This window comes from Dictyobacter halimunensis, assembly GCF_036245075.1.
In genome coordinates, this window is record NZ_BSRI01000002.1 from 865074 (window position 1) to 980416 (window position 115343).

The 115343-nt window shown below is 53.8% G+C and carries 100 protein-coding genes, 2 tRNA genes and 1 pseudogene (2 of these 103 cut by a window edge); 43 read left to right on the forward strand and 60 right to left on the reverse strand.

The window, feature by feature from the left end:
- The 10 genes from fdh to AABA21_RS17660 all read right to left on the reverse strand — a co-directional run.
- On the reverse strand, positions 1-2731 hold the 5' portion of the coding sequence (gene fdh, locus AABA21_RS17615) for a formate dehydrogenase (protein WP_338258453.1). Its footprint begins 461 nt before the window's first position; the window shows 2731 of its 3192 coding nt (coding positions 1-2731); it begins with the start codon at positions 2729-2731; its stop codon lies beyond the left edge, outside the window.
- 462 nt (positions 2732-3193) lie between these two features.
- Complete coding sequence (locus tag AABA21_RS17620) at positions 3194-4543, reverse strand: LLM class flavin-dependent oxidoreductase (RefSeq protein WP_338252417.1); 1350 nt, start codon at positions 4541-4543, stop codon at positions 3194-3196.
- A gap of 51 nt (positions 4544-4594) precedes the next feature.
- A complete protein-coding gene (locus AABA21_RS17625) occupies positions 4595-5590 on the reverse strand; it encodes an ABC transporter substrate-binding protein (protein ID WP_338252419.1) in 996 nt (331 codons plus the stop codon).
- A gap of 51 nt (positions 5591-5641) precedes the next feature.
- A complete protein-coding gene (locus AABA21_RS17630) occupies positions 5642-6478 on the reverse strand; it encodes an ABC transporter permease (RefSeq protein ID WP_338252421.1) in 837 nt (278 codons plus the stop codon).
- A 49-nt stretch (positions 6479-6527) separates the two neighbouring features.
- Positions 6528-7346, reverse strand: coding sequence for an ABC transporter ATP-binding protein (locus AABA21_RS17635; protein ID WP_338252423.1), 819 nt, complete (start codon positions 7344-7346; stop codon positions 6528-6530).
- A 5-nt stretch (positions 7347-7351) separates the two neighbouring features.
- Positions 7352-7882 (reverse strand): flavin reductase family protein, encoded by a 531-nt coding sequence (locus AABA21_RS17640; protein ID WP_338252425.1) that lies wholly within the window; start codon positions 7880-7882, stop codon positions 7352-7354.
- Positions 7883-7911: 29 nt separating this feature from the next.
- A complete protein-coding gene (locus tag AABA21_RS17645; protein ID WP_338252427.1) occupies positions 7912-8517 on the reverse strand; it encodes an NAD(P)H-dependent oxidoreductase in 606 nt (201 codons plus the stop codon).
- 495 nt (positions 8518-9012) lie between these two features.
- Positions 9013-9309 (reverse strand): PRC-barrel domain-containing protein, encoded by a 297-nt coding sequence (locus tag AABA21_RS17650; RefSeq protein WP_338252429.1) that lies wholly within the window; start codon positions 9307-9309, stop codon positions 9013-9015.
- Positions 9306-9677 (reverse strand): hypothetical protein, encoded by a 372-nt coding sequence (locus AABA21_RS17655; RefSeq protein WP_338252430.1) that lies wholly within the window; start codon positions 9675-9677, stop codon positions 9306-9308. Before AABA21_RS17655 ends, AABA21_RS17650 begins: the two co-directional genes overlap by 4 nt.
- Before the next feature lie 4 nt (positions 9678-9681).
- Positions 9682-10905: an NRAMP family divalent metal transporter gene (locus AABA21_RS17660; protein ID WP_338252432.1), complete on the reverse strand. Its 1224-nt coding sequence runs from the start codon at positions 10903-10905 to the stop codon at positions 9682-9684.
- 415 nt (positions 10906-11320) lie between these two features.
- Here AABA21_RS17660 and AABA21_RS17665 point away from each other — a divergent pair, with 415 nt between their 5' ends.
- The 3 genes from AABA21_RS17665 (at position 11321) to AABA21_RS17675 (ending at position 12977) form a co-directional block, all read left to right on the forward strand.
- A complete protein-coding gene (locus AABA21_RS17665) occupies positions 11321-12301 on the forward strand; it encodes a M56 family metallopeptidase (protein ID WP_338252434.1) in 981 nt (326 codons plus the stop codon).
- 90 nt (positions 12302-12391) lie between these two features.
- The gene (locus AABA21_RS17670) at positions 12392-12658 is read left to right on the forward strand and encodes a metal-sensitive transcriptional regulator (protein ID WP_338252436.1); all 267 of its coding nucleotides are present in this window, start codon (positions 12392-12394) and stop codon (positions 12656-12658) included.
- 58 nt (positions 12659-12716) lie between these two features.
- Positions 12717-12977 carry a heavy-metal-associated domain-containing protein gene (locus AABA21_RS17675; RefSeq protein WP_338252438.1) on the forward strand — a complete coding sequence of 87 codons (261 nt, stop codon included), beginning with the start codon at positions 12717-12719 and terminating at the stop codon, positions 12975-12977.
- Between the two features lie 102 nt (positions 12978-13079).
- On the opposite strand, the gene AABA21_RS17680 is transcribed toward AABA21_RS17675, so the two are convergent.
- On the reverse strand, positions 13080-13523 hold the full coding sequence (locus AABA21_RS17680) for a BlaI/MecI/CopY family transcriptional regulator (RefSeq protein ID WP_338252440.1): 444 nt from the start codon (positions 13521-13523) through the stop codon (positions 13080-13082).
- A 428-nt stretch (positions 13524-13951) separates the two neighbouring features.
- Here AABA21_RS17680 and AABA21_RS17685 point away from each other — a divergent pair, with 428 nt between their 5' ends.
- Both AABA21_RS17685 and AABA21_RS17690 read left to right on the forward strand, forming a co-directional pair.
- Positions 13952-14623, forward strand: a complete 672-nt coding sequence (locus AABA21_RS17685; protein ID WP_338252442.1) for a DUF305 domain-containing protein — start codon at positions 13952-13954, stop codon at positions 14621-14623.
- A gap of 342 nt (positions 14624-14965) precedes the next feature.
- A complete protein-coding gene (locus AABA21_RS17690) occupies positions 14966-17089 on the forward strand; it encodes a heavy metal translocating P-type ATPase (protein WP_338252444.1) in 2124 nt (707 codons plus the stop codon).
- A 93-nt stretch (positions 17090-17182) separates the two neighbouring features.
- Here the strand turns inward: AABA21_RS17690 and AABA21_RS17695 are convergent, their stop codons facing one another.
- Complete coding sequence (locus tag AABA21_RS17695; protein WP_338252446.1) at positions 17183-17872, reverse strand: class I SAM-dependent methyltransferase; 690 nt, start codon at positions 17870-17872, stop codon at positions 17183-17185.
- A gap of 232 nt (positions 17873-18104) precedes the next feature.
- On the opposite strand from AABA21_RS17695, the gene AABA21_RS17700 reads away from it, so the two are divergent.
- On the forward strand, positions 18105-18689 hold the full coding sequence (locus AABA21_RS17700) for a TetR/AcrR family transcriptional regulator (RefSeq protein ID WP_338252448.1): 585 nt from the start codon (positions 18105-18107) through the stop codon (positions 18687-18689).
- Between the two features lie 242 nt (positions 18690-18931).
- On the opposite strand, the gene AABA21_RS17705 is transcribed toward AABA21_RS17700, so the two are convergent.
- Positions 18932-19234 (reverse strand): SHOCT domain-containing protein, encoded by a 303-nt coding sequence (locus tag AABA21_RS17705; RefSeq protein WP_338252450.1) that lies wholly within the window; start codon positions 19232-19234, stop codon positions 18932-18934.
- Positions 19235-19867: 633 nt separating this feature from the next.
- Between AABA21_RS17705 and AABA21_RS17710 the strand changes: the two genes are divergently transcribed.
- A complete protein-coding gene (locus AABA21_RS17710; RefSeq protein ID WP_338252452.1) occupies positions 19868-20209 on the forward strand; it encodes a hypothetical protein in 342 nt (113 codons plus the stop codon).
- A 177-nt stretch (positions 20210-20386) separates the two neighbouring features.
- Here AABA21_RS17710 and AABA21_RS17715 read toward each other — a convergent pair whose 3' ends face one another.
- Positions 20387-21079 carry a phosphatase PAP2 family protein gene (locus AABA21_RS17715; protein ID WP_338252454.1) on the reverse strand — a complete coding sequence of 231 codons (693 nt, stop codon included), beginning with the start codon at positions 21077-21079 and terminating at the stop codon, positions 20387-20389.
- A 348-nt stretch (positions 21080-21427) separates the two neighbouring features.
- Here AABA21_RS17715 and AABA21_RS17720 point away from each other — a divergent pair, with 348 nt between their 5' ends.
- Positions 21428-22105, forward strand: a complete 678-nt coding sequence (locus tag AABA21_RS17720) for a response regulator (protein ID WP_338252456.1) — start codon at positions 21428-21430, stop codon at positions 22103-22105.
- Entirely contained in the window at positions 22102-23574 is a 1473-nt protein-coding gene (locus tag AABA21_RS17725) for a sensor histidine kinase (RefSeq protein ID WP_338252458.1), read from the forward strand. The genes AABA21_RS17720 and AABA21_RS17725 overlap by 4 nt, the downstream gene beginning before the upstream one ends.
- 83 nt (positions 23575-23657) lie before the next feature.
- Here AABA21_RS17725 and AABA21_RS17730 read toward each other — a convergent pair whose 3' ends face one another.
- The 3 genes from AABA21_RS17730 to AABA21_RS17740 form a co-directional block, all read right to left on the reverse strand.
- Complete coding sequence (locus AABA21_RS17730) at positions 23658-24758, reverse strand: inorganic phosphate transporter (RefSeq protein ID WP_338252460.1); 1101 nt, start codon at positions 24756-24758, stop codon at positions 23658-23660.
- Positions 24758-25108, reverse strand: coding sequence for a PadR family transcriptional regulator (locus tag AABA21_RS17735; RefSeq protein WP_338252462.1), 351 nt, complete (start codon positions 25106-25108; stop codon positions 24758-24760). Before AABA21_RS17735 ends, AABA21_RS17730 begins: the two co-directional genes overlap by 1 nt.
- Before the next feature lie 115 nt (positions 25109-25223).
- Positions 25224-25706, reverse strand: a complete 483-nt coding sequence (locus AABA21_RS17740; protein ID WP_338252464.1) for a DoxX family protein — start codon at positions 25704-25706, stop codon at positions 25224-25226.
- Positions 25707-26080: 374 nt separating this feature from the next.
- On the opposite strand from AABA21_RS17740, the gene AABA21_RS17745 reads away from it, so the two are divergent.
- The 6 genes from AABA21_RS17745 to AABA21_RS17770 all read left to right on the forward strand — a co-directional run bounded on the left by AABA21_RS17745 (position 26081) and on the right by AABA21_RS17770 (position 32090).
- Positions 26081-26512 (forward strand): arsenate reductase ArsC, encoded by a 432-nt coding sequence (locus AABA21_RS17745; RefSeq protein ID WP_338252466.1) that lies wholly within the window; start codon positions 26081-26083, stop codon positions 26510-26512.
- Complete coding sequence (locus AABA21_RS17750; RefSeq protein WP_338252468.1) at positions 26512-27225, forward strand: MIP family channel protein; 714 nt, start codon at positions 26512-26514, stop codon at positions 27223-27225. Before AABA21_RS17745 ends, AABA21_RS17750 begins: the two co-directional genes overlap by 1 nt.
- Entirely contained in the window at positions 27222-28013 is a 792-nt protein-coding gene (locus AABA21_RS17755; RefSeq protein WP_338252470.1) for an arsenate reductase/protein-tyrosine-phosphatase family protein, read from the forward strand. The genes AABA21_RS17750 and AABA21_RS17755 overlap by 4 nt, the downstream gene beginning before the upstream one ends.
- Before the next feature lie 227 nt (positions 28014-28240).
- On the forward strand, positions 28241-31414 hold the full coding sequence (locus AABA21_RS17760) for a DUF6788 family protein (protein WP_338252472.1): 3174 nt from the start codon (positions 28241-28243) through the stop codon (positions 31412-31414).
- Positions 31415-31605: 191 nt separating this feature from the next.
- On the forward strand, positions 31606-31821 hold the full coding sequence (locus AABA21_RS17765; protein ID WP_338252474.1) for a hypothetical protein: 216 nt from the start codon (positions 31606-31608) through the stop codon (positions 31819-31821).
- Between the two features lie 59 nt (positions 31822-31880).
- The gene (locus AABA21_RS17770; RefSeq protein ID WP_338252476.1) at positions 31881-32090 is read left to right on the forward strand and encodes a hypothetical protein; all 210 of its coding nucleotides are present in this window, start codon (positions 31881-31883) and stop codon (positions 32088-32090) included.
- Positions 32091-32113: 23 nt separating this feature from the next.
- Here the strand turns inward: AABA21_RS17770 and AABA21_RS17775 are convergent, their stop codons facing one another.
- Positions 32114-32950: an IS3 family transposase gene (locus AABA21_RS17775; protein ID WP_338247663.1), complete on the reverse strand. Its 837-nt coding sequence runs from the start codon at positions 32948-32950 to the stop codon at positions 32114-32116.
- A 14-nt stretch (positions 32951-32964) separates the two neighbouring features.
- Positions 32965-33276, reverse strand: a complete 312-nt coding sequence (locus AABA21_RS17780) for a transposase (RefSeq protein ID WP_338247664.1) — start codon at positions 33274-33276, stop codon at positions 32965-32967.
- A gap of 553 nt (positions 33277-33829) precedes the next feature.
- Here AABA21_RS17780 and AABA21_RS17785 point away from each other — a divergent pair.
- Positions 33830-34315: an iron chaperone gene (locus tag AABA21_RS17785; RefSeq protein WP_338252479.1), complete on the forward strand. Its 486-nt coding sequence runs from the start codon at positions 33830-33832 to the stop codon at positions 34313-34315.
- Positions 34316-34630: 315 nt separating this feature from the next.
- Entirely contained in the window at positions 34631-34993 is a 363-nt protein-coding gene (locus AABA21_RS17790; protein ID WP_338252481.1) for a hypothetical protein, read from the forward strand.
- Between the two features lie 170 nt (positions 34994-35163).
- Here AABA21_RS17790 and AABA21_RS17795 read toward each other — a convergent pair whose 3' ends face one another.
- The 8 genes from AABA21_RS17795 to AABA21_RS17830 all read right to left on the reverse strand — a co-directional run bounded on the left by AABA21_RS17795 (position 35164) and on the right by AABA21_RS17830 (position 44008).
- Positions 35164-36513 (reverse strand): MFS transporter, encoded by a 1350-nt coding sequence (locus tag AABA21_RS17795; protein ID WP_338252484.1) that lies wholly within the window; start codon positions 36511-36513, stop codon positions 35164-35166.
- The gene (locus AABA21_RS17800) at positions 36500-37606 is read right to left on the reverse strand and encodes an MBL fold metallo-hydrolase (RefSeq protein ID WP_338252486.1); all 1107 of its coding nucleotides are present in this window, start codon (positions 37604-37606) and stop codon (positions 36500-36502) included. The genes AABA21_RS17795 and AABA21_RS17800 overlap by 14 nt, the downstream gene beginning before the upstream one ends.
- Before the next feature lie 5 nt (positions 37607-37611).
- A complete protein-coding gene (locus AABA21_RS17805) occupies positions 37612-38289 on the reverse strand; it encodes an ArsR/SmtB family transcription factor (RefSeq protein ID WP_338252488.1) in 678 nt (225 codons plus the stop codon).
- 324 nt (positions 38290-38613) lie between these two features.
- Positions 38614-38889, reverse strand: a complete 276-nt coding sequence (locus AABA21_RS17810) for a hypothetical protein (RefSeq protein ID WP_338252490.1) — start codon at positions 38887-38889, stop codon at positions 38614-38616.
- A gap of 267 nt (positions 38890-39156) precedes the next feature.
- Positions 39157-39627, reverse strand: coding sequence for a (2Fe-2S) ferredoxin domain-containing protein (locus AABA21_RS17815; protein ID WP_338252492.1), 471 nt, complete (start codon positions 39625-39627; stop codon positions 39157-39159).
- A 339-nt stretch (positions 39628-39966) separates the two neighbouring features.
- Positions 39967-40704, reverse strand: coding sequence for a ZIP family metal transporter (locus tag AABA21_RS17820; RefSeq protein WP_338252494.1), 738 nt, complete (start codon positions 40702-40704; stop codon positions 39967-39969).
- Positions 40705-40924: 220 nt separating this feature from the next.
- On the reverse strand, positions 40925-41362 hold the full coding sequence (locus tag AABA21_RS17825) for a hypothetical protein (RefSeq protein WP_338252496.1): 438 nt from the start codon (positions 41360-41362) through the stop codon (positions 40925-40927).
- Positions 41363-41392: 30 nt separating this feature from the next.
- On the reverse strand, positions 41393-44008 hold the full coding sequence (locus AABA21_RS17830; protein WP_338252498.1) for a heavy metal translocating P-type ATPase: 2616 nt from the start codon (positions 44006-44008) through the stop codon (positions 41393-41395).
- Positions 44009-44153: 145 nt separating this feature from the next.
- Between AABA21_RS17830 and AABA21_RS17835 the strand changes: the two genes are divergently transcribed.
- Complete coding sequence (locus AABA21_RS17835) at positions 44154-45557, forward strand: MFS transporter (RefSeq protein ID WP_338252501.1); 1404 nt, start codon at positions 44154-44156, stop codon at positions 45555-45557.
- Between the two features lie 513 nt (positions 45558-46070).
- On the opposite strand, the pseudogene AABA21_RS17840 reads toward AABA21_RS17835, so the two are convergent.
- Positions 46071-46343, reverse strand: a pseudogene (locus tag AABA21_RS17840) (DUF1259 domain-containing protein); the annotation flags it as partial.
- 293 nt (positions 46344-46636) lie between these two features.
- Here AABA21_RS17840 and AABA21_RS39440 point away from each other — a divergent pair.
- Positions 46637-46798: a DUF2933 domain-containing protein gene (locus tag AABA21_RS39440; RefSeq protein WP_420917160.1), complete on the forward strand. Its 162-nt coding sequence runs from the start codon at positions 46637-46639 to the stop codon at positions 46796-46798.
- A 316-nt stretch (positions 46799-47114) separates the two neighbouring features.
- A complete protein-coding gene (locus tag AABA21_RS17850) occupies positions 47115-47537 on the forward strand; it encodes a class I SAM-dependent methyltransferase (RefSeq protein ID WP_338252507.1) in 423 nt (140 codons plus the stop codon).
- A 44-nt stretch (positions 47538-47581) separates the two neighbouring features.
- Here AABA21_RS17850 and AABA21_RS17855 read toward each other — a convergent pair.
- The 4 genes from AABA21_RS17855 to AABA21_RS17870 form a co-directional block, all read right to left on the reverse strand.
- A tRNA-Gly gene (locus tag AABA21_RS17855) sits at positions 47582-47654 on the reverse strand.
- A 4-nt stretch (positions 47655-47658) separates the two neighbouring features.
- A tRNA-Pro gene (locus tag AABA21_RS17860) sits at positions 47659-47731 on the reverse strand.
- Between the two features lie 93 nt (positions 47732-47824).
- Positions 47825-48274, reverse strand: a complete 450-nt coding sequence (locus AABA21_RS17865; protein ID WP_338252508.1) for a hypothetical protein — start codon at positions 48272-48274, stop codon at positions 47825-47827.
- Positions 48275-48383: 109 nt separating this feature from the next.
- Positions 48384-48767: a response regulator transcription factor gene (locus AABA21_RS17870; RefSeq protein ID WP_338252510.1), complete on the reverse strand. Its 384-nt coding sequence runs from the start codon at positions 48765-48767 to the stop codon at positions 48384-48386.
- A 222-nt stretch (positions 48768-48989) separates the two neighbouring features.
- On the opposite strand from AABA21_RS17870, the gene AABA21_RS17875 reads away from it, so the two are divergent.
- Positions 48990-49991, forward strand: a complete 1002-nt coding sequence (locus tag AABA21_RS17875; protein ID WP_338252512.1) for a GAF domain-containing protein — start codon at positions 48990-48992, stop codon at positions 49989-49991.
- 5 nt (positions 49992-49996) lie between these two features.
- Here the strand turns inward: AABA21_RS17875 and AABA21_RS17880 are convergent, their stop codons facing one another.
- Both AABA21_RS17880 and AABA21_RS17885 read right to left on the reverse strand, forming a co-directional pair.
- On the reverse strand, positions 49997-51391 hold the full coding sequence (locus AABA21_RS17880) for a sigma-54-dependent transcriptional regulator (protein ID WP_338252515.1): 1395 nt from the start codon (positions 51389-51391) through the stop codon (positions 49997-49999).
- 35 nt (positions 51392-51426) lie between these two features.
- A complete protein-coding gene (locus AABA21_RS17885) occupies positions 51427-53850 on the reverse strand; it encodes an ATP-binding protein (protein WP_338258454.1) in 2424 nt (807 codons plus the stop codon).
- A gap of 269 nt (positions 53851-54119) precedes the next feature.
- On the opposite strand from AABA21_RS17885, the gene AABA21_RS17890 reads away from it, so the two are divergent.
- Positions 54120-54803 (forward strand): hypothetical protein, encoded by a 684-nt coding sequence (locus tag AABA21_RS17890; RefSeq protein ID WP_338252517.1) that lies wholly within the window; start codon positions 54120-54122, stop codon positions 54801-54803.
- Positions 54804-54832: 29 nt separating this feature from the next.
- Here the strand turns inward: AABA21_RS17890 and AABA21_RS17895 are convergent, their stop codons facing one another.
- Both AABA21_RS17895 and AABA21_RS17900 read right to left on the reverse strand, forming a co-directional pair.
- Complete coding sequence (locus tag AABA21_RS17895) at positions 54833-56137, reverse strand: cytosine deaminase (protein WP_338252518.1); 1305 nt, start codon at positions 56135-56137, stop codon at positions 54833-54835.
- A gap of 152 nt (positions 56138-56289) precedes the next feature.
- Positions 56290-57675 carry a cytosine permease gene (locus AABA21_RS17900; RefSeq protein ID WP_338252520.1) on the reverse strand — a complete coding sequence of 462 codons (1386 nt, stop codon included), beginning with the start codon at positions 57673-57675 and terminating at the stop codon, positions 56290-56292.
- 643 nt (positions 57676-58318) lie between these two features.
- Here AABA21_RS17900 and AABA21_RS17905 point away from each other — a divergent pair.
- Positions 58319-60424: a GAF domain-containing protein gene (locus AABA21_RS17905; protein ID WP_338252522.1), complete on the forward strand. Its 2106-nt coding sequence runs from the start codon at positions 58319-58321 to the stop codon at positions 60422-60424.
- Positions 60425-60507: 83 nt separating this feature from the next.
- Here AABA21_RS17905 and AABA21_RS17910 read toward each other — a convergent pair whose 3' ends face one another.
- Genes AABA21_RS17910 through AABA21_RS17920 form a run of 3 tightly spaced genes read right to left on the reverse strand, consistent with a single transcriptional unit; the run spans position 60508 to position 62632 of the window.
- Positions 60508-61137 (reverse strand): TetR/AcrR family transcriptional regulator, encoded by a 630-nt coding sequence (locus AABA21_RS17910; protein WP_338252524.1) that lies wholly within the window; start codon positions 61135-61137, stop codon positions 60508-60510.
- A gap of 38 nt (positions 61138-61175) precedes the next feature.
- The gene (locus tag AABA21_RS17915; protein WP_338252526.1) at positions 61176-62189 is read right to left on the reverse strand and encodes a cation diffusion facilitator family transporter; all 1014 of its coding nucleotides are present in this window, start codon (positions 62187-62189) and stop codon (positions 61176-61178) included.
- Positions 62189-62632: an ArsR/SmtB family transcription factor gene (locus AABA21_RS17920; RefSeq protein ID WP_338252528.1), complete on the reverse strand. Its 444-nt coding sequence runs from the start codon at positions 62630-62632 to the stop codon at positions 62189-62191. Before AABA21_RS17920 ends, AABA21_RS17915 begins: the two co-directional genes overlap by 1 nt.
- A gap of 153 nt (positions 62633-62785) precedes the next feature.
- Here AABA21_RS17920 and AABA21_RS17925 point away from each other — a divergent pair, with 153 nt between their 5' ends.
- Entirely contained in the window at positions 62786-64804 is a 2019-nt protein-coding gene (locus tag AABA21_RS17925) for a sensor histidine kinase (protein ID WP_338252529.1), read from the forward strand.
- Between the two features lie 43 nt (positions 64805-64847).
- Here AABA21_RS17925 and AABA21_RS17930 read toward each other — a convergent pair whose 3' ends face one another.
- Together AABA21_RS17930 and AABA21_RS17935 are read right to left on the reverse strand one after the other, a co-directional pair.
- Positions 64848-65618 carry a transcriptional regulator gene (locus AABA21_RS17930; RefSeq protein WP_338252531.1) on the reverse strand — a complete coding sequence of 257 codons (771 nt, stop codon included), beginning with the start codon at positions 65616-65618 and terminating at the stop codon, positions 64848-64850.
- Positions 65619-65694: 76 nt separating this feature from the next.
- Positions 65695-66660 carry an ROK family protein gene (locus AABA21_RS17935; protein ID WP_338252534.1) on the reverse strand — a complete coding sequence of 322 codons (966 nt, stop codon included), beginning with the start codon at positions 66658-66660 and terminating at the stop codon, positions 65695-65697.
- A 379-nt stretch (positions 66661-67039) separates the two neighbouring features.
- On the opposite strand from AABA21_RS17935, the gene AABA21_RS17940 reads away from it, so the two are divergent.
- Both AABA21_RS17940 and AABA21_RS17945 read left to right on the forward strand, forming a co-directional pair.
- On the forward strand, positions 67040-67561 hold the full coding sequence (locus AABA21_RS17940) for a hypothetical protein (protein ID WP_338252536.1): 522 nt from the start codon (positions 67040-67042) through the stop codon (positions 67559-67561).
- 14 nt (positions 67562-67575) lie between these two features.
- Positions 67576-67986, forward strand: a complete 411-nt coding sequence (locus AABA21_RS17945; protein WP_338252538.1) for a PleD family two-component system response regulator — start codon at positions 67576-67578, stop codon at positions 67984-67986.
- Positions 67987-68244: 258 nt separating this feature from the next.
- Here the strand turns inward: AABA21_RS17945 and erpA are convergent, their stop codons facing one another.
- Both erpA and AABA21_RS17955 read right to left on the reverse strand, forming a co-directional pair.
- A complete protein-coding gene (erpA, locus tag AABA21_RS17950) occupies positions 68245-68646 on the reverse strand; it encodes an iron-sulfur cluster insertion protein ErpA (protein WP_338252540.1) in 402 nt (133 codons plus the stop codon).
- Positions 68647-68971: 325 nt separating this feature from the next.
- The gene (locus AABA21_RS17955; RefSeq protein WP_338252542.1) at positions 68972-70606 is read right to left on the reverse strand and encodes a S8 family serine peptidase; all 1635 of its coding nucleotides are present in this window, start codon (positions 70604-70606) and stop codon (positions 68972-68974) included.
- 342 nt (positions 70607-70948) lie between these two features.
- Between AABA21_RS17955 and AABA21_RS17960 the strand changes: the two genes are divergently transcribed.
- Both AABA21_RS17960 and trxB read left to right on the forward strand, forming a co-directional pair.
- Positions 70949-72061: a M20/M25/M40 family metallo-hydrolase gene (locus AABA21_RS17960; protein ID WP_338252544.1), complete on the forward strand. Its 1113-nt coding sequence runs from the start codon at positions 70949-70951 to the stop codon at positions 72059-72061.
- A 254-nt stretch (positions 72062-72315) separates the two neighbouring features.
- The gene (trxB, locus tag AABA21_RS17965) at positions 72316-73266 is read left to right on the forward strand and encodes a thioredoxin-disulfide reductase (protein ID WP_338252546.1); all 951 of its coding nucleotides are present in this window, start codon (positions 72316-72318) and stop codon (positions 73264-73266) included.
- 39 nt (positions 73267-73305) lie between these two features.
- Here the strand turns inward: trxB and AABA21_RS17970 are convergent, their stop codons facing one another.
- A complete protein-coding gene (locus tag AABA21_RS17970) occupies positions 73306-73830 on the reverse strand; it encodes a hypothetical protein (protein WP_338252548.1) in 525 nt (174 codons plus the stop codon).
- 162 nt (positions 73831-73992) lie between these two features.
- A complete protein-coding gene (locus AABA21_RS17975; protein WP_338252550.1) occupies positions 73993-74916 on the reverse strand; it encodes a class I fructose-bisphosphate aldolase in 924 nt (307 codons plus the stop codon).
- 402 nt (positions 74917-75318) lie between these two features.
- Here AABA21_RS17975 and AABA21_RS17980 point away from each other — a divergent pair, with 402 nt between their 5' ends.
- From AABA21_RS17980 to AABA21_RS17990, 3 genes are all read left to right on the forward strand, one after another.
- Positions 75319-75837: a hypothetical protein gene (locus AABA21_RS17980; RefSeq protein WP_338252551.1), complete on the forward strand. Its 519-nt coding sequence runs from the start codon at positions 75319-75321 to the stop codon at positions 75835-75837.
- Positions 75838-76387: 550 nt separating this feature from the next.
- The gene (locus tag AABA21_RS17985) at positions 76388-77086 is read left to right on the forward strand and encodes an RNA polymerase sigma factor (RefSeq protein ID WP_338252553.1); all 699 of its coding nucleotides are present in this window, start codon (positions 76388-76390) and stop codon (positions 77084-77086) included.
- The gene (locus tag AABA21_RS17990; protein ID WP_338252555.1) at positions 77083-78339 is read left to right on the forward strand and encodes a TolB family protein; all 1257 of its coding nucleotides are present in this window, start codon (positions 77083-77085) and stop codon (positions 78337-78339) included. The genes AABA21_RS17985 and AABA21_RS17990 overlap by 4 nt, the downstream gene beginning before the upstream one ends.
- 63 nt (positions 78340-78402) lie before the next feature.
- Here AABA21_RS17990 and AABA21_RS17995 read toward each other — a convergent pair whose 3' ends face one another.
- Positions 78403-79629: a zinc ribbon domain-containing protein gene (locus tag AABA21_RS17995; RefSeq protein ID WP_338252557.1), complete on the reverse strand. Its 1227-nt coding sequence runs from the start codon at positions 79627-79629 to the stop codon at positions 78403-78405.
- 134 nt (positions 79630-79763) lie between these two features.
- Complete coding sequence (locus tag AABA21_RS18000; RefSeq protein ID WP_338252558.1) at positions 79764-81512, reverse strand: S53 family peptidase; 1749 nt, start codon at positions 81510-81512, stop codon at positions 79764-79766.
- A 243-nt stretch (positions 81513-81755) separates the two neighbouring features.
- On the opposite strand from AABA21_RS18000, the gene uvrB reads away from it, so the two are divergent.
- The 8 genes from uvrB (at position 81756) to AABA21_RS18040 (ending at position 91974) form a co-directional block, all read left to right on the forward strand.
- The gene (uvrB, locus tag AABA21_RS18005; RefSeq protein ID WP_338252560.1) at positions 81756-83747 is read left to right on the forward strand and encodes an excinuclease ABC subunit UvrB; all 1992 of its coding nucleotides are present in this window, start codon (positions 81756-81758) and stop codon (positions 83745-83747) included.
- 447 nt (positions 83748-84194) lie between these two features.
- The gene (locus AABA21_RS18010) at positions 84195-85304 is read left to right on the forward strand and encodes a homospermidine biosynthesis protein (protein WP_338252562.1); all 1110 of its coding nucleotides are present in this window, start codon (positions 84195-84197) and stop codon (positions 85302-85304) included.
- A 286-nt stretch (positions 85305-85590) separates the two neighbouring features.
- Positions 85591-86025 (forward strand): S-adenosylmethionine decarboxylase family protein, encoded by a 435-nt coding sequence (locus tag AABA21_RS18015; RefSeq protein ID WP_126548923.1) that lies wholly within the window; start codon positions 85591-85593, stop codon positions 86023-86025.
- A gap of 227 nt (positions 86026-86252) precedes the next feature.
- The gene (gene speB, locus AABA21_RS18020) at positions 86253-87128 is read left to right on the forward strand and encodes an agmatinase (protein WP_338252566.1); all 876 of its coding nucleotides are present in this window, start codon (positions 86253-86255) and stop codon (positions 87126-87128) included.
- A 570-nt stretch (positions 87129-87698) separates the two neighbouring features.
- Entirely contained in the window at positions 87699-88952 is a 1254-nt protein-coding gene (locus AABA21_RS18025; RefSeq protein WP_338252568.1) for a hypothetical protein, read from the forward strand.
- A 116-nt stretch (positions 88953-89068) separates the two neighbouring features.
- Complete coding sequence (locus AABA21_RS18030; RefSeq protein ID WP_338252569.1) at positions 89069-90013, forward strand: radical SAM protein; 945 nt, start codon at positions 89069-89071, stop codon at positions 90011-90013.
- A gap of 207 nt (positions 90014-90220) precedes the next feature.
- A complete protein-coding gene (locus AABA21_RS18035; protein WP_338252571.1) occupies positions 90221-91210 on the forward strand; it encodes a polyprenyl synthetase family protein in 990 nt (329 codons plus the stop codon).
- Positions 91211-91224: 14 nt separating this feature from the next.
- Positions 91225-91974, forward strand: coding sequence for a ubiquinone/menaquinone biosynthesis methyltransferase (locus AABA21_RS18040; RefSeq protein WP_338252573.1), 750 nt, complete (start codon positions 91225-91227; stop codon positions 91972-91974).
- A gap of 98 nt (positions 91975-92072) precedes the next feature.
- On the opposite strand, the gene AABA21_RS18045 is transcribed toward AABA21_RS18040, so the two are convergent.
- From AABA21_RS18045 to AABA21_RS18060, 4 genes are all read right to left on the reverse strand, one after another.
- On the reverse strand, positions 92073-92468 hold the full coding sequence (locus tag AABA21_RS18045; RefSeq protein WP_338252575.1) for a hypothetical protein: 396 nt from the start codon (positions 92466-92468) through the stop codon (positions 92073-92075).
- A 282-nt stretch (positions 92469-92750) separates the two neighbouring features.
- Positions 92751-93215 (reverse strand): NUDIX domain-containing protein, encoded by a 465-nt coding sequence (locus AABA21_RS18050; protein WP_338252577.1) that lies wholly within the window; start codon positions 93213-93215, stop codon positions 92751-92753.
- Positions 93199-94104, reverse strand: coding sequence for a P-loop NTPase (locus tag AABA21_RS18055; protein WP_338252579.1), 906 nt, complete (start codon positions 94102-94104; stop codon positions 93199-93201). The genes AABA21_RS18050 and AABA21_RS18055 overlap by 17 nt, the downstream gene beginning before the upstream one ends.
- A gap of 370 nt (positions 94105-94474) precedes the next feature.
- Positions 94475-95221 carry a YceI family protein gene (locus tag AABA21_RS18060; RefSeq protein WP_338252582.1) on the reverse strand — a complete coding sequence of 249 codons (747 nt, stop codon included), beginning with the start codon at positions 95219-95221 and terminating at the stop codon, positions 94475-94477.
- A gap of 213 nt (positions 95222-95434) precedes the next feature.
- Between AABA21_RS18060 and AABA21_RS18065 the strand changes: the two genes are divergently transcribed.
- Together AABA21_RS18065 and AABA21_RS18070 are read left to right on the forward strand one after the other, a co-directional pair.
- Positions 95435-95935 (forward strand): redoxin domain-containing protein, encoded by a 501-nt coding sequence (locus AABA21_RS18065; protein ID WP_338252584.1) that lies wholly within the window; start codon positions 95435-95437, stop codon positions 95933-95935.
- A gap of 128 nt (positions 95936-96063) precedes the next feature.
- Entirely contained in the window at positions 96064-97299 is a 1236-nt protein-coding gene (locus AABA21_RS18070) for a trans-sulfuration enzyme family protein (protein WP_338252586.1), read from the forward strand.
- Between the two features lie 180 nt (positions 97300-97479).
- On the opposite strand, the gene AABA21_RS18075 is transcribed toward AABA21_RS18070, so the two are convergent.
- The 7 genes from AABA21_RS18075 to AABA21_RS18105 all read right to left on the reverse strand — a co-directional run bounded on the left by AABA21_RS18075 (position 97480) and on the right by AABA21_RS18105 (position 107940).
- Positions 97480-98478, reverse strand: coding sequence for a BON domain-containing protein (locus AABA21_RS18075; protein ID WP_338252587.1), 999 nt, complete (start codon positions 98476-98478; stop codon positions 97480-97482).
- A 199-nt stretch (positions 98479-98677) separates the two neighbouring features.
- Positions 98678-100060 carry a glycoside hydrolase family 1 protein gene (locus tag AABA21_RS18080; protein WP_338252589.1) on the reverse strand — a complete coding sequence of 461 codons (1383 nt, stop codon included), beginning with the start codon at positions 100058-100060 and terminating at the stop codon, positions 98678-98680.
- Between the two features lie 165 nt (positions 100061-100225).
- Complete coding sequence (locus AABA21_RS18085; RefSeq protein ID WP_338252591.1) at positions 100226-102634, reverse strand: FAD-dependent oxidoreductase; 2409 nt, start codon at positions 102632-102634, stop codon at positions 100226-100228.
- Between the two features lie 264 nt (positions 102635-102898).
- Positions 102899-105307 carry an FAD-dependent oxidoreductase gene (locus tag AABA21_RS18090; RefSeq protein WP_338252593.1) on the reverse strand — a complete coding sequence of 803 codons (2409 nt, stop codon included), beginning with the start codon at positions 105305-105307 and terminating at the stop codon, positions 102899-102901.
- A 34-nt stretch (positions 105308-105341) separates the two neighbouring features.
- On the reverse strand, positions 105342-106670 hold the full coding sequence (locus AABA21_RS18095; protein WP_338252595.1) for a complex I 51 kDa subunit family protein: 1329 nt from the start codon (positions 106668-106670) through the stop codon (positions 105342-105344).
- Positions 106663-107403: a hypothetical protein gene (locus AABA21_RS18100; protein ID WP_338252597.1), complete on the reverse strand. Its 741-nt coding sequence runs from the start codon at positions 107401-107403 to the stop codon at positions 106663-106665. The genes AABA21_RS18095 and AABA21_RS18100 overlap by 8 nt, the downstream gene beginning before the upstream one ends.
- Before the next feature lie 3 nt (positions 107404-107406).
- The gene (locus AABA21_RS18105; protein WP_420917199.1) at positions 107407-107940 is read right to left on the reverse strand and encodes an NADH-quinone oxidoreductase subunit B; all 534 of its coding nucleotides are present in this window, start codon (positions 107938-107940) and stop codon (positions 107407-107409) included.
- A 455-nt stretch (positions 107941-108395) separates the two neighbouring features.
- On the opposite strand from AABA21_RS18105, the gene AABA21_RS18110 reads away from it, so the two are divergent.
- Positions 108396-109469 carry a Gfo/Idh/MocA family protein gene (locus AABA21_RS18110; RefSeq protein ID WP_338252601.1) on the forward strand — a complete coding sequence of 358 codons (1074 nt, stop codon included), beginning with the start codon at positions 108396-108398 and terminating at the stop codon, positions 109467-109469.
- Positions 109470-109573: 104 nt separating this feature from the next.
- Complete coding sequence (leuB, locus tag AABA21_RS18115) at positions 109574-110692, forward strand: 3-isopropylmalate dehydrogenase (protein WP_338252603.1); 1119 nt, start codon at positions 109574-109576, stop codon at positions 110690-110692.
- Positions 110693-110721: 29 nt separating this feature from the next.
- On the opposite strand, the gene AABA21_RS18120 is transcribed toward leuB, so the two are convergent.
- Positions 110722-110964: a hypothetical protein gene (locus AABA21_RS18120; RefSeq protein ID WP_338252605.1), complete on the reverse strand. Its 243-nt coding sequence runs from the start codon at positions 110962-110964 to the stop codon at positions 110722-110724.
- A gap of 21 nt (positions 110965-110985) precedes the next feature.
- Positions 110986-115343, reverse strand: partial view of a response regulator gene (locus AABA21_RS18125; RefSeq protein WP_338252607.1) — the 3' portion only. 229 nt of this gene lie beyond the right edge of the window; the window shows 4358 of its 4587 coding nt (coding positions 230-4587); its start codon lies beyond the right edge, outside the window; its stop codon occupies positions 110986-110988.

Consider the following 115343-nt stretch of genomic DNA (forward strand, 5'->3'; position numbering starts at 1 on the left):
GGCGATACGTCGTAATCGCATACGGATAATCGGGATTGTCATTCCCCGAGATACGATTATCGGGGCGCGGCCACATCTTGACGACAGGATTATGCGAGCGCTTGGGATAGAGCAGATTCGTCACAGGCGAATCGATCGGCTCGTAGTGCGTCGGCAAAGGACCATCGGCGATGCCACGCGCGACATAGAGCCAGCCACAGCCATCCGCCTGCATGGTAAAGGGCTGGGCGCCCGAATGCGCATCCATTCCCATTCCCTTGGGGTCGGCCGGCTTATCAGGAGCCTTGGTTTCAGGGAAATCTGGGATATCATAGCCAACCCAGCGTCCCTTCGAGCCGTTCCCATTGTCGTGCTCGGGGTCCCACCAGAGGTACTTCTTGCGTTCTGACCAGGGCTTGCCATCGGGGTCAGCGGACGCGCGGTTATAGAGGATGTGGCGATTCGCCGGCCAGGTAAAGCCCCAGTTCGGGCTCACATACTCATCCGCCTGCCTGCTCTTGGAGAGATTCTTCCCCTCCTCGGGCATGATGCCGCCCCAGATCCAGCAGCCGCTGGCCGTGCTGCCATCGGCCTTTAATCCGTTAAAGCTGCTCACAACCTTCCCGTCGGCGACCGTGTAGCCATTGATCTCTTTGACAATATCATCAACCACCGGTTCGCGGCTGGGTCCCTCTCGCCGATAGGGCCAGGTAAGATCAAGGATCGCGCGATCCTTTGGCCTGGTGCTATCTTTGTAAAACTCTTTAACGCGCTCATAGAGCTCACTCACGAACCAGTTTTCTGAACGCGCATCATCTGGCGGCTCGACCGCCTTCTCACGATACTGAATCAGCCGCTGTGTATTGGTAAAGCTGCCCTCTTTCTCCACGTGGCCGGCGGCCGGGATGAAGAAGACTTCTGTGGGAATCGTCTCCGGATCCATCCCTTCTTCTTTCCAGAAGGTCGAGCTCTCGATCTCAAACAGATCGCGCACCACCAGCCAATCAAGCTTGGAAAGCGCCTCGCGGTGGAAACGGCTATTGGGGCTGCCGACCGCGGGATTCTCACCCATCAGGAAGAATCCTCGTACCTTACCATCCATCATATTGACGAAGGTTGGAATCTCAGAATGATCGCCGGTAATCTTCGGCAGGTAGTTATAGGCGAAATCGTTCTCTTTGGTGGCCGCATCACCATACCAGGCCTTCATGAAACTGATAAAGTACTCTGGGTAATGATGCCACCAGCCGGTATCCTGGGTGGCATGGTCCAGGTAGGTCTTGAGATCAAGCTCATTGCGGCCCGCGTGAGGCATCACGAGATAGCCGGGGAGAAGGTCATAGAGCGTCGCGATATCAGTCGAACCCTGGATGTTGGCATGTCCACGCAAGGCCAGCACACCACCGCCGGGTCGACCAATGTTGCCCAGCAGCAACTGGAGAATGCTTCCGGCTCGAATCATCTGGACACCAACCGTGTGCTGCGTCCAGCCGACTGCGTAGATCAGCGAGGTCGTACGCTCGCGACCGGAGTTCTGCACCAGCGTATTGGCGATCTCCAGGAACACATCCTGCGGCACGCCGGTAATCTGCTCCACTACCTCTGGCGTATAGCGCGCAAAGTGGCGCTTCAAAACCTGCAGCACACAGCGAGGATGCTGCATCGTCTCATCGCGTTCAACCTGGCTGGGATGCAGATGGGGCAGCATACCTTTGCCCTCCATCCCAGAAGGCATCACCTGCTGTTCGTCATGATGTTCTTCGGAAGCGCGCTTAGCCTCATCGGAATTTCCATCCTGTTTAAACTCATCCTTGAGCTCCATCTGCCAGCTCTCGCTGTTATAGATGTCTCTCTCTGAATGTAAACCGGAGAAAACCCCTTCCAGGTCTTCTGTATCCTGGAAATCTTCTTTGACGATCGATGTGGCATTGGTATATGCCTTGACGTACTCTTTAAAGTAGAGCTCATTTTGCAGCACATAGTTAATGATGCCACCAAGAAAGGCGATATCGCTACCCGTGCGGATTGAAGCGTGAATATCGGCCATCTGCGAAGTACGGGTAAAGCGCGGGTCAACGTGAATAATCTTCGCGCCCCTCTTCTTGGCGGCCATGACAAAACGGAAGCCGACCGGATGACATTCGGCCATATTGCTTCCCTGGATCAGAATACAATCGCTATTTTGAATGTCCTGCTGGAACGTATTGGCGGCACCACGGCCAAAGCTTGCGCCGAGACTCGGCACTGAGGCGCTGTGTCATATACGGGCCTGGTTCTCGATGCTCACCATACCCCAGGAATGGAACAGCTTGGTAATCAGATAGTTCTCTTCGTTATCCAGGGTCGCGCCACCCAACGAGCCTATACCCAGCGTGCGATTGATCGGCCGGTTATCCTCATCAACCTCCTCAAAGGTCGCTTCGCGCGTCTGATACACACGCTCGGCGATGCGCTGCATCGCCCACTCAAGCGGCTTCTCTTCCCAATCCCGGGCATAGGGCGCGCGGTACTTCACCTTCGTCACGCGATTGGGATTATTAACTAACCCGAAACTGGCCGATCCCTTGGGACATAAGGTGCCACCGCTGATCGGGCTATCGGGATCGCCCTCAATATCAATGACCTTGTCGTCCTTGACGTAGACGCGCTGGCCGCAACCAACAGCACAGTACGGGCAGACGCTGCGGAACATCTTCGCGTCCTCAATACGGGGTTTGAGCTCTTTACTATGCTTACTGATCGGATTCGGCACAACCCCGACATGGGACTGCAGTGTATCACTGATCTTGCCCTTCGAAAGGCGTTCAGCGAGCCGACCAAAAGTCGTCGCAAATACAGCCATCTCTATTTCCTTTCTAAAATAGAAAGATTCCTATTCTTAAAACAGTGTTAACTAACGTACAGCCCCAAAGTTATAATTCGGTTAAAGCCCCGTTATATAACACTATCTCCTATATATCACGGCCGTTTGCTTCTAGCGTAGACACGATTGGCCATATCTTCTGCTGAGGTACACCGGAAAATGAGGCAAAAGCAGGAGGGGTTCCCCTGCCTGACGCACGCGGAGTTCAGCACATTATGAGGAGCTGGTGCAATACAGCCGGACGGCTGTATTGCACCAGCTCCTCATAATGGCGGCCAGTCACATATAGGAATGCCAGGGTGGAGTCACAATCAGACCCACGCCAGCGCCCCTGAGTAACGGAAGGAAAACTTACACATAAGAGGGAATAGCATACTGGTTGGCTGGTCGAGCCAGGCGCAGGTTCTCGCGCAAGGTTTGGCCTTCATACTCGGTGCGAAAGCGGCCACGGCGCTGCAGAATAGGAATAACCAGTTCAACAAAGTCATCTAATCCAGCCGGCAGATAGGGGGGCATAATGTTAAAACCATCGGCGGCGTCATTGACAAACCACTCTTCCAATTGATCGGCGATCTGCTCAGGGGTACCCCAGATGGTGCGATGACCGCGCGCCCCAGCAATAGCCTGGTAGAGCTGACGGATCGTCAGATTCTCTCGCCGGGCAAGATCGGTCACCAGCTTTTGACGGCTCTTATTGCCGTTGGTTTCAGGCAAATCCGGCAATGGACCATCAAGCGGATAGGCTGAGAGGTCGAAACCGCCAAGATTACCACTCAACAAGGCCAGGCCAACCTTTGGATGGATTAAATTCTGCAATTGATCATATTTCGCTCTGGCTTCCGTCTCGGTCCGACCGATCACCGGAAACACGCCGGGCATAATTTTAAGTTGATCAGGCGAACGTCCATAGTTCGCCAGTCGGCCCTTGATACCTGCGTAAAAGGCTTGAGCCTCCTGCAATGTCTGTTGAGCGGTGAAGATAACCTCGGCCGTTGACGCCGCGAAATCCTGACCATCCTCAGAAGCACCGGCCTGCACAATCACGGGATATCCCTGTGGTGGACGCGCAACATTGAGCGGCCCACGCACAGAAAAATGCTTGCCCTTATGATTGAGCGCATGCACTTTGTCAGGATCGACATAGATGCCCGACTCTTTATCGCGTAGAAAGGCATCATCGTCCCAACTGTCCCATAGTCCGAGAGTAACCTGTAAGAACTCGCGCGCACGCTCATAACGCAAGGCATGCTCCATATGTTGCTCGCGATTAAAATTCAGCGCCTCGGCCTCCGTGGCGGAGGTAACCACATTCCAGCCAGAACGTCCATGGCTTAAATAGTCCAGTGAAGCAAACTTACGCGCGATATGATACGGCTCATTATAGGTTGTTGATGCGGTTGCCACCAGGCCGATATGGTCTGTCACTGCGGCCAGGGCCGAGAGCAGTGTCAGAGGCTCAAAGTGCACAATCTGGCCCGAACGGCTCAATGATTCAGGATTCTGATCGCGACGCACAGCCACGCCATCCGCCAGAAAGACCATATCGAATTTAGCCCGTTCAGCCGTCTGAGCCAGTTGACGATAATGAGCAAAATCCAGGCCACCATCCGCCCTGGAATCAGGATGCCGCCAGGCGGCAACGTGATGGCCGGTATTCTGTAAGAATGCGCCCAGCTTGAACTGTCCTTGTCTTGTACCCATGGGAATCCTCTCTTTCTCACTGCACAATGAGTAGTTATTAGATGTCTTGCTCTAGCTTCCAGTACCCGCAACCGTAGGCAGTTCCAGGTCATTAACAGAACCGGGGGCCTTCGAGATTAATCCAATAGATTTCATAAAGGTGGCATAGGCAATCAAGCCCGAGGGGGTCGTCTCAAAGGAAAGTGACTTACTATCAAGTAGATCCTTAAACTGCTTGACCGAGCCACTACCTCCACTGCCAGCATCCTGGGCAAGGTACTGCGCCGCCTCCTGATGATGGTTGGTCACATAGGTAGTCGCGCCCAGCAGATCCTTATAGACCGTCTTGCTGAACTCGGGGTACTGATTATAGAAGCTCTGGGGAAGCACGATCAGACCGGTTCCGACCGGGCCAAAGGGCTGGGTGGTGTGCAAAACGATGTGACCACCGGCCGCCACCTCACGCTCCTGAAAAGGTGATCCCGAGAAATTGGCAGCAATCTGACCAGACAACAAAGCCTGCTCACCATCCACCGAGCCAATAGCTACCAGATTCTTATCGAGCGCGTGCGCGTTGCCCAGCTGCTGTTCAGCAGCTTTACGTAGCACAATGGCTTGCTGCGCGTCAGGGGCCACTACACCGATCTTGTCGTTGGGTCCAAAATCTTTCAAGGATTTAATGCGCGGATTCTTTGCCACCAACCAGGTATCGTTCAAACTGGTGGCAAGCAATACCTTCCAATCCATACCATGATCCCAACCCACCAGAAACGGTGAGATACCAAGCGCACCAAGTTGCCCCTGATTGGAGATGATCGCCTCGCGTACCGCCGAGCCGCTATTCACGATCTTCCACTGAAAATCTGTGTGAGGAAATTGCTTGCTCAGTGTCTTTTGCAATTTCAAGGTAATAAAGGTCACCGAACCCAGGCCCGGCTGATAGACGATGGTGAAGGACGAGGGCGCACCCTTGTCACTACCCGCATTAGCTGAATTGCCGCAGGCGCTCAGGAATAAAACTAGCAGAACCAGCACGAAAGCCAGGGGCCGATATCGTTTACTCATCATAGTGTTGTCCTTTTGTGGAAACATAGGTACATAAGCACCGGAGACTGTATACTATTGAGCCTGCTTCATGCCCCATTTCACAATGGTTTGGCGCTCGATCCACTGGAAAAGCGCATCGAGCAGCATACCTAGCAGAGAGATAATCACCAGGCCAGCGAAGATGGCGGGCGGATTGAGGAAGTAGCGTGCATTATTGATGTACCAGCCAAGCCCACCATTGGAGCCAGCCACTCCGAAGACAATCTCCGCCCCTACCACTGTACGCCAGCCGAAGGCCCAGGACAGTCGTAATCCTGACAGGATGTGAGGAAGTGCGCCTGGCAGAAAGACATCGCGCACGATCTGGACGCGGTTGAGGCCCAGGTTCAACGCGACCATGCGCGTCGTGGCTCCAATGGTACGAAAACCAGTTTCTGTATTGGCCGAGATTGGCCAGATCGAGCCATAGACCACGACAAAGACAATGGCTGCTGAGCTCAGACCGAACCAGAGCATTGTCAACGGTAAGATAGCGATACCGGGCAACGCGCTGAAGATAGATGTCAGCAGGGTCAATAGATCTCTCCCCAGTTGAGAAAATGCGGAGAACGAGGCCAGGATCAGTCCCAGAACAATGCCTATCCCCATCCCAATCGCCAGATTTTGCAATGAGATCAACGTAGCGCTGATCAACTGACCGTTACCGATATCAACATACAGGGCATGCAAAGTAGCAAGAGGGGATGCGATCAGTAATGAACTGGCCCCACTAAAGCTGACATAGCATTGCCAGATAACAAGAATGATCAGTCCAAACACTAATTGGCGCAACCACGCTGGCAGCTGGCGTACCTTTCTGGTCACCGCCAGTTCGCGTATTCTGGTGGAAGCAGGTTGTAACAGGCCCACAAAAGATTCCTTTCTTGCTCTAACGCCACATACGAGTAGCGCACCCGATTTATTCCACAGCACTCAGCTGCGCGATCTCTTCAGATCGTGTTTCATGATGGATAAGCTGCGAGCGCAAATGCTTCGAGATATCATCAAACTCCTTGCTGCCAAACTCTTCCGCGTGACTCGTATCGACAATCTCACGGATCATGGCGGGAGAAGAAGACATAACCATGACATGCGTCCCCAAAAAGACGGCCTCTTGAATAGAATGGGTCACCAGCACGATAGTGACGCCCGTGCGCTGCCAGATGTCGTTTAATTCAAGCTGCAGTTGATTACGCGTAATGGCATCCAGGGCCCCAAATGGCTCGTCCATAAGCAGGATAGCAGGCTCCAGAGCCAGGGCACGAGCCAGGGCCGCACGCTGTTTCATGCCGCCGGAGAGCTGATATGGATATTTGTCGGCCGCGTGGGCAACCTGGACCAACTCAAGGTAGGAGCGCGCCTTGCTGATCGCTTCCTGTTTAGGGATGCGCTTCGTCACCTGCAAGGCATACACAATGTTATCCAACACGGTACGCCAGGCAAAAAGCTGCTCAAAATCCTGAAAAACAAAGGCGCGATCGGGACCCGGCTTATGCACAGGTTTACCATCGAGGAGTATGTCACCCTGTAATGGTGTCAGGAAACCACCAATGGCCTTGAGGAGTGTTGTCTTGCCACAACCAGAGGGTCCAATAATTACGAATTTCTCACCACGCTCAATAGCGAAGTTCGCGTCTTTGACCACCGCAACATGATGGCTATCAGTATTGCTTTGTGCGTAATCCAGATAGAGATGACGCGCCTGTACAATGAGGTCAGTAGTATCCTGCTGTCTCAACTTCACTAACTCCTCGCTTCCTGAGTAAACAGACCGGGCACATTGGCCTGGGTAATGATGGCATCCTGCAAGCGACCATACTTACTACGATAGTAGAGTAAAGGCTGATGCTGCGGCTGGATAGCGGTGGAGACAACCTCGCCAACGAAGATCGAGTGGTCCCCTCCGGGATAGCGCGCCACCAGGCGACACTCCAGAGTCGTCAACGCACCATCGAGTAAGGGAACACCAAGCTGACCATAATGGTGGGCAATCGTCGAAAACTTATCGGGAATGCGACGGCCAAAATGCCGCGAGAGATCTTCAGCATGCTCCGCAAGAATATTAACGGCAAAAACTTCGCTGCCAATAATCAAATCATGAATCGCCGCATTCAAATCGATGCCAACAAGGATAAGTGGAGGATTAAGGGACAGCGAACAAAAGGAGCTTACAGTTGTCCCATGGAGTTGCCCTTGATGCTGAGTCGTAATAACAGTCACGCCAGAAGCGAAATGACCCAAAGCAAGACGAAAATCGCTGTGCGCTACACCCATTGTAATGACCTCTTTCTAAGCTTCAATCGTTAACTGAGACGACTGCCAACACGCTCAGGGCGAGAAAGATGAGGATTGTCTCTCAGGAAACGTGATAAAGTAACAATCTCTTGCCCCAACAGCGTCAGTTCCTCCACCAGCTTCCCCTGCACCCGCTTCTGTGTATCAAAGTCTTTAGCGGAAGCGTAGATAGCTCTAGCCGGGGTATATGCCCCAAAGAAACCCAATAACGGACGCAACTGATGCTCTAAAACAAGGTAATGATGATCGCTTCCCCCGGTAGCCAGCAATCCGACCACCTTACCTCGTAAAGGATCATGCCCACGAGAATCATTAGGAATGAGATCAAAAAAATTCTTGAGTGCACCAGTATATGATCCACGGTAAATAGGGGTCGCAACCAGATAGGCATCTGCCTCCTCTACCAGATCAAGCGCTCTCCGCGTATCGCTATTGTAGTCCTCAAGAGCGCGACCATCGCAGAACTCCAATCTAAAATCGCGCAGTTCTAATACCTGCGTTTCAACGTCCGCGTCAAATGCCTTCGCACCCGCCAGTGCGCCATCAAGCACAACACGCGTTCGTGATGGAGGAGGCGTCAGGCTACCGTTGATAGCCAGCAACTTGAAGCTCATAGCATCCCTTCTCTTTGTTGACTTAGTAGATCAATATTATTAATAATAATAGCTGACTCTCCAACATCCTGTCAATGGAAATTCTTCATACATGAAAAATATATATGATATGCATAAATATAAGTTATGCATATGGAAGAAAAGGCCTGTTTTCCCTGTTAAAGGCGGACAGACGAGGAAGCAATTGCTCTATTTAAAGCATCAGGAGCATAGAGGTTGTAAATACATGCCGCCTCTGATGGCGGGAACAACTATAGCAGCATGGACACCTATGTGATAAATAACTATCAAGGCATCAGGGAAGCGCCGAGCAAGTTCAATTGAGGCCGTTATGATACAGGAAGGGCCAGCAAAAGAGCATGCCTCTTTTCTGGTCCTTTTTGCGATACTATTTGAACGCCAACGATCTATGATACGGAGAGAATAGGGACCAATTTTATTCAGGGCAAAGCGGGAGAGAAGCAAGCAGGCCTCAAGGCGCGGGATACAAAAACATCATTGGTCAACGTCAAAGTCAGCTTTGAGCCGAATCAGTGAGCCTTCAAGTGAATCTACAGCGTGCCAGGGAATCGTGTCACATGGCGGATTGACTCCAGCCATCTTACGAAACGGGCTGAGCACACTCAGACGGTGGAATAGACCACTACGACCATACATCAAAGCCCGCACCCGGTACTCTGGTGCCGCGGTCAACATCAGATCAAGTACATGACCAAGCACCTTTCCCTGAGCAGTCACAATCTTACAACCCAGCAGATCGCTGATAAACATCTTTGCAGGGGCCCGCTTCATAGACGTCCACTCCCTGGAATCCAACGTATAATATGTGCCGCGATCCAGTGCTCAGATCGCCCTACATGATAGTCTATCTCGTTGCGGCATAGGCGTAGGGTTGGCCCAAACGCTTCAACCTCTCGCAGAGGGATGCGCCGCTCAAAACGATCATGCAGCAGACGTTGCATGAGCACGCGTAAAGGGGTTGCCACACGACCGGCCAGGGCTTGAGGGCCAATAACCATGTTCGTCAGCACCAGCGTACCATCCTCCCTCCACTCAGCCTCTACATCTGCGACCCGGCCAATGTTCTTCTTATCTTTCGTTACCAGTTGCGAATCCATAATATCCGCACTCGAGAATATATCATCGTTCATCGTAGACATGCTGCTACCCTCCTCCACTCATCAATTCAAGTGGAATCGAAATGGCTGCAACCAGAAAAGCCAGCGATAAAATAGCAATCAGCGCAAAATTCATCCAGCTTGCATTGATCTTATCGCCCAGGTATTGTGGATCGTTCATAAGGACAAGAAACGGCAAGAGAGAGATAGGGAGGAAAAGCGCGATGATAGTTGAGGCAAAAAGAGCCAGTTTGAGTGGATCGGTTCCCCATATACCAATCAAAAAAGCGATCAGCAGGGCGAGAATAAGGACCAGATTAAAGCGAGCCGCCTCGACCGGCTTCTTCCCCTCACCCCACTCCCATCCAAAGCCCTGAGCAACGATATAAGAAAGCGACAGAGCACACTCCATGGCGGCACCTGTACAGGTTACAAACAGAACAGCGGCGAAAAGGAGAGCCCCAATAGAGCCAAAGGGTTTCGCCAGCGCCAGGCCAATCTCACCCAATGAGATCGCCTGCATCTGTAGCGGCTGCAAAACTATGGCGCAGAGCACAATAATAGCAACAGAACCGGCGCTACCGAATCCCATACCCAGCACAGCAGTCACGCGATTGAGGAAAAGAGCATCGCCAGACCAATCTTCCTCACGTACACCGGAGGAATAAAAGTAAAGAAGATAAGGGCTGATCGTTGCGCCAAGAATGGCTGCCATGAGATAGAGGTATGTAGGTAGTTCTCCCGACTTAATGGTAGGTTTCCAGAGCGTCACCAGGGATGCGCGCGAAGGTCCCCCCAACACGATAATAGCCACGATAAATGAGAACATCAATAGTCCAAACAGAGCAGGGCCATTCTCAATCCAATCAAAAGGAGCTCGCCAGACCATGACGAAGATAAACAGGGTAGCTATCGGCAGGAGCACATGCCAGGAGATACCGGTAAAGAGGGAGAGCGCGATGGCCATACCACCCAGTTCTGCGCTCAGCAAGAGGCTCTCGGCCACCACCTCGCAGGATAGGGGCACCAGGAAAAAGGCAAAGCCAAATTCCTCACGAATAGCGGCCGCATAGGGCTTTTTGGAGACCGCGGTAAAACGCCCTACCATCTCAACCAGCAAGATCACGGCCAGCGTTGCCATTACTGTAGGCCAGACCAGACCCAGGCCAAACTTCGCCCCCGCCTCGCCGGACGTAGCAATAGTCCCCGCATCTAAAAAGCCACCGGTCGCGGTCATAATACCAAGGGCGACCGAGAACCACTTCCTCATTGCCTAGTCCCATTTCAATCGTACTTTCTTGAGAACAATCATCGTAGACATCCCATTTCTCTAGAAGTTGCCGCTTCATGGAGATGAAAACCACCAATGTCATGTACATTCATCATCTACACACGTTTCTCAAAAGAAAAAGGCAACATGGGAAAATACCGGATCTATTTCGTACAGAAAACCAAGGTATAAGAGCATCTGTTCCTCAGGGATCTTGATCAAGTTGCTGAACTACCAGGATCATCCTCACGCACTTCTCCTCTCTCGCCCTTCTATGGTAAAATGTGGTTATAACAGATGAGAATAATACATCAGGGCATACGATATCCTTTTTGGTGCTTTGTTTCGTTCACCCATCGCGGTCATCCAGGCCAGTCATCGCCATCATGAGGTAGTAGGAAGAGGGGATAGGGCAGTGCATACACTGATTGGGGGAGTCATTCTTCTTTCGCTCATTCTTGGCAGTGGCGCCACGCTCAAAAATCTGAACAATATCACCCCATGGTCACAGCGGCGCAAGCTCCAGCTCCTCATTCTTGTCCTTCCCTTCTTCCCATTAGGCTTTAGCGTGTTTTGCCTCTACCATTTTGTGGAACATCTCTGCCTGGCTGGGGATCCGTTATGGGATGAATTGCTGGCCAGTATGCTGGCGCTTCTCACCTCGGCACTGCTGCTCGGAGCGATGCTCAAGGCACTGATCCGCATCTTTTTGATGCACCGCTTCGTATCCTCCTATCGTCAACGCGCTACTCAGGACATCCATCAGCGCATTGATCGGCTCGTCCGGGGACGATACCTCACGCCCATCAAGGTGTTTCTGCTTCCTGTTCAGCACCCTATTGCGTTTACCTGTGGCTTCTTTCGACCTATAATCTTTCTTTCACCCTGGATGATCAACCATCTCGATACCCACGAGTTGGATGCCGTGCTGGCACATGAAGTCGAGCATGTCATCCGACGAGATTATGGTGTGCTGTTCCTGGCCGCTTTTTTGCGCGATGCGTTCCTCTACCTTCCAACCAGCCATAAGGGCTACCATCAACTCCAGCAGGAAAAAGAACTGGCCTGTGATGAACAAGCCGTATCCACTACCAGGCGTCCGCTGGCTCTGGCTAGCGCGCTCACCAAAGTATGGCTGCACGGTGTGGACGAAGAGCCCTATCTCTCTGCGGGACTAGGACAGCCGCTGTTACCCCAGCAGACTACCATGAAATATCGTGTCGAACGACTGCTTGAGACACCTCCCTCCTTCCCACCCCGGAGTACAAACAGGTTTCGCTGGAATATTTCTGGCATTGCCCTACTCGTACTGATCCAGATCCTCTTCTTTTTTATCGGAATGAAACTCATCGGCTGTGATCCAACCATGATCATCGTGCATCTGCTCCACCGCTAGCATCGTCGCTTGCAAAATCGAGCTCACTATGCTATACTTTCTTTATACCCATACCGGGTGGGTATGGGTATAAAGAAAGGGGAAAGCACGATGAATGCAGATAAACAGGATATCCTCAAACGACTCAATTATATTGAGGGACATCTGGGTGGCATCCGGAAAATGGTTGAAGAGGATAAGTATTGTGTCGACATCTTGCGGCAAACCTATGCCGTCCGTAAAGCGATCGAGAAACTTGAGGGGATGCTGGTTGATAGCCACCTGCATACATGCGTCCCCGCAGGCATAGCCGAAGGCCGAGGAGACGAGATCATTCAGGAACTCGTCCAACTCTACAATCTCGCCGGCAATCGGTAATAATAGGCAGCGTTCATATACTTTTGCACGCTGCATTCCCACGACAAGGAGAACTTATATGGCACAGGATATCACTCTTTCGGTTCCAGATATCAGTTGTGAACATTGTGTCAGAACCATCAATGGCGCCTTAGGCGCGCTGACCGGAGTTGAGCAGGTTTCAACCGATATTCCCACGAAAAGCGTCCATCTACGCTTTGATCCAGACCAGGTTTCGCTACAACAGATCGAGGCGACCCTGGACGACGCCGGGTACACCATCTCATCAGAACCGGCCCCGGCCCCGCGCAGAACTGGCAAGCCATTGAACTTGCTTTAAGCAGCGCAACACTACGAACTCCACCATCTATACCAGCGACTCTACGGATGCAGCAAAAAGATCAGTGCGGAATTGGTGAGAAAAAGAGACAGAGGTCCGGTGCTACTCTGTCTCTTCCTGACGGCGGCGACGCGCGATCTCCTCATATAATTGGCGCGCCTGTTGCGCTGCCTGGGGATCCTGGATGGTATGAATGCCAGCGAGCATCTCTCCAGAGAAACTAACAAAGAGATCTTCAAGAATCCGCCCTACGAAGTGCGAGATGAATTCCTGCCGGGTATAATTTGGATAATACACATATGCCTGATCCCGCTTTTCCACACGCAGCAGTTTCTTTTTCGCCAGACGCGTCATCGTACTCATGACGGTGGTGTACGCAATGCGCCGTCTCTCATAGAGCGCTTCAAAAATATCCCGCACAATGGTCCCTTCATGAGGGGGCCGGGCCCAGATGAGCTCCATTATCTCCGCTTCCAGATCACCCAATACCTTGCGAATACCGGGGCGATCGGGGCGAAACATACTCAGATCGATCTCCGCGTCCATACCATCTCCTTATCACATTGGCAGAGGTGTCCATGTATAGGCAGAGAAGAGAGCTCACAGTTTATACGATGCAAGGTCGTCGATCATCTCTTCTCATGGATACGTCCCATATCTGTGCGTATTCTACCATAGAGCGCGTAGAGAGCATAGTATAAACATGAAACCAGCAATCCCTTATCCGATTGGGTATACAAGAGAGCAGACCTCCTGTCACAGCGTTCCTCTTTACAACGTTCTGTACATAGAATAGCGTACTCAAAGTAGGCCGTAACATGTACTACACATTTCGTACTATTTACAATAGTAGGTTTCTCTCCTATACTGTGGCACTGGATGAAAGGCCTGCCTGAATAATTTGGGCAATGTAGCATAGTACAAGTCCTTTCTCCCTGCCCGTGTATATGTATCAGAAAGAGAGAGCTATATTCATGAAACGACATACCTGGGGACTACTCATCGGGAGCCTTCTCGTCATTCTTATCCTTGCCTCGTGTGGTGCCAGCAATCCATCAACCAGCCAGACCTCGTCCACTACCAACGGCCAGGGCCATGGGGGAATGGGAATGGCAACATTAAAGGCAACATCCACGATAGGGACAAGCAGTGATCCCATGACGGATAGCCTCAAGGGCCTCTCGGGTAAAGCATTTGAAGTGAAATTTATGCAGGAGATGATTGTCCACCATCAGGCCGCGGTAGATATGGCCAGACTGGTTCCGACCCACACCAGACGCCCTGAACTGAATACGCTCGCCACCAACATTATCACGGCACAAACCAAAGAGATCGGTCAAATGACTACCTGGTTAGGCCGATGGTACAAAGAAAAACCCTTGACAGATACGATGAGCGTACCCGGAATGATGGATATGATGAGCGGCATGGATAAGTTGAAGGCTGCTAAAGGGGCAGATTTCGACAAGCAGTTCAACGCCCTGATGATTCAGCATCATCAGCAGGGTGTCAACATGGCCAATCTCATCCCTTCCAGGACGCAGCGGCCAGAATTAACGCGGCTTGGTCAAGATATCGTCAGAACGCAGAGCGCAGAGATTCAGGAAATGAACAACTGGCAGCAAGCCTGGTTTAAAGTGTATTGAGCATTCCTCGTTCTCACGCAGGCATACGTGCGAAAGACAGTGCACGTATGCCTTTTCTCATGCCTGAACAGTTTCCAACAGCTTTTTCAAGAGGCTCCTTGCAAAGATAGTGATGGCATGGTATACTCTCTCCATACCCCCCCGGTAGGGGTATAAAAAGAGGAAAAGTAACATAGCAAATAAGAGTATCCGTTGGTTCCTGGTATACGCTGAAGAGCAGTTGCATCAGTTCAAGGAGAAAATGGCCTCTTTTTTTGCTCACTTTATACCCATACCCGATGGGTATGGGTATAAAGGTTGACACTGGATGCCGAAAATGGCATGTTGAAACGGAGATACATCATGAATCACATCCATGAGCATGAGACGCATACCTCTCAGCCGGGTAGCAACGAGCATCGACCACATCAGTCGTTGCCTGTTGATACCAATAATCACCATCATACGCCCAACACCCAGGCTAATCATGGATCACAGCACCACCACTCAGGGCACGAAGGGCATGCAGGGCATCATGCGGATATGTTCAAACGCCCGTTCTGGATCTCACTCGTGTTGAGCATTCCTGTGGTTCTGACCGCTCCGATGTTGCACATGGCATTAGGATTACAGATGCCGGCATTTCCGGGTTCAAACTGGATCGCTCCGGTTCTCGGAAGCATTATCTTCTGGTATGGAGGCTGGGTCTTCCTGAGCGGTGCCTTCTCAGAAGTGCGCTCCGGGAAACCCGGGATGATGACGCTGGTCTCGCTGGCCATCTCCACGGCGTACTTCTATAGCGTGGCCGTGACTTTCCATCTTGTCCAGGGCATGGACTTTTACTGGGAGATGGCAACACTGGTCACGATCATGCTGCTGGGACACTGGATGGAGATGCGTGCCATTGGCAGTGCCCAGAGCGCGCTGCGCGAACTGGCCAAACTGCTTCCGGATATGGCCGAGCGCATCACCAATGGAACAATCGAGCAGGTTCCTGTCAGCCAGTTACAGGAGCACGACCTGGTCCTGGTGCGCCCCGGCGGGCAAATCCCGGCGGACGCGCGGATAGTAGAAGGTAAGAGCCAGGTCAACGAAAGCATGATTACCGGTGAGTCCCGCCCGGTCCAGAAACGCACAGGGGACGATGTGATTGCGGGTACCGTCAATGGCAACGGATCGCTCAGACTCCAGATTACACAGACCGGTGATAAAACGATGCTAGCGGGCATTATGCGCCTGGTGGAGGAGGCGCAGCACAGCCGGAGCCAGGCACAAGCGCTGGCAGATCGTGCCGCCTACTGGCTCACCTTCATCGCGGGTGGAACCGCCCTACTGACCTTGATCGCCTGGACACTGGTGCAGGGATTCAATGATGCGACCCTGGAACGTGTGGTCACTACCCTGGTCGTTGCCTGCCCCCATGCCCTTGGGCTCGCCATCCCACTCGTGATCGCCATCTCCACAGCTCTGTCGGCTCGTCATGGCATCCTGGTCCGTGATCGTCTGGCCCTGGAGCAGGCGCGCCTGCTCAATGTGGTTGTGTTCGACAAAACAGGCACACTCACCCAGGGCAAACAAGGACTGGTAGCCATGCAGGCAGCGGAAGACATCAGTGAAGACGAGGCGCTGGCGCTGGTCGCCGCCATTGAAGGAGATAGCGAGCACATCATCGCCCGCGCCCTGGTCGCTGCCGCACACGGGAAACACCTGGCGCTGCCACCGGTGTCCAATTTCCAGGCGCTCTCCGGCAAAGGAGTGCAGGCACAGATCAATGGACGCATCCTCAAAGTGGGCGGCCCGCGCTTGCTTGAACAGGACGGGATTCAGCTCCCTACAACGTTCGCTGAACAGTTCCGAGAGTGGGGGTCGCGCGGTCAAACGGTCGTCTACCTGGTAGAGGAACAGCACCTGCTGGCCGCCTTCTCCCTGGCGGATATTATCCGTGAGGAGAGCCGCGAGGCCATTGCCGCGCTGAAGCAGCAGGGATTACGCGTAGCCATGCTGACCGGGGATTCGCATGAGGTCGCTACCTGGGTTGCCAGGGAGCTGGACATCACAGAAGTGTTTGCACAGGTCCTACCTGAACACAAAATCGAGAAAATCCGCGCACTGCAGCAAGGAGGCACAAAGGTCGCGATGGTTGGGGATGGCATCAATGACGCACCAGCACTCGCGCAGGCGAACGTTGGTATTGCCATTGGGGCGGGCACAGATGTGGCGCGAGCATCCGCCGGCATCGTCCTGGTCAAGAATGATCCACGCGATATTGCGCGCATCATCATGCTGAGCAAGGCCAGCTATCGAAAGATGCTCCAGAATCTCAGCTGGGCGGTCGGGTACAACGCGATTGCCCTGCCCCTGGCGGCCGGCGTGCTCGCACCAATTGGGTTCGTGCTTCCCGCCGCATTTGGCGCGCTGCTCATGTCGCTTTCCACCATCATTGTGGCGCTCAATGCGCAAACCCTGCGCAGACTTCACCTGGCCTGAGAAAGCGAGGAAATAGCATCGCCCCCTCTTTTGGAGCAAAAGAGGGGGCGATGCTATTTCCTCGTCCGCCCTCTTCCCATCGAGATATACAGCTTACCTGATCTTCGCACTCACAATACCTGCTCCTGGGAAAACAGAGAAACCCTCCTGCTGCATCTCCTCGGTTTCCACCACCTCGAAACCAGCGTCTGAGACCAGGGCTACCAGATCTCGGATATTGCTTCCCCCGGCGTGAAAACGTGCTGCCCGACCTTGACGCTCCTGCTTGCGTGTGAAATCAGCAATTACCAGGCGCCCACCTGATTTGAGCACACGAGCAGCTTCCAAGAGCCCCTGACGTTTGAGGCTCTGTGGCAAATGGTGCATCATCAAGGTCGCGAACACCACGTCGAACGCCTGGTCGGGGAAAGGAAGTTGCTCGATTACTCCAACCTGAAACTCGACCGACACGTTGCGTCTGGCTGCCTTCACACGGGCCCAGTCGATCTGTTGGGTTCCTGGATCAACGCCTATCACGCAGCCCTCAGGGCCTACGCTGCGTGCCATTTCCATAGCTAATGTTCCCGTACCGCAGCCTATATCTAACACGTGCTCTCCAGCTTGAAGGTGGGCCAGAGTGATGACGCGCTTCCTCAACTCCCGCACCTTTCCACGGAACGAAAAAGTGTCGTGCAACCATCCCTCCAGGTCGTAGCGCCAGCCACCGTTGAGGATCAACCCTTTTGTCTCTTTAGCCTTCGCCTCACTCTCAGAGTCGTGGCGATGACGTGAAAATGAATGCATAGATTTTACTCCTTCTGAGAGAAATCTTCTCTTCTGCTATGAAAATTCGTTTACCAGTAGGAACAGGTCACGCTAGAGATCAATCTGGTCTGTTACCCAAACGCAATTATCTACACAGTGTAGTGTAACTTTACATCTGTTCCTATTTCGAGTATGCTAGAAACAGCATCACAAATCAAGAAGCAAAAATAGCAACATTGTAGGATAAGAGACACAAGAGAGGAGAGTGTCGATGAAGGCAACTGAGGAACAAGCAGACCTGCGCGTTCGGCGTACCCATAAATTGCTCTGGGAAGCGCTGATGGCGGAACTTTCCGAGCGACCATTCGAGGAGATTACCGTCAAGGATATTTGTGAGCGAGCCATGGTTCATCGCACCACATTTTACAAGCATTACGAGGATAAGTACGCCTTGCTCGAACAAGGCATACGCCAGATGTACGAAACTTTACTTGGAGAGGGGCATGTGCCACCCAGCGCGTTCTCTCCAGATGGTCCACCACCCTATTTTATCCGTCTGTTCGAGCATGTCGCACAACATCAGCAGTTCTACAGACTGATGCTGTGTGGAGAAGGCATCGGCCGATTTCAGAAACTGGTTAAGGAGTATGTCGCAGAAGTGGCATCGGCCAGACTGCATGAATTGGTCCCGGCAGGCCAACGCTTTACCTATCCACCTGCCATGCAAGTGCAATGTTTCGCAGGAGCCGTCCTCAGCCTGCTAGCCTGGTGGCTTGAGAATGACATGCCTCTTACTCCGCATACGATGGCACACTATTTGCTGGCGTTACATGGCGCATGGTCACAACATATGTGACCACGGAGCATGAGATACAGCGTCCCATAATTGATCGTATATACGTGGTGAGCCAGTTCGCCAGCTATCCAACTGCCATAGATCTGCATTCATCCAGAGATGGTGCGCGAGGTAAGATCACATCTGCTTGCCCAGGAGTTCACATGTGCCTGCTCTACCTTGTTTGCGATACTCGGTAATCCAACCCGTCTTCAGATGCTCTCTGCCTTGCTGCATGCGCGCTTATGAAGATCCCTTGCCTATTAAGGCCGACTTTCATGGAGCATGCGCTGAGTATCCACAGTTTGAAGTCGCTCGCGCATCTGTTCAAAGGTCGCGGTATCAATTTCTCCTCGTGCATAGCGCTGGCTCAAAATTTCCAGAGCGGACGGACCACGAACCGGGGTGCCCGATCCACCTGGTCCTGAGGCACTCAATCGTCGCTCGAACCAGCGAATTACCGCCCAGACAAGAAGACCGAGTAGCGCAATCCACAAGATATTACTCACGCCCATCATCAACCACCCGACCCAACCAGGCTCATATCCATACCCCCACATCATCATGGCATCCTCACTTTCATTGGACGCTGGTAGAAAGCATCCTGCTGGCGGAACTATGAATAAATTTATTTATTTCCTGGTTTGAGGATGGCATCCACATCTCACACGCAGTTCTCAGAACTGGCACCGAAAATCACAATCAACGCACAATCTTCACCTGCAACGAAAACACCCGGACACAACAACAAGTATCAAGCTTTATCGCGCGATCAATATATAAGGAAAAACAATAAACCAATAAATAAATATATCTTCATTTTTTGTTAGCAAGTAAAAAAAAGAAACATTTGAAAAAACCTACCGCTGGGGCGAAACGCGTTGATAAAAATGGGACCCATCACTGATGTGCGCTGAATTTTCTGTCACCATTCAATTCGTATACCACACATAATTGAACTGCTTTATGAATTTATTGTTATCCTCGTATACTTTTTCATCGCTCGTTTGTTTCCGCCATTTTTATACTATATTTAGGTATTGGACTTCTTGATACGAGGTAATTCGTACTATTGTAGTACGTACCTGAATTGCACGGCATAGGCTCCGGTTTATCACCGGAATAATGGCCTTTACGATACCTATGAAGTTTAATACGCGTTCATTTGATGATTGTTTGTACAAAGAAAGGATACGTTCATGGAGCTAAATTTTAGAGGCACATGGAAAGATGTCAACTCTCGCGAAAGCCTGACAAGTGATGAACATGCGCTGCATTCCGAGAGCTCTATTGGTACACTTGAGTTAGCTGATGAGGCACTGACCACCATCAACGGCGCGTTTGGTCCCCTGTTCCAGGGCAACCTGTTGGGCATCTATACTGGCTACGGCTGCAATTACGACAATGACTGGGATGGTGATGGTGGGTATGGTGATCGCCGCTTCGATGGCTGGTATGGCAATCGTCGCTCCGATGGCTGGTATGGCAATCGCCGCTTCGGTGGCTGGTATGGTGGTGGATATCCTTCCTGCGGTTTTTAAAACTCAGCATACGCCTCTCTGTTCTAGAAAAAACAGAATGGAAAGGCATCCATCAGCACTGGTGCGCCTTATGATCAGGCTTGCGATATCCTCATGAGTCAAAACCCTTTTCAGATAATAGTAGCGTCAATATTCCGTTGAATATTGACGCTACTATTATCTGAAAGTCCACAACCACTATGCCAGGCGCAGCGCGGACGCGGCACGCAAGAATACTTCGGTCGGGGCACGCAGTGGGCGGCGCAGAGCAGTCATGATGCCTGCTGCCGCCAGGCCAGAGGCAGCACCTCCCAGGATATCCAGTGGGTAGTGGACCCCGACAAACACCCGTGCGATGCCAATACAGCATGCCATCAGGACAGCCACGCCCATCAAGATCAGCGGCAAAAGGAGTGTGCGCCATCCCTGCGCTTCTGTGAGCGTGACGCGCTGTTTCCAGGCATGCATAAGCCACGAGGGCAATGAAAACACGAGCGTGCCAGCCAGCGCGAACGAGACAGCGGTGTGATCGCTGGGAAACGAATCATCGGCGGGATGGGCAATAAGTAGGTGGACCACATGACTCACAAACGGTCGCGGCTCAAAGATCATATGCGAAAGGCCCACATTAAACGCGATAGCCAGGACGACTGCTCCGATGCTCCAGAGAAACGTCGTGCGACAGGCCCGAATGATTTCTTCTTCCCCAGGACGCAAGGCGCGCCTGCGTAGAAAGGCGGGACGCCCCCACAACAGCAGCAGAACCAGCGGACAGAGAAAGATCAGGTCGTTCGCCCCAAAAATCATGAGTTGGTCAAGAAGAGGGATACGACCAGCGTATTGATTTATGTCAATAAATAGACGGTAATTTTCATGTAATATCCAGGACATAACCGGGTTCTCCTTTAAACATACCTTTGCCCCCGCAGCGACTCATCTGCATCTGGCTCATCTGTTACCGGCACTATATCAGGCAAACATGAAGTGAGAATGAAGTGAAAATGAAATGAAGATGAAGTACCTGGTTGTTTGACCGAATAGGGAGGGACGCCTCCGAAGGGAGAGCACCCTTCCGTTGCAGCGCATCGGGTCTATCACAGACCACTATGAAAAGCGGATACCGTCCAGAGGTGGTACCACATGGGGAAGGTTCATCTCCTTTTCATCCGGACGTGGTACAGTACAAAAGAAAAGCTCTATTTATAAAAGCTTCCACGACCAGGAACAAAGGAGGGAGGAGTGCGTTTATTAGTTGTCGAAGACCATCCCGAATTGGGGCCGGACCTGAAAGAGGGCCTGGAAGAGTGTCATTATGCCGTCGATCTGGCCACCAATGGAGAGGATGGGCTGGCAATGGGTAGTCTGGTACCGTATGACCTCATTATTTTAGATATTTTACTCCCGGATCTCGATGGATGGGAGGTCTGCCGACGCCTGCGCGCGCTGCGTAAACGCATGCCGATTCTCTTTCTAACCGCCCTCGGGGAAGTGGACCATCGCGTACAAGGACTCGATTTGGGCGCGGATGATTACCTGGTCAAACCGTTTGCTTTTCGGGAGCTTGAGGCACGCGTGCGCGCGCTGCTGCGCCGCGAGGCATCCGAGCGTTCCCCCATCTTACGGTTTCTCGATCTCGCCCTGGACACCCGTACCCACGAAGGCAAGCGGGGCGAACGGCTTTTTTCCCTTTCCAGCAAGGAATACGCCCTGTTGCATCTGCTGATGAGCCGTCCGCGTGAGATTTTGAGTCGCACCACCATCGCGGAACATATCTGGGACTACGACGCGGACAATCTCTCCAACGTCATCGATGTGTATATTCGCAATTTGCGTAAGGCTCTCTGTGCGGCAGGAGAACCTGACCTGATTCAGACGGTGCGGGGATCGGGCTATCGATTGAAGGAGCCACTGCCATGAAGTCCCTCGGATCACTGCTCACGACTTTGCGCCGATCAGTACCGTTCAGTTTGCGCCTGCAACTGGCCGCATGGTATACCATCGCGTTCGCGGTGCTTCTACTCCTCACCGGGGTGGTGTTTTATCAATACCTCGAACGCTCTCTAGAAGCGAGCGTGGATACCGATCTCGGACTGCGCTCTCAACAGATCGCGAGTTCACTCGTCCTGCACCAGGGAACCATCACGCTCCATGATCCGACCCTCGCGCTGCCCGGTTTGGACCCCGCAGTCCACGGGACAGACACGATCTCTTCGGAGGTCAATCAGGGCACATTGGTACGCCTGCTGGATGCCCACGGCAAGTTGCTGGGTGAAACGCCCGCCTTTCACACCCTGCAAGCGCCAAAGAGTAGCGTCACGCAGCCGTTGCAAGGCACGCCCTGGCAGGGAACGGTGTTGTCCACCAGCGATCAAGAGGTACGCCTTTATAGCCGCACACTCACGAGTGCAGGCAAACCTCTGGCCGTGATCCAGGTTGGTGAGTCGCTTGCCACCCTACATGCGCTGCTACATCAACTGGTGGCAGCGCTGCTGGCGGTAGGTGCACTCGTGTTGGTATCCTGCGCGCTGGGCAGTTATTGGCTGGCAGGCCGATCATTTGCGCCGATGAAACAGCTAGCGGAAACGGCCAGCAAGATCCAGGCCGGTGATCTGCACCAGCGGGTACCTGTCCCCCCGGTACGCGATGAAATGCAGTATCTCGCCCTGACACTCAATAGGATGCTCGATTCGCTTGACGAATCCTTCTCCCGCCAGCGCCGCTTTGTCGCCGATGCATCCCATGAGTTGCGTACTCCCGTCACCGTGATCCGCAATAAGGCGGATGTAGCGCTGAAGAAGTCGCGAACACCGCAGGAATATAGTATTGTGCTCCAGGGCATCTCTGCAGAGACAGAGCGTCTCTCGCAACTTATCAGTGATTTGCTGGCCCTGGCACGTGGGGATGAGGGACAGGCGCAATTTGAACATGAAACGGTCCGCCTTGATACGCTTATAGAATCGGTCGTCGCGAATGCGGAGGAACTGGCGCACAAACGAAACATTCGCCTTTCCATCCAGACACTCCCACCGGTCACGCTCCTTGGGGATGAGGCAAGGCTGATACAAATGATGCTGAATCTACTGGACAACGCGATCCGCTATACCAATCCTGGCGGCTCGGTCCAGGTGGACCTGCTGGTTAATGTGTCCGAAGTACAGTTCATCGTTCAGGACACCGGGATCGGCATCGCACCAGAACATCTCCCGCACATCTTTGAACGCTTCTATCGTGCGGATCCCTCGCGCACGCGGACCAGAAGCAGTGGCACAGGTCTGGGACTTTCCATTGTTGAATGGATTGTCCGCAAACATGAGGGCTCAATAGAAGTAAGCAGCCAGGTGGGTCAAGGTTCCTGCTTCATCGTTCACCTGCCAATCTTCCAGTGACCTATCGCCGGATACCTTGACCAGTCACGACCACGCTCCCTCCCATGCGTGCACCTTCATCACGAGATGTCCTCGTTCTATGATTAGCGCAGGTGCAGCACGAACCGCACCAGCCATTCGAGAAGAACGGCCAGCGTCAGACCGGAGAGCGGACCGATAAGCCAACCGCGCAGAATACCGAGCATCTGCTTGCGCTGAACAGTTTCGCGCCCACGGGCAAACCCTGTACCAGCCATCGCGCCGATGAGGGCCTGATTCATGGAGGTGAACAAACCCAGTGTCACGGCAATCAGCACCACGAGTGCCTGTACGCCCTGGGCAGCGCTGGCCATCGTCAGGTCCATCTTGACGACGTCAAACGCGACCGTATTGAGAATGCGCCGTCCCCATGTCAGCGTCCCAACCGCCATCGCGACGCCACCAATGAAACCTGCCAGCAAAAAGGAGAACAGGTGGGTGAGGATGAAGGCCCCGGTCGCGTTCGAGACATCGTTCGCCCCCAGGACAAACGAGGCCGCCATCCCGACGCAGACCAGCAAGAACGGGAGCCAGCGCAACGCGAAGAGGGTCACCTGGGAGACGGGCGCCTTCTTCAAGGGAAATACCTCTTGCGGGAGCGCGACGCCGGGAAAGGCACGCGCGAACCAGGAGCGATGGTTGAGTGCCTGCGCATCCTCCTGGGCCAGCGCCTGCGTCTGAGCTCTAGCCAGTTCTGTTGGGATGATGAGATCGAGCAGGCGGGTAAAGAGAAAGCCCAGTCCAAAGGCGACTACAGGCGCGCAGACCCAGACGATAGCGAGTTTGCCAATGGTTTGCCAGGCGATCGGAATGTTTCCGGCCAGTCCAACCCCAACGACGCAAAAGACCAGAATCTGAATCGTGGAGGTGGGAATTTTCCAGTAATTATAGAGCAGCGTGAGTGCTCCGGCAGCCAGCACAATCACCAGCGCATCAGGGATCGTTACCAGATGACTGTCGATGATCTGTTGTCCCACCGTCGCTTCCACTCCATGGCTGGCAAAGGTGGCACCAAGGATCGTCAATATCCCAATGAGGATCAGTGCAGGCCACAGGGAGATTGAGCGTGCGGCGTAGGGCATACCCATAACGGCCCCAGTATAATGCACGCCCAGATTCCAGGCAAAGCCAACGACCACAAGAATGAGCAAGATCGTCATGACCATTAGGCGTCTCCATATCGTGGTGAAGGGTGCTCTGATAACGCGCCTGGCTTTTCCAGGACCAGTTCCTGGTAGAGCTCGCGGATGCGGTGGCGTATCTGCTCAAGTTCGCGTACCCCCTGTTCGGTCGCGCGATAGTACTTGCGCATCTGACTGCCCTCGCGTCGTTCTTCACACACCAGAAGCCCTTCCTGCTGCATGCGATGGAGCATGGGATACAGCGTCCCATAACTGATCGTATATCCGTGGTGAGCCAGTTCACCGGCCATCCAACTGCCATAAATCGGCTCGATGGTAGCATGATAGAGAATATGCGCTTGAATCGCGCCCAGCTCTAAATCACGGAGGATCATGATCACACCCTTTCTCAAACAACCATCAAATCGCTATCAGTATACGATAGCGGTTGCCGATAACGCAAGGGCTAATGGTGGCTACCATGACGTTCCTGTGATGCATTCGCTTCTGCTACGGAGATGGTGCTGATCTGAATCGGAGCCGCGTTCGGGAATGGGTTCGGAACCATTGGGCCACGTGCGCATCGAGGGACCAGCTTCCCGATCCAACAATAAACAAGAAGATGGATCCCAGGAACATGGCAAAATCGATTCGTGCTTCGTGAGCCATGTTCCAGAAACCATGCTCAATCAGGAGAGGGAACTTGGTAGTGCTGATGGCAACAAGCATATCAATGATCAAAGGAAGAGCGGCGAGCCTGGTAAACAGACCCAGAAGGATGAGCACGCCACAACTGATCTCGACGATCCCTACGAACGGGGCCATGACATGCGGCCAGGGAATACCGATCTTCTCAAAACGCCCCACCCCAAGCTGCGCCGGGAAAAGGAACTTCTGTAACCCTTCGGAGAGAAAAACACTTCCAACGATCACACGCACCAGAATGGTGGCCGCTGGTGCTGAACTGGCCACGATACGGGCAAGCCATTGCATAGAAATCACCTCACCATTCCACACTTATCCTCTTCAGGCTCCCTTCTAATAGGGCTCGAATAGCTCGATGGGATTGTCCGAGAGATCTTCTTTGATATCATCAGGAAAAACTTCATCAATCAAGACTAAGATACTATATACAATAAAACATACGATACTAATAACTAAAGATAAAAACAGTGAATAGAAATCTCTCTGTAAAAATATGCGCTACCCCTTGTAGAGGATCTTTTTTTCTGCTATCGTAATTACATCAAATTTATTTGTATCAATATTTTTTGTAATGAATCGCGCCGTGGTAGATGCGTACCAGAAGTTCGTGGCTATGCTGCGCATCATGTTCTGACGACCATGCTACCTGAAGGGAACCTATCATGAGACAACGCGTCCTGTTTCTCTGCACTGGCAATTCCGCTCGTTCACAGATGGCTGAAGGCTGGCTCCGCTACCTGGCTGATGAGCAAATAGAGGTGGCCAGCGCGGGTACCGCACCTTCTCAAGTCAATCCGCTGGCTATTCAAGTCATGGCTGAACGCGCTATTGATATCAGTCATCATCGTTCCAAGCATCTCAACGAGTTTCTTCTACAGCCATTCGATTATGTGATCACCGTCTGTGACCAGGCAGCCGAACAGTGCCCTATCTTCCCTGGAAAAGCCATCCGCATTCACTGGAGCTTTCCGGACCCGGCAGCGGTCAAGGGAACACATGAGGAGCGGCTGGCCGCATTTCGCCAGGTACGAGATGCTCTCGAGGGCCAGTTGCGCGCCTGGGTTGAAGCGTTCACCACGTCAGGAGAAGCCTGATGCAAGACACATCATTGTCGCGAAAAACGGTAGCTGAGTTTACTGGCACCTTTGCCCTGGTGACAGCGGGTTGCGGAGCTATCATGGTTGATGCATTGACGCATTCGCTCACACATGTTGGCGTCGCGCTGACCTTCGGTCTGATTATCATGGTCATGATCGCTGCCACGGGGCACCTCTCGGGCGCGCATTTTAATCCGGCAGTCACCATTGCCTTTGCCGTTACACGCCATTTTCCCTGGAGGCAGGTCCCGTTCTATATTCTGGCCCAGATGCTCGGAGCAGTCCTGGGAGCGGCGCTCCTGCGCGGGCTCTTCGGTCCTATCGCCTCGCTCGGAGCCACGATACCGGCAGGGGGAGTCTGGCAATCGTTCGGATTAGAGGTGTTGCTCTCGGCGGTCTTAATGATGGTCATTATCTCGGTTGCCACTGATACCCGGGCGGTTGGGCAACTGGCAGCGCTGGCGATTGGGGCCGCGGTGTCCCTGGATGCCATGTGGGGCGGACCCATCAGTGGCGCCTCGATGAATCCCGCACGCTCACTCGGGCCAGCACTTATAGCGGGGACCTGGCACGATCAATGGGTCTATCTCGTTGCCCCCATCCTTGGGACATGCCTGGGGGCCGCGCTCTATCAATGGCTACGAGCGACTCCCAACCTCAAACCAACCACGTCGGTAAACAGTAGACAGCACAAGGAATCTGCAGAATGATGGACGCACCTCTTTCAACCGCCAGCATGCCCGCATTCCTGAAGTTACTCGCGCATGAGTTACGATGGAACATTGTCACGCTCTTGGCGCAGAGCGACCGCAGCGTGCAGGAAATCATTCATATCTTACATGAGCCTCAAAATGTCGTCTCGTATCACCTGCGTCAACTACGCGAGCACCACCTGATCAAAGAACGACGCAGTTCCGCCGACGAACGGTCGCTGTACTACAGCCTGGACCTGGAAACGCTGCGCGCACTCTACCTGAGTGCTGGTGCTGTTCTGCACCCCGCCATTGGGAGTCTGGAGGTGCCATCTGATCCACAACAGTGGCCCAGGCCGGAACGACCACTGCGTGTGCTATTCCTCTGCACCCACAATAGTGCTCGCTCATTGCTCGCTGAAGCCTTACTGCGTCAGATGAGCAAAGGGCGGGTTGAAGTTGCCAGTGCCGGCACCGAGCCGACCGGCATTCATCCTTCCACGCTTCAGGTGTTAACCTCCCTGAGGATCGATCAGGCACACCTGCGTTCCAAACATCTTGATGAAGTAAAGGATCAGCATTTCGACTATGTAATCACCGTATGCGATCGCGTGCGCGAAGTGTGTCCAGCCTGGCCGGGAACGTCTGAATGCATCCATTGGAGCATTCCTGATCCTGCCCAGGAAGAAGAGAATGGGCAGGCGTTCGCAGATACAGCAGCACAACTGACCACCCGTACTCGCTACTTTTTGACCGTGGTCGAGCGCCAGTACCGACAGCACAGCGCGGACACCACACAGCAGTAGCCAAACCAGGCACATAGCAGCGGATGTGCTGTTTGGCCCGATGACGGCTTTCCCCAATGGCTATCAGGTTATCCAACCGCTTGAATACAAAGGAAAGGAAGTGGGCAGATCGGGTTGTCACGTCGAAGAGCTGCTCCTTGCCGGTGCGTCTCCTCTTTGGTATACTTGCCTTCTGTTGGGAGGAATGGAAGGGCTATTGGGAACAATGCAGACACAAGGAAGGTTCGATGTCCAGAGCACCTCTTCACGCCCTGATCTGGTCCAAAGAGCAGCGCTTCTACGAGTTGTATACTCAGGGCCGGCTTGAGCAACGTTTTCAGCCAGCGGAGGAAGCCACCTGGCTAGCCTGGCTCCAAGGATCGTCCTCCTTTGCCTTCCACGGCGCAAGAGGCTCTCTCAATGTCTATCAGGAGCAGAGGCCACGTGGGGGTGCATATTGGTATGCGTACCAGACTAAAGATGGTCGCACTCGCAAACGCTATCTCGGGCAAACGGAAAACCTCAGTTTCTCGCGATTAGAAGAGACGGCGTGCTCGCTCTTGCACACGCAACCGTCTGCGACCACAACAGAGCAGGGGATGATGCTCTCCAGCCGACTGACTCCGCCGCGACTGCCGAAAGCCATGGTGGAGCGCGAACGCTTGCTGACTGCACTCGATAAGGTGCTTTCGACCCCTATGGCTCTGCTCTCCGCCTCGGCGGGTTGGGGCAAAACCACCTTGCTCTCGGTTTGGGCGCACCGGCAAAAAAAGACGCAGGTGGCCTGGCTCTCACTGGACGAACTGGACAACAGCCCAACGCGCTTCTGGGTCGCGCTGATCGCGGCCCTGCGCCGCTGCCCCAGCCTGACCACAGACTTTGGCGAAAACGTGATGGCACAATTGCAATCGCCCCAGCCACCGCCGCTTCCCTCCTGCCTTTCCGTGCTTCTCCATGAGATAGAAAGCCAGCAGGTGTATCCAGCTTCGATCATCCTCATTGTGGACGATTATCAGGTGATCGAAGATCCGGTCATTCACCAGGGGATGGCCTTCTTCCTGGAGCATCTGCCCGCGCATCTGCATCTGATCCTCTCCAGCCGTGTAGATCCGGCCCTGCCTCTTGCGCGTTTACGAGCCTATGGGCAGTTGACCGAGATTCGTGCGGACGAGTTGCGCTTCCAGGAGGGTGAAGCGAATCAGTTTTTGGATAAGTTGCTCTCCCCGCCGCTCTCGGAAGAAGAGTTGCAGCGGCTGGTGAGTAGAACGGAAGGCTGGATCGCCGGTCTGCATCTCGTCGCGCTCACGATGCAGAAGCGTGAGGATCGCAGCGCATACCTTGAGACATTAACCGGGAGCCAGCGGTATCTGCTCGATTACGTGCAAGAGGACATCCTGGCGCGTCTGTCCCCCGATATGCGCAACTTTTTACTCCACATCGCCATTCTCTCGCGCCTGGACGCTGCCGTGTGCCAGGCCGTCACCGCCGCACCCACGAAGGCGGCCAGCCAGCACATGCTCACTTCGCTTGAGCGTGCAAACCTTTTCCTGGTCCCTCTGGATGAGGAGCGGCGCACGTATCGGCTCCATGATCTCTTTCGTGAAGCCCTGCTCTCAGCGCTCCACACCAGCCAACCAGAGATGGTATCGCTCTTGCATTGCCGGGCCGCTGACTTTTATGAGGCCGAGGGGCAGTGGGCCGAGGCCATTACCCATGCGCTTGCTGGGGCTTCCTTTGCTATGGCCGCGCGGCTGATGGAGCAAACTGTTGAGCAGTTCTGGATGCGCGGGGAGGCGGCGACGATGGCACGCTGGGTCCTGGCGCTACCTGATTCACTGGTGCACAAACACACCAACTTAGCACTCACCACAGCGCTCTACCTGCTCCACCCCATCGCCTATTCGACCCGTGAGCAACGCAAAAGTCGTCACCAGCAGGTAAGACAGCTCATGGCACGGGTCGAAACCGCCTTGCAGCACCAAGCAAATGAGATCCTGGCGACGCGCACAGGTTTGACTTTAGAGGCGAGCAAGGCTCCGGAGGCTCGGCTGCATCGGCGTTTATGCCTGTTACGCGCGGGGATGACCTTGTATGAGGCGATAGAGGCCTCAGATTTTGAGCGCCTGCCTGCCCTCCATCAAGAAATGCAGGAGCTTGACCAGGACGAGGAGATCATCTGGCACATGCTTCCGCTCTTCTGTAACGTGGTCTACTATACGGCCCGGCAAGAGAGAGCCAGGCTTTTGCCGCAACTGCTAGACGCCAGGCAACGAGTACGCCGGTCGGGAAGCCACTTTGCGGCCACCAGAGTCATACAGTGGTTGGCGCTCTCGGCAGAAGAGGCGGGACAGTTGCACCTGGCCTATCAGGAGAGTCTGACCGCCCTCGAACTGATTGATCAGACAGCGAGCTATACCCTGCTTAAAGGATACTTTAAGGATGTCCTGGCGATGGTGTTGTACCAGTGGAATAGGCTGGAAGAGGCGCGTGACTGGCTGAGAACGGTCATTCAGGATGCCGCTACCTGGCAGCAGAGTGATTTACTCTTTTCGGGATACATCCACTTGATACAAGTCGACCTGGCGAGAGGAGACCTCTCTGCTGTCCAACAAACGCTGCAAGAAATTGAGCAGATAGAAGGATATCACCACCGGGACTGGCTGCCCATCACGCGAGCACAGTGGTGGCTAGCCCAGGGACAAAGGATGGAAGCAATCGACTGGGCAATGAGCATTGTCTTTCCGGAAGGGAAATGGGAACGTAGCATATATGATGCGTTCCCAGTCGTGATACGGGTATATTTTGCAGCGCTCCGTTGGACGGAAGCGCTGGAGCTGCTAGAGCGCTTTCGCGAGGATCTGAGTCGTTCAGCCAATAGCAGGATCACCCTCACGTATCTGACCCAATACATGGTGGCGCTACACCACACAGGCCAGAATGAGCAAGCCTACGAGGTTGCGGTGCGCCTGTTTGCCCTGACAGAACCAGAGGGCTACCTGCGCGTGTACCTGGATGAAGGCGAACCAATGCGCCAGGCACTTGAGGCATTCCTTTCCCCACATCCCCATCAGCACGAGCCGGCTGCCTCTACGAGAGCCTACATCTCGCAGTTGCTCACCGCAATTGCCCAGGAGGGGCCAGACACAAACAGATCTCTGCTAGCAACACCCGCGCTTGTGCCTGGCCCCTCCCCAGCCCGGCAGGAGTCCGTCAGTTCATCCACGCCGGGCGTTTCCCTTACGCAGCGTGAGCAGGATGTCTTGCGCCTGTTGGACACAGGAGCCTCGAATCAAGACATTGCCCGGACCCTGGTGATCGAGCTCCCCACCGTCAAAAAGCACGTCAGCAACCTGCTCGGCAAACTAGGAGCCACCAGCCGAACCCAGGCGGTTGCCCTGGCACGGGCTCGCTCCCTGCTCTAACGAGATTCCTCCCAACAGGTGCTCTTTCTCCTCAGCGGCTACTCCCTTTGGTATCCTTTTGGCGACTGTGGAATGGCTGGCGTTCTGCTATTCTTTATGAAGACGAGGGGAGACGATCCTGATGATCGTACCGGTTCGTTTTTCCGAGCACGGCACGAAGACCGTAAAACACGCAGAATGTGGAGGGGCACATGTACTACACAATACGGATCCAGGGACACCTGGACCCGTCCTGGCAAGACCGCTTTGGCGGGCTCTGCATCGAACAGCATGAGACCGGGACAACGCTGCTCTCGGGAACGTTACCAGATCAAGCCGCTCTGCATGGAGTACTCCTACAGATCGTCCGTCTTGGCTTAACGCTGCTTTCACTTGAAACGGTCGAGAGCAAGAACAATGGTATTTGAGCATGTATGCCCAATTCAAATCAGGAAATCACTGTTTTACAACAATTGAAAGATTGGTTATGACAATGGCTGATAAAAAATTTCTGAACGAGACTGGATCAGGCGAGGCAGTGCACCAATTGAGACGAAGTGAAGCAGAAACATCAGGAGAACATATGAGACAATCCTGGCAAGATTTTGCACTCGCTGAACCAGAACTCTCTGCCTTTGGTGAGACCCGATTGAAAAGTGGTCCTGCGTATCTGGCAACCGTTCGTGCTGACGTGTAAAGTACCCAGTAAAAAAGACGTTCTCATAAGGAAATCAAGGGAGCACCATGCAACTGATGATCTTGCGCATAGCGCAGGGGTGAACAATTGCCGACGCCCTCATGGGGACGTAACGTATTGTAAAAATTGATCCATGCCTCTGCCGCCCCGAGAAAGTGGCCCAGGCTGTGATACGAACGGCGGTCAGCTACTGCGAGCTTGAAGGTGCCCACAAAACGCTCGGCATAGCCATTATCCGTGGGCGTGCCGGCACGACTCATCGATTGCAGGAATCCTTTTTGCAACAACAGATCTCGAGTACATTGTGCTCCATATTGTTTGCCTTGATCGCTATGCCAAATGGCGTCAGCCGTAGGAAAGGTCATGGTCTCAATGACGCTGGTCACCAGATCGGCGCGCATATGATAATCAAAAGCTAACCCGAAGATTTGGCGCGTCTGTTTCTCCAGGGCAAAACAGCCTCGTACGCGTGATTGATCCGCGAGATGCACTTCAAAAATGTCGGAAAAAATCACCTGGTGCGTGTCCTCCTCGCTCATGTCTCGGACTAGATTTGGAGCCGTCTGCGTCGCCTTGCCAGGATAGACATACTTCTTCTTTTTGCGTCGAGCGGCGATGCCATATTTGTGCATCACTCGTTTGACGCGATTCTTTCCGGTGTTGATGAGCTTCGCTAGTTTGCGATGCCCCAGTGTGTCATCGAGTTCCTGCCAACCCTCAATTGCGACGACGAGCTGCTTATCCATCTGCGGTCGCTTAAGCTGCAGATACAGACTACTGCGAGCGATACCAAGAGCACGGGCGAGTTGTGTTTTGTTGATCGGACCACCAGAAGCGCAGAGGGTTCGCCCAAGTTCCACTTTCTCATGTGCGCTTAATTGCCCAGTAGCCCGCGGGATTTTTTTAGCAGATCATTTTGCACGGTGAGGTCACCAATGAGCTGCTTCAATTCTTCAGGAGATTCTCCTGGTGCATGGCCCTGTGACTGGTTCCGTGTTTTGGGATCGCGTTGATCGGCAAAAATCTCTGGCCCTTTTTGTTGAAATTCTTGACGCCATCGGCTGATCACCGAGCTGGCCAGGCCAAACTTTCGGCACACTTCTTCCAGGGTGGTCTCGCGCTGAAAGCTTTCCATGACGACTTTAAATTTAAATTCCGGCGTATACGTTTTCCGCTTGCTTGCCATGTTTCCGTACCTCTCTTCTTTCACCGTCTATTGTACCAGGTACGTTACAACGGAATGCCACGCGTTCATCCTGTAACGCCAATTATAGGCGAGGGACACCTTTTCTTGTTTATGGAGCCAACCTCTCCGAAAGGGCATGATCTACAGCGGGGTTCTGGCTATGCGTTGCATTGTGGAGTGAGTGGCAATGATGGTGGCGAAGGAGAGTTTCGGCTGGTAGGGCATGCTCTTCTCACTGATAGTCCAGCCATGCGGGAGATTGCTACTACCTATGGGTATCAGCCACAGGATCATTACATCTTATTCGAGTTAACGGTAGAAAGCGCGTTTTCAACGATATACTCTGATACTGGTGGGCCAATCCGGAAAAGATGGAAGAGCCAGCAGGGCTCTTGAGTAGAAACGGGCCGATGCATCCAGGACACTCAATCTGAGAGAGCATACTTGAAGAATGCCGCCCGTGGCTTCACTGCTACGTGAGGCGATGCATGACGAGAATAGCATAAGTCCGCAGTCGAACTGCGCTGAGGTTTTAACAAAAGAGGAGATTTTTATGAGCCAGGCTGAAAAGAACGTCACACAGGAATCCGCCAGGGGCGCCGAAGCGATCAACAAGCAGTCTAGAGGATTCTCTGACCAGGAACGAGCCGCAATGAAGGAGCGCGCGAAAGAGCGGAAGGCGGAAGAACGCGCTACCAGGGATAGGGAGGCAGGAGAAAACGACGTACTCGCGAAGATTGCTGAGATGTCGGAACCGGATCGCGCGATGGCCACGCGGTTCCATGAGCTCATCAAAGTGAGCGTGCCAGTCCTCGCACCGAAAACCTGGTATGGGATGCCCGCATATGCAAAGGATGGCAAGCTCGTCTGCTTCTTCCAACCCGCGCAAAAGTTTAAAACCAGGTATGCGACGATCGGCTTCAACGATAGCGCGAACCTCGATGAAGGTTCCCTGTGGCCCGTCTACTTCGCGCTGAAGGAAATGAATGCTGAAGTAGAGGCGAAAATCGTTGCGCTTGTAAAGAAAGCGGTGAGCTGATGCAGCTTCATCCACAAATAGAGCACGGAGTTTTCTGCATAAAAACAAAGGAGGGTTCTTTGCATGATTTACACGAGCCACATCCCATCACCTCCGCTTTTTCTGGATATGCTCCTGGCCCCTGGTGGTCTGTACCACCAACCCACGCTATTTCACCATTGCTTCCAACGCATCTGGTGAGCAGAAGGCAGTCTACCTAACAGGCTCGCAGGCTAGCAAAAGACGGCAAGCCGAAGTTTGATCTCTCCCAATTCGACGATGCTTACTTCGCCCGGCTCCGTGAGCGTGTAGTTGCTTCGGGCAAAGAAGGCATCTATGTCGCAGTCATGTTCTTCGATGGCTGGGGGCTTCACCTGGCCCCCACCTGACAACGTCGAGGGCCATCCCTTCCACGCAGCGAATAACATTAACGAGATCGCGATCACCTCTATCGTTGATTACCAGGTGCTTCCACTCGATCCACGTGTCCAGGAGTTGCAGGAGATATACCTGCGTAAGGTCGTCGATACCGTTGCTGATCTGCCCAACGTTCTCTACGAGGTTGCCAATGAATCGTCGGGAGGCGGGTCTGTCGATCAGGGCTTCGTAGACGCACTAGGATTGTCCGGTCCGGTTGACTGGGGCGACTCCACCGCATGGCAGTACTGGGCGATGGATTTCGTCAGGCGCTATGAGTAGCAGAAGGGATATGAGAGGCATCCTATCGGGATGACGATGCAATTTCCTGTCCCGGATCAAGCATCCGTCAATGATGTGTTGTGGAACGGCCCGGCAGACTGGATTTCGCCGGGCTACGATGACGAGATCCCCAACGGTCGATGGGTAAGGAATCCATACGTGTAGCACGCTCAATCGTTTCCCTTTTTACCGGCTCCATCTGGCAAAAGGAGAGGGTTATTCGTTGAAGGGTCGGGCACGCGCCTGATCAGGGTTTCGCGCAGAAAGACGGCTGCCACCAGGCCAGAGAGGCAGGTCAACACTCCTACCACACCAATCGCCCAGGGAATCCCTAACAGGTCCGCCAGCGCACCGGCCAGCAGGCCACCAACCGCGTAGCCGCTATCGCGCCAGAGGCGATACACACCGACAGAGGTGGCGCGATAGCTGGGATGGACCACATCGCTTACCGCCGCCAACAGAGTTGGGTACACAAAAGCGGTCCCAACCCCGAGCAGCACTGCGCCGAAGAACCAGGGCCAGAAGGTGTGGACAAGCATAATCAGCATCAACCCCAGAGCCTGAATCAGCATCCCGGCCACAATCAACCATTTGCGACCCCACGCGTCAGAGAGCGCGCCAGTCGCCAACTGCCCTATACCCCAGACCGCTGGATAGGCTGCGACCAGCAGCCCGATCTGCTCCGTTCCCAGTCCGCGGCTCGCAAAATAGAGGGGAAATAGCCCCCAGGAGAGACCATCATTGAGGTTGTTGACCATCCCGGCCTGGCACACTGCAAACAGCGTCCGGTTTTTCCAGGACGTTTGCGCCACGATCTCACCGAAAGAGGGCAGAGGCGGTGTCGCATCTATCTTCAAGCCATCCTGGGTAGCCGTCTGCATCTGCAGCGCCTCCAGGGCGGCGTAGTCACGCGACTCGCGCACGCCAAACCAGGAAAGCGCCAGTCCAGCCCCAGCGAAAATAATACCCAGGAAAAAGGGCTGCGGGCGGAGCGCATAGGTCGTTGCCAGGTAGCCTGACGCCAATGCTGCCGCCGAGACAGCCAGGTAGCCCGCCGCCTCGTTGAAACCCATTGCCAGACCGCGGCGCGTTGCCCCCACCAGATCAATTTTCATGATGACCGTCGTGGACCAGCACCAGCCCTGATTAATCCCTAAAAGCACGTTCGCGAAGACGATCCATCCCCAGGAAGGTGCAATGATGATCAACAATGGAACAGGCAACCCGATCAACCAGCCCAGCACCAGGACACGTTTACGCCCTATGCGGTCCCCCAGGCGGCCTGCAAAGAGATTGGCGAGGGCTTTGACCAGGCCGAAGCTGACCAGAAAGGAGAGGATCGCCGTCTTGGAGGCCACCCCAAAGTCGTGTTCAGCCAGTAAGGGCAGGATGGTACGCTCCAGGCCCACCATGCTGCCCACAAAGGCGTTAATGAGCACCAGCAGGCTAAATTGCCGCCAGTTTGCGCGCAGACCGAGTTGGAGTGACTGCACGCGCGCGTTCGTGTTAGAAAATGGCACAGCGATTAGCCCCCGCTTCTAGCTCGGTGAGGGCTTGCTCTGGAAGCACGCCCTGTTCATTCAGTTGCACAATCCGAGCGGCGTTGAAAGGAGGCGCCGGAAGCCTGGCGAGCACCGTGTCCACAAAATCAGCGCGTTTGGCGTGCAAGAGGTCGATCCGCTCATCGATCTCGCTCAGCGTTGTCATGAGGGGCACCCCATCGAAGGGGACCGGGGCACTGGTATGACCGGGCAGTACAAGCGTGTCAGCGGGCAACGCCAGGAGTCGGTGCAGACTCTGATACAGCGCATGTGCCCGCAACAGCGCTTCCGTTTTATTCGCTTCCAGGTCGGGACGTCCAATGCTGGCTGGAAAGAGTGTGTCCCCTGTAAACAGGATGTGCCCATCGAGCAGGTAACAGGTGCTTTCCATAGTGTGTCCAGGGGTGTGCAACGCCATGAGACGAAGAGAAGGGATGCCACACATTTCCCCATCATGGATGGCAGTAAAGGGAAAGCTCACCCGCTGTTGCGCTGGCAGCAAGAGCATGGCCCCACTCTGTCTGGCAAGCTCGCGTGAACGGGAGAGATGATCCGCGTGGATATGGGTATCCAGGACACGGGTAATCTGCCAACCATGGCGCGCAGCGCTATCGAGATAGATCTGCGGGTCCAACGAGGCATCAATGACTACAGCCTCCGCTCCCATTCCGATCATATACGAAAGACATCCTTTGCCTGTGCGGCGCATCTGAATCACCTGGGGAGAGTAGTCCGGCAGCGGAATGGTTGCGCTATTCCAGGCCAGACTCCACGCCTGCATCCCCCCTTCCAGCGAAAAGACCTGCGGCAGCCCACGAGCACGCAATTGCTCGGCGGCGATCTGACTGGTTTTCCCCGCGGCGCAGACGGTCACAACTGGCCGAGAACCATCCAGATCAAGGGAGGCCAGTGCTTGCGCGTCGTGAGCATTGAGGGCCTCGTAGGCGTCCAGATGCAGGCTCCCGGGAATAGCCCATTCCTGGCGTTGGGCCAGAGGACGGACATCGACAATTGACACGGGGCGTCCTTCGTCAAGCCAGGTACGCAATTGCTCAACAGAAATGGTGTTCATGTATCTTACCCCTTTCCAGTAGCGACGGGCAACCCTCGCGTGCGCCATTCTAAAACACCCTCTTCCAACCTTCGGGCCTGGTATCCGCGGGCACGCAGAAGGGCCACAGCCTCATCGGCAAACACGCAGTAGGGACCGCGACAGTAGGCCACAATCTCCTGATCGTGAGGCAGTTCAGCCAGCCGCGCTTCCAGTTCAGCAACTGGCAACGAGCGCGCCTGAGGCAGATGCCCTGCCTGATATTCATCTGCCGGACGAACATCGAGTAAGGTGACTCGCTCTTCTCCGAGCGCCTCACGCAGTTCATCAATGGTCATGGGATGCAAAGCGGCTCGGTCCTGCACAAACGTAGTCACCAGATGCTCAATCTCTATAAGCTGGTCTTCCCCACACGCACGTAGCGCCAGCCAGAGTTGACTGACGCTCTCTGATGACAGGCGGTAATAGATAGACACTCCCACACGACGCGCCTCGACCAGACGTGCCGCACGTAAAATCTGGAGGTGTTGTGACACAGTAGCAAGTGGCAGGCCCGTTTCTCTGGCTAAAGCGTCGACGCTGTACTCACCTTGCCCAAGAAGGTCCAGCAATGCGAGGCGATGCGCGTGCGCCAGAGCCTTGCCAACACGAGCAAACTGCTCATAGACAAGATGTTTAAAGACGTGTTTCTGTTCAGTATGCATCAGTCATGCTTCCTTTCATTCTCATATTCAATTATTATATTGAATATGAGAATGATGTCAAGGAGGAACCAGCCTGAATTCGCATCTCGCACAATAGCAAGCGGTGATTTCCCACTGTGCTACCGCCAGGAGGTACCAAAGGAACTACTTCCGCTGTGGTAACAGAGCTAAACGTCTGGGAAGCAGCAAGTTGAACCGAATGGATTGGAGCAGCGCGGTCCGAATGCGGCGATACACGAGAACCTGATCTTCCGTGGATAATTCTTTTCCTGGCACATCTTCAACAGACCATACCTGGCGCCGACCGGCGTTGGGAATGAACGGTCACTGGTCAGCTGCGCCACTACACAGCACAATTCCCTCATCCCAGAAAAGATGGAAAGACGGCTCTGCTATTTGAAGCGATGCAGTGAACGGGACGTCAACCTCTTCTAAAACTCGACGCGCCAGTGCCACATCTGCCTCTACAACGCGAATAGGTGCAATCCAGATATCCCACTCAACGTGAGCCTGCGCTGCAAGCAAACTCGCGGCCATCAACTCACGTACGGAGCGACGGGCGCACAGAAAAAGAAGACGCTTTTGGCTCTTCCTCATCATCTAACTCCCTGTGATAGTTCAAACTCAGGACTTACTTACGCTCTACACGTCAGTACATTCTGATGAAGCAGTCTATCTCGGCTCCTGCCCCATCATATGGTCGTTCGATCTGCTATCTCACCAAAACGAACAGGCAGGCTTACGCTGAAACGCCATCATGATGGTAATATCGTCGTTTCTATAAACCATTATTTCATGCGTATCAGTGGGGATTCAGTCGATGCTTACGAATAACGAGCCTACGAAACATGAAGATGTTTTTATAATTTATTCGCATGCACAAATCTTAGAGCCAGAAGGTTCTTCTAAGGGCGCAACCAGGGATGTCATATCACGCAGTGCTCCCTTTTCAAGCCCCTTTTCAAGCACTGAATCACGCAACGTATCTGGAACAGGCAAACATTGTTTTGCTATGACCATAGCTTCAATATAGTCATAGAGAGCACTGACCTGTTCTACAGTATTAAAAGAGTGAAACCAGAGGGGATGTCCCTGAAAGATCAGCAAAACTGTATTTCCCAATGCGCAGAGCCCAAGGCAACCAGATTGGGTCAAATACACCGTTTTGCCTAGCTTCCGCCGATGCCACTCCATTTGATGAAGCTCACGCAAGTCAGGTCCATAACCACGTTCAGCTTTTCCACAACACAGCCCATGACTACAAACAAACACATTTCCAAGGTGAAGAACCACATCCACTTTTTTGCCATCTAATCGCTGGATCCGTGTTTTCCTCACTGCGCTGCTCCTTCCATCATACGCTCCAACCCATCTTCCCGGGAAAACGTTTCGAAAAAGAAGAGTGCTACCTTGACTCACTCCTTGAGCACAGTACGCTTTACCCATACCCGGTGGGTATGGGTAAAGCGTACCATAAAAGCTGCGCATATTGCAAGTCATGAATAAAGAAAGTTCTGTGTGTAATACATTTCTATGCAGATGAAGAAAGCGCTGATACAAGAGTATGATTGGATGAACAGTTGGAGCTTTATACCCTGACGATCATGAAAGACAGCAAAGCACAAAGCTCTGGCAATCGCTCCGTTTTCTGCCTCAGTTGTCGCGCATCAGTCAGACTTACCCAATAAGAGTGGTGACGACGTACGCAAATGCGGCGCCAAGCACGGTGAGCACCAGCGTGAAGATACTGCTTTTCTCCTGATGGGCTTCTGGAAGGACGTGAGAGGCGCCAATATAGAGCAGGAATCCCGCCAGGAAACCAAGGTATAAGGGCATCTGTCCTTCAGGAATCTTGATCAAAAGCGTTGATGCCGCCCCAAGGATCGGCGCCACCGCAACCAGCAGGAGCAAGCGAAACGCTTGGGGCCTGGTGAGCTTGTTCAGCAAGAGCAGTGTCATCGTATTGAGACCATCGCCAACATCGTGCAGGATCACGGCGAACGCGACCAATAATCCCAGGGTCGGACTCACCTGGAAACCGGCGCCTATTTCGATCCCCTCTAAAAAGCTGTGGCCCGCAAACGCCAGAGCAGAAGCCACGCCGATCACTGGATGATGGTGGGTCATAACGTCTTGCCGACCTTGACGCGCCTGCAACAGAAGAAATAGCTTCTCCAGAATATAAAAGAACAGAAAACCCACAACCAGCATTGCAAAGGCGCTCACCCGCATACCATGGGAGAGCCCTTCCATCGCTTCAAACATGGCAGGCAACAGATCAAAACAGACCACACCGATCAGGACGCCCGCAGTAAATCCCATAATGAGATGCAACTTGCTGCGAAAACGGAGCGCAAACAGGCCCCCAAAACACGTCGAAAAAAAGGTCGCAAATGAAAGAAGGATCGCATTCATGTAGTTCTCCCTTACACCATTTCCCTCTCGCCCTCTCGAGCAAACCTCAACATGAACAAAGCGATGCACTCCCTTGCATGCACAAAAGAGCAAAGATACGCTTCATACGCACTAAAAGTTTTATTCTTGCCTATTATACCATATAGTATCATTGGCGATAGTAAGGCAAGCGCTCCTGATAGCGTCATAGCAGGAAAGTACCAATTCCTTCATCATGCTTCTATGATGTGACAGCGACGCTCTGCTTCATACCAGCTTCGTAGTGACCTGGAAGATAGCAAGCCAGTTCGGGATGCGAACCAGCAGACGAGGATGGAAAAGTATAATCCAGTGTTTTAGTTTCGCCTGGCTTCACATTGCCGAGCGAGGCAAGCGCCATGTGATCCATGTCACCCATCGACATCCCACCCATACTGCCTTGCGATGACGGCATGATCATGAATTCGTGAGCGGTCTTCCCATTATTCGTGACGACAAAGTGATATCGGGTGCCAGGAGAAAAACTGGTCACCGCGGAATCGATATGGAAGTCTGTTTCGTTTACTGGGACACTGATGCCTGACGTCTTCTCTGCCGTGTTTCCTGGTGAGCCTCCACACGCGGCCAGGAAAAGCGTCAGCAGAAGAGCCCCAAGTGTCATCAAGGATCGTTGTTTCATGTCTATTCCTCTCTTTCCCTTTCCAGCCCTCTATACCTCGCGCGAGCGGCCAAAGCGGCGCAAGCGCAGCGAATTGCTGATGACCGTCACCGACGAGAGCGCCATGGCGGCGGCCGCGAAAATCGGCGCCTGCTCTTTCAGGAATGGGATCAACGGGGACAAAATCGCCGTTGGGATCAGAATCACATTGTAGGCAAAGGCCCAGAAGAGATTCTGCTTGATGGTGCGTAGCGTTGCCTGCGAGAGGGCCAGCGCCGTCGCGATACTCTTCAAGTTCCCCTTGACCAGCGTGATATCGGATGCCTCCATCGCCACATCGGTTCCCGTCCCCATCGCGATCCCGGCATCAGCGTGGACGAGGGCCGGGGCATCATTGATGCCATCACCAGCGAACGCGACCAGCATGCCTTGCTCCTGCAGCCGTTTGACCTGGGTGGCTTTATCGCCGGGCAACACTTCCGCCAGCACATGCTCGGCGGGAATGCCAACGTTCTCGGCGATGGCCAGAGCCGTTCGCCGATTGTCCCCGGTAATCATCCAGACCTGTCGTCCCTGCGCATGCAGGCGCGCCACCGCTTCCTGCGACCCCACTTTGATCGTGTCGGCGACTGCGACAATACCAACCAACCGACCGTCGACTGCGATCAGCATGGCCGTTTTCCCCTGAGCCTCCAATTGGGTCAGGTGCTCCTCCGCGCCAGAGGTCTCAATGCCCTGCCCGCCAAGCAGGCTCCGTGTTCCGATCAGGAGCGCACGCCCCTCCACCATGGCTTGCAAGCCTCGCCCAGCCAACGCGGTGATATGCTCAGGATAGTGGCTGAGAGCAAGTCCTCGGTTCCTGGCCCCCTCGACGATAGCTGCGGCAAGCGGATGCTCCGATCCCTGCTCCGCCAGTGCCGCCAGGTGCAGCACCTCTTGCTCAGACAGATCAGAAAGGGGAAGCAGATCCGTCAGTTCGGGTTTCCCTTTGGTGATTGTCCCCGTTTTGTCCAATAGCACAGCTCGCACGGCCTGAATACGCTCCAGGCTTTCGCCGCCTTTAATAAGGATGCCCTGTTCGGCACCCTTGCCTGTCCCCACCATAATGGCTGTCGGCGTCGCCAGGCCAAGCGCACAGGGACAGGCCACCACCAGGACGGCCACTGCCGCCACGATGGCGGTAATCCAGGCGTTGCTACTACTGGTGTCCATCATACTCATGCCCACCATGGGAATGCCGATAGTATGACCAACAATGGCCCAGGCAAGAAAGGTCAGGGCCGCAATGATCAGCACGATGGGAACGAAGATGCTCGAAATGGTATCCGCCAGGCGCTGAATAGGAGCCTTGGAACCTTGCGCCTGTTCCACCATCCGAATGATATGCGCCAGCACAGTATCTGCACCGACTTTGGTCGCCCGCATCTGCAAGAGCCCCTGCTGATTCACCGTCGCACCAACAAGCGCGTCACCTACACCTTTTTCGACCGGGATACTTTCGCCGGTAATCATCGACTCATCAACGGAAGAGCGACCAGAAACCACTTCACCATCCACCGGGATCTTCTCACCAGGACGCACCAGCAGGGTCCAACCCGCCTGGACTTGCTCAATGGGCAGATCGATCTCGTGGCCATCGCGCAAGACGTGGGCGGTACGAGCCTGCAAGCCGATCAGCTTTTTGATGGCATCATTGGTCTGCCCCTTCGCGCGCGCCTCCAGGTATTTTCCCAGGAAGATGAGGGTAATAATCAACGCCGTCGTATCGTAGAAGGTCATGCCTCCTACAAGCTGTGGGAAAAACGTGGCGACCACGCTCAGTAGATACGAGGCAGTCGAGCCCAGCGAGACCAGTGTATCCATATTGGCACTACCGTGGCGCAGCGTCTTGAGTGCCCCACGGTGGAATTCCCATCCCACAAGCGCCCAGACAGGCGTCGTGAGCACCAACAACAACATATTCTCTCCCGCGAAGCGACCCATGAAAAACATGCTCAGGATCACGACCGGCAGAGACAACACGATACCCAGGATGAGCAGGTTCCGCTTACGTCGCAGTTCAGCCTGCTTCTTTTGTGCCCGCTCGTCTTCCTGGCCACTAGGAGGATGTTTTATTTCCTGATGCGCAGGAGAAGAAGTAGGGACCCCTGGTTTATCAGGCGTCCGCTCTAGCGGCTCCGCTTTGTACCCAATGGCCTCCACCTTTTGCACCAGCGCATCCAGATTGGTCTGTGTCGGATCATAGGTCACCACGCCACGCTCGGTGGCAAGATTCACCTGCGCATCCATAACGCCTGAGGCCTTCTTGAGACCCTTTTCAATCCGCATGGCGCAGGAGGCACAGGTCATCCCTTCCAGGGCCAGCGTCGTTTGCATCTTATGCTCGGACGCTGAAGGTGATATGGCAGGAGCAGCCAGGGGAATGGCTTTGTAGCCCACAGCCTCCACCTTCTGTACCATCGGCTCGACGCCAGTTAGCTCAGGATCATACGTCACAGTGGCCTTTTCTGTCGCCAGGTTCACCTGCGCGTCGATCACCCCGGGAATTTTCTTCAGCCCCTTCTCCACACGCATGGAGCAAGAGGCGCAGGTCATGCCTTCAATCGCAAAGGCGGCCTGGCTCATAGTGCGCCCGGCTTCTTTTTCCTGATGCACATCTATCGTCATACTGCATTCTCACATGTTCTCTCGATTAACCCATACCCCCCGCATGGGGGTATGGGAAGAGTATAGCCAACAAAATTCCGACTGTCAATGGTCTGGTGTCACAATAACGAATCCTGCATACCCTCGTCGTTGGGCTGCCCTCTTCTTGCTCTGTGCAGCCCAATTTCTCGTCATTCTTGATACATCCATTATCGGGGTCGCGCTTCCAGCCATCCAACACGCCCTGCACTTCACACAAGAAGATTTGCAATGGGTCTTCAAAGCGTACGTCATCAGTTATGGGGGGCTCTTGCTGCTCGGTGGCCGTCTCTCCGATCTCTTTGGACAACGCCGTCTCTTTATGGGTGGTTTTCTGCTCCTCACTCTTGCTTCATTGCTGGCTGGACTCGCCTGGTCAGAGCCAGTGTTGATTATCGCTCGCGCTCTTCAAGGAGTCGGAGCGGCCCTGAGTTCTCCAGCCGCACTCTCGCTCGTGATGGGGCTATTCACAGATCCTCGTGAGCTCGGCAAGGCCATGGGTCTATGGGGCGCATCAGCAGCCGCAGGCGGTTCGGCCGGCGTTTTCTTTGGCGGGGTTATTACCCAATGGCTCAGCTGGCAGTGGATCTTTCTGATCTATGTCCCCTTCGGCCTCCTGGTGCTCCTCCTCTGTCCAGGCTTGCTCCCGGAGGGCAGTGTACGACGTGGGCGTGTTGAGTACGTGGGCGCGCTCCTGGTCACAGGAGCCCTCGTGCTGGCCGTCTATGCTATCGCGACGGCAGAATATGTCGGTTGGGGCTCGCTACAGACGATTGGCCTGCTGGTGCTCGCCGCTCTGCTCCTGGGAGCGTTTCTGCTCCTTCAACGCGTACAAGCACAACCGCTCATCCCTTTGCGCATCTTTACCGCACCCAACCTTTCGGCCGGAAATGTGATCACCGCGTTGTTGGCAGCCACCTGGATTCCCCTCTGGTACTTTCTCAATCTCTACCTGCAGCAGGTATTAGGGTACTCGGCGCTCACTGGCGGACTGGCGTTGCTTCCCATAACCGTCACCATCATGATCTTAATGGTCACACTCACCGCGCGATTGGTACATCGTTTTGGTTTCAAAACGAACCTGGTGATCGGACTGCTCTGTCTCGCGGCCTCGCTTGGCCTCTTTGCACTTGCTCCGACCCATGGCAATTACCTCCTTCACGTCTTGCCAGCGTCACTCCTCGCAGCGCTTGGTATGGTGCTTGCGTATGTGCCGGCTACTATCGCTGCGATGTCAGGCGCTCAGCCAGAAGACGCCGGTCTCGCTTCGGGCCTCGTCAACAGCAGTTATCAGATTGGTTCTGCGCTCGGCCTGGCTGCAATGGTTGCGCTTTCCACGGCGATCACGGCCAGTTCGTTCCAGGCAGAAACGAACCAGATCATCGCGATCAACGCCGGTTTCCATGCCGCATTTGCCGGTGCGGCAATAATCGGCCTGCTCGGGGCACTTCTGGCTCTGGTCTGGCTTCGTCAGCCGAAAGCCTTCCCAAAAGTTGAGCAGGTAGAAGACATCGCAGAGGTACGTAGATAACAAGGTAATTTTTTTGCTTCCTTTACACCCATACCCAGTGGGTATGGGTATAAAGGCTGAATACTTGACGCCAAAAACGGCATATTGAATCAGAAGTGCGCACCGGAAACCCGGGATGATGATGCTGGTCTCGCTGGCTATCTCCACGGTGTAATTCTATAGCCTGGCCGTGACTTTTCATCTTGTCCAGGGCATGGACTTTTACTGGGAGATGCAACACTGGTCACGATCATGCTGCGGGAACACTGGATGGAGATGCGTGCCATTGGCAGTGCCCAGAGCGCGTTGCGCAAACTGGCTAAACTGCTTCCGGATATGGCTGAGCGCATCGCCAATGGAGTAATATGCCTCAACTCTTTCCTCTCATTTCTATGCTTTATTTAGGGCTCCCGTATCCGAGACATCACGTAAGATACCTCACACATCCACCTCCATGCATTGACCTATCACAGAAAGGCGAAGAAAAAGAGCACACAGAAAGACACGTGGAGAACTTGCTCCACGTGTCAGTTTCTAGCTTGCTTGAGCACTCCTGGTTTGATCGAGAGCAGCCCGTAGCCCCTGCGCGAGCCTGGTCGCCGCATCGTTGGCCCAGAAATGCAGGTAGAACAGGCGTGGGTTTTCGGTGAGCATATGGCTATGGACGGCAGTGACCTCGATGCCATGTTCCCTTAGCGCCTTGATCACCGGGTTGACCTCCTGTGCCAGCAGGACAAAATCACCCGTAATGGCTGCATTTCCCGCTCCGGTCGGCTGGAAGTTGATCGCCGTCGCTGTGCCCATGGAGTTTTTCCCCGAGCAACCCAGCGAGTACGATTTCGCCTGCCAGATGGGCATGCTCCGCGGAAAAGTCATTGTGGAATAAAACGATGCGCCAGGCACATCGGAAGCGCTGTAGTGCGCGCCGCAGGGAGCACACGCCAATCACAACACGATCAATAGAAGAGGAAAAATACGATGAAGCATATGAACAATAGACAGAACGAGCACAATGATGCAAACCCCTGAGAAGGGGTTTCCAATCACGGGTAATCACCTGGGTCCTGCTCGATTTTCTCGCGGTGAGCGCCTTCTTCCTGATGACGGAGCATACCGCGCATCTGCTGGGCATTCTTCCGTTCGTGCTCCTCCTCCTGTGCCCCTTGATGATGCTCTTTATGCATGGGAAACACAGCAGCCAGGGTAGCAACGATCACAAGAGAAGACAGGACGAGCAACCACCAGGGGGAGCGATACAATAAATCCACATGCGACCCCTGCCTATGGGCTCTGGCTCAGGAGGCGCTTGGGCGCGTCCGTGAGCAGATTCACGAAGCACTGGCTCAGGAGGATCATGAACCCGCGATTGCGTTACTCATTCGCACGCTGTTGCGAGCGGCGTATGAGCAACGCAATCTGTTCTTACTCATTTGCGTAGGGGAGAGTCATTTGCTCACCCAGGCCAATACACATCGGGCCCAGCAGGGACTCCCCCTCGCTCTTGAGTAGAGAAAGATAACCCGGCAAAGACGAAATCAATGCAAAAGTATCATCATACCCAAGAAAGGAAATGAGCACATGACACATGAACAGAAGGATGGAACAGGACAAGTGCAGCATTGGCAGTCACCGGAGGTAATCGAGAGTTGGCAGCAGAAAACCCAGCAGCGTCAGTTACTCATAGAAGAGGCCACCCAACACATGCTCGAAGCAGCAGTTCTAAAGCCAGGTGATCGTGCGCTGGATATCGCAGCTGGAACAGGTACCCAGAGCCTCCTCGCTGCCCAAATAGTGGAACCACAGGGAACCGTTCTGGCCACTGACATTTCTGAGGCCATGCTCAAAGTAGCTAAGATGGCCGTGCAACAGGTAGGATTAACCAACATCACGACGCATGTCATGGATGCTGAACACCTCACGCTGCCAAATCAGTCTTTTGCAGATTTTCTCCAAAAACACCATCGTCCCCTTGCTGACCTGATTACCAGACGCTTCTTGTGAAGCGTCCTCTCATCGGCCTGCAAGGGGACGACAGACATGAAAAGAGCGGGAGACGAGACTCGAACTCGCGACAACCTGCTTGGAAGGCAGGGACTCTACCAACTGAGTTACTCCCGCGAAGTCGGGGTGCGCAGACTCGAACTGCGGACCTCCTGGTCCCAAACCAGGCGCGCTACCAACTGCGCCACACCCCGTCAACACTGTGTACTATAACACCCCTCTAGAGCTTTGTCAAGCACTTTTTTTGCGATTCCGAAATAGTAGGAAAATTGTTTTTCCTGTTCTGATTACTGCTCATCCTTACGCCGATAACGCAATTTCAGCAACAAGAGATTTAATTGCGTCTTGATGGTGTACCAGGGCCCCCGTCGCAATGGAGTGATGGTAACGTTGCCGTAACGCATCGATTGGGGACGTCGCCGCGGTTGTATAAAGTTTGAGACCGCCACCAGCACTATGCCGATAAACCCGGCTACGGCTAAAATGAGGGTGATGATGTTTGATCCGGCCACATATGCATATGCTCCAGCAAGCAGTGCACAAATAATCGTTCCTACCAGGAAACGTTCTGTGGACGAAAGATTCCAGGAAATAGACCTTGGCTGCTGTGGCCGCAGGTTCGGACCCGGTCGACGCCGAAACCTTTCTCCAAATTTCTGGTTTTTGCCAGGTTTAGGGTTGGTCTGTTCCAGGTTACGTAGGATTTCTTCGATCTCACGTTCATATCTATTTGGCATAGCCACTCTGCTTCCTTGAACTTGTCAGGACGCTCTTGCTTGTAATGATACCAACTTTTCGGCGTAGAGACAAGTATTTATGCTATCATTTTTGAGTGAGAGGATGAACTTAATGGCTATATGATTTTAGCCCTAGAATACTCTGCACCTTCTCCGCTAACTCAAGTGGATGAAATGGCTTGGTCATGTGTTGGACCGCCCCCAGATCAATGCTGATGCGCTGGTAAATATCTTCATCGTGCGCGGTAATCATCATCACCGGTATATCACGTGTCATGGGTTCAGCCCGTAAACTCTTACAAATGCGATAGCCATCCTCTCCTGGCATCATGACATCTAAAATGATTAAATCAGGTAGCTGAGAGAGCAGCAAGCGCTGCAGTTGCTGCCCGCTGGCCAAAGCCTCTACTTGACATCCATGACGGCCCAGTACAAATGTGATAATCTCCCGGATCTCCCTATCATCGTCTACCACCACTATGCGCTTCGACATATGCTCCACCTGACTCCCTCACCTTTCTACCATCACTCTTATTATTATGATACAGATTTCCCGTGAGAAGTACAACTCGTACGCACAAATACGTTACTGAAGTACATTTTTTTCATGCATGAAAAGATGCAATGTTGACGGACGACACTTCCTCTGTTATCATATGCACCAGTATCAGATATCGATCTATTTAAGTATCAGTAGCAAAAGAGGTGGAAAGACATGGTCACCCCTCCTCCTTCCTGGTCAAGTGTCTTACAGGGGATTATCAAATCCGCTGGCGAACGTCAGCGTTTATCATCTGCGCTGGGTGTGACGAGCATGACATTGTCACGCTGGGCCAGTGGCGAATCCAAACCCCAAAAGCAGCATTTAATCCATTTACTTCAAGTTGTAAATGCGAATCAAAGGCCTGAGCTATTGGAGGCGCTTGAACACCAGTATCCCGACATTCAGTCGTGGTTAACGGAAGATAGCTCTGAACATATTCCCTCAGAATTTTTTGCGCAAGTATTAAATATACGTACTACGACGACGGAAAGTTTGCGCTTCTGGCGTATCAGCGAGCTGATTCTGAAGCAGGCGCTGGCCCAGCTGGACCCCAATAAACTGGGGATGGCCATCAAACTGGTACAGTGTATGCCACCAAGCCCGGGCGATAAGATTCGCAGCCTGCGTGAGCGCGCAGGCAAGGGTACACTACCATGGATGGCCGACCTGGAACATGACGTACTCTTCCTGGGCCTGGAATCGCTTTCAGGCTATGCGGTTGAGGTACGCCATATCGTTAGCGATGATGACTTGCGCCAGAGCAAAACCTTTCCCGCCATCCAGGATTCATTTGAGGTCAGCGCGGCCGCCCACCCTATCCGCTTTGAGGGTCGCATCGCGGGTTGTTTGCTGGCATCCAGTACCCAGCCTGGCTATTTTTCACAGCAGCGCCTCAATCTCCTCTCGACCTTTAGCGATCTCATTTCGCTGGCGTTTGAAAAAGAGGATTTTTATCCTTCACATACGATCGAGCTTCGCGTGATGCCCAAACCAGAAATACAACGACCCATCCTGGCGAATTTCCGGCAGCGCGTCACAAATAAGTTTCAGCAGGCGATGCAGCATCAGCAGCATTTCAGCAATGCTGAAATTGAACTGGAGGCATGGAAAGAACTGGAAGCCGAGCTACTGGCCTACAACACACCACAGTCAGATACGCTCAACCAGCAGTAACCAGCCTATTCGATGTTATGTTTTTTCATCAGGTAGCGCAGTTGATCGACCTTCATGCCAAGCAGTTCGGCGGCCTGCGTACGACTATGCTTTGCCATTTCCAAAGCCCGGCGTATCATGTGCTTTTCCAGGCGGGCAACGATATCCTCTAAGGCGATTGTGCCGACTGGTCGCGCATTCAACCACTGTTCCCAGGGATCATTCATGCTTATGCCGTAGGCATCGACCTGCCCCACGATCTCCTGGGGCAGGTGTACTGGCAATAATTCTTCACTACTACTTAAGATCATCGCCCGTTCGATCACATTTTTTAGTTCTCGAATATTGCCGGGCCAGCGATACGCGAGCAGAAGACGTTGGGCTTCGGGCGAGATGCGATGCACGTTGCGACCCATGGTTTTATTGAAATCAGCGATAAAGCGGGTGGCAAATAATAAGATGTCGCCAGGCCGCTCGCGCAGGGGTGGCAATGTAATAGTTAGAACCGCGAAGCGAAAGTAGAGATCCGCGCGGAACGCGCCATCAGCTTTTGCCTGCTCAAGATCCCGATTGGTGGCCGCCAGCACCCGAACATTCAGGGTCACCTCTTTGTTGCCACCTAGCCGGAAAAAAGAGCGCGTCTCCAACACGCGCAGCAATTTAGCCTGCATATCCAGTGGCATCTCACCCACCTCATCCAGAAACAGGGTCCCCCCTTCGGCTAATTCGAGCAGGCCGCGCTTCTGCTTCTTGGCATCGGTAAAGGCATAAGGCTCATAGCCAAACAGCTCGCTTTCCAGTAAGTGGCTGGCAATGGCGGCGCAGTTGAGGGCGTGAAAGGGACCGGCGCTGCGGGCACTCTGCTCATGGATAGCGTGCGCTACCACTTCCTTGCCGGTGCCGCTCTCGCCCATGATCAGGACCGAGGCGTCGCTGCGAGCGACGCGGGCCACCAGGTCAAAGACTTCTCGCATGCGTTCGCTATGCCCCACCACATAATTGAAATGGTAATTATCGCTGAGCTCTTTGCGCAACTGCCGCAACTCACGCGACATGGCGCTGGTCTCTAATGCTCGCTGTGCCACCAATAATAATTCATCCAGATCAAAACCCTTAAGCAGGTAGTCTGAGGCACCCAGCTTCATGGCCGCCACCGCCGTCTGCACGTCTCCATATGCCGTTAAGATGACTACAGGAATATCGGCATCAAACTTACGAATGCGAGAGAGCACTTCCAGGCCACTCAGCCGGGGCAGGCGCAGGTCTAATAATACCAGATCGATGGTCTGCCGCTGCAAGGCCGTCAGTCCGGCCTCACCATCTGACTCGGTAAAAACTTCGTAACCATGGCGCTTAAAAAAACGGGCAAACTGATGTGGTAGGTAGGGTTCATCATCAATAATGAGAATCGCTAAACTCATAGGTATACCTCGTCGTTTCTGGATATATGAAAGGGTCACATATCATTTTCGCTGGCATCAAAAGGCGAAACGTGAGGATGCTCGGCAATGACGTCGCCTGTGACATAGGGCATGCGCATAGCTATCGTGGCTCCATAACCATACTGACTCTCAATCCGTAAATATCCTCCATGATCCTCAATCAATCTGCGGGTAATCGCCAGACCCAGACCGATACCATGGGCTTTGGTGGTATAGAAGGGCTGGAAGATGTGCTTCAACTGCTCGGTCGCGATCCCAACGCCGGTATCCCTGATCAGGATCTCCAGCCATTGGTCGACGCGAAACTCTTTCTGGCTGACATGCCGATCAATAAGCCAGGCATAAGCATTGCCCGCGATACCTGGACTCCCCGAGGGCCGCTGGGTGGGCGGGCAGTCGGAGCCCGCGGTATCATAAATGGCCCGTTCGGTGGAGATGCAGTGGCAGGCCATCGTCAATACACCACCATCAGGCATGGCCTGAATGGCGTTCAGCGTGAGATTGACAATCGCCTGTTCGATCTGGCCGCTATCAACCCAGATAGGGGGGAGATCATCAAAGATGCGGTGGATCTCAATATTGGCTTCTGTACATTGATTCTGCAGCAGTTCCAGTACCTGCTCACAAAGATCAACAATATCACAGCGGACGCGGTGAAGCTGGCGTGGCTTCGCGAAAAGCAATAGATCACGCACAATACTGTCCAGGCGCTCAACTTCTTTAAGTACCACGCCGGTAGATTCCTGAATCCAGGCCCGCTGCTCACCTGCCGGGGAAGTGCTGGTGACGTCGCTCTCCTCGGCCAGGAAATCATTGTGCAGCATCTGGATCGAGGTTTTAATCGAGGCCAGTGGATTGCGCACCTCATGGGCCACGCTGGCGGCCATCTCCCCCAGCGAGGCCAGGCGATCCAGACGCCGCCGCTCTTCCTCCAGCTTATGCATAGTGGTGACATCGGTAAAGGTGGTCAGCAGCCCCATCTGCGTACCACCATCATCGTACAGAGGCCGCATATCCACTTCTAACACAAGCTCGCGCTCATACCGATCTACAGTGACAATGGTCTCGCTCTGAACCTCGCCAATGTGCATCCCAACCAGAAATGCCTCTTGCTGCCGTTCCGAGAGCACCTGGCTCGTGGTACTCTCCGCGTGGGAGCCATGGTTAGCGCGCAGGTTAAGGATTTTTTGTAGAGGCTGGCCCAGGACCTCATAGGGGTGATAGCCAAGGATAATGGCGGCGGCACGATTGAAGGTGTGGATACAACCGGTCTGATCGGTGGCGATCAGTCCACAGGGCACGCTTTCCAGGATGAGCGCGTGCAGGCGCTGATCTTCCAGCACCTGGCGTAACAGGCGACGCGCCTCGTTGCGCGCTGACACAACCTCATCTACCAGGTATCTGTTCTCCAGCGCCGCGCTGGCCTGACTGGCCACCACCTGCAGCAGAGCAATTTCCGCCTGGCGCATCTTCCAGGGACGATAATAACCGCCAACGATGCACCCAAAGATGGCGGTCGGCTGGACTATCCCACTCCCATGCTCAAGGTGCTCACTGACGGAGCGGTCCAGGGACTGATTGCGCAACAGCGGAATGGCGAAAAAGGTCTTGACGCGCTCAGGCAGCTCTTCGAAATAATCATGGACATAAGCGTGCCTGCCATCACCGGGACGCTCAATCACCAGGGGCGTGAGCGAGCGCTGTTCCCGGAAACGCTGGAAGAGCAGGCTGCGCAGGCGAGGAGTCAGCCAGTTCGTGGCGGCAACATCCGTATCCGGCTCCAGCAGTTCACAGAGCTCTACCCCCGCGATCTCCCGTGTGCGCTGCAGTACCGCGCTACGCAACCGCTCAGCCTCAAACAGCGAACCATTCATCTGGCTGCTGATGCTGTTGAGCAGAGAAAGCTCTTGGATGCGGTCCCGGTCTCGCTCCAGCAGGCGCGCGTTCTCCAGCAAGAGCGCGACGACGCCAGCCACAGCTTCAATAGAATCATCCATGTCGTTGGGCCAGCCGGAAGGGTAATCTGTTTCATCCTCTTCTGGCCCGCGCAGCAATACCATGACACCGATCGCGCGCTGACGATAGAGCAAGGGCACAGCCAGCAACGTAGGAGAGAACGCGGGACGCAGGATGATCCGGCGCTCACGCCAGGCGCAGGCTTCAGGCTCATTGCACTGGACATCAATGGGATTCACATGTGCCACCGCCAGCAGGGCCGCCGACCATCCTGGAATATCATCGAACGAGCCAGAAGCCAGCTGTAATGTCTCACCAACCAGCAGATAGAGGAGCACGCACCGGCAGCGCAGCAGGGCCGATAGACGCCGGGGCAGGCTATCACGCAACGTGCGATAATCAGTAACCGCGCTAAAATTATTCAACAATGTTTTTATAATAGCTGGTATATGCAATTGATCGGAATAGTGCTCCACATCCATCGTCACACCCGCCTCTCTTCCTCATCCATACATTATCACATTCATTCATTATTAGAGGCATACTTAAGTGAGGACCAAGCCCTACTATACCAGAATAGCAGATTTTTTGCATTAATGCATCATTTTTATGAATATATTGTCATATTTAGCGCATCGACCAGCACTTCCCGCCTCTGGTGCAATGCATACGTTGTCAGCGGGCCTGCAATGATTTAGAATAATGTAGATACGTTCCTGATTTTATGGGCAAGGGAGATCAATTAAAACGCATGGCACAGATAAGGAAGCTGCCGCCAGTGGCGCCACGTCTACGGGAAGCACAGCCAGCCGAGGTGGCCCCGCTCTGGGTTTCGACCATCGCCGCGCTGGTCGCGGGTATCCTTTACGCGATTTTGCCCGAACCTCTTACACTGGGTCCGAGCTGGCTGCCACTGGTCCTGGAGTTGGTCATCATCCTGCCTGGAACGACTGCGGCGCTCCTCGGACATCCATTTTCAGCGCGCACGAATCGCATCCTGGCTTTTTGTCTGCTCGGCATCACAACCGCCGCTCTCGTCATCGGTGTCGTCCTGCTGGTTACAACGCTGCCGGCGCGACACGAGGGGAGGGACGCCATCAGCCTGCTGCGTACCGGCGCGTTACTGTGGATTGCCAATGTCCTGGTATTTGGACTCTGGTATTGGGAGATAGATGGCAGTGGACCGCACAAGCGGGCCGCCATCGGACATCAAGCCACCGATTTTTTATTTCCACAGCAGGCTGATGGCAACACGCGGAACTGGACGCCCCACTTCCTCGACTATCTCTTCCTGGGATTCACGGGAGCAACCGCGCTCAGCCCCGCCGACACCTTTCCTTTAAGCCGCCGCGCCAAAGTCTTGATGATGTTCGAAGCCCTGATCGCCATGGTCATTCTGACAATCTTGATCGGGCGTGCCATCAATATTGTCTAGCTTACAACGGCCTTTCGAGAGGGCATAGCTTACTCGGCGGAACGGGGACGAAATGTGATGACCTGCTCATCCTGCTGCGTGTCCCCTCCGCGCTGAAGCAGGCTGCGCGCCGGGGTGGTCGAGGCAACCTGCCTCCCACGTTTGAAGACATACAGGCGCGCGGGGAGCAAGCGCAGGGCCTCAAATGCCGTTGGAGCATCCAGCAGCAGGAAATCTGCTGGCTTGCCTTCCTCAATACCATAGCGATCCTGAAGACGCAGCGCGCGCGCAGCATTGGTCGTAATCAGGTCCAGCACGGCATCAATCTCGTCATAGCCACTCATATGGCAGAGGAAGAGGGCAAGTTGCGCTGCCGCCAGCATGTCGCCGCGGCCCATAGGGAACCAGGGATCCATGATCGAGTCATGGCCCAGCGCCACATTGACTCCGCCCGCCAGCAGTTCCTTCACCCGCGTGATGCCGCGCCTCTTGGGATAGGTATCGAAACGTCCCTGCAGCACTACATTATCAAAAGGATTGGCCACCACATTCACCCGGGCGCGTGCCAATAAACCGATCAGCTTAAACGCGTAGGCGTTATCATAAGAATGCATCGCGGTACAGTGGCTGCTTGTCACCCTTCCCTGCCAGCTGCGCTCGATGGTATCGGCCGCCATCACCTCAGTGAAGCGCGACAGCGGATCATCGGTCTCATCGCAGTGGCAGTCGATATCGCGGTTAAACTCTTTCGCCAGCTCAAAAACGTAGTGCACATCCTCTACACCCATGTCGCGCGTCCATTCGTAGTGCGGAATACCACCGACCACGTCACACCCCAGCTCCATAGCCTGGCGCATCAAAGCGCGTCCATTGGGAAAGGACAGGATGCCATCCTGAGGAAAGGCCACCAGCTGCAGATCACAGATATCACGGACCTCCTCGCGCACCTCCAATAGGGCTCGCAGAGCCGTCAAATTGGGATCACATACATCCACATGGCTACGGATATGCAGCGTCCCCTGCGCCACCTCCCATTGAATTTCTTCCAGTGCTCGCCGCTTCACATCCTCATGCGTCAAAGATGGCTTGCGCTCGCTCCAGATCTGGATACCCTCCAGCAATGTTCCCGAAGCATTGTAGCGCGGCTGGCCCACCGTCAACACAGCATCCAGGTGAACATGGGCATCAATGAAAGGTGGAGACAGCAGACGTCCCTCCGCATCGATCTCCTCTCGTGCCGTAGCGGACGTCAGGTCAGGTGCAATGCGCGCAAACACCCCATCCTGGATCGCGATATCTACCAGTTCGCTGCGCCGCTGCAGACGCGCATGGCGAATCAATACATCATATGGCATAGTTTTTCCTTTCTCGTCTCGCCAGTTGAGACGGCGAGACCAACCATAAAGGGGATCCCTCACTGAAGAAGGATCCCCTTTATGGTATCTGCAAAATGTATGAATAGGCAAATTGCAGGCGGAATAAAACGCTACGACATAGGCAACAAAACTTAGCGAGCGGTCTGTTTCAGCTCGATCGGACGCAGGATCAGGTAGGCGATGGCGGCAAACACTACACCCAGCTCAAAGCCAATGTCCATCCCATTCAAAGCTGTAGCTACCGGTCCGGTAAATAGAGCCTGAGACGCGCCAAGCCAGACGCCGACCAGGCCCAGGAACATAGCGACGATCGCGGCCCAGCCGACTGGCAACCTGCTGCGCGTATTCCAATCGTCGAGATTATATCGTCCTTTGCGGAAAACAAAGTGTTCCAGGATCAGGATAATCGCCCAGGGGCCTAACCAGTAAGCGATCAGCAGCAAGAAATTATTCAAGGTTTCGCTGAAATTACCGACCAGGGGAATGGCAATTAGCACATAGACTACCGCGCCAATCAGGGTCCAAACCGCGCGATTGACACGCTGGAAAGCACGTCCCAACACCTGAATGGTCAGGCCAAGACTGTAGTCATTGGGAATGTTGTTGGCCACGACACTCAATGCCAGTAGGACCAGAATGATGGTTCCCAGCCCACCCAGCGGCTTTAAGACCAGGGCCAGTGTCCCACCGGTACTGGGAGCATTGTAGGCGGCAACTGTGGTTAAACCAAGACCGAGGACTTCCAACAGGATACAGGGAATAGTCACCCCCAGGAAGGTAAGCCAGAACACACGGCTGGCAGGGGTCTCTTCCGGCTGATTCACATTATAATCCGCGGCATACGAGCTCCAACCAGTGGCGAAACCGTAGATGGCACCACCAAACGAGATCAACCCGGCCAGCGTACCCAGACTAAAGGCTGGCGCGGGCACCGCCACAAAATGAGGACCGGCCAGCACCGCCATCAGGATAAAGATGATGGCCATGGGGATCCAGGCGTAGCGCTCGTATCTATGTACATATTTGTATCCATATATACTTACAAATGTGGTCAAAATAGCAATAATCAGGATGCCAACCCATGGTGGAACAGCTCCATTGCTCAGGGCGTTTACTAACTGACCCCCCACAATCACGTTGACCGCGGACCAGCCGATACAGGCCGCGATATTAAAAAACGCCATGATTATGGTTCCCCACCAGCCAAAGGAGAAGCGGGTAATCGTCATCTGGCGCAGGCCCAGTTTAGGCCCCAGGGTAGAAAAAAACGCAACAGGAAGTACACCTAAAATGTTAAATATAACTATGATTGCCACGCTTTGCCAGAAACCAAGCTTGAAAAGAGGGATAGCCAGGGCACCCAGCGCAACGGTTGAGAGCACCAGGTTCGCCGATAACCACATCGTAAAATTATCAAAGATACGTACGTGGGTCCTGGCCCCGGGAGATACACGCTCAATACCGTGCGTTTCAATTCCCTTTTCGTCAATCGGGGTTTCAATCGTATCTGTAGCCAAGGATAAAGACTCCTTATGTAAAAAAAGGACAGAATAAAGCAACGAAACATTAAAAAAAACCATACAGGGGCTGTACGGCGATGTACAAAAATATTCAGGAGCTATGCATTAATTATAACAGCCTCAGCTTATAGGTTGTCAACTAATTGAGCAGATAGGAATTCTCACACTGTAGATAATTGTACATATTGAGGGGGGTCAACAATAGACACATCATACAACTTATACAGCACACACGTGCGCTACCAGAAAAACTCGTTCAAATACACAGGCAGCGACAGAAATATACAGCGAGACAGAAAAACACACATTAATATAGCTACGCTGAAACGTTTTTTTTATGAATTTCTAATGAAAATGTTTAAGACAAGGTTAAACTCTAGACGTAGCGAAAGAAAATGGGTACAATGGCTCATATATAGTTATGGACGGAGTATCCATATGAACCTAATCTATAGAGGGCGATCAATGGTGTAACGCTCCTACATGCACCATCTGGTCGCCCATCAAAACATCAGGATACATACGCGCCATATGTATGAAGGAAGGCAAAGACGCTTACTACAACAACCACGGTTTCAACGATTGCAGCGGTGGTGACAGACGCACACCTGTGCTATCATTTGTCAAATCAGGAGGTTGCATGTCTTTCAAGGCTAGTACAAATCATCAGCTGCCCTCCCCCACCGACTCGGAGCAGACGCTCGAACAGTTACGAAGAGATAATATCGAACTACGCAACGAGATCGAGATGTGGACACAGGAGAACTCTTTACTACATGAGGTCATTTCCACCGTAGGCTCAACGCTGAGGCTTGATGAAGTGTTACGTCACCTTGTGGACACAGTAGTCCGCGCTACGTCCTGCCAGATTGCATTCATCTATCTTTACGACAAAGACAAAGAACGCCTTGTGCTGGCAAGTACAAACGAACAATATCGCCATCTGGTAGGAAAAATCACCATGGGAGTAGGAGAGGGGATCGCCGGTTGGGTCGCCCTGCATCGCAAACCAGTCTTCCTCACTGACGAGGCGCTTGAAGATCCACGCTTTTGTTACTTCCCCGAGCTGGAAGAGGAAAAATTCCAGTCAATCATGACCGTGCCCATCATTACGAAGACCCGACACCTGATCGGTGTCATCACGGTCCAGGCCATCGCACCCCATGACTTTACGGAACAGCATCGTTTATTTATCAGCAATACCGCATCTCTGGTTGCCAGCGCCATCGAAAATGCGCAACTCTACGAAAATACCCAGCGCAAATTGAGCACGCTGACCACGCTATCCGTGCTCAGCCAGACGATCAGCTCCGGACTCTACCTCGATGATATGCTGCGCTCCCTGGCGACGCTAACGGTGCAGTTAATGGAGGTCGACCTCTGCGTGATCATGCTGATGGACCAGGCTCGTGAACGCGATCTGGAAAGCTCGCGCCAGGCCAGGCGACTCACGGTTCGCGCCACGTCGCCCAACCTGAATGATCGCGCCCAGTTCCATACCATCGATATTGATCGCACCACATTGGAGCGGCTACGCGAGATGAACGAGGCCAATGCCACCAGAGATACCGGGCTGGCAGCGACCGAGATAGAACTTGAAAATGAGCACACGCTCGAACGCCTGAATCCACTCAAAGATAACCAGTATCGCACCTTGATCTCCGCGCCGTTAATCTCCGGTACCGAACAGCTCGGCCTGATCAACTGCTATTCAAATAAGACGCGTCGCTACTCCACCGATGACCAGACCCTGCTGACCACGGTTGCCAATCAGGCGGCTATCGCGATTAAAAACAGCTATCTGGTTAATCAGCTGGCACAAAAGAACCTGGTAAAGGGATTCTTTGATGACCTGATGCAGGGGACAAACGATTCTGAAGATTCGCTGCGTCAGCGGGCACATTTCCTGGGTTGCGATCTGACACGGCCACACGCGGCGGTCATGGTAGAGATCACCCACGTGGATGCACGCTGGGATGAGACGACGGCCACGCAGAAACAGGCCCGGCCTGAGCGCACGCGCACGGGTCAACTGCCGGGCAACACGACCGATGCCAGCCCAAGCTATAGCCAGGGGGTATCTCTGCAGGCCGCTTACAAGCGCATGGGAGGCATTGTCAGGCGGCGCATTCAGGATAACTACTCCGGCTCGGTCTTCTACGAACACGAAAATCTGATCACCTGTATCCTGCCCCTGACGAAGGATCCCAGCGGAATGCGCTTGAAGAATTGGCTCAAAGACCTGGCGAACCAGATGCGCAATGAGTACGATGTCTTCCTCTCCATTGGCATTGGCAATACCTGCCAGTATATCAGTGATTACCGGCGTGGCTTTGCCGAAGCCAACGAAGCACTGCAGATGGGACAGAATCTTCAGGAGCCGCGCGTCAATGAGGGGAAACGACCACCGATCGTGACGCATTTCAATGACCTGGGCGTCTATCGCTACCTATACAAAATCGCCCATATGGATGATCTACGCGATGTCTACCAGGATCAGATCGCCCATATCGACAATTATGACCGGCGTAAAAACACCGATCTGCTGGATACCCTGGAGACGTATCTGGAGTGCGCGGGCAACCTCACCAAAACCTCTGAGAAGCTCTTTGTCCATCGCAATACGCTTATACAGCGCCTGGAGCGCCTGCAATCGCTGTGCGACATCGATCTCCAGGAGCGGAGCAACTGGCTCACCTTACAGGTAGCCATCAAAGTGTATAAGCTACGCAGCAGCGGCGAATAGAGATCACACGCAGTTTAAGTATAACGGCAGACAGGGGAGGTGCATCCGCACCTCCCCTGTCTGCCGTTATACTTAAACTGCTGTCAGGGCTTTGTCTGGATACCACGAAAGAAGATTTTGCTGGTATGGGCCACAATATCTTCCGGCACAAATTGTCCCTCTGTCAGCAGGCGTTCATAGCTTTTGGGTGAAATGAGGCTCAGGAAGGTGCTGGTCATGATGCTGGTGGGAATCGTCGTATCAAAATCGCCTCTGGCCTTACCTTCTTCCAGTATCTGCGCGACACGTTGCGCCACCCGCTCCCATAAATCGCGCAGGCAGCCCCCTTTTTCAGCAAAGAGACGCTGCCTATCGGCGCTATGATAGATAGACGAGAGGAGCTGGGTGCGTTTACTGAACAGGCCCGCGTACATAAAGTGGAGGAGCGCTTCGAGCCTGGCTTGAGGAGAAGGCTGACAGTCAAGACAGGCATCCATCTGGCGTAGGATCTCCTGCATATCCCGCTCGAAAATCGCGATCACCAGATCATCTTTCCCAGGAAAATGGAGATAGACAGTCCCTTTGGCAATGCCAACACGACTGGCGATCTCATCCATTGAGGTCTCGTGATAGCCGCGCTCCAGGAAGACGTCCTGCGCAACCTTCAGGATCAGCTCTTCACGCTCCTGACGTTGCTTCTCTTTCAGAGATCGATGTACTTGTGATGATGCCATGGATGTTCCTTCTTCCACCCTTTCTGTTGCCAGCGTTCTCAGTGGAGGCTATTTATAGTTGTAGTACCAAGGGGCTGATGGTCGTGGTCACCGCAGGAAGCGCCCGCGTCGTTTACACGCAGCTGACAATACAGGTTTTCGTTCTCGCAGCAGGCCGAGGCATGATCCTTACATTCACATTGAATGGTGGCATGCGTGATATTATAATCGTGCTGCAGCATGGTCTGAATATCGGTCAGCACACGCGCATTTTCCTCTGGCTGTAGATTGCAGATGGAGACATGGCAGGAGAGAGCAAGCATACCACTGGTAATACACCAGACGTGTAGATCATGGACGTCATTGACGCCCTCTATCTTCTGAATATCGGTCACCAGTTGCTTGACGGGCACATCTTTCGGGGCCGCTTCCAGCAGGATATCCGTGGTCTCACGTACGATACCCCATGCGCCATAAGCGATAAAGAGCGCAATGCCTACGGAAAGCAAGGGATCGACAAAGGTCCAGCCAGTCAGCAAGATAATCAAACCGGCCACAATCACCGCGACAGCGGCGCCAACGTCTCCAAAGACATGCAGGGCGGCGGCGCGCATGTTGAGGTTGTGTCCCTCTCGGCTCAGGCCAAACCCGATATACAGGTTGATCGCGATACCGATGGCCGCGGCACCAAACATGATCAGCGGCTGTACGGGTTCGGGATGCTGAAAGCGTTGGATAGCCTCCCAACCGATGACGATCGCGATCACAATCAGCGAGATAGCATTTAAGAGCGCGACCAGGATGCCGACCCGATGATAGCCGTAGGTCTTGCGTTCATTGGAGGGCCGCTCCGCCTGTCCGGCGGCGAACCAGGCCAGCCCCAGCGCAACGAGGTCGGTCACAGTATGTCCCGCATCCGAAAGCAAGGCCAGCGAATGCGACAAGATACCGCCTATCAGGCCGGCCAGCAGAATAATGATTGTTAAGAAAAAAGCCATGCGCAGGCTTTTGGTTGCCATGCCATGTGTATGATCATGGCTGTGCCCGTGGGCGTGAGTATGTCCTACACTCATTACAATACCTCGCTATCCAATTGACGTTGCGACACGTGTCCTTCCTGGATATGATCCTGGCCCATCAGCAACAACTGACGAATATGCTCATCGATCAGGCGGTAGTAGACAACCCGACCGACTTTGCGCATCGCCACGACTTTCTGCTGGCGCAAAACCCGCAGTTGATGAGAGATAGTGGTATCATCACGCCCCAGGCCAGCAGCCAGGTCGCACACGCATAGTTCACCCGTTGGTGCGCAGAGCAATGCATGCAGTACCTGCAAGCGCGTTGGATCGCTTAACATAGAAAAAAGGGTGGCGATCTGTAGAGCACCCTGCGCGGGCAAAACGTGCTGCCGAACCTCAGCAACGTGTTCCGCATGAATGACACGCTCCTGGCACACCTCATCTTGCACGGTAGCATCGCTGTTGAGGGGAGAAACAACCGATCTCGTGGCCATTGGTGCAATCCTTTCCTCGCATACCTGCACATGTATGCAGCTTTCCATAGAGACAAGTATAGCATAGAACAGAAGAATTCTCAAGGTAGGCAACCTGCTCACCATGTTTATGAAGAGGCGTATTCTGCGTCCCTTGCAACTGATGATTTAGACATGTTACACTTAAGTGTGTCTACTGTATTTTTCGCCGAACAACATATAACGCACGCCTGGTGGCAGCGTATACGCCCCAGACTGACCATACTTTACCTGGCTGTCGCCTTGATCTTATTAGTGATCAGTGGGGCTGGCCATCTGCGTTTGCTCAACGAGGTCGGCAAGGTATTTGGCGGCTTTACCTGGACCATTGATGCCGAGAGTCCTGATAAGCCGATCATCATTATCACGACACCCGAACAACTACCACCCTTCGCCATCCCAAGCGGATCATTGACCAGCAACGTCCATATTTCATCCGTCAACCATATGACTGGGACGAGCGGCATCGAGCGCGCATATCGACAGACCCATCCCCAGGAGACCATTACGTACACGGCGCAAGGAGATCAAACACCCCCGGAGACCATTACACATCCGGCCTATATCTTTACGTGGAGCATGTGGTGGCAGACATTTGGCCTGACGTTGCTGGCGGGATTGAGCTGGCTCATCGTTGGTATAGTGCTGCTGGCCACCGCCTCGGAATGGACGGGGGCGGTCGAGGGTCTTACCTTGCTTCCACCAGCCATACTGCTTCTCCTCTATAGTCACTGGGGCAATATCCAGACCGCTACGCCACCAGATCTTGTAGTGCAAATGATCTGGATCCCGTCTTTCGCCTTGCTGGGTGCGGGCTTTATCCATCTGAGTCTGACCTATCGCCCGATGGCCATGATCAAGGGGCGCAAACCGAGCTGGCTGGTGGATGGATTGCCGTATGCACCATTGGTGCTGTTGATAGCCTACGATTGGGCCTCATTTTTGTCCCGGGGCTACGTACCGATCCGCACCAACATCGAATTAAGCCTGGGATACGCGGTCTTCGGTGGCGTGGTCAGCCTGGGAATCGGGATCACCTCTATTTTTCAGATGGTGGGCATCTGGCCGCGCCACAAAAAAACGGCCGACGGTCCTGGTTCACCGGTCATTCCGGCCCGTATCCGCCATCACCTGGGCGATCTGCTGACGCTATGGATCGGGGGCATCGGCCTGGGTTTCTGCTTCGGCGTGCTGCCGATCCTGCTGACGGGACAGCCACTGTTGCCGCTGGCAATGTTTTATGTCCTGGCCGCTGTCTACCCCTTGATCCTGCTCTATGCGATCCGTTCGCTGCGCCTGATTGCTCGCCTGCACGTCACCCTGGACCAGCGTGAGGAGGCGTTACAGGAACAGCAAAAGACAGCTCAGGAGCTGCGCCAAACAAATGTAGAGCTTGAACAGGCAACCAGGCTCTTGCTGCACGCGGACGCCCATCTGCGCTCCCTGTTATCACAGCGTATCCACGATCAGCCAAAGCAGCAGGCGCTGCGCATTCGCTCTCTCCTGGGCTACTGGCAGCATAAGTTGCGTTTAGAGATGGAGCGTAGCGCTGATGGAAGGATAGCCGCGCCACCGGTGATTGAAGCCCTCAGCAAGGTGCGCAAGATCAGCGAGGAGCTAGAGCGCGATCTGCGTGGACTGCAGTTATTGGTGGAGGATGCCTATCAACGACGTAGCCTGGGTCTCAAGCTCCACCTGGAAAAGTTGATCCGTGAAGATCTGCCCGTACTTCATACAGAATCGCTGCTTGAGATCCGCTATGATCTCTGGGCGCTGGATGCACTCAATCCTGACCTGGAGCAGAGTGAGGAGGGTGAAAAGATCGCCGAGGCGGTCTCTTATACGGTGACGCAGGCACTGCTTAACATTTATAACCATGCGGGGGCCAGCTATGCTACGGTGCGTACAGCTTTTCGGGAGAATGTGCTGTGCGTTGAAATTACCGATGATGGGCATGGCTTCGACGTACAGGCCATTCCACCAGAAAAAACGAGCCTCTTTAAGGCCAATCTCAAAGTACGGGCTGCTCATGGCGTCCTGCATATAGATTCAAAACCACGACCCGATCCTCAACATGGCACCACTGTGCGTCTAGAAATACCCCTGATACCCGAAGCACGCATAGATACGCAGCCACAGGTACAGCCTGCCTGAAGCAGCAGCAAACGAACCATCGGAACAGGTTAAAGGAAGGCGGCTAGCGTAACAACGGATCCTGGCGCAGGCCTGCGTAGGCTTCATAAGCATGCGCCAGCAACACACGGCGTCCTGGATCGCTGGGCGCACCTTCAATGGAAAAGAAATTATACAGCTCGCTCACCAGATTTTCGACCGGGCCAATATTGGGGCCACCCTTCGCATTCAGAAAACCCATGCGCAGGGCGATATCGTCGTTGCTTAACCCTCTGGCGATGAGAGAGGCACACTCCTCCTGCCGTGGAGTCAGGCGTTGTCCACGTAAACGCTTGAGGAGATAGTTTAACACCTCGGGGTCGATATAGGTTTCTTTGCGGAAAACGACCGAACTGGCGATATGTTCCAGATACGCGGGCTCCATGTTGTTGAAAAGCGCGTACCCGTGCAGTCCTGTAAACTTACTGGAGCGGCGCGTGCGCTGTGTGCCACGACGCGTATATTCATGGCGAAACACCTCGGCCGCCAGCGTCCAGCTGGGATCCTGGGTATAGATTACCACGCGCAAGCCAGGCGCGATATCCAGCAGCATACGCCCCAGTTCAACCCCATTACTTGCCCCCAGGCGCAGATCCGACATGACCAGCCAGCCCGTTAAAGTGGAGTTTTGCTTCTGCTCCTGGCAAAGGTTCTCAACCAGCGCGATAGCACCCTGAGCATCGCCTGACTGTCCTGCTAATTCGAGGGAGGTAGTCTCCTCTACAAATTCACATACACCACGACGCTTGACCGGCGTATCATCAATTACAATAACAGGAATCCGTGTGTTATTCATGTCACTAGTATATGCCTCAACCTCGAGTATTGTCCAGCATCTATCCTATACATTTACACGAATGTAAACGGAAAATTTACACGAATGTAAACGGGGCAATCGAACCAATCAATGCCACATCACTTCCCAGGCATGCCGGTACAACTTCAATCATCTGCCATAGGGGAGATTTTGGTCGATCTTGAATCAGGGTGCGGATCTGGGACAGAAGGAGATCACCTCCATACAGCACGCCACCACCTAAAATAAAGAGATTTGGCTCGAACAAGCCGAGATAACGCGTGAGCGCCTCCACGATCCAGCGAGCCAGTTCGCGATACACGCGCTGAGCCAGGCTATCACCGCGCACAGCCTCCTCAGCCAGCAACTGATGACTGAAGGCCTCATGATTTAAAAAGCGCTGTGTCAGTGTTGTCTCTTCGCCTCGTCGCAGCGCCCGCTGGACCATGCGTTTAACCGCCTCAATCGAGATCAATGTATTGATGCAGCCACACTTGCCACAGCTGCAGCGCGGCCCCGTTGAGGCAATGGGCACGTGGCAGACATGCCCGACGTACTGGCGACCAGGGTATTCGAGCTGCCCATCTACCACCAGAGATGCACCGACAACCGCATTAACGGTCAAGAAGAGTAGACGTTGATGGGTCTTTCCTGCGCCAAAACGGTGCTCACCCAGCACAGCTGCGTCTACATCGGTATGCACCTGGATGGGCAAGTGATAGCGACTCTCCAGTAGATCACCAAGGGGAAAATTGTTGAGTGAAGGCAAAACGGGGACTTGCAGTGGCCGGCGCGCCGGTCCGTCCACTGATCCGGGGATACTGACACCGATACCAGCGACCTCTAAATCCTGGTCTCTGGCATGCTGCAGCATGGTATCAATTGCGCGTAAATACGGGTCAAGGGTTGCAACTGCTGGACGACCACGTAATGTCTTTGCCATACACCGCTCGCGCACACCGCCATCGCGATCAATGAGGGCAACCGTCGTCTGTCCACCTCCAATTTCCATCCCAACCGCAACGCCCTTTGCTACGCTCATGGGCACACGTCCTGCATGTCTCTATTCTAGCAATAAGCTAGAACACTTGTTCTTATTGTGCTACGGATCAAGCAATAGAGATGAGAACAATCTACAGTTTATATAACAGAAGTATAATCACCAATAGAACATATGTCAAGTACAGATGTTTTGAATATCTGTACTTGACGTATTGCACCATATATTAAAATCATTCAATATATATCACGCTGATCGTCGTCCGGCGTCCTCTATCGCGCCTTCGACTCCAATAAAAACTTGTCGGGATTGGTCGGAAGTTGTAAGCTATGTGCATGCCACAATGATTAGATTGTCCGATAAGCAGATGAACTGCGTAAGCGGAACATCTGTGAGCTCGTAGAAAACAAGGAGTTGTACCGTGCCTGGTAAAAATACACCCGAACGACCTCCACGAACCGGTAAAGCACCAATCCTGGGGAAGGGCCATGGATTGAGCGACCAGGAAGGAGAAATGATCAAGCAGATGATCCGCGAGGAGCAGCATTCCAGCCGTGAGCTGTTCATTCCACAGGAAGACCTGTCCGATGAGGCCACGACGACGATGACTCCTCCCACGGCAAAGGTCATTGAAAGCAGCCGCATCCGTCCGATTCTGGAGATGTTTAATCGTGACTTTCTCTACGGGCAGGGCCGCTTCGATGAATATAAGGGCGGACTGATCTTTAAGTGGGGGGATGGCTATTCGCGCCGCCACATCTGGGCATCGGTAGAAGATGGCAATCTACTGCTTGAGACCAGCCATGAAAAGAAGTGCGATAAGCCCTACTGCAATGGCACGCACCATGTGCTGACTCCTGAACTCTATAATGATATCAACCTCATCAATCAGGAATTGGGAGATCGCTTCCGCCGACCCGTTTATGAAAGTACCGAAGACTAGGAAGAGATACCGTTGTGAGCATTACGCTGATTGCACTGGAAAAAGATTTGTTTTTCGCGGTCAAAATTCGCGATACGCTGCGCCATCATGATATGCAGACCTCGGTCGTACGCACACTGGCGGCCTTTGAAGAGGGATTGACGGCATCACCCGCTCCAGACGTGGCCGTGGTTGATATCGCCACCCGGGGCGTTGATTGGGAGGAAGCCATTCGCGCGGCACGATCCCAGCAGGTACCGGTGCTGGCCTTTGGCTCACATATGGACCTGGAGGCACGAGCCAAAGCCCTGCAGGCAGGGGCCCTCAAAGTCGTCGCCAACTCGAAATTCGCCAGCGACATGCCGGGTCTGCTCACGCGCCTGCTGAATACCCCCACCGATCAAACATCCGTTGATGTGGAAGCGGATAGTGAGAATGAAGAATAGACCAGAAACCTTTTATGTGCTGGTGCAACAGGGGCGCAAATGCGCCCCTGTTGCACCAGCACATAAAATCTATGCGGCCGCGCAGCGGACGCCCGTGCGGGAGCTATCACATCCCCCACTATGACGAGATTCAGGCACATTCTAAACCAAGCTGAATATAGCGCAGGGGTTGCTTTGCAGTATAGAACGCAAAGCAACCCCTGTTTATCATGAACCCGAGGTACACTGGATACTCCGGGTTCGTTATGCTATGCAAGCTTAGTGGCCGCAACCGCAGCTACGGGCCTCGCCACCACCATCGGCAGTTTTGAAGGAGTGACCACAACCACAGCTGGAAACGGCGTTAGGATTATTCACGGTGAAGCCCGCGCCCATCAGGCTATCAACATAGTCAACTTCACTACCTGTGATATAACCCAGGCTCATGTCGTCAACGAAAACATTGATATCACCCAGAGAGACGACGGTATCGCCTTCCTGCTCTTCATCAAGGGTCATGCCGTACTGGAGACCCGAGCAACCACCACCGGCGACAAAAACGCGGAGACCCAGGGTTGGATCGTTTTCCTGCTTGAGCAGCTCGCGAACTTTATCTGCTGCGGCGGGTGTCATGGTCAGAACGCTTGTCTCGATCGCCGACTGCTGGTTCTGCTCAATCATATAAATTCACCTCTCTGAAAGGGATGCGAGGGCAACCCTTTTACTATTCCAGATAGTAAGATTGATGTGTCGCAATGGCACATCCGTGATTGCGTACGTATCATTCTCCGCCGCAACAGGTGCTGCATGCTAGAGGATAATAAAGCACACATCATATTTCATGTATTATACCACAAACTGCATCCCCCGCTAGCCTCCCGACGCGATCAACCCAGGATGCGCGGGATCAGACAGGTGATACACCTCATAGTATCATCCAAAAACTAGAACCGCTCTGCACGCACTTTTATTCCAATTCGCCACATATTTTTTGGGGTTCGCGTAATTAGAGTCTAAAGCTCTGCTGCGCATATACAATGTTGGCGAGCAAGCTGGAAACATCGGCCGGGGCACCAAAGGCGATCTCGCCCTGCTGTCCCAGCCCCATGGAAAGGCGCGTGATACTGTTCGAGGCGGACCAGCCCTGCGCCAGCAGATGCGCCCCCAGGGCGCTGACGATAGCCGTCGAAAACGAACTGCCACTCCAATCCGCCCAGCCAGTCAGGTTCGATTCGCCCCCGGGAAATGTCGGCGAGATAAATAATCCACGCACCGCGTCCGGCAAACCCTGTTGATCCACAACGCCCGCGCTATCGCCACCAAAGGTGGCAACGCCCCCGCTATCAGCCGGCAAATTGGCGGCATTGGCGAATTGGGATGGGCGAAAATTGCTATTTACCGATGTGACGCTCAAGGTTGATCTGTAACGAGCCGGCGCGCGCGGCGGACGCGGCGGCAGTCCCCCACGAAACGCCTGGTACGAATCGTTGCCTGCGGCGGCCACAATCAGCGCGCCGTGCGCGAAGAGACTCTCGAACAGCAGCCGCAGACCCTCCTCAAGCGATGTCAGCACGCTCTGCGCCCCCAGCAGCTGCGAGGTCGGCCATTGACGATCCTGAAACCATAAATATGGCAGCCGCAAAAAATCTGGCAGCGTAGTCAGGCTCAGGTTAATGACCAGGCGACGAATGGTGCCAGAGATTAATTCATGCTCCAGATCGGTCAGGATGGCAAAAAGATTATAGAGATCGCACCCGCCAAAATCATTGAGCGCGCGCACCAGGCGGATGCGCGCCCGAGGTGCGAGATCACGAATGATGCCAGACACAAAGAGTCCATGATCAGGCATCAAATAGTAGCGGCTCCGCTGCGCCGTATCATGGCCGGTACGCACGTCGTTGGTAACAGGATAGCGATCATACTCCACCATAAACGATCCATCCTCCAGTCGCATATCCTCAACCAGGCGCTGTAACAACCAGTTGCGCCTCAATTCTGGACGCGTCGCGGCGCTACGGATACGATCGGGATGCTGGGCCGTATCCACCACCACCACGGTCACGTCTTCCGCGTCCCGAGCATCCAGCGTCAGCCCCTGGGTCGCGAACTGCAGATGCCAGCCCGGCAATGCCTGGGGAGGCGCATGGATCTCCAGCGCAGGCGCCGGCCGAGGAGGTGCGCCCGGCCCCCCATCGCTATAGAGTAACGGCGCGGCGGTCACCAGCCAGTTCGGCATAGCGGAAACAATATGCAGGCCAAATTGCGCGAAATAGGCGATATGCGCGTGTATATAGGAGAGTGCGGCCGGTAGAGGATCACCCTCACGCGTGTCAAGCGCGCGGGTATGAAAAAACAGCGCCACCAGTGGCTGCTGGCTGTGCAGCCCGAAGACAAAGGCGCGGCGGCGTACCGGCGGCATCGTTGGGACCTCCTCCCAGCGGCCGGCGGCCCCATAGGGATCTAGGGTAAGTTGATAGCGGGCCAGGAACGTGTTTAATTGCGTACGAATCTGCTCAAATGCTATGTTGAGAGCATCATCCAGGGGGACACGTGTCAGGCGAGCGATAACAATCATTTCGCCGGGAATCCAGTGGAACAATCCTGCAGGTGTTCCCATAAATTCTGTTGCACTACGAGACATACAGGGAAGCCCCTTCCACATGATATAAAAAGTAATTGTAAAGTACCGCGCATATGATTGCACAGCGTGCATGCTATAAAAAAAACATGTTATGATTCCTGCAAGTAAAGGGTGGTAGTGCTTGCCTGTGAGAGCGCAGTACAAGCCGAAGAGAAGAATAGTCCCATTATAGCCTAATGAGCGTAGGGAAACAACCAAATAGGCCAGATGTAAGAAAAAGCGAGGATGTGGCGTATCGCGATAAGATGCAGCCCAGACAAACGAATGCCGAGCTCATCCATCTGTCATCAAAAAGATTGGTTATTTCGTTGTAACAGTATGCTTGATATGGAGGAAATTGTTATGATGTTTATATATGCAGACCAGCTCTATCATACGCTGGTCAACCTCGTGCGTATTCCGAGCACTTCAGGCCAGGAGCAATATGTACGGGGCTATCTGGAGCAATACCTGGACTCTCTGGGCTTAAGCACCCAGGTAGATGACCACGGCAACCTGATCGCGACAGTGGAGGGCAAAGGAACGCCAGTTCTGCTCAACGCCCATATGGACCGGGTCGCCCCCGGACTGGGACATACTCCTATTTTGCAGGATGGTGTGCTCTATAGCGATGGCAAAACCAACCTGGGCGCCGACGACGCGGCCGGGATCGTCATCATTCTGGAAGTGGTGCGTCGCGCGCTTGAGCAGCAGTTGCAGCTACCGCCGCTGGTCCTGCTCTTTACGGTCCAGGAGGAATGCGGCCTCTGCGGCGCCCATGGCTTTGATGCCACGCGCTGGCAGGTCGAGGACGGTATCGTATTTGACAACGCCTTTGAAGCCGGCGTGGTCGTGTCAAAAGGCGCAGCCTATGAGACGTTTGATGTTACAATTACCGGTAAGTCTGGACACCCAGGACAGGACCTCACCAGCACGGTAAACGCCATCGATATCTTCCGCCAGGCACAATTTCCACTTGGCTCACTGGCATTAGACCAGACACGCATCAATATCGGCAAGATCAGTGGGGGGCACGCGCGCAATGCGATTCCCGACATGGTCAAAATTGAGGGTGAGATACGTAGCTTTGAGTCTGCCGAGATTCGCCAGCGCTATCGGCTACAGATCCAGGAAGCCTTTGAAGAGGCCGCTCAGCGCCTTGGTGGGCGCGTCGAGATCGATTTTAAGGTGCAGCATGAAGGCTATAGCATCAGCCCGGACGAGCCGCTGTTGACCATGTACCAGATCGCTCTATCGCAACGCGGAGAGACGCTCAGCATGAAGCCCACCTTTATCGGTAGCGACACGGGCAGTTTCCGACCAGCTATCCGGGCCTTCACGGTTTCAACCGGCGTGGTCGGCGAACATACCGTTGAGGAACACGTGGCGCTGGCCCCACTGGAACAGACCGTGGTCGATACCCTGCATGTACTCCACCTGTGGAGCACCCAGACGGCACAAACTACGGCGGAATAACGAGTTGAGGAATGGCAGGCATACAGATATGCCTGCCATTGGCTATTCTCCATCAACCTGGCGCCCTTTATTTGTCAGGTTGGTGAGAACATGTGTCGCAATGGGCACAAGGACGGGAATAGGCCGGTGTTATCATAAGTAGATAGATGCTGAAGAACAGCCGCCTGCACAACACTTCAGAACACAGGCATAAAAAAAGACTTCTATGTGTTATCATCAGTAGAAGTTAAGCACATAAGTAAGGAAATACATCAATGGCGAAAATATATGGCGTTATTATCATTGGCTCGGGACCAGCAGGCTATACCGCTGCTATCTACGCGGCACGCTCCAATCTGTCTGTGCTGATGCTGCAGGGCTATGCAGCTGGTGGCCAGCTGATGCTGACCAGCGAGGTGGAAAATTTTCCTGGCTTTGAAACCGGCATCCTGGGTCCTGAGATGATGGAAAAATTTGAGGCGCAGGCCAGCCGCTTTGGTGCTGAACTGCTGCCCGAAGATGTGACCTCGGTCGACTTTAGCAAGCGCCCATTTACCGTTACCACTGATATGGGCCAGTACCAGGCGCGTTCGATAGTGATCGCCACCGGTGCCAGCGCGAAATGGCTGGGACTGCCGAGTGAGAAGCGCCTGCAGGGACGTGGCGTGACCGCCTGTGCTACCTGTGATGGCTTCTTCTTCAGAAACCGTGATGTCATCGTCATTGGTGGCGGCGATACCGCGATGGAAGAGGCAACCTTCCTGACTCGCTACGCCAGCCATGTCACGATCGTCCATCGTAGAGAGAGCTTCCGGGCCAGTAAGATCATGCAGGATCGAGCCGCCAAAAATCCGAAGATCAGTTTTCTGATGAATAGCGAGGTTACCGAGGTGCTGGGTGAGGATGCGGTCACAGGTGTACGCATTCGCAATACAAAAACTGGTGAAGAGACAACGCTGGAAACGCAGGGGTTCTTCCTGGCCATCGGACACCAACCCAATACTGACCTGTTCAAAGGCATCATCAATCTGGATGAGGCGGGCTATATTGTCCCATCCGAGTTCACGATGACCAATATACCCGGCGTCTTTGCCGCCGGAGACGTGACCGATCATCGCTATCGCCAGGCCATCACCGCGGCCGGTGATGGCTGTCGCGCCGCTATCGACCTGGAACGCTGGCTGGCGGAACAGGGCGAGGATGTCGGTGTCGAAAACTGGGATTAAAAGCCTGTAGCGCATAACATACGAGCGGTTCGGAGTTTCCTATCGGACCGCTCGTATGTTGCTATAGAGATCATTTTCCAGGCCTTGAAAAAAGCATCCGCTGAGCTGCTTCCAGCCAAAGCCAGTCACCTGCTCAAGCAGATTTAATACATTCTGCTCATCATAGCCCCAGGGATGATGCAGAGCCCGCTCTTCAGGCAAAAGCGCGCCTTCTTCTTCTACACAGGTGCCTTCCTGAAACAAGACTTCTCTGACCAGGGAACCATCGACAAAATACCAGAAGCCATAAATGCCAGAGGCGCCTTCGACCACAAAGGCGAAAATACGCCGCCCCCGCGAGAAGGCCGCCAGCATCTGCTCACGCCAGGTAATAATACAGAGAGGATCACACAACACGGTCCAGGCTCCCATCTGCCCGATCGCAAAGGGAACCGGTAGCATAGCCGAAAAAACGTCTTCCGCCGAAAAGCTCTGTCCCGTTGGGGAGAACGAACAAGGAAAGTCCTTAATTAACTCTTGCAGCGTCATATGCTCGACACAAAATGCTGTGATCTGCCATCCCATATTTTTCACCTCTTTTGATGCAATAGTTCTTATCTATACCCCTTCTACTTAAGACGACAAAAAGGTACAAAATAAGACACCTGACGCTCAATTATGGGCGGCATATAAAAATTCCTCCATACATGTTTGTATGGAGGAATTATCAAACACATCTGCTGAGTTTTATTGGACGGACCCTTCGTAAATACCCATGACGTGACCCAGGAATTTGATGGCGTCTTCATGGCTACGCTGGAAGGAGTTGCGGCCAATGATGGAGCCGAAACCACCACCATCGCGAATGGCACGAGCCTCGTTGAAGAACTGATCGTCGGGAGCGGATGCGCCGCCAGAGAAGATGACGATGCGGCGACCATCAAACGAGCTCTGCACCACGTGCTTGACGCGCTCGGCCAGCGTGGAGGTCGGGATCTCGTACTTCTGATATACTTTCTGCGCCTCAGCCAGCTCAACCTTCGCGCTCGGCAGCTTCACTTTGATGATGTCCGCGCCCAGCTGAGCGGCAATCTGCGCGGCATAGGTAACGACGTCAATAGCAGTCTCGCCATCTTTGCTCAGCGAGCTACCGCGAGGATACGACCAGACGACCGTAGCCAGTCCGGCCGACTTGGCCTCCAGCGTCAACTCACGCAACTGCTCGTACATCTGGTTGCGCTCAGAGGATCCTGGATAGATGGTGAAGCCCACGGCCACACAACCCAGGCGCAGCGCATCCTCAACACCCGATGTCACGGCGGAGATGGGGTCCCGCTCGTCATTCAATACATCGTGGTTATTGCATTTTAAAATCAATGGAATGTCACCAGCGAACTCGGCCGCGCCCGCCTCCAGGAAACCCAGTGGAGCAGCATAGGCGTTACAACCGGCCTCAATCGCAAGCTGGAAGTGGTAGCGAGGATCATACCCGGCAGGATTTGGCGCAAAACTGCGCGCGGGACCGTGCTCAAAGCCCTGGTCTACTGGCAGAATCACCATTTTACCGGTGCCACCCAGACGACCATGGTTGAGCATGCGAGCCAGATTGGTACGAACACCAGGATTTTCGCTGCTATACCAGCTTAAAATTTCTCTGATACGGTCTTTCATTTTTCTATTCCTTAATGTATTTTGCTTCGGACCTTACCACACTCTCTATGGTAACATGTATTCCATATTGTATCACGACCAGGGGGAAGCTGTGTGCCGTTCCATGTGCCACAGGTCGTAATATCGATATCGTGACTATGGTTAAGCCCGATCAGGCGCCACTCAGTGTAACATATACAAAAGCCGTCACAAAGATGAGCACTATCCACAATCATGTCTGGAATTACGTTATTTCTGTCATGTTACCTGCCGTATACCTGTCTATATGGATATTTCATCTATATGAAATTTGTTACCTCCTTTCCATTAATACGTTTCTATATCAAGGCATAGAGGATACGAATTCTTCATCGCTCCTCGTCTATATAATTACAGTATGTATCATAAAAAAATGGAGATAGTATGGGCGGCAGTAGCTTTGATCTTATCGCACAAGAACTCTTAAATCAGCGACATATTATGGAGGAACTGGAGGCAGAAAATCGTCAGTTGCGTCAGCAGTTGAATGAGCTACGCGCGGGCAAGGATATTTTTGTTGAAATTAATGGCACACGCATAGCCCTGAATACCTTACAGACTGCGTCATCCACCCCGGCCGTCGATGCTTCGATTGAGACGCCTGAAGATGCGCAATCAGAAAAAGGCACATCAGTCGATGCGAATACCCTCCAATCCGAGCAGCAGGCCGAGGTCGCTCAACCTGTGGCGCAGCAGCCTCAGATAACCACTCCTTTATACGAGGAGAACAAGGAGGCCACGCAGCCGACATTTTTAGAAGAGATCATGCTGGACGAGTTTGCCGCGGCACTCACTTCTCGCCACGCTGCCGTGCAGCAGCCAGAAAAGAAGTCAGAGCAGTCAGAGGAAGAGCAAAGAGCGAATCTGCGCCGCGAGCTCATGGGCAGTTTTCTGCTCGAATAGCGGCACCTTCAGACAGAGATGCTACCGGGGAGAAAGTTCACCGGACGGTTATCTTCCTCCCCATTGATGATAGCGGAATACAATCAGTTATTTAGTGTGTGCCTCCGACCGCCCTGGTGATAAATTGTAGGGCGGGTTGCGCGTAAACACCGAATCTTAACACTGAAGCGTCCTGCGCTACACTTCACAGTCTAATGACACCTTCCATCACTAAAAATATTACCCACTCGTCATTTTTTATTCCACTTCACGGCGCGCCCTCCCATTAGCATCAGCAGATCCAACATTGAGATTTGTCCCCGAAAAACCATCAGGCAGGCACATTGCATCTGTGAGCAATAAAAATGCGTAAATTGTTCAGGTGGATCCTAATTAATACCCTGTTTGAGGATCTATCACGTCGTTGCATTATAGAGAAAAGAAAAGAGACGAGTAACATAAGGCATTAACATATATTGAAGAAAAGCCAGCCTTGATACTATCAGGAGTATAGGAGGCGTGCACGCTGCCCTCAGTCGCTTTGACTGATCTGGCTGGCACGAAAAACATTGTGACACAACACAACTCTAGACCATCCGCGCAGGGAAGCGGCGGAGGACCCGCGCTAGCCGGCGATTATAGCTCCGATGATGGAGCCTGGCAGGCTGAAATGGTGACACAATTTCTCTCGGGCAACGAATATGCATTTACACAGATCGTTGACCGCTATGGCTCTTTACTCTTGCGCACAGCTTATTTATTGGTCCACGATGAAGAAGTCGCCAGGGATATCGTGCAAGATTCATTCATCCTGGCGTGGAAAAACGCTGCTAAATTGCGAGAACGACAGCATTTACGAGCCTGGCTACTCAGGATCGTAGTCAATCAGGCCACCAGCATTAAAAGACAACTGGCCAGGCGGACAGCGCTTTTCAAAGAGCATTTTATACCTTCTACAGTGGAACAATCTGAAGAGGTAGCTGTGATACAGACAACCAGCATTGATGATAGCCTTGATATAGCACAGGCCATCGGTAAGCTTCCCCTCAATCAGCGTAGCGTCCTGATTCTTTTCTATTACCATAAAATGACAATGCCAGAGATTGCCGAAACATTGGGAGTAGCTGAGAACACGTTACGCAAACGCCTGCAGGCCGCTCATGAGAAGCTGCGTCGAATCCTGCAAACAGATGCTGCATATGCTTCAACCAATATATCACCCACAACCTACCTACCAGCACCCATTAGATATAGGGGAGAAAAACGATGAATGAGCATGGCAGGGGCGACAATGAGTCAACCTATCAAGAGCAACCTGGCGATATATCTACCAACGATGCCCTGGAGGAGCGCATCTCACGCTTCTTGCACACGGAAGCAGAAAAAATACATTTTTCACCTGATTTACGTCATCGCATCATACAAAATGCATCATCACAACGCCGCGGGAGTCATCACTATATAACTATCGCTGTACTCGCATCCGCTGCGGCCCTGATCCTGGCGCTCAGCGGCCTGACCTATTTTATGGCCAATCCCACGGCTCCCTCAGGACTTCGCTATACCGTGAACAAAGAGATCACAGTAGCCCCCGAACTGGCAAATGGTGGACAACTGCTTTCACTGGACCCGACCGAGCGGCATATCATCTATCAACCCGCAGGTCAGAACGGTGTGCTCTACACAGCCGATCTGACCGATCCAGTTCAGAGCAGCACGCTGGCCATGCGCTATGCCAGGGATATGGCCTGGTCCCCCGATGGATCCGCGCTGGTGGCAACAGTGGTCCCGATGAATACCACGCATCCATTACTGGCCCTGGTACCTACAGGACAATACATGCGTCTACTAGGACACAATAATGCGCTGGCAGCCAACTGGTCGCCCACCAACGCCGATGAGGTGATGTTCGCACAGCAGCAACATGGACAGACAGAGCTCTGGTCTACCAAAACGTCTGGCGCCCCGGCAACCTTACAGGTGACGCTATCAGAACAGCTACTGATTCAACACATGAACTGGTCATTTGATGGCCGTTATCTGGCCCTGGTGGTGGCCCAGAGCGGAGCCGCGACAAAAGAAACGCTTGCACAACCAGCGCGTGCTATCTATGTGATGGATTTTCAAACTCGTAAACTGACAACGCTGGTCGCGCCCGGCAACTTTACCATTGGAAACGTAGCCTGGTCTCCGGCCACCCACGAACTGGCATATGAGCAAATCATCACCAACCAGACAACCCACCTGGTAACCGTCGATATTAGTAGGCCAGATAAACCTACCAGCATTACTCCGCAGCACCAGTTAGCCGGTTGGAGTTGGTCAGCTGATGGACAGGCACTGGTTTATAGCGATGGAGGCAAGCTGATAGCTCATGTCTTTCATGGCACCCCCATTACCATCTCTCAGCCTCAGCAGCAACAGTTAATCTCCCCCTTCTGGTTGAAAGATGGAAAGATCCTCTGCATGCATATTACAAACGGAAAAGGAACATTGATGCTGCTGGCTCCTCAAAAACAATAACACATGCCAACGCTTTTGTACGCGTTGAGCACAAAAGCGTTGGCATGTGTTAAGAAAAGTGTTTTAAATGGTAAAGTTTACGGTGTCTGGATCGAAGCCGTCACTATCTTTGTTGCCCAGTACCAGACTCATCGCGGCCGTATCCTGGGGTACCAGAAACACGGCCGACCCATCCTGTCCCTGAACATGGGATGCGAAGGTAATGGGAACGTTAGCCTGCTGTGGTAGCATACTCTGACTTCCGGACTTGACCTGCATATAATCAAATGGGGAGCCCACAATCACCGATTGGAGAAGCGGATTGTCAATTTTAAAGGTCAGGGTCAGGTAGCGCATTCCCTTCGGAGCCTGCTGACCATCCAGGCTCCATTGTGTCGTAGCCTGCGTCATCTCATAGTTCAAGCTAAAATAGCTGGCCGTTTTGTTGACATCGACGCTCTTTGTCGCATACTTACCCACGTCTGCATGTGGCTGCAAAGGAACGTCCATACGCGCTTCATCGGCGGCGCCCAGGCGCAAGATGATCTGGTTCGCCTTCATGCTGGTGGGGACAGCGAAGTCCAGATCGGTAGACTGTGTTTCACCCGAAGCTAGTTTCGGATTATTGGAAGCATAAAGCAAGGGGACCTCTTTGCCGCCCGGCAGCACAGCATGCGCAATAGTAGGATAGATCAGCGTGGTACCATTTTTGCTTTTATTGGTTTCCTGCATATGCACACGCACCATACCATCTGAACGGCTTTGGGGATCGTCCAGAAAGTTCCTGGCCTGCTGCACATTCTGAAGCGTGATATTGACCCCCGCGTAGTCGATGGTGGTCTGGAGATCAGTAGTGGAGATGGCCGACTGGGTAGCCTTGCCGATACCCAGCAACGGCAAGACAAAATAGAGGGCAACCCCCAGGATAAGCACCAGGACGACGATCAGCAATAATAGGCGTGGAAGCCCTGGACGCCGTCTCCGTGAAGAAGGACTGCTCCTGGAAACTGACTGTGAAAACTCATCTTCCTGCAGAGCTGAACCGCTATCCTGAGAATAGGCGGGATAACGTGCTGGCCGCGTTGCATCGCTGGAGAGGGAACGTGCTGGATAGCGTTCTTCAAACGTCGATGGTGATGGATATACCGGAGAGAAACTGTCCTCGCTAGCCTCCTGAGGTGTTTGTTGAGAAAAGACTTGTTGCGCACGATCGGGGGGCAGAATAGATAATCCACAACGGCCACAAAAGCGTTGCTCGGGATTTGTTGCTGCCCCACAGCGTGGGCAGTTCCTGGGAAATGCCTGTGCCATAGCCATGCCGCTCCTTGCTAAATTCATTGCTCGCTCTGCTTCTCTACTATTGTACAACACATGTTATCAGGCAGAAACAGCATAGCTCAATGGTCCAGCCAGCTGAGTATGAGATCAGCTGGCTGGATCGGCAACTATTGGGACAGGGTACGGTATAAATCGGCCAGGTTGGGAGTTCCCAGACCGGTGGTGTAGTCCCAGCCCTGCGCCGCTTTATAGTACAAGTTATTTCCCTGCGTAATATCGTAATAGGCGCGCCCGTTCTGCTTCGCGGTATCGTAGAATACCTGCGGCGATGCATTGAAGGATTTGCCCTGCTTGATTAAGCCCTGGTGGACCAATGCCATGCCAGCTGCCCAGATGGGCGCCGCGGCACTGGTACCGCCAACAGATCCCCACTGTCCTTTGTAATAAACAGCCAGTCCATAGGCGGCCGCCGATATATCGGGCACCTGGCGTTTTCCATTAGAGGTGCTATTCTTGACACCAGACTGATTCTGCCAGGAGGGCGTTCCAAAGATGCGGCTCAAGCCACCGCCGGTTCCCCAGCGATTCTTACAGCTCCCACCACTGGCACCGTCTGACCACGCCGACTCATTGGCCCGGTTTTGCCCCTGGTCTATCTGCAAGATGGTCCCTCCCACGGCTGTCGACCATGGATCGCTAGCCGGGAAACTAACGGAGAGATCACCATAGCGTCCGCTGGTAAAGGCACCACAGTCACCACTGGCTACGAACACAGTCATATGCTCAATCTTGGTCAGCTGCTGGATACTCTGATCAATCGCGCGTATGTCCTGCTGAGACATCTCGCCTTCGGACGCGCCCAGGCTGACGCTGACGGTGCCCCCCGCATTGGCGTTGTTGACATTGTCATCCAGAATCTTCTGCAACTCATCGTTGACGTTGACCCAGATGTCATCCACGCTGTTGCTGCTGCCATCGGTCTGGTAGACCTTGATATTGGCTGAGCGCGCCAGGCCCGCCACCATCTGAATATCCAGGGTCGATTCGCCCAGGGTATCCTGCGGATGTCCATCTACGTTCACGGGGGTAACACTCCCCTTAAAGTTAATGCAGGAGAGATAGTTCTGGACATCGCTCTTTAGAGAGCCATCGATCTCTACCAGGTTAATCGTGGTGTTCTCGCCATGCAGACCCTGATTCCACAGCTGATCAAACCCATAAGCGTGGGCGATATCTCTGGGCAACAATGTCTGGTCCTGCGGAGAACAGTCGGCCGCTGGCTTCTGCGCACCGGTCGAGGCGACAGGCTGGAAGGAGGCTTGATGCGTCGGCTGCACACTATAGTTATCCAGTCCCGTGACCGCATCGATATAGTTCAGCAAGAACTGCGGCACCATGGGTGGCTTTTTGGCGTCGGGCGCGAAAAAGGTGCGCCCCTGATAGCTATGGCGCACGAAATTGGTTCGCAAAACCTTGGCAAAGGTGCTGGCCTTGGCCTCGATTGAAAGATGCGTGCGCATCTTACTCAAATTGAGTGAGATACCCTGAAGGTTAAAGAAATCTTTGAATTTTTGATAGGTCCCATCATCGATGCCAACCTGCCTGGCAAACTGCTCCAGGTGAGAAGGCTTACCGGGCTCCACCTTTTGATTCTGCATCTTTTGCATCATGGCCGGGTCTATTTTAAAGGTAATGCGGACATGAAGTACGGTCGAAGCAGGAAGAGGACCGGTAACGGGAGAACTCATGGCAGAGTCAGGAATATTCAGGTTCAGCGGCACCTCTTTCAATACATTGGTAGTAGTTGGAGTTGTTGAATTACAGCTTGCTAGCGGCATCATCACCAGGCACAAACCGATCAGTGCAGCTACAAGCTGACCTGGCCGCATACCGCGCTTACCGGAGAACCGACGCATAAACATATACCCCCAAAAGATAGCTAAAAAATTGCGTATGATAAATAGCCCAATCAAGATTGATATATGCACAAAAAGGGCTATTATCTTTTTCTATCACGGATCAGCGGATGAAAACAGTTCAGTATAGCAAACATTTTTGGTGTTCGAATAACCGTCATCTCAGCTTGAAAAGTGATATAATAGAAGGGTAATTGGAAAAAATATTCTATAGCCAGTAGAGGATAAATAGGAAGAGTACGCATGCCTGCATTTAAAGTGGAAGCACCATTTGAACCCACTGGTGATCAACCAGAGGCGATTGCCCAACTCACTGAAGGTATTCGGGAAGGGCAAAAATATCAAACACTGCTTGGTGTGACGGGTAGTGGTAAAACGTATACAGTAGCGAAAGTGGTCGAACAGGTACAACGTCCAACCCTGGTGCTGGCGCCCAATAAAACGCTGGCCGCCCAGCTTTATAGCGAGTACAAAGAGTTCTTTCCCAACAATGCAGTGGAATACTTCGTTTCATACTACGATTACTACCAGCCAGAGGCCTATATCGCGCGTACCGATACATACGTGGAAAAAGAGAGCATGCTCAATGAGGAAATTGAGAAATTGCGCCTTTCCGCCACGCGTAGTCTGTTTGAGCGGCGCGATGTGTTAATCGTAGCCTCGGTCTCTTGTATCTACGGCCTGGGCAGTCCTGAGGAGTACGGAGAGGTTGTGATGACGCTCAAAGTGGGTGAGGAACGTCGTCGCGACAAGATCTTGCGCCACCTGACCGAGATCCAATATGAGCGCAACGATGCGAACTTTGTCCGCGGTCGCTTCCGCGTACGCGGTGATGTGATGGAGATCTTCCCCGCCTATGAGGACGTCGCTGTGCGCATCGAATTCTTTGGCGATGAAATCGAGCGCATGACCGATATCGATCCTCTCACTGGTGAAGTGCTGAAGCAACGACAGCGCCTGGACATTTATCCCGCTAAACACTGGGTCACTACCCGTGAGCGCCTCAACAAGTCGATCGAGCTGATCGAGGCGGAACTGGAAGAGCGCTTACAGGTGTTGGAGAGCGAAGGGAAACTGCTGGAGGCGGCCCGTCTGAAGCAACGCACAAACTTTGATATAGAGATGCTGCGCGAGACCGGCTTCTGTTCCGGCGTTGAGAACTACTCGCGTCACCTGGCCGGCCGTGGTCCGGGAGAGCAGCCATGGACCCTGCTGGATTATATGCCGGATGACTTCCTGCTGGTGGTCGACGAGTCACACGTCGCGCTGCCCCAGGTGCGCGGTATGTTCGCGGGCGATCGCTCACGCAAACAGGTACTGGTAGACTACGGTTTCCGCCTGCCATCAGCGATGGATAATCGTCCGTTGACCTTCAACGAATTTGAGGGTCAGATCGATCAGGCGCTATTCGTCTCGGCCACGCCCGGACCTTATGAGTACGAACACAGCCAGAACATCGTGGAGCAGTTGATTCGACCAACCGGCCTGATCGATCCAGAGATCAGTGTGCGTCCCACCAAGGGGCAGATCGATGATCTGCTGGATGAGATTCGCAAACGCATCGCCAAGGAGCAGCGTGTCCTGGTCACCACCCTGACCAAGAAGATGGCGGAAGATCTTGCCGACTATATGCAAGAACTCAATATCAAGGTCCACTATCTGCACTCTGAGATCGACACCATTGAGCGTATCGAGATTCTACGTGATCTGCGCCTGGGGGTCTATGATGTGGTGGTCGGCATTAACCTCTTGCGCGAAGGACTCGACCTGCCCGAGGTTTCCCTGGTGGCGATCCTCGATGCCGACAAGGAAGGCTTCCTACGCTCCGAAGGCTCGCTGATCCAGGTGATTGGACGCGCGGCCCGCCACGTTGAGGGCAGCGTCATTATGTATGCCGACAGCGTTACCAGGTCGATGCGGCGCGCCATCGATGAGACCAATCGGCGCCGCGAACTGCAGTTAACCTATAACGAAGAGCACGGTATTACCCCACGCGGCATTCATAAAGAGGTCAGAACACTGTCCGAGCGCATCAAAGCAATGAGCGGTGCCAATGAGGAGGGCAATGGCAAGAGTGCGACCCAGGTTATCACCGGAATACCGAAGGATGAGGCATTGCGCCTGATTAAAGATCTGGAATCTCAGATGCGCGCGGCCGCCAAGCAGCTAGAGTTTGAAAAAGCAGGCCAGTTGCGTGACCAGATCATTGAGCTGCGCCGCCTGATCGTCGAATAACGCTTTGAGACTTTTTATACAGGGCAAAGAGAAATGCATAATATCCGCATCTCTCTTGCCCTGTCTCTTTTTTCGTTCTCCGTATATGGCTTCTCATAACATCATCACTACTGAGCATACGCTCCTCTAATGCACAGACAAATTGAGCTCACAATGAGCATAATTTGAATTTTCTACTCTTACAAAAATAATCAAATCGTCGACCATTTATTATAATTTAAGTATAAATTGGTCAGGATGATGCCGCCATAAATAATATATTATTTATAAAATAGCTTCCCGTAATTACAATTCGATATTAGATAAATACGTTCTGTTTAAAACACAAAAAAAAGAGGTAGTATAAAGGCAGTCACATACACCAAAATGATGTGCGTAAAAGGCCAAAATCGGGTATAGTATAGTGTGTTTGCTGAACACCATTAAAGAAAGGACCATCACAATAGAATGACCCATCATCATCATAACTCTTCTGAGGAACATAGTAATGCATTGCTGCGTGGTGCCCAGATTTTACCGCGTCGCGTGCGTCCGAATATGACGGTGGCGGAACTGATAGATGAGCAGTTTCAGGCGTATAACGGGGCGCGCCTGAACGAAGCGGCGCGCGTCTACGCCGAGCGCATGCTGGATCCCGAGCAGGATGTGACGATTGGCCTGACTATGGCCGGAGCCCTGACGCCAGCCGGGCTGGGAGGCTGCGTGCTGACATTGATGGAATACGGCTTCGTCGATTTCATCATCAGCACAGGAGCCAACCTTTACCACGACATGCACCACGCCCTGGCGATGTCGCTGCACCGTGGTGATTTCCGCCTGGACGATGTGAAACTGCAGGAAGAGGGAGTGATCCGTATCTATGACATCCTCTTCGAGGACAAGGTGCTGCTCGACACGGATTCGTTTGTGCGCGAGAGCTTGCGCAGCCTGCCCAATCGTCCCATCTCGACCTCTGAACTGCACTATCACCTGGGACAGCAGTTGCTGAAGGCCGGCGTCAAGCCGGAATATTCTGTACTGGCGCAGGCTGCCGCCTGGAACGTGCCGATCTACACATCCTCTCCCGGAGATTCCTCAATCGGCATGAACGTGGCGCGCAACGCGCTGGATGGCAGTCAACTCACGCTGGATCCGCTGGCGGACGTCAATGAGACCACCGCGATCGTACACCATGCGACCCGCAATGGTGTGATTATCCTCGGCGGTGGCAGTCCAAAGAACTTCTATCTACAAACGCAACCCCAGTTGTGGGAGGTGCTTGGCATTCAGAAGGGCGGCCACGACTACTTTATTCAGGTGACGGCCGATGCTCCCCACTGGGGCGGCCTCTCGGGCGCGACCCCTTCGGAGGCGGTATCCTGGGGCAAGATCAAGCCTGGTCAGCTCAACGACGCGGTAGTCGTCTATGGTGATTCGACTATTGCTCTACCATTGCTGACCTCCTACGCGGTGAGCAAGGCGCAGCCACGCCCACGGCGTGAGCTCTTCGCAAAGCGCCAGGAATTGCTTAACGAGTTAAAAGAAGCATATGAGAGCGGTAAAGAGGCGCGCCCTTAAGCTCCCTTCCACCTAAATATAAGCGCAGCTTTGTATTAGGTAGAGCTCTAAATGGCATTTAGGTTGACAGCTAAATGCCATTTAGATTGATTGCTTACTGGCAATTAGGTAGAAACGCATTTCCAATTAGGTAAAAATTTTGCATTTCCCTTGGCATTAGCTTGACAACCTAATGTATAATATCAACCAGTGTGCAGAATCTTGTGGCACACAGTTTATTGCAGGCGAAGCCCTTTTGATAGTCGCCATAAACCTGCACAATTGGAACATATTAGGAGGAAATGCGATGCTGGTCCATCTGATGCTGGAACTTTACAACATTGACCGAAACATCTTGAGCGATGAGGCTTTGTTGCGTCGTACTCTCAGCGAACTGCCAGAGCGTGTTGCGATGGAGAAGGTTAGCCCTGTTCATCTCTATGATATTGAAACATCGAACCCACTTGACGCTGGCATGTCTGGTTTTGTTGTAATTGCCCAGAGTCACGTTAGCCTCCATGCATGGCCTGAGTATGGGGAAGTTGATATCGACATCTGCTCCTGCAAAGAGTTCAGCCAGGAAGATGCGATCGCGTTTGCCAAGGAGATATTCCAGACAGACGATGTTGAGGCCCATTTTGTTGTGCGGGCGACGCGCTCTCTGCGTCCGGAAGAGCCAGATCCAGTCCGTTATGAGCAGGCGATGGAAGCGCGCCGCTTAGCTAAACTGGGGGTGCGCTAAGGGCAATAAGAGAAAAGCGAAGTTTACCTTCGCGCTCCAGTTCCCAACTGCAGAAGGGTGAGGTGCCTGCCATTTTACGAGGAAGGCACCTCACTTTTTTTATGCTTGCTTTCACCAGCAGGAGTGCTACAATGCAGGCGTTGTCACCTGCAACACGCTCCTGTCACAGAGCTACATTTTTCATTGCAATTCATATGTATGTATAAAAAAATAGAGGACTGTTTTCCATGGAACATGATGGGTTGATCAGCCAGTTTGGAGCCCCCGATGCTCCACATTGTAATCCAGAAACGGCGCGCATTGCGATTATTCCGGCTCCTTTAGAATATAGCGTTTGCTATATGGAAGGGACCCGTATGGGTCCGCAGGCTATTTTAAATGCTTCCAGCCAGATGGAGCTCTATGATGAAGAGCTGGACTGCTGTCCGATCGAGGCGGGCGTCTATACCTACCCGGTACTTGACTATACAGGAATGAGTCATGAGCAGGCTTTGCGGACCACGGGAGACGCGGTACGACAGGCGCTGGCTCAGGGTCAGATTCCGCTTACGCTGGGCGGGGAGCATTCTTTGTCGGCCCCGGTGATCGCGGCTGTGCATGAACGGTATCCCGATCTAACGGTGGTGCACATCGACGCCCATGGTGATCTACGCGATGAGTATGAGGGCACGCCGCTCTCGCATGCCTCGATCGAGCGGCGCGTGGTAGATATGGGCATCCCACTGCTAGAGATCGGCATTCGCAGCTTCAGCCCCGAAGAAGCCGATTTCATGAAGGCGAAACCCGACGTAGCGGTGGTCTGGGCCTATCAGATGGCTAGAGGACTGGCCCGCATCCCCTGGGAGCGCCTGGGCAAGCACACCTACGTCACCATCGACCTGGATGCCATCGACCCCAGCGAGATGCCGGCCGTGGGGACTCCCGAGCCAGGGGGATTGAACTGGTACCAGGTGCTCGATCTGTTCCAGGAGATCTGCCGGCGCACCACGATTGTGGGCATGGATGTGGTTGAGTTGTGCCCAATGGAAGGGCAGACGCGCGCCGACTTTCTGGCCGCCAAGCTGGTGTATAAAATGATCGGCTACCGCCTGTTTACGAAATAAGTCCTCACAAAATCTTCTCTCGTGCAGTGCCGCCTGCGGGGGCACTGCACGAGAACTCGAGTATGCTGGTTCAGCGGGGCTGGCCGCCCTGCTGAACCAGCATACTCGAGTTCTCGGATGTTTAAAAAAAAGAGGCTGAATCGGCTTGCAGGCGGCTGCGTCTAGCCACCGCGACCATCTCATTACCACCGCTAAAGTGAGCCATGGTAGAGTAGTAGAAAGATCGAAAGTTGTGGTATACTAACAAGGACGCGTCCCACAATATCTGGCAAAACGGAGCGCAGCGCGTCAACGTATTCCAAGTAGGCGCGGAACGACCGACGGGAGGAAGGTTCCAGCAGGATCTTGCCGATCAGTCCACTACTTTTAGCACATCCCCAATAAGCATAACATTTAATCAGGTGAGCAAAGGCGCTAGACATAAGCAGGAAGGATGCGCTGCATCGTCTTCGACCAAAAGAAACTCGAAGAAACTCATTGACGTATACATAGGGTGCCAGATGCGCCTGGCTAGCCACGCAGGTGGCAATTCTGATTGCTTTTAACACAAGCCTGACTTTGAAAGGAAACATGACCAGAGAATTCAATAACCAGAGACGAAGTGGTTCACGTCCACCATTTCGTAATTCATCCTCCAGCCGATATAATGACGAACGATCTTCACGTCCAGCTCGGCCTCGCCTCAACCGAGAAATGGTAGATCGTGCCTGGGAGAATGGCGCCAGCCGTACGCACGCGGATTACCATCCACGCAGTTCTAATGGGTCATCACAGTCCCCCCGAAATAACTGGCGCAACAACAACAGCAGCAACAATAATAACCATCGTTCCGGTGACAATTCCTCCCACTATACGCAGGGCAACCGCAGACCCTATGGACAGGGCAACTACGAGAACAGGAATGCTCAGCGCGTTGAGCGCCCCTATGGCAATCAGCAGGGGCCACGCTCACGGAACTTTGCGGCCAATACTCCTCGCTCCGATGACTTTAATGACGAGAGACCTGGCTATGGCTCACAGCGCAGCTATGGCAATAATCCCTCTTTCGGCCAGCGCGGACGACAGCAGGGCAATCGCGCTCCACAATCACATGGATACGGTGCCCGTGGTCAGCAGCAACAGGGCAATCGCGCTCCACAATCACATGGATATGGTGCCCGTGGTCAGCAGCAACAGGGCAATCGCGCTCCACAGTCACGTGGATACGGTGCCCGTGGTCAGCAACAGGGAAACTTCACACCCGGCACCCGTGGAGCGGCGCGCCATGAGCGCCCCGAGCTTGATCCACGTACCAATCCGCGCCGCAATTTCCAGCCACGTGAGGCGGTGAAACGTCCACCTAATCCTCGCTGGCTGAGCCGCCCAGAAGTGCGACAGGCCCGCGAAGAGCAGCGCCAGAAAGAGTACATGCAACAATTTGAGGGCGATTACGAACAGTTCGATGACGATGAGGCTCCTCAAATTCATTCGGCCGACGAACGTGCTCCACGCGGTGCTCGTCCACGTTTCGAGCAGCCTGAAGAAAAACATGTGACCCGGCTTCCTAACGGGCGCGTCTTAAAGGGATCGCGACCGGAGCAGCGGCGAAACGCGCAGTTCTGGACGGAGATTGATGAGGGCGCGGATAAATTGGTCGAGCAAGTCAAAACCGATGAAGATGAGTCCGATCAGGCGCCATCTTCAAAACCCGGCAGATCGGCATCCGCCAACCGAACGCCACGGCGAGGGGCGGCGCGAAGCAAAAAGGGGCAGAAAGCCAGCAATCCACGCTCCAGTGGTCCAAAGCCTTCTGAAAAGGGCTTCAAGTGGCCATCGCAGCAGTAGAGTGTAACATTTGACAATCTTTTAGTATTCAAGGATGTGTCCAGTTCATGAACTGGACACATTTTATGAACAGCAACGATGCGTACCCAGCTTAGGAAGGTACCGGAGTAGCTAGCATGTCTTATCCAAGCTATCTCAAACTTTATGAAACAGGGGAATTGGCCGAACGAGCAGCCACCGCCTGGGAGGTCCTGCGCCATTGCACGATCTGCCCGCAGAATTGCCGCTGCGACCGCACAGCGGGCAAAACAGGAGTCTGCCATTCTGGGACGGAAGCTATCGTGGCTTCATGGAACGTCCATCGCCGTGAAGAACCTCCCATCAGTGGCACACGCGGAGCCGGCACGATCTTCTTTGGCTATTGCCAGGCGCGCTGTACTTATTGCCAGAACTTCTCACTCAGCCAGGGTGGTCTGGGGCATCGCGTGGGACCAGAACGTCTGGCCGACATGATGCTCTATTTGCAGAAGAAGCGTTGCCACAACCTGGACCTGGTCACACCAACGCACTTTGTGCCGCAGATTCTGGCGGCGCTGGTGATCGCCTGTGAGAAGGGACTACGCTTACCCCTGGTTTACAACTGCGCGGGCTACGAAAATCTGGAAACCTTGAAATTGTTAGATGGTGTAGTGGATGTTTATCTGCCCGATGCCAAATATTCTGATAATAAGAAAGCGCTACGGACCTCCAAGATGCCGCGCTATGTTGATCACAACCAGGCATCTCTACGCGAGATGTATCGCCAGGTGGGTCCACTCGAAGTTGATGACGAAGGTATCGCGCGTCGGGGCATCCTGATTCGACACCTGGTCATGCCTGAAGATGTTTCAGGGACACGCGAGGTGCTGCGCTGGATCGCGGAAGAACTAGGACCCGATACCCCGGTCAGCCTGATGGACCAGTATTTCCCAGCCTGGAAGGCGGTCAATGATCCAGTTCTTAACCGCCGCCTATCGTGGGCGGAATACAAAACAGCCCTGGATGCCCTGGATGAATTTAACTTTACCGCGGGATTCGTCCAGGAGGATCTGGTTGAGGTAGATACAACATCTGATACGTAATAAAGATAAGGGCAGTGCTGGGTGGCGCTTATTAGAACCTTCCAGCATGCCCTGTCCACAATGGACTCGGCACGTTATAATCTGTAGGGAAAAACTACATGCCTCATGATGAGTAAGTAGTGGAAGTCGTAAGGTTATATACTATCCGTCGATATGCCGGATGACACCTGGTGACGTGCCAGAAGACATGCAAAATGGAGAACCCTTATGAACACTACGGCCACGTTGAGCCGCATATTCGCAGGCATCCAGCCTGAACTAGATCAGGTGGATGCTCTCTTTCAAGAAAGAGCAACGTCAGGATTGGCAATCCTTAATTCTGCTTCGATGCATGCGCTTGCATCTCCCGGCAAGCGTCTGCGAACAGCATTGACCTTGCTCGCGGGAAAACTCAATCATTATGACTTCGGGAAATTGCTAAAGCTAAGTGTAGCCTTTGAGATGGTTCATCTGGCAACCTTGATCCACGATGATATCATCGATGAGGCCGAGACGCGCCGTGGCAATCCCACCGTCAATGCATTATGGGGGGATAAAATCGCGATCCTGCTGGGCGACTATTACCTGGCCAAAACATCCGGCTTGATCGCTGAAATCGAGAGTCCACGCATCGATCGTTTGTTCGCCGATACCGTGGCCACGGTCTGTGAAGGTACCATTTTGGAAATGATGACGTCTGGTCGAGCGGACCTGACGGTCGAAACCTACTTTGAGAAAATCAAAAACAAAACCGCCTGTTTGATTGCGGCCTGCTCCAAAGGCGGCGCCATCCTCAGCGATGCAACCGATGAGCAGGTTGACCTGCTGCATTCATATGGCTTAAACCTGGGCATTGCATTCCAGATCATTGATGATATCCTCGACTATACTGAAGATCAATCAACCATCGGCAAACCGGCCGGCAATGATCTGCGTCAGGGTATGGTGACGCTGCCCCTGATCTACGCGCTTCAGGGAGCATCCCAGAATGGGCATCAGCAACAGATCCAGACGTTACTCAATAGCGATAAGCATGAGGAAAAAGATATTCTAGAAGTAGTGGACTGGGTTACCCATAGCTATGGAGTAGAGCAGTCTCTGCAAGAGGCCCAGAATTTTGGCAGGAAGGCGCGTGAGGCCTTGCATCATTTCCCAGCCTCACCCGATCGTGATGTGCTGGATGAGCTGATCGATTTCGTCGTCAGCCGCAAACGTTAATGGATAAGTAAAGAATGAAGACAAATTTTGCCTTAGAAGAGAAGTTCCGTGAAGTCGGGGGCAAACGCCCCTATGTACAGCGTCTGTTTGGACGTATCGCCGGTATATATGACCTCATGAACAGGTTGATGAGCCTGGGACTGGATAGCTACTGGCGCCGCCGGGCCGCGCGCTACCTGGCGCTGGGCACCGGAGAGACCGGACTGGATCTGGGAGCCGGTACGGCAGACCTGGCGATCACGATCATCAAACAGGCCGGTCCGGGCACGAAAATGATCGGCATGGATATCACCCCGGAAATGCTCGATGAGGGCCGTCGCAAACTGGTCCGGATGGGACTACAGGATCAGATCGAACTGCGCGTTGGGGACGCAGAGCATATCGATCTTCCTGATAATAGCGTCGATGGCTGCTGCTCGGCCTTTATGGTGCGCAACCTGTCAGATATCCGCCAGGGATTCGCCGAGATGTTACGCGTTGTGCGCCCCGGTGGTCGCGTCGTCTGCCTGGAGATCAGCCATCCCCCTGGCAAGTTCTTTGGGACGCTTTTCTATCTCTACTTCTATAAACTGGCCCCGCTCTTCGGGACGATCATTGGCAAAGCATTTGAGGAATATAACTATCTGCCCAATTCCCTGACGACCTTCCCCAAAGCCCCCGCTTTACAGGAAATTATGGAAGAGGTAGGCTGGAGTGATGTTCGCTACTACTATCTCAATGGCGGCATTGTGGCCATTCACGTGGGGACAAAGGCTGAAAAATAATTTTATGGGTACAGATGGAGATCGCTAGCATGCTGGTCTTATATCTTTCTACGAGCACCTTCTTTCCTGCTAGCATCTCCATTCGCTGTGGATGATCCTTACCCCCTCCTGCGTCCGATCGAGCTCATATCCCCCATAAAACTTTCAAGCGATTTCGCCAGATCGTGTAGCTGGGCTGCCTCTGCCATTGAGATCTCGTGGCCGGCTTTAGCGACCCGGTAGAGGAGTTGCACGGCCGATGGTCTGCTGGCCGCGGCCTCCGGCGTCTGCGCTCCCAGCAATGATGCACGCATAGCATCAACGTTGGCGTTGACCTGTTCCAGCTCGGAAACATCGATAAAACCCACCGGCTTCGGAATCGATCCCTGCCCCGATCCGTGGCTGGCCTCCCACAGGCGCCGCTCCCTCCGGCCGGCCGCGCAATAACAAAAACGTGGCTGCTCCGATTCAGAGTCCAATACGCCACTATCTTCACAAATTGGACAAATAGGCATTGCTGATCACTCCTTGCTCATCCCAATTCAGCTTGTTTTGTACTTCTTACTATATCATAATCGCTGCTGGCGCTGTGAATACAGGCAGGATACCTGATCCCTGCCCCAACAGAGAGTTGCGCACCCCCTTTCGGGCGTCCGCATACGCGGCCGCCTTTATTTTTTAGGAGTTGGTGCATTGCACCAACTCCTAAAAAATCTGTGAGCGCCGTAGGCGCGTAGTGTCAGGGGCCGGAGGCACAAATCTTCGCATTCAAAACAAAGAAAAACGCTCAGGCACGATCAAGAGAGAGATTGGCGGCCGCTCAAATAATCCTTGAGCATATGCTCACAATCAAAGGCCATGTGGCCCAGAACGGCCTCTGGCTCACGCCAGCAGGCCTTCCCTTCGCCCGAGTCATGCTGGGTCCCCCCGGTAATATGACCGCGATAGGCAATTGAGACGGCGCGAAAACGCGGATCGCGATCAACGGCGGAGTAAACTCCAATCAGGCCAGTAATCGCTATATTATAGCCCGTTTCTTCGCTAGCCTCGCGCCGCACACATTCTTCCAGCGTCTCTCTATAGCGCACGATTCCGCCGGGAATGGTATATCCCATTCCATCACTACGATCGACCAGCAAAACTTTACCATCCTGCTCAATAATGACGCAGGCACTGAGTATAGGAGAGATCTGCCCCAACGTCAGGAGCGCGATCAATCGAAAAATAATGCCAGCCAGCAGCCCCTTAAGCTTCTCTTTCATCAGAATCCTCTTCTCTATCTGGCTCTTGTTCCGTTTCGCTGTCGGCGTCCTGGGCGTGTTGTAACAAAGTCATACGCTGCACAATCTGCGCAGAAATATCTGAGAAGACCATGGCCACAGGAGAATCCGCCAGGCTTACGACAATTGGATATCCTTTATCACCATTAGTTACAGCAACAGGATCTAAAGGGATGCGTCCAAGCAAGGGTAGGTCGTCTAACTGGGCCCGAGGCTCGGCACTGGAGGGGAAAATTTCAACCATCTGACCACAATGGGGACAGAGCAATCCAGCCATATTCTGAACTACCCCCAGAATCGGCACAGACATGCGCTGAAACATGGTCACCGCTTTAGCCGTATCGATGCGCGCGATATCCTGCGGGGTCGTTACCAGGAGTGCGCCAGACAATTCAAATTCACGGCACAGGGTGGCCTGTGGCTCGCTGGTGCCCGGTGGGAGGTCAATAATCAGGTAATCCAATTCGCCCCAATTCACAGAAAAGAGCAACTGGCGCATAAGCATGCCCAGAGCATCGGGTAAAGGTGCCACAGCCTGTTCTTCACCAATGAAGAAACCGACCGACATCAACTTGACGCCGTAGCGCAGCAGGGGCTGGATCTTTTTCTCGGCCGCCAGGTCTCTCCGCTCGGCCAGGGGCAAGATAGCCTCACTTTTGGCGCCCACCCGCTTGCGTACCCCAACCATCATCGGGATGCTGGGCCCATATGCATCACCATCCAGCAATCCCACGCGCGCCCCCGTTTTAGCCAGAGAGATCGCCAGATTCACACTTACCGTCGATTTACCAACGCCACCCTTACCACTCCCCACCACCAGAACAGCGCCAATATGTTCCAGGCGCTCACGTCGTGATCGTTGATGCATCATCCCTCCCCAAAAATATAAAAAAACCTTGCCTGTTCAAATGTTAGTATAAGAATAATTTATGCATTTGACAAGCTTTCGCGACGAATCAAGCAGGGCTCAGGTGCCAGTAAACGATGTTTTACGGCACACAAAGTGTCAAACTCTCCTCGTATTAGGACACACAAACGCCCCCTTTCGGGCATTCACCAGAGCGACCTCACTGTTTTTTGTGGTGGTACAACGGGAGCGCATTCGCACTCCCGTTGTACCACCACAAAAAACATATGGAGATGCCTGCGTTCCCCACGCCCGCCAGCAAGAGAAGTGTCTGACACGCAACACAAAGATCCAGAAATACTCCATTTTTCTGGATCTTTGTGTTGCCATGCTACTACTTTTCTTGCGCAAGGAAAGCGATGGTTACCAGAACTTTGTCCTGGGCAATGGCGATATTAGCCAGATTCGGTGGTTGAATATCAAAATCTGTCATCAGGAGCGTGGTGGTGGCGGTCCCGCTAATGGTTTTATCGATCAGTTTGCCACTAACGGCGAATGTCTCCTGATGGGTCTTTCCGTGCATGGTGAGACTACCTGGTAGCTGGAATGAAAGCGACTGCCCGTTGCTATAGTGGGCGGGCATCCCCTGAGCACAGGTTGAGGAAAAATCCGCGTTTGGATATTGATTGGTCTCCAACGCCCGATTGCGCACAAAGCGATCGCGCATCGGTTCATCGGTCTGCAAGGTACTCAGGTTAACGGTCAAATGAAGGGAAGTGACCTGGGGAACTGGAACGGTACTGATCTTAAAACTTCCAGTCACACCCTGGGTCTTACCAACGGCATCGGTACTTGGCAGGTCGCGCAAGATCAGGTTCTCGTGCACCTTATAGCTGGCCGTCGACTGGCCGGGGACAATGCTAAAGTTGCGCAGGCCTCCAGTATCTGGCGCTATACATTTTGTCGTAGACACGACAGTTTTCGTCGTAGATACAACAGTTCTCTTCTCAGACACGACATGTCCGGATGGCTTCGGTGGTGCATTCACCCGGCTGGCAGCGTAAAAACTATACCCCCCAATCGCTATAAGTACCGCGGCCCCAATCACCAGCATCGTAATTATAAACACACTACGTCTCATATATCATCCTCCACCCAAAATTATCCAATACGATCTGCTGCAGATATTATACCTTACGTATCAATAAAATATCCTTTTCGCACGAGAACATGGCGTGGAGACAAGAGAATATAGACCATCTAGCTATATGAAGAGGCCAGAAGATACTATATAATAAGAAACAAGATCGACAAACTCTACCCGGTCCATTTCACTACTTTTTAAGGGGAGATAATGTCAAATACAGAACAATCGCATGCTCCCGTTCTGGAAGCGGGACAGATTATCCCTGCATTTACGCTTCCCGGCGCCGATGGCATGCCACATAGTCCATGGGATTATAAGCAGCGCGACCACCTGGTGCTGCTCTTTGTGCCCGGTGGCGCCAGCAGTGAGGTGCACTCCCTGCTGCGCACCTACGCACAGCACTATGCCGAGTTCCGTGAGGAGCAGTGCGCTCTCCTGGCGATCACGCCAGATCCCGTTTTTAAAAATCTACAGACACAGGAAGAATTACGCCTGCCGTTTGCATTGCTCTCTGATGCGCAGGGAAAAGTCGTCGCACGCTATACACAATGGGATGCGAACACCCATGAGTTGGCGCCGTGCATCGTGCTGGCTGATCGTTATAGCGCCCTCTATCAACGCTGGCTGGCCCCGACCATTGCCGGGTTGCCCCCGGTACAGGAGTTGCTGGATAGCTTACAATATCTTAATAAGCTCTGCACCCCGTAAAAAAGGCGATCAAATTCATGGCTGTGCGCAGTCCTATCTGGTAAAGTTTGCTCGCTCCACGTACCTCTTGTGGTCGGTAGGTAGATGATAGTCGATATTTATTTTCGTCAATACATGAAAGGATATCTATGACGCAGCAGAATACACCACAGCCTTCTGATTGGAATCTGGAAACACTCCTGGTCCATGGTGGACGCAACAAAGCTCCAACCACTGGCGGGGGGGGACAATCAACGGTACTCCCCATTTACGCCAGCACCACCTATACCCATGAAAACATCGAGGCGTTAGACCAGGCATTTAGCGGCAAAACCCAGGATGGAGGACCGGCCTATGTCTATGCTCGTCAGGGAAATCCAAATGCCTACGGCTTTGAGAGCGCGATGGCGCAGATCGAGGGTGGCGTGGGAGCGATCGCCTTCGGTTCGGGTATGGCCGCCATCCATGCCTCGCTCCTGGCGGCTGGCCTGACCAGCGGCACAAAAATAGTGGTTTCCAGGGATCTCTATGGCCCGACCGTTACGCTGCTGCGTAAGCTGTTCTCTACTGTCGGGATGCAGCTGGTCCTGGCCGATTTTTGCCAGCCTGCCATCTATGATCTGCTGCGCGAGGAAGAGCCAGATGTCATTTACGTCGAAACCATCTCTAATCCGTTAACCAGGATTGTGGATCTGGATGCGATCAGCGCCGTTGCCCGCGAGATCGGCGCGGTTACCATTGTTGATAGCACCTTCAGTACTCCCTACCTGACCAGGCCCATCGAACATGGCTTCGACCTGGTACTGCATAGTGCGACCAAATACATCAGTGGACACGGCGATAGCACGGGCGGCATTGTGATCAGCGCCAAAAACACACTGTTCAACCAGCTCCGCGACTATAGCAACCTGCTCGGCGCCATGCTCAGTCCCTTTGAGGCTCATTTGATGCTGCGCGGCCTGCGCACGCTGGCATTGCGTGTAGAGCGCCAGTGTAGCAACGCGTTACAGGTGGCACAATTCTTACAACAGCACCCGGCCGTTGCCCACGTGCATTATCCGGGCCTCACCAGCCACCCCTCGCACGAACTGGCCAGCCGTCTGATGGATCATGAACAATTCGGCGCCCTGCTCTCATTTGAGCTCAAGGATCAGTCGCGTGACGCTGTATTCCGCTTTATCAACAAGCTCCAGCTCTGTCTCTCGGCCACCTCGCTTGGCGATGTCTTTACGCTGGTCAGCTATCCACCCATCTCATCGCACCGCACACTACAGCCCAAAGAATTACAGGATATGGGTATCAGTGAAGGATGTATCCGCTTGTCGGTTGGCATTGAGAATGCCAGCGATATTATCAAAGATTTAAAACAGGCGTTGGACGCCTGATAGAGTTATATGCAGACGCTGGTACAGTACAAAAAAAGCGAGCTGAGCTCGCTTTTTTTGTACTGTACCAGCGTCTGTATACAGCCTCGCGGCCACATACGCGGACGGGCAAGGGGGCGCGGTACACAATTCCTTATAAAATGATGATAGCGAATTATAATGTGGGCGCCCGGATAAAGCCTACTTGGTATGACGGATATATCTGCCAGGAACGATATCCTCGCCTTCACCACCGGCGGAAGAGGCCATAACATTTAACAGGTCAGATTTGGAATTGATGATCAAGCCGTTCTCAACCGAACGTACGCCAGGGTAACTACGGGCGATCTTTTCGGCGGCCGCCTTCTGCTCAGCAGTGCGCACAAAGCCGCTCAGCCGTACGGCACCCAGGCGTGGATAAACACCGATCGGCAGATCACGCGTGCGCTCATCTCGTCCTAGCGCCATGGCCAGATCGGCGGCCAGAGTGTCGTCTCCTACCAGGTGATTCTGGATCTCCAGGAGTCCCGGGACACCCGAGGCCTGATCTTCCACCATCTCGCCACGCAGAGAGCTGGAGATATTGCCATCCAGGTAGAGCACACTATCCAGGACACGATTCTTCATACCAGGAAAGTCGATATGAATCGGAGTCATATCATAAATGACATCCTCAACTTCGCGCTGCAGTTCTTCGTCGGTACGATACGGCGGCAGGGTCTGGAAAACTGGCTCAGGCACGTTGATCAAGATCGCTCCGGCGTCAATCTTTGTAAAGTATTGCTGCAGGATCAGCACATCCTGGCCGGACCGCAACGAACGCACCACGATATATGCCAGTTCGCCCGTCTGAGGGTGTGCCGCGACAAGCTTCAATGTACCACGCGAATTTGAGCCGGATTCCTGCACAGTGCTGCGTGCATCCATTAAGGCGCCGGTAGCCTGTGTGGTAGAAGCGTTCAGTTCATCACGCGAAATAGAGAGCGTGATACCGTTACCGGAAGCATCCGTTACCACAGAAAACGGTACGTAGACGGTTTTGCCAAAGAAACGACCGGTTTTCACACCAAGCGAAACGATCCTCTGGCTATTGGGGTCTACACCCAGGTGGGAGAGCGTTCCATCTTCGCCATCGGCGCAAAATACCTTGCCGCCAAAGTGGAACTTCTCCATTTCAGAAATGGGAGATGATTTGTCCATCTATCGATCTAACCTCAACTTGCATACTCAAAACGACGCGGCCAGACAGAAATCAGGCGCTGCCGTTGTACTAGAAAGAGTGTAGCACTTTCTACTTGTGAATGACAAGATGCCCTGTGATACGCTCCCATCTATGCCTCTGCTAGCCTCACTTGTAGTACGCAAGACAGGGAGGTGACGCACAGCATTAGATGCGGAATCAAACAGGTAACCGGCGACCATGGGTATCGGTGGTACTAAAGATGCTCTTCACCAGTTCGGGGGCATAGCGTTCCACGATACCTTCGGTGATCGCGTTAGCCTGGCAGATCTCACCGAACATGCTGGCGCTGCGGCGCGGTGTCCGCCGCTGGGTCATAGGATCAAGCTCGATCAGGCCAAAGCGCGCATACCATCCATCGTTCCATTCAAAGTTATCGACCAGCGTCCAGTGGAAATAGCCGCGCACCGGAATCCCATCCTGAATAGCGCGATGTAAGACGGCCAGGTGGGCCAGCAGGGCCGCCGGACGGCGATCATCCTGCCGATCATTAAAGCCATTCTCGGTAATATACAGCGGCTTATTCCCACGCGTGCGCTGATAGATAGTCTTCAGAACCCGATAGAGTCCCCATGGATAGATCTCACCAAAGCTATCTGAGGGACCATCATCATTGCGCACAGAACCGGGACGAACAAAACGGCGTACGAAAGCATCGGCAGGCCTGAGAGGATCGAAGCGAACCATTTCACGCGTATAATAATTCACCCCGTGATAATCCCTGGCACCGGCGGCATGGGGTATGGAAGCCAGCACCTGATTGGCAGGAAAAGTGAAGCGTCCCGTCTCGCCAGCCTGCAATGGCGCCCAGGTAAACATGCGCTCGTGAACCGAGGCGGCGCTACGATCAAGCGGGGACAGGGGATTGGCGGGATCAAAGAGACGATAGTGCAGACAGTAGCCGATCTGTGCCTGCGGTTGAATGCCGCGAATGGCGTAAAATGCTTCAACATGGGCCTGCATCAGGTTGCGCAACACCTGAAACGTGCGCACCACATCTTTCTCGCCCGGTGGGAAGACGCCCTGCAGGTATCCCTGGAACGCATAGACATTGGGCTCATTGAGCGTAATCCAGAACGAGCAGATATCTTTCAGGGTCGCCACAACGTGACGGACAAAGCGGATAAAGAAGCGCACATTCTCTTCATGCGCGAAGCCGCCGCGCTCGGTAAACCAGAGAGGATCGGTAAAGTGATGCAGGGTCACAACGGGGGCCAGGTGCAGCCGGCGTAGATCCAGTAGCATAGCACGATAGCGCTCCAGGGCCGCGCCATCCCATTGCCCCTCTACAGGCTCAATGCGGCTCCATTCCAGGCTGAGCCGTAGCGCGTTATTCTCCATCTGCTCAGCCAGCAAAAAATCATGTTCCGCATGCCCCCACCAATCCGCCGCCTGGCCACAAGTATCACCACTGAGGATATGCCCTTCTTGCTCCCAGCGATACCACTGGTTATTTGTATTTCCCCCTTCACACTGATAGGCAGCCGAGGCGGTCCCCCATAAAAATCCCTCGGGGAAACGTAATACATACTGTTGGCTCATCGCTTTCTCCGTCTACATGCCCGATATCGAATAGTATCTCCATTGTAACACGAACGGCAGAAAGGTTAGGACGAGATATATATCAGAGGTAATAGAAGGGTGGCTATGTTCCTCGCCATCTGGCAAGGAACATAGCCACCCTTCTATTACCTCTAAAACATCTGATTAGTCGCGGATGGTGCGGGCGGGCAGCGGACGCACCAGCGGGCTCATGACCGGCAGGTCCTTCTTGCCGCGTGGCAGGCGCTGGCGCACCAGGTAGTTGGGTGCGTTGGCCAGATCGTTCTTCTCTAGCGTCACATCTTCACCAAAGCGATTGAAGAAGGAGAGCTCGAAGTTCGGCGTCTCTCCCAGCGCTCCGTGCGGGCACACCTCGACGCAGTCACCGCAGAAGATACAACGATCGAGCGCAAAGGCATAGCGCGACAGATTGCGCTCGGCCATCATCAGCGAGCCGGTCGGACACACCTGGACACAGGCGCCACAGGAGACGCAGTCCGTGTCGTGCAGGGTGACGTTGAAGGGCGTCGAGACGATGGTATCGAAGCCTTTGCCGAACATGCCATAGCAATCCGGACCGATCACATCATGGCAGACGCGTACGCACTGCGTACAGTTGATGCACTTGTTGGGATCGCGCAGGATGAAGCTGTGCGACAGATCGGTCTCGTAGTCATGGTAGTCGCTGGGCTCCCCATCGTGGAAGCGGTTATCGGCCAGGCCATGCTCGATACTGTAGCGCTGCAGATCGCACTGTCCGGCGGCCGGGCAGGCGCACTGCAGACAGCGGGACGCCTCGCGCTGGGCCTGCTCCTGCAGGTACCCCATTTCGATGAGGGCGAAGCTCTTCTCGCGCTTGTCGTAAGGCAGCATGGGCATCTTGACCTTGGGCTCGACCGGCTTGTAGGGCACGATATCGAACAGGTCGGGACGGCGCTCCTCCAGCTCCAGGCGACGCGCTACCTCATTCATATCCTCACCCATCAGATAGGAGTGGATCGAACGAGCCCCCAGTTTACCCTGAGCCACGCACTCGATGATCGTACTGGCGCCCAACTGGCAGTCACCACCGGCGAAGACGCCCTGGCGATCCGTCATAAAGTTGTGCGGATTGGTCTGGACCGTCTTCCACTTGCTCCACTTGATACCAGAAGATTCATTAATAACACCGATGTCGACAGCCTGGCCGACCGCCGGGATGACCGTGTTGCAGGTGATGGTGAATTCGGAGCCGGGAATAGGGACCGGGCGACGGCGGCCGCTGGCATCGGGCTCTCCCTGTTTGGTGCGCTGGTATTCAATGCCGACCACCTTTCCGTCCTCTTCCAGGATACGCTGTTGGGCCGAGCGCACCTGCAGATGCGTCCCTTCCGCGATGCCGTCCTCAACCTCCTCCATTGTGGCAGTCATATCGGCACGGGTACGATAGTAGGTGGTATGTACAGTTGCGCCCAGGCGCAGCGAGGTGCGGGTGCAGTCAAAGGTGGTAAAGCCACCACCGATCACCACCACCTCGTCGCCCTCTTTGACCGGTACCGGCTTCCCCTCAACCTTATCATAGAGGAACTTGATGGCGTTCACCACACCCTCGGCATCTTCACCCGGCACGCGCATCAACTTACTGGTCCAGCAACCAATAGCGATGTAGACGGCATCAAAGCCCTGAGCCAGCAAGTCATCAACATCGAAGTCACGACCCAGCTTCACATTCGACTGCAGGTCCACCCCGAGCTGCCAGACATGCTCTAGCTCGCGATCCATCATATCCTTGGGCAAGCGATACTCGGGGATGCCATAGCGCAGCATCCCTCCCGGCTGCGGCTGCATATCAAAGATCTTACAGTAGTGTCCGCGCAAGGCCAGATAGTAGGCGCAGGAAAGTCCGGCCGGACCCGCACCAATGATAGCCACCTTCTTGCCGGTCGGAGGGTCTTGCACATAGGGCATAGGCGCGTCCAGCAGGCAGGTCTCGGCGGCATGACCATGCATGCGGCAGATGGCGATCTCTTCATCCACCAGCATACGGCGACAAGCCTTCTGGCAGGGAGCCGGGCAGGTCAAGCCCAGAACAAACGGGAACGGCAGCACCTCTTTGACCAGGCGGGCCGCCTCTTTCATCGCGCCCTGCGCAATCAACTCCAGGTATCCAGGGATATCGATGTGTGTTGGACAATCGACCTGACAGGGTGGCTGACAATAAGCGTTGTGATCGGAGAGCATCACCTCCAGGTTGGTGCGGCGCAGATGAAATAGTTCATCGGAAGTGGTCGTTACGACCATATTGGGAGAAACGGGGGTGTTACAAGAGGGCAGGGGTCGCTCGATACCTTCAATATGCACCAGGCACATGCGGCAGGCCGAGGTCGGCTCCAGCTTCTCATCATTGCACAAATTCGGGATATCCGTAATCCCATTGTCAATGGCCACGCTCAGAATCGTCTGGCCCTCATACGCCTTTAGCACCCTACCATCGATGCTAATTGTTAGACTAGGATGTCCCAGTTCATTGCGCGTCATGGGGACAACTGATTCAGGAGGCGTGAGTGAGAACGTATCGCGTGTCACGATCGTCATAATTCTGCCTCTTTTTCGTAGTTCCTAAAACAGCAGGAAAAACTTCGTTTCAAAGTGTATAATGCAACATACCTATGCTTATGTTACCTCAGAAAGATTAAAACATCCAAGGGCCAAACGACTTTTGTCACCAGTCTCAAATATGCGTTATGCGTTATATTTTGCACTTTCAACGCAGCCACTTGATACCCTCAGACAAAGCGGCAATAAAAAAACCGGACCTTGTTAAAGGTCCGGTTTCCTGTTTCTTAAGCTGCCGCGTAATTAGTCGCGGATGGTGCGAGCGGGCAGCGGACGCACCAGCGGGCTCATGACCGGCAGGTCCTTCTTGCCGCGTGGCAGGCGCTGGCGCACCAGGTAGTTGGGTGCGTTGGCCAGATCGTTCTTCTCCAGCGTCACATCTTCACCAAAGCGATTGAAGAAGGAGAGCTCGAAGTTCGGCGTCTCTCCCAGCGCTCCGTGCGGGCACACCTCGACACAGTCACCGCAGAAGATACAGCGATCGAGCGCAAAGGCATAGCGCGACAGATTGCGCTCGGCCATCATCAGCGAGCCGGTCGGACACACCTGGACACAGGCGCCACAGGAGACGCAGTCCGTGTCGTGCAGGGTGACGTTGAAGGGCGTCGAGACGATGGTATCGAAGCCTTTGCCGAACATGCCATAGCAATCCGGACCGATCACATCATGGCAGACGCGTACGCACTGCGTACAGTTGATGCACTTGTTGGGATCGCGCAGGATGAAGCTGTGCGACAGATCGGTCTCGTAGTCATGGTAGTCGCTGGGCTCCCCATCGTGGAAGCGGTTGTCGGCCAGGCCATGCTCGATACTGTAGCGCTGCAGATCGCACTGTCCGGCGGCCGGGCAGGCGCACTGCAGACAGCGGGACGCCTCGCGCTGGGCCTGCTCCTGCAGGTACCCCATTTCGATGAGGGCGAAGCTCTTCTCGCGCTTGTCGTAAGGCAGCATGGGCATCTTGACCTTGGGCTCGACCGGCTTGTAGGGCACGATATCGAACAGGTCGGGACGGCGCTCCTCCAGCTCCAGGCGACGCGCTACCTCATTCATATCCTCACCCATCAGATAGGAGTGGATTGAACGGGCATTCAGCTTACCCTGAGCGACACCTTCGATAATGGTCTTGGCACCCATCTGACAGTCACCACCGGCGAAGACGCCCTGGCGATCCGTCATGAAGTTGTGGGGATTGGTCTGGATGGTTTTCCACTTGGTCCACTTGATACCGGACGCATCATCGAGCACCTTGGTGTCGACAGCCTGACCGATAGCCGGGATCACAGTATCGCAGTTCAGCACAAACTCTGAACCAGGAACTGGAACCGGACGGCGGCGACCACTGGCATCGGGCTCTCCTAGCTTGTTGCGCTGGAACTCAACGCCGGTGACCTGACCGTTTTCAGAGATCACACGAGTCTGGCTGACATACAGCTGCAGGTGTGTACCCTCAGCCTCACCGTCCTCAACCTCTTCAGTGGTAGCGCCCATCTCGGTGCGGCCACGGCGATACATCGTGTGCACCTTGGCACCAAGACGCAGCGAGGTACGGGTACAGTCGAAAGCGGTGAAACCACCACCGATGACAATAACCTCGTCACCATCTTTCACGGGTACCGGCTTACCTTCAACCTTATCGCCCAGGTAGCGGATAGCGTTCACCACACCCTCGGCATCTTCACCCGGAACACGCAGGTCATTACTGGTCCAACAACCGATAGCCAGGTAGACAGCATCGAAGCCCTGGGCAAACAGGTCATCGATCGTGAAGTCACGACCCAGTTTCACGTTGGCCTGGAAGTCGATCCCCATATCCCACAGTTGCTGGAACTCGCGATCCATCATATCCTTGGGCAAGCGATACTCAGGGATACCATAGCGCAGCATACCGCCAGCCTGGGGCTGCATATCGAACACCTTACAATAGTGCCCACGCAGAGACAGATAATAAGCGGCGGTCAGGCCGGAAGGGCCACCACCAACAACCGCGACTTTCTTGCCGGTTGGGGGATCCTGCACATAGGGCAGGGGTGGATCCAGCAGGCAGGTCTCGGCAGCATAGCCGTGCATACGACAGATGGCGATCTCTTCATCCACCAGCGTGCGGCGGCAGGCCTTCTGACAGGGAGCCGGGCAGGTCAAGCCCAGAACGAACGGGAACGGCAGCACCTCTTTGACCAGGCGTGCAGCTTCCTTCATCGAGCCCTGCGCGATCAGCTCCAAATAGCCAGGGATATCGATGTGTGTTGGACAATCGACCTGACAGGGTGGCTGACAATAGGCATTATGATCGGAGAGCATCATCTCCAGGTTGGTACGGCGCAGATGGAACAATTCATCAGAGTTCGTCGTGACCACCATGCCTGGCTCAGCCGGTGTATTACAGGAAGGTAGAGGACGCTCAACACCTTCGATGTGCACCACACACATACGGCAGGCGGAGGTCGGCTCCAGCTTCTCGTCATTACACAAATTCGGGATATCCGCGATCCCGTTATCAATCGCCACACTCAGGATGGACTGGCCCTGATAAGCTTGCATTGTCTTACCATCGATGGTCAACGTAAAACTGGGATGCCCCACGTCATTACGAACCATTGGAGGCTGCGCTGCCTGAGTCGCTGGTGAGAAATTATCTCGGATTGATATAGCCATGTACTATTCCTTTTCCAAAGGTCCTAGGATTTAACTACGGCAGAACGTGCTTCGTTACGAAACGGTGGGCACGTACCGGAACGCACGTACCGGTAGGGCAACGCAGTTCCTGAATATGCATCGTAAAATGCTCAGGCCAGTATCGCTTGGCGGTCTTTAATGGATTTGTTGCCTGGACGCCAAAGCCACAGAGCGAGCCATTAGGCACATAATCAGCAAATTCATCCAGCACATCGAGATCTCCACCCACACCGAGATCGCTCACGATCCCTTCGAGGATACCTCCGATACGCTTAACACCCAGGCGACAGGGAACACATTTACCACAGGATTCCTTGCTGAGATAGTTGCTGCGCTCCATCGCCCAGGAAACCATGCAGGTATTGGCGGGAAGCAACTCAACAATGCCCGAACCAACGATCGCACCCGCCTCTTCCAGCGGATCAAAATCGTAGGGCGTATCCAGAGAAGCGAAGGGCAGGGCGCCTCCTTCAGCTCCACCAACCACCACCGCGCGTACATCGCTTTCAACGGGATTCAAGCCGGCGTGGGCCAGGATATCACGCAACGTGGCGCCAAATGGGACCTCAACCACCCGAGGCTCGCTGACAGGCGATGCATAGATGGTCAAAACCTTTGTGCCGCCAGACATAGCGGAACCAGCGCTGGCAAACGCGGCCGCACCCTCACGGATAATGTAGGGGACATTCATCAGTGTCTCAACCGAATTGATGGCGGTCGGCTTGTCCCATAGTCCATACTGAGCTGGGAAAGGTGGACGCTGATCAGGCATACCACGACGGCCCTTGATCAAGGCCATCTGCACAGTCTCTTCGCCGCCCATAAAGCCCATCTCTGCTCCCAGGACGGTAATGGTACAGGAGAAGTCGGTATTGAGAATATCGCGTCCGACCAGGTTGGCCTCGGCAACCTCCTGCACCGCCTGCTGAATAGCCTCATTAGCCGCGGCCGCGCTACTGCGGGTGAACAGGTACGCCTCGGTCGCGCCTACTGCATAGGCGGCCAGCAGGATACCCTCAATGGCCTGGTGAGGATTGTGTTCAAGCAGGGTACGCACCGCCAGCGAGCGGCTATCGGCATCGTATGCGTTACAAATAACATATTTCTGGTTATCCTGCGACTGCCGTACGATACGCCATTTCTCGCCGGTTAAGCGACCGGCGCCACCGCGCCCGCGCAATTTTGCATCAATAACTTGCTGGTTCACCTGCTCCGGGGACAATCCACGCAGGGCTTTCTCCAGGGCAGCATAACCGCCATTGGCGCGATACGCCTCTAAAGAACGTACGTCAGCATCAGCTGCACGCCGCAAGACACGATAAGATTGTTCAAAATTAGGCATCTGGCTGCCTCACATGATTAATATTTCCCCAGACACCGCGCTTGCTCGCAGCCAATCCACGTTCCGGTTGGTCATCACGTGTGATGCCTTTAACAGCGGGTGCGGGTTTAAACTTCGGACTCATAGTCGCGATACCGAAGATATCGCTCAGATCAACGCCACGGGCCTGGACGATACGCTTGGCCGCCTGTAATGGAAAGTACCCATAGATATCCATCACTGCATCCAAAAGGCCTGGCAAGGCACCGGCCTCCTGTGACCAGGTTGCCAGCAGGGTATCAACCTTGCTCAAATCGATCTCAGGCTCCAGGTTATCTTTCACCGGCATAGCCACGCAGGGATTGACAGGCTTATTGAAGTAGTCCACCGCGTACTCAGAGATACGCGATTTATAGAAGCCTGCATGCGAAGAACCGGTGGCAGGCGCCAGTTTACGTGGCGTAAACTTTTCTGCCCCATCGCGGATATATGACTTAAACCAGGGGCGATCTTTCCACTCAAGGAGAGGCTCATACTCGATCGTAATGGCACGAGGAGGACAGGCTTTCTCGCAGAGAAGACAGGACTCACATTTAAGGTTGAACTCGGTGTTCAAGCCATCCTGTGCGATTAATTGAATCAAACCACGGCTACGTGGTGGCAGTTTTGGCTTCTCATAAGGATAGAGTCGCGTCACCTTTGGCCGGAACATATGGCTAAAGGTTAGACCCAAACCTTCCAGGATACCACGCATACACTATACCTCGATTTCCTTCTCGCCGCGCACTTTCAAACCCTGTTTGGCAATTTTCTCACGTAACTTCAGAATACCTTCGATCAATGCCTCTGGCCGAGGAGGACATCCAGGCACATACACATCTACGGGCACAATGGTGTCAACGCCCTGAACGGTATAATAGCTATCGTAGAATTCACCGCCAGAGTTGGCGCACTGCCCCATGCTCAGGACCCATTTTGGCTCGGGCATCTGCTCCCAGAGAAGACGAAGGCGCGGACCCATCTTCACCGAAACAGTTCCAGCCACAATCATCAGGTCAGCCTGACGAGGACTGGAGCGAAAGACTTCTGAGCCGAAGCGCGAGAGGTCATATTGACCTGCAGAGGCCGAAGCCATCATTTCGATCGCGCAGCAGGCCAACCCATAGCCCAATGGCCATACCGATTTTGATCGTGCCCAGTTCTGTGCCCATTGCAACATCTCAGCTACGGTCGTAAGCTGAACTGGAAGTTCCTGGTCTCCCGGGACATACTCTTGGGGTCCGGCGGCCATCGATATTGGAATTGGTTTGCGACGACCCGCGGTCTTCCCATTCTCATTTATTTCGCTGCTCATATAAATTTACTCCTAGGCAATGGTTCAGCAGCACCTATTGCTTGGTTTGGATAGTTGTAGGATTCTGTATAAAGACGGGGGCGATGTATATACACTCCATCTGCGACCTATTATAGCACGTTTCACCCAGCCGTGCTATAAACACACTTGCTGACAAGCCTCACCAGCCGTCTTTGTACTGTCGGCCCCTTGTCATACAACTAAACGCTTTGGTAAACTGTGGAGTATGACTTATTTTGAAGCGTCCCGCTGATTCTATCGCAGCAGCGCGTCACTCTATAAGACGTGCGGCCCCTATACTATGGATACGCCCAGGTCAAACCGGGCGCTTCAAAGCTTCTATCAGTATCTGCCTTACAACCTGTGTAATGTAGTAGAAAGAGATAGTGAAGATGGATCTGACATCTCTGAATGTCGCGATTGTCGGCTGCGGAAATATCGCCGGAGCCTATGCAAAGACACTGAAACCTTATCCACAGATTAAGCTATTAGGTGCTACCGATATCGACCTGGCGCGAGCCGAAGCCTATGCCGCCGCTCACGGCGGCAAGGTCTATCCCTCCCTCGAAGCCATTCTGGAAGATCCGGAGGTGGAACTGGTAATTAATCTGACTATTCACCATGCGCATGCTGAAGTCATTACAAAATGTCTTAACGCAGGCAAGGATGTATACAGCGAGAAACCACTCGCGCTCACATCGGAAGATGCGTTACGCCTGGTGAAGCTGGCTGAGGAAAAAGGTCGTCGCCTGAGTAGCGCGCCGATCACGATTATGGGCGAGGCCCAGCAAACCGCATGGAAGGCCATTCGTGACGGACGTCTGGGTACGGTTCGACTGGCGTATGCCGAAGTCAACTGGGGCCGCATAGAATCCTGGCATCCCTCTCCAGGTCCTTTCTACGAAGTAGGGCCACTCTTTGACGTTGGCGTGTATCCTCTGACCATCCTTACGACCATCTTTGGACCAGCACGTCATATTACGGCCTTTGGCAAGGTACTCTATCCCGATCGTGTCACGAAAGAGGGGGTAGAATTCCATATTTCAACACCCGATTTCGCGGTGGCCGCCATCGAGTTTGAAAACGGAGAGGTCGCGCGTCTGACCACCAATTTCTATGTCGGCCATCACAGCAAGCAACGTGGTATCGAGTTCCATGGAGACAAAGGCTCTCTCTACCTCAGCGATTGGCAAAACTTCCAGGCCGAGGTAGAATTTTCAGAATTCGGCGGCCATTATGAGCCAGTCCCGTATGTAAAAGAACCCTACCAGGGGACTGAGTGGAGTCGCGGTGTCGTAGACCTGGCCGAAGCTATCCATCAGCACCGGCCACAACGCATTACCGGCGCGCAGGCGGCCCACGTGGTCGATATCCTGTGCGGTATCCAGACATCGTTCCGCGAAGGAAGACCGGTCTCACTGACATCGAGCTTCAAGCAGCCAGAGCCGATGGATTGGGCACGCTAACTTAATATCGTCTATACAATTCTTGCTTCCCTGCCAGAAAGAACTTCGCTCCTTCTGGCAGGGATTGCATTACAGATTCACAACTATAAGAAAGGCGAGCCAGTATGGGAAACTACACAATTGCCGTTTTACCTGGCGATGGGATCGGGCCAGAGGTTACCGATGAAGCTATCCGTATCCTGGACGCGGTAGCCAGTCGCTTTGGACATAGCTTCACCTATCAGAAGCGCCTGGTGGGAGTCGCCGCGATCGAAGCCGAAGGAGACGCTATCTCCGATGCCTCGCTGGAGGTTTGTCAGCGCAGTGATGCCATCTTATTTGGAGCCGTAGGCGGCCTCCCCAGCTATGATGGCAGCCACAAAGTAAAGCCAGAACAGGCCTTATTTAAGCTGCGTAAGGGGCTCCAGTTCTTCGCCAATCTACGCCCCGTCAAGCCGCTCAATAGCTTACTCAGCGCGTCCCCTATCAAAGCAGAGGTACTGCGCGGCGCCGACCTGGTAGTTGTGCGCGAACTAACGGGGGGGCTCTATTATGGTCACCTTGAGCCACCCGTACCGGGCAAACCAAGCGAGATCCGTCAGACGGAACAGGGCAAGAGCGCGATCGACACGCTCCTTTATAGCGAGGCAGAGATAGAACGCATCCTGCGCGTCGCCTTTGAGGCCGCCCGTGATCGCAAGAAAAAAGTTACCTCTGTGGATAAGGCCAATGTGCTCAGTTCCTCCGTCCTCTGGCGCCAGGTTGCCAATCGAGTGGCCGCTGACTATCCCGACGTCACCTTTGAACATATGCTGGTCGACGCCTGCGCCATGCACCTGATCCGCAAACCTACCAACTTTGATGTCATCGTCACGGAAAACCTCTTTGGTGATATCCTCACCGATGAGGCCTCCATGCTCGCCGGTTCTATGGGCATGCTCCCCTCCGCCAGCCTGGGAACCCACGAGACAGCCCATGGACGTCTTGGACTCTACGAACCAATCCACGGTTCCGCGCCAGATATCGCTGGACAGGGCAAAGCGAATCCGATCGCGGCCATCCTTTCGGCGGCCATGCTCCTGCAATATTCGCTGGGCTTAAAAAGCGAGGCCGCGGCGATCGAAGCGGCGGTTGAACAGGTTATCCAGGCGGGCTATCGCACCGAGGATCTGCGAGAAGAAGAAACGAAGGTGCTGAAGACGCAGGAGATGGGGCAAAAAATAGCGGCCGTCCTGGCTCAATAAATCGGAGCAAAACGGCCACGCGGGCGAGACTAGCCCATCATAGGTTTGGGACAATGACCCAGGGATTTTAGCTTTACCCGGGTCATTGCCACTTTTTGGAGGAGTTCTTCAGGAGAGTTCTCACCATTCTCACCTGAAATACTCGCGGGCGCGGCGGTCTCATCCTCCGTCTGCGCCTGTCCCTGGTCCAACTGAGACTCCAGTTGGGCCAGTTCATGCTCAAGCATTTGACGCTGAATATACCAGCGGGTAACCGATCTCTCAACGCCCATAGCTATCTTTATCCTCTCTCGTTAACGAGCAATGGCGCCATAAACCAGTGAGTTAATGGTGTTCAACAATTCCTCATCCTGGTATGGTTTGACGACATACGCGCTCGCGCCCAGCGACATAGCACGCTGCTGGTGCTTGGCGGCCGCGCGAGAGGTTAGAACGACCAGCGGTAAGGTACGATACTGTTCCTGCGCCCGAACCGTTGAGATCAACTCATAACCGTCCATACGCGGCATCTCGATATCGAGTAGTACGGCGGCCGGGGTTTCGAGCGAGATCATCTCAAGGGCCTCAACACCATCGCGAGCCATCTGCACCGTCCAACCATGCTGCTTGAGCATGTTACTGACGACGCGCCGCACGCTTGGGCTATCATCCACCACCAGAATGTGCTTGCCACGCTCAGGATTTGTTGGTGCCGCAGCCGCGGGTCGTGACGGCAGGTTTTGCTGCTTATTCGACACGTCGACGCGCTGTTTCACCTGCCCCACAGGAGCCGCGGAATCGCGTTTGGGCAACGGCGTATTGATCTTCGCAGAGAGCAAGGAGTTCAGTTCCAGTACCAGGACCACATGCCCATTACCAAGAACCGTACCACCAGCAATACCGTGAACCTCTCGCAGGTGCGGTCCCAGGTTCTTCATCACAATATCAACTTTGCCGCGTATCTCATCGATCACTAGCGCGACACGATGACCGCCAGCATTCACCAGCAAGAGCTGAGCTTTGTCTTCGATCGTGGCAGAGCCTGATAGGGATAGATACTGGGCCAGCATATGCAATGGATAGAGATCATTGCGTACTGAGACGGCTGGTTGACCACCAGAGTTCACGCGCTTAAAGTTATCCAGACGCCCGATCGATTCAACGTGGACAGTTGGGATAGCAAACTGCTGTCCGCCAACGCGAACCATCATGGCGCTCTGAATCGCCAGGCTGGTTGGGAAGGTCATGGTAAAGGCTGTGCCCAGACCGGGAGCGGTCTCCACAACCAGCGTACCGCGTAGCCGTGAAACACTGTCGCGCACTACGTCCAGACCAACGCCACGTCCACTCTCTTCGCTCAAGACTTCCGCGGTAGAAAAACCGGGACGGAAGATCAGGGCAACCACATCGTCTTCACTGATCTGCTGATCCGGTCGAATCAGACCACGCGTGATCGCCGTCTGGCGCACATGATCACGATCGAGGCCATTGCCATCATCACGCACGGTAATCATAATCTGATTACCCTCATACGACGCCGATAGCTTGATCTGCCCCGTAGGGGACTTGCCACGCTGGATACGCACATCTGGCGTCTCGATAGCGTGGTTTACCGCGTTACGTACCAGGTGCAGCAACGGACCGGCAATCTCTTCATACACTGTACGATCAACCTCGGTCGTTTCGCCTTCCAGCACAAAGTCGATCTCCTTGCCCTGTTTGAGCGCGACCGCGCGGGCGGCGCGATAGAGGCGAGGAGCCATGGTGGACAACGGCACCAGTCGCACCTTCATCAGGCGATCCTGGAACGTCGTATTCAGGCGATTTTCACGAGCGAACACACCCTCACATTCACGGATAATGGTATCCATTTCTGTGCTCAGTGTCGCCATGTCCGAGATACCCTCATTCAAGCCACGTGCCAGTTGATGGAACTCTGTGTAGCGGTCGAGTTCCAGCTCATCGAATTCCGACAGATAATCCTGTGCGCCAGCAGGATTGCCGCCCTGACTGTTCTGGTTTTTCGGAACGGGCAAGCCAACCGAAGTGCCGGGTCCCAACAGGAGGTTGGAATTAACACGCCCGATGCTCTGGTCACCCTCGCCTGGCATGACCTGCACCGATCGACCGCTGGGCAAGGTAGCCGCTTCAAAACGACTATCCAATTTCTGACCGACATCGTTCAGGCGATTACTACTAACAGCCACGTCCGATACCAGGCGAACCAGGCGCTGGATGCGTTCTTCGAGCACACTACGGTTTACCAGCATCTCACCGAAGAGATTGACCAGTTCATCCAGCTTTTGCAGGCGCACACGCACGCTCAAATCTCCACGGGCGCGCGGGGTCAGTCCATCAGTGGTTTGCTCGCCAGTCACCACGTTGGAGGACTGAGAAACATCGTTACTATTGTCATCATCGTCCAGATCTTCTTCTATCATCTGGACTGAAGAGCTACGCTCACCCAGTAGCTCCACATAGCGCTTATGCAGTTCACGAACCTTAATATCCGCGATAGCAGAATCATTAGCGGTAATCAACAGTTCCAGGGCTTCGGCAGTATCTAGAATCAAGCTGACGACCGTGGGCGAGATCCCCATCGTGCCTTCCATGATCAGGTCCAGCAGGTCCTCAGAAACATGGCTTAGATCGGCGATGGTTTTAAAGCCCATCATACCTGCGGCCCCTTTAAGCGTATGGGTCGCGCGGCGAATACCTTGAATGAGGTCGCGGTTTGAGGGATTCTTTTCCAGGGCAGCCACGTGCATACCAATAGCCTGCAGATGCTCTTCAGCCTCTAAGCGAAAGATCTCCGCCGCCTCTTCACCAAAGTCATTGGTGCTAAAAGAGCTGGCCGTGGTAGATTTTCCGGTTGATTCAGTCACAGGCATGGATACAACAGGAGATTTAGGCGCTGGCAACGATTCGGGTCCAGCCGGAGCCACATCGGACGGCGGGATGGTTGTCTTTAAGCGGTGCGTGTCGTTCTCAGCATCGGCGGAATTGCCAGATCCAGCCAGGCGTGTAGCCAGCGGCAGAGCTTCATCTCCACCGGTACGCATGATCTGATTCAGGAACTCCTGACGCACCTGAATTTCGATCTCACTGCGCAGACGCGCTTCAAGATCTCGCGCTGACTCAGCATTTGTATCAGCCGTGCCCAACGCGCGCTCCTGCAAGCGCTGCATCTCCGCATACTCTTCCCGCACTTCGCTCCGGATCTGTTGTTCTAGCTCGGCCCGTTCACGTGCGGAGATAGAGGTCTGGGGCTCGTACTCGCGACGCATCTCCTCACGCAACTGTGCTTCGATTTCGGCCCGCATGGCTCCAGGATCACCCTGGCGCTCAAATGTCACGCGTTCGCGCCACGCATTCATATCCTGGTCCACGCTGACATTCCAGGGGCTCCAACCATTCTCCTGCCCTGATTGCCGGGGGCCATTCAACTGTTCAAAGGCCGCGCCACAAGACTGAATAGATACGTGCAATTGCTGCAGGGTAGAGGTAACCTGTTCATTTGTGAGCTCGACTCCACCGGTGATATTTTGCATAAGATCCAGGACCTTTTTCAGCTTGGAGTTGGCCACCCACATAACTGAAAGAGGCAGATAGCGTCGAACCTGCTCAGGGCTATTGCGCAGATTCAGACCCATAGCCTTGCCGGCCCATTCTTCCATACGATCGAGAGCGTCTTTTGAGCCATTTAAGAAGCCCTTAAATTCGCTGCGCTGCGTCTCGATCACATCCATGGCATCACGCAGTTGATACACGGCACTCTTTAACGAGGCCGCCTGTTCCTCCAGGCTTTGCGCCTCCTGCTGCATATCTTCATATATAGCGGGGACATTTTGCCCCTGGCCCTGATCATATACGGCCGGCACATTTTGCCCCTGGTCCTGGCCGTATAGAGTCGGGATATTTTGTTTCTGGTCCTGACCATATCCATCCGGCATCAGATGAGCGATGGACTGTGGATCGATATGAACCGGTGCATTGCTCGGCTGGGCGGAAGCTGCGGGTGGCATCAGCCACTGATCATCCCAGAGAGGCTGATTGGTGGATGGGGCCGGCTCTGGCTCAACGGGTGGAGGAGCAACCGGTTCCGGCTCAGGTCGACGCCGGGTCGAAGCCATCAACGCCTCAAAAGCACTGGTTGGCGTTGGGTCCTGAAAAATACTGAAGTTGGACTGTGACAACGCAGGCGGATTGATCACATCTGGCTGCGCAGGGGTGGCAGGGATAGATGACATAGAAGAGGTGTTATCAAACCGCGCATCCAGCTCTGGCTCCTCAGGCCAGCCAATATCTTCACCCGAGGCCACAGGCTGAGTGCGGAAAGATGCCAGCACCTCATCAAATGATGGCATCGACGAAGGCAATGGAGACTGCGGTGGAGACAACTCAAAAGCCGGAGCAGGCGAAAGAGAGGCTGACGAATTAACAGCTGGAGTTGCTTGCGTCGATTGCATCTCAGTACCGCCCGCTGCAGGTGAGGCAGCCGCCGCATCTACTTGAGCACGATAGCGAGCGTAGTCGGCATCATCCTCCGCAATCACAGCTTCTTCATCAATACCACCGCGGATACCCTCCAACAGTTGACGCAAACGGCCCAGGGAACGCTCCAACAATCCACGTGAGAGATCGTCTAGCGTAATCAGACCATCTAATGCAT

Coding starts and splice junctions, on each gene's coding strand:
- AABA21_RS18120 (WP_338252605.1), bottom strand. CDS start 110,964: ATGGGCGTTGAGAGATCGGTTACCCGCTGGTATATTCAGCGTCAAATG.
- AABA21_RS17885 (WP_338258454.1), bottom strand. CDS start 53,850: ATGGATGTGGAGCACTATTCCGATCAATTGCATATACCAGCTATTATA.
- AABA21_RS17730 (WP_338252460.1), bottom strand. CDS start 24,758: ATGGTCATGACGATCTTGCTCATTCTTGTGGTCGTTGGCTTTGCCTGG.
- AABA21_RS17645 (WP_338252427.1), bottom strand. CDS start 8,517: ATGAGCTTCAAGTTGCTGGCTATCAACGGTAGCCTGACGCCTCCTCCA.
- AABA21_RS17980 (WP_338252551.1), top strand. CDS start 75,319: ATGGGCGGCAGTAGCTTTGATCTTATCGCACAAGAACTCTTAAATCAG.
- AABA21_RS17865 (WP_338252508.1), bottom strand. CDS start 48,274: ATGCCAAATAGATATGAACGTGAGATCGAAGAAATCCTACGTAACCTG.
- AABA21_RS17740 (WP_338252464.1), bottom strand. CDS start 25,706: ATGCAATGGCTTGCCCGTATCGTGGCCAGTTCAGCACCAGCGGCCACC.
- AABA21_RS17925 (WP_338252529.1), top strand. CDS start 62,786: ATGTTACACTTAAGTGTGTCTACTGTATTTTTCGCCGAACAACATATA.
- AABA21_RS18095 (WP_338252595.1), bottom strand. CDS start 106,670: ATGCCTAATTTTGAACAATCTTATCGTGTCTTGCGGCGTGCAGCTGAT.
- AABA21_RS17780 (WP_338247664.1), bottom strand. CDS start 33,276: ATGGCAAGCAAGCGGAAAACGTATACGCCGGAATTTAAATTTAAAGTC.
- AABA21_RS18015 (WP_126548923.1), top strand. CDS start 85,591: ATGCTGGTCCATCTGATGCTGGAACTTTACAACATTGACCGAAACATC.
- AABA21_RS17895 (WP_338252518.1), bottom strand. CDS start 56,137: ATGCCATATGATGTATTGATTCGCCATGCGCGTCTGCAGCGGCGCAGC.
- AABA21_RS17790 (WP_338252481.1), top strand. CDS start 34,631: ATGTCGCAGTCATGTTCTTCGATGGCTGGGGGCTTCACCTGGCCCCCA.
- AABA21_RS17770 (WP_338252476.1), top strand. CDS start 31,881: ATGACAATGGCTGATAAAAAATTTCTGAACGAGACTGGATCAGGCGAG.
- AABA21_RS17960 (WP_338252544.1), top strand. CDS start 70,949: ATGATGTTTATATATGCAGACCAGCTCTATCATACGCTGGTCAACCTC.
- AABA21_RS17705 (WP_338252450.1), bottom strand. CDS start 19,234: ATGATGATGTGGGGGTATGGATATGAGCCTGGTTGGGTCGGGTGGTTG.
- AABA21_RS18070 (WP_338252586.1), top strand. CDS start 96,064: ATGACGCAGCAGAATACACCACAGCCTTCTGATTGGAATCTGGAAACA.
- AABA21_RS17625 (WP_338252419.1), bottom strand. CDS start 5,590: ATGATGAGTAAACGATATCGGCCCCTGGCTTTCGTGCTGGTTCTGCTA.
- erpA (WP_338252540.1), bottom strand. CDS start 68,646: ATGATTGAGCAGAACCAGCAGTCGGCGATCGAGACAAGCGTTCTGACC.
- AABA21_RS17640 (WP_338252425.1), bottom strand. CDS start 7,882: ATGGGTGTAGCGCACAGCGATTTTCGTCTTGCTTTGGGTCATTTCGCT.
- AABA21_RS18100 (WP_338252597.1), bottom strand. CDS start 107,403: ATGCGTGGTATCCTGGAAGGTTTGGGTCTAACCTTTAGCCATATGTTC.
- AABA21_RS17735 (WP_338252462.1), bottom strand. CDS start 25,108: ATGATCCTCCGTGATTTAGAGCTGGGCGCGATTCAAGCGCATATTCTC.
- AABA21_RS17910 (WP_338252524.1), bottom strand. CDS start 61,137: ATGGCATCATCACAAGTACATCGATCTCTGAAAGAGAAGCAACGTCAG.
- AABA21_RS17970 (WP_338252548.1), bottom strand. CDS start 73,830: ATGGGATGGCAGATCACAGCATTTTGTGTCGAGCATATGACGCTGCAA.
- AABA21_RS17700 (WP_338252448.1), top strand. CDS start 18,105: ATGAAGGCAACTGAGGAACAAGCAGACCTGCGCGTTCGGCGTACCCAT.
- AABA21_RS17890 (WP_338252517.1), top strand. CDS start 54,120: ATGGCACAGATAAGGAAGCTGCCGCCAGTGGCGCCACGTCTACGGGAA.
- AABA21_RS17905 (WP_338252522.1), top strand. CDS start 58,319: ATGTCTTTCAAGGCTAGTACAAATCATCAGCTGCCCTCCCCCACCGAC.
- AABA21_RS17930 (WP_338252531.1), bottom strand. CDS start 65,618: ATGAATAACACACGGATTCCTGTTATTGTAATTGATGATACGCCGGTC.
- AABA21_RS17785 (WP_338252479.1), top strand. CDS start 33,830: ATGAGCCAGGCTGAAAAGAACGTCACACAGGAATCCGCCAGGGGCGCC.
- AABA21_RS17800 (WP_338252486.1), bottom strand. CDS start 37,606: ATGAACACCATTTCTGTTGAGCAATTGCGTACCTGGCTTGACGAAGGA.
- AABA21_RS17750 (WP_338252468.1), top strand. CDS start 26,512: ATGCAAGACACATCATTGTCGCGAAAAACGGTAGCTGAGTTTACTGGC.
- AABA21_RS17680 (WP_338252440.1), bottom strand. CDS start 13,523: ATGGACGCGGAGATCGATCTGAGTATGTTTCGCCCCGATCGCCCCGGT.
- AABA21_RS18035 (WP_338252571.1), top strand. CDS start 90,221: ATGAACACTACGGCCACGTTGAGCCGCATATTCGCAGGCATCCAGCCT.
- AABA21_RS17915 (WP_338252526.1), bottom strand. CDS start 62,189: ATGAGTGTAGGACATACTCACGCCCACGGGCACAGCCATGATCATACA.
- AABA21_RS17825 (WP_338252496.1), bottom strand. CDS start 41,362: ATGAAACAACGATCCTTGATGACACTTGGGGCTCTTCTGCTGACGCTT.
- AABA21_RS17880 (WP_338252515.1), bottom strand. CDS start 51,391: ATGAGTTTAGCGATTCTCATTATTGATGATGAACCCTACCTACCACAT.
- AABA21_RS18025 (WP_338252568.1), top strand. CDS start 87,699: ATGACCAGAGAATTCAATAACCAGAGACGAAGTGGTTCACGTCCACCA.
- AABA21_RS17870 (WP_338252510.1), bottom strand. CDS start 48,767: ATGTCGAAGCGCATAGTGGTGGTAGACGATGATAGGGAGATCCGGGAG.
- AABA21_RS18110 (WP_338252601.1), top strand. CDS start 108,396: ATGGATCTGACATCTCTGAATGTCGCGATTGTCGGCTGCGGAAATATC.
- AABA21_RS17760 (WP_338252472.1), top strand. CDS start 28,241: ATGTCCAGAGCACCTCTTCACGCCCTGATCTGGTCCAAAGAGCAGCGC.
- AABA21_RS17805 (WP_338252488.1), bottom strand. CDS start 38,289: ATGCATACTGAACAGAAACACGTCTTTAAACATCTTGTCTATGAGCAG.
- AABA21_RS18050 (WP_338252577.1), bottom strand. CDS start 93,215: ATGAAAGAGAAGCTTAAGGGGCTGCTGGCTGGCATTATTTTTCGATTG.
- AABA21_RS18085 (WP_338252591.1), bottom strand. CDS start 102,634: ATGACGATCGTGACACGCGATACGTTCTCACTCACGCCTCCTGAATCA.
- AABA21_RS18040 (WP_338252573.1), top strand. CDS start 91,225: ATGAAGACAAATTTTGCCTTAGAAGAGAAGTTCCGTGAAGTCGGGGGC.
- AABA21_RS18080 (WP_338252589.1), bottom strand. CDS start 100,060: ATGAGCCAACAGTATGTATTACGTTTCCCCGAGGGATTTTTATGGGGG.
- AABA21_RS17685 (WP_338252442.1), top strand. CDS start 13,952: ATGAAACGACATACCTGGGGACTACTCATCGGGAGCCTTCTCGTCATT.
- AABA21_RS17990 (WP_338252555.1), top strand. CDS start 77,083: ATGAATGAGCATGGCAGGGGCGACAATGAGTCAACCTATCAAGAGCAA.
- AABA21_RS17810 (WP_338252490.1), bottom strand. CDS start 38,889: ATGATGAGGAAGAGCCAAAAGCGTCTTCTTTTTCTGTGCGCCCGTCGC.
- AABA21_RS17955 (WP_338252542.1), bottom strand. CDS start 70,606: ATGTCTCGTAGTGCAACAGAATTTATGGGAACACCTGCAGGATTGTTC.
- AABA21_RS17935 (WP_338252534.1), bottom strand. CDS start 66,660: ATGAGCGTAGCAAAGGGCGTTGCGGTTGGGATGGAAATTGGAGGTGGA.
- AABA21_RS17830 (WP_338252498.1), bottom strand. CDS start 44,008: ATGACGATAGATGTGCATCAGGAAAAAGAAGCCGGGCGCACTATGAGC.
- AABA21_RS17875 (WP_338252512.1), top strand. CDS start 48,990: ATGGTCACCCCTCCTCCTTCCTGGTCAAGTGTCTTACAGGGGATTATC.
- AABA21_RS39440 (WP_420917160.1), top strand. CDS start 46,637: ATGACGGAGCATACCGCGCATCTGCTGGGCATTCTTCCGTTCGTGCTC.
- AABA21_RS18060 (WP_338252582.1), bottom strand. CDS start 95,221: ATGAGACGTAGTGTGTTTATAATTACGATGCTGGTGATTGGGGCCGCG.
- AABA21_RS18075 (WP_338252587.1), bottom strand. CDS start 98,478: ATGGACAAATCATCTCCCATTTCTGAAATGGAGAAGTTCCACTTTGGC.
- AABA21_RS17660 (WP_338252432.1), bottom strand. CDS start 10,905: ATGAGGAAGTGGTTCTCGGTCGCCCTTGGTATTATGACCGCGACCGGT.
- leuB (WP_338252603.1), top strand. CDS start 109,574: ATGGGAAACTACACAATTGCCGTTTTACCTGGCGATGGGATCGGGCCA.
- AABA21_RS17725 (WP_338252458.1), top strand. CDS start 22,102: ATGAAGTCCCTCGGATCACTGCTCACGACTTTGCGCCGATCAGTACCG.
- AABA21_RS17620 (WP_338252417.1), bottom strand. CDS start 4,543: ATGGGTACAAGACAAGGACAGTTCAAGCTGGGCGCATTCTTACAGAAT.
- AABA21_RS17670 (WP_338252436.1), top strand. CDS start 12,392: ATGAATGCAGATAAACAGGATATCCTCAAACGACTCAATTATATTGAG.
- AABA21_RS17715 (WP_338252454.1), bottom strand. CDS start 21,079: ATGTCCTGGATATTACATGAAAATTACCGTCTATTTATTGACATAAAT.
- AABA21_RS17710 (WP_338252452.1), top strand. CDS start 19,868: ATGGAGCTAAATTTTAGAGGCACATGGAAAGATGTCAACTCTCGCGAA.
- speB (WP_338252566.1), top strand. CDS start 86,253: ATGGAACATGATGGGTTGATCAGCCAGTTTGGAGCCCCCGATGCTCCA.
- trxB (WP_338252546.1), top strand. CDS start 72,316: ATGGCGAAAATATATGGCGTTATTATCATTGGCTCGGGACCAGCAGGC.
- AABA21_RS17745 (WP_338252466.1), top strand. CDS start 26,081: ATGAGACAACGCGTCCTGTTTCTCTGCACTGGCAATTCCGCTCGTTCA.
- AABA21_RS18055 (WP_338252579.1), bottom strand. CDS start 94,104: ATGATGCATCAACGATCACGACGTGAGCGCCTGGAACATATTGGCGCT.
- AABA21_RS17820 (WP_338252494.1), bottom strand. CDS start 40,704: ATGAATGCGATCCTTCTTTCATTTGCGACCTTTTTTTCGACGTGTTTT.
- AABA21_RS17675 (WP_338252438.1), top strand. CDS start 12,717: ATGGCACAGGATATCACTCTTTCGGTTCCAGATATCAGTTGTGAACAT.
- AABA21_RS18105 (WP_420917199.1), bottom strand. CDS start 107,940: ATGGCCGCCGGACCCCAAGAGTATGTCCCGGGAGACCAGGAACTTCCA.
- AABA21_RS18045 (WP_338252575.1), bottom strand. CDS start 92,468: ATGCCTATTTGTCCAATTTGTGAAGATAGTGGCGTATTGGACTCTGAA.
- AABA21_RS18090 (WP_338252593.1), bottom strand. CDS start 105,307: ATGGCTATATCAATCCGAGATAATTTCTCACCAGCGACTCAGGCAGCG.
- AABA21_RS18065 (WP_338252584.1), top strand. CDS start 95,435: ATGTCAAATACAGAACAATCGCATGCTCCCGTTCTGGAAGCGGGACAG.
- AABA21_RS17765 (WP_338252474.1), top strand. CDS start 31,606: ATGTACTACACAATACGGATCCAGGGACACCTGGACCCGTCCTGGCAA.
- AABA21_RS17695 (WP_338252446.1), bottom strand. CDS start 17,872: ATGCATTCATTTTCACGTCATCGCCACGACTCTGAGAGTGAGGCGAAG.
- uvrB (WP_338252560.1), top strand. CDS start 81,756: ATGCCTGCATTTAAAGTGGAAGCACCATTTGAACCCACTGGTGATCAA.
- AABA21_RS17650 (WP_338252429.1), bottom strand. CDS start 9,309: ATGAAGCGGGCCCCTGCAAAGATGTTTATCAGCGATCTGCTGGGTTGT.
- AABA21_RS18030 (WP_338252569.1), top strand. CDS start 89,069: ATGTCTTATCCAAGCTATCTCAAACTTTATGAAACAGGGGAATTGGCC.
- AABA21_RS18010 (WP_338252562.1), top strand. CDS start 84,195: ATGACCCATCATCATCATAACTCTTCTGAGGAACATAGTAATGCATTG.
- AABA21_RS17850 (WP_338252507.1), top strand. CDS start 47,115: ATGACACATGAACAGAAGGATGGAACAGGACAAGTGCAGCATTGGCAG.
- AABA21_RS17975 (WP_338252550.1), bottom strand. CDS start 74,916: ATGAAAGACCGTATCAGAGAAATTTTAAGCTGGTATAGCAGCGAAAAT.
- AABA21_RS17655 (WP_338252430.1), bottom strand. CDS start 9,677: ATGTCTACGATGAACGATGATATATTCTCGAGTGCGGATATTATGGAT.
- AABA21_RS17920 (WP_338252528.1), bottom strand. CDS start 62,632: ATGGCCACGAGATCGGTTGTTTCTCCCCTCAACAGCGATGCTACCGTG.
- AABA21_RS17755 (WP_338252470.1), top strand. CDS start 27,222: ATGATGGACGCACCTCTTTCAACCGCCAGCATGCCCGCATTCCTGAAG.
- AABA21_RS17690 (WP_338252444.1), top strand. CDS start 14,966: ATGAATCACATCCATGAGCATGAGACGCATACCTCTCAGCCGGGTAGC.
- AABA21_RS17995 (WP_338252557.1), bottom strand. CDS start 79,629: ATGGCACAGGCATTTCCCAGGAACTGCCCACGCTGTGGGGCAGCAACA.
- AABA21_RS18000 (WP_338252558.1), bottom strand. CDS start 81,512: ATGCGTCGGTTCTCCGGTAAGCGCGGTATGCGGCCAGGTCAGCTTGTA.